General features: G+C 71.5%; 107 protein-coding genes and 1 pseudogene (2 of these 108 running past the window's edge). 46 read left to right on the top strand and 62 right to left on the bottom strand.

The features are described from left to right. On the bottom strand, positions 1–258 hold the 5' portion of the coding sequence (gene purU, locus ID574_RS29795) for a formyltetrahydrofolate deformylase (RefSeq protein WP_188192273.1). Its footprint begins 597 nt before the window's first position; 258 of the gene's 855 nt are visible here — the first part of the coding sequence; the start codon lies at positions 256–258; its stop codon lies off the left edge, out of view. Positions 259–521: 263 nt separating this feature from the next. Here purU and ID574_RS29790 point away from each other — a divergent pair, with 263 nt between their 5' ends. The 3 genes from ID574_RS29790 to ID574_RS29780 all read left to right on the top strand — a co-directional run bounded on the left by ID574_RS29790 (position 522) and on the right by ID574_RS29780 (position 2,653). After that, complete coding sequence (locus tag ID574_RS29790; protein ID WP_188192272.1) at positions 522–1,463, top strand: inorganic phosphate transporter; 942 nt, start codon at positions 522–524, stop codon at positions 1,461–1,463. Positions 1,464–1,476: 13 nt separating this feature from the next. Continuing rightward, positions 1,477–2,109: a DUF47 domain-containing protein gene (locus tag ID574_RS29785; RefSeq protein WP_188192271.1), complete on the top strand. Its 633-nt coding sequence runs from the start codon at positions 1,477–1,479 to the stop codon at positions 2,107–2,109. Positions 2,110–2,464: 355 nt separating this feature from the next. Continuing rightward, positions 2,465–2,653 carry a hypothetical protein gene (locus tag ID574_RS29780; RefSeq protein ID WP_188192270.1) on the top strand — a complete coding sequence of 63 codons (189 nt, stop codon included), beginning with the start codon at positions 2,465–2,467 and terminating at the stop codon, positions 2,651–2,653. Between the two features lie 46 nt (positions 2,654–2,699). Here the strand turns inward: ID574_RS29780 and ID574_RS29775 are convergent, their stop codons facing one another. Beyond that, positions 2,700–3,581, bottom strand: coding sequence for an LLM class F420-dependent oxidoreductase (locus tag ID574_RS29775; protein WP_188192269.1), 882 nt, complete (start codon positions 3,579–3,581; stop codon positions 2,700–2,702). A 33-nt stretch (positions 3,582–3,614) separates the two neighbouring features. On the opposite strand from ID574_RS29775, the gene ID574_RS29770 reads away from it, so the two are divergent. Next, positions 3,615–3,968, top strand: coding sequence for an ArsR/SmtB family transcription factor (locus ID574_RS29770; RefSeq protein ID WP_188192268.1), 354 nt, complete (start codon positions 3,615–3,617; stop codon positions 3,966–3,968). A 40-nt stretch (positions 3,969–4,008) separates the two neighbouring features. Beyond that, positions 4,009–4,452, top strand: a complete 444-nt coding sequence (locus ID574_RS29765) for an NUDIX domain-containing protein (RefSeq protein ID WP_188192267.1) — start codon at positions 4,009–4,011, stop codon at positions 4,450–4,452. Positions 4,453–4,533: 81 nt separating this feature from the next. On the opposite strand, the gene ID574_RS29760 is transcribed toward ID574_RS29765, so the two are convergent. The 3 genes from ID574_RS29760 to ID574_RS29750 are packed head-to-tail and all read right to left on the bottom strand — an operon-like array spanning position 4,534 to position 6,229. Continuing rightward, complete coding sequence (locus tag ID574_RS29760; protein ID WP_188192266.1) at positions 4,534–4,803, bottom strand: MBL fold metallo-hydrolase; 270 nt, start codon at positions 4,801–4,803, stop codon at positions 4,534–4,536. Positions 4,804–4,825: 22 nt separating this feature from the next. Beyond that, complete coding sequence (locus ID574_RS29755; RefSeq protein WP_188192265.1) at positions 4,826–5,596, bottom strand: hypothetical protein; 771 nt, start codon at positions 5,594–5,596, stop codon at positions 4,826–4,828. A gap of 15 nt (positions 5,597–5,611) precedes the next feature. Then, entirely contained in the window at positions 5,612–6,229 is a 618-nt protein-coding gene (locus ID574_RS29750) for a TetR/AcrR family transcriptional regulator (RefSeq protein ID WP_223167202.1), read from the bottom strand. A gap of 85 nt (positions 6,230–6,314) precedes the next feature. Between ID574_RS29750 and ID574_RS62440 the strand changes: the two genes are divergently transcribed. Continuing rightward, entirely contained in the window at positions 6,315–8,072 is a 1,758-nt protein-coding gene (locus ID574_RS62440) for an NmrA family NAD(P)-binding protein (protein ID WP_336245559.1), read from the top strand. A 203-nt stretch (positions 8,073–8,275) separates the two neighbouring features. Here ID574_RS62440 and ID574_RS29735 read toward each other — a convergent pair whose 3' ends face one another. The 5 genes from ID574_RS29735 to ID574_RS29715 all read right to left on the bottom strand — a co-directional run bounded on the left by ID574_RS29735 (position 8,276) and on the right by ID574_RS29715 (position 14,400). Then, positions 8,276–8,728, bottom strand: a complete 453-nt coding sequence (locus ID574_RS29735; RefSeq protein ID WP_188192264.1) for a hypothetical protein — start codon at positions 8,726–8,728, stop codon at positions 8,276–8,278. Between the two features lie 163 nt (positions 8,729–8,891). Then, complete coding sequence (locus tag ID574_RS29730; protein ID WP_223167201.1) at positions 8,892–10,541, bottom strand: tetratricopeptide repeat protein; 1,650 nt, start codon at positions 10,539–10,541, stop codon at positions 8,892–8,894. 259 nt (positions 10,542–10,800) lie between these two features. Next, positions 10,801–12,057 (bottom strand): DMT family transporter, encoded by a 1,257-nt coding sequence (locus tag ID574_RS29725; RefSeq protein ID WP_188192263.1) that lies wholly within the window; start codon positions 12,055–12,057, stop codon positions 10,801–10,803. 307 nt (positions 12,058–12,364) lie between these two features. Then, positions 12,365–12,853 carry a GNAT family N-acetyltransferase gene (locus ID574_RS29720; protein WP_188192262.1) on the bottom strand — a complete coding sequence of 163 codons (489 nt, stop codon included), beginning with the start codon at positions 12,851–12,853 and terminating at the stop codon, positions 12,365–12,367. After that, complete coding sequence (locus tag ID574_RS29715; RefSeq protein ID WP_188192261.1) at positions 12,850–14,400, bottom strand: helix-turn-helix transcriptional regulator; 1,551 nt, start codon at positions 14,398–14,400, stop codon at positions 12,850–12,852. The genes ID574_RS29720 and ID574_RS29715 overlap by 4 nt, the downstream gene beginning before the upstream one ends. A gap of 285 nt (positions 14,401–14,685) precedes the next feature. Between ID574_RS29715 and ID574_RS29710 the strand changes: the two genes are divergently transcribed. Next, a complete protein-coding gene (locus ID574_RS29710) occupies positions 14,686–14,970 on the top strand; it encodes a hypothetical protein (protein WP_188192260.1) in 285 nt (94 codons plus the stop codon). 435 nt (positions 14,971–15,405) lie between these two features. Here the strand turns inward: ID574_RS29710 and ID574_RS60245 are convergent, their stop codons facing one another. Next, entirely contained in the window at positions 15,406–15,612 is a 207-nt protein-coding gene (locus ID574_RS60245) for a hypothetical protein (RefSeq protein ID WP_223167200.1), read from the bottom strand. On the opposite strand from ID574_RS60245, the gene ID574_RS29705 reads away from it, so the two are divergent. The 3 genes and pseudogenes from ID574_RS29705 (at position 15,605) to ID574_RS29695 (ending at position 18,332) form a co-directional block, all read left to right on the top strand. Next, entirely contained in the window at positions 15,605–16,414 is an 810-nt protein-coding gene (locus tag ID574_RS29705) for a mechanosensitive ion channel family protein (RefSeq protein WP_223167199.1), read from the top strand. The two genes, ID574_RS60245 and ID574_RS29705, sit on opposite strands and share 8 nt — an antisense overlap. 4 nt (positions 16,415–16,418) lie before the next feature. Further along, positions 16,419–16,799: pseudogene (locus tag ID574_RS29700) on the top strand (globin); the annotation flags it as partial. A 24-nt stretch (positions 16,800–16,823) separates the two neighbouring features. Beyond that, positions 16,824–18,332 carry a glycoside hydrolase family 13 protein gene (locus ID574_RS29695; RefSeq protein WP_188192257.1) on the top strand — a complete coding sequence of 503 codons (1,509 nt, stop codon included), beginning with the start codon at positions 16,824–16,826 and terminating at the stop codon, positions 18,330–18,332. Here ID574_RS29695 and ID574_RS29690 read toward each other — a convergent pair. Together ID574_RS29690 and ID574_RS61815 are read right to left on the bottom strand one after the other, a co-directional pair. Beyond that, positions 18,327–18,500 (bottom strand): hypothetical protein, encoded by a 174-nt coding sequence (locus ID574_RS29690; RefSeq protein ID WP_188192256.1) that lies wholly within the window; start codon positions 18,498–18,500, stop codon positions 18,327–18,329. The two genes, ID574_RS29695 and ID574_RS29690, sit on opposite strands and share 6 nt — an antisense overlap. A 70-nt stretch (positions 18,501–18,570) precedes the next feature. Next, complete coding sequence (locus tag ID574_RS61815) at positions 18,571–18,693, bottom strand: hypothetical protein (protein WP_262496065.1); 123 nt, start codon at positions 18,691–18,693, stop codon at positions 18,571–18,573. 258 nt (positions 18,694–18,951) lie between these two features. Here ID574_RS61815 and ID574_RS29685 point away from each other — a divergent pair, with 258 nt between their 5' ends. Continuing rightward, positions 18,952–19,164, top strand: coding sequence for a hypothetical protein (locus ID574_RS29685; protein ID WP_188192255.1), 213 nt, complete (start codon positions 18,952–18,954; stop codon positions 19,162–19,164). On the opposite strand, the gene ID574_RS29680 is transcribed toward ID574_RS29685, so the two are convergent. The 4 genes from ID574_RS29680 to ID574_RS29665 form a co-directional block, all read right to left on the bottom strand. Beyond that, the gene (locus ID574_RS29680; protein ID WP_188192254.1) at positions 19,161–19,304 is read right to left on the bottom strand and encodes a hypothetical protein; all 144 of its coding nucleotides are present in this window, start codon (positions 19,302–19,304) and stop codon (positions 19,161–19,163) included. The genes ID574_RS29685 and ID574_RS29680 overlap by 4 nt on opposite strands. Before the next feature lie 154 nt (positions 19,305–19,458). Continuing rightward, positions 19,459–19,887 carry an acyl-CoA thioesterase gene (locus ID574_RS29675; protein WP_223167197.1) on the bottom strand — a complete coding sequence of 143 codons (429 nt, stop codon included), beginning with the start codon at positions 19,885–19,887 and terminating at the stop codon, positions 19,459–19,461. Positions 19,888–20,326: 439 nt separating this feature from the next. Continuing rightward, the gene (locus tag ID574_RS29670) at positions 20,327–21,460 is read right to left on the bottom strand and encodes a sensor histidine kinase (protein ID WP_188192252.1); all 1,134 of its coding nucleotides are present in this window, start codon (positions 21,458–21,460) and stop codon (positions 20,327–20,329) included. A 152-nt stretch (positions 21,461–21,612) separates the two neighbouring features. Continuing rightward, positions 21,613–22,242: a LuxR C-terminal-related transcriptional regulator gene (locus ID574_RS29665; protein ID WP_188192251.1), complete on the bottom strand. Its 630-nt coding sequence runs from the start codon at positions 22,240–22,242 to the stop codon at positions 21,613–21,615. 107 nt (positions 22,243–22,349) lie between these two features. On the opposite strand from ID574_RS29665, the gene ID574_RS29660 reads away from it, so the two are divergent. Beyond that, a complete protein-coding gene (locus ID574_RS29660) occupies positions 22,350–22,751 on the top strand; it encodes an NUDIX hydrolase (protein WP_223167196.1) in 402 nt (133 codons plus the stop codon). Positions 22,752–22,765: 14 nt separating this feature from the next. Here the strand turns inward: ID574_RS29660 and ID574_RS29655 are convergent, their stop codons facing one another. From ID574_RS29655 to ID574_RS29640, 4 genes are all read right to left on the bottom strand, one after another. Next, positions 22,766–23,017, bottom strand: coding sequence for an SCO4226 family nickel-binding protein (locus ID574_RS29655; protein WP_188192250.1), 252 nt, complete (start codon positions 23,015–23,017; stop codon positions 22,766–22,768). Between the two features lie 293 nt (positions 23,018–23,310). After that, entirely contained in the window at positions 23,311–23,514 is a 204-nt protein-coding gene (locus tag ID574_RS29650; protein ID WP_188192249.1) for a hypothetical protein, read from the bottom strand. Between the two features lie 154 nt (positions 23,515–23,668). Then, a complete protein-coding gene (ettA, locus tag ID574_RS29645) occupies positions 23,669–25,333 on the bottom strand; it encodes an energy-dependent translational throttle protein EttA (RefSeq protein WP_188192248.1) in 1,665 nt (554 codons plus the stop codon). Between the two features lie 626 nt (positions 25,334–25,959). Continuing rightward, positions 25,960–27,249, bottom strand: coding sequence for a GGDEF domain-containing protein (locus tag ID574_RS29640; RefSeq protein WP_188192247.1), 1,290 nt, complete (start codon positions 27,247–27,249; stop codon positions 25,960–25,962). 634 nt (positions 27,250–27,883) lie between these two features. On the opposite strand from ID574_RS29640, the gene ID574_RS29635 reads away from it, so the two are divergent. Continuing rightward, positions 27,884–28,762, top strand: a complete 879-nt coding sequence (locus tag ID574_RS29635; RefSeq protein ID WP_188192246.1) for a bile acid:sodium symporter family protein — start codon at positions 27,884–27,886, stop codon at positions 28,760–28,762. A gap of 304 nt (positions 28,763–29,066) precedes the next feature. Here ID574_RS29635 and ID574_RS29630 read toward each other — a convergent pair whose 3' ends face one another. The 9 genes from ID574_RS29630 to ID574_RS29590 all read right to left on the bottom strand — a co-directional run bounded on the left by ID574_RS29630 (position 29,067) and on the right by ID574_RS29590 (position 41,339). Beyond that, the gene (locus ID574_RS29630) at positions 29,067–29,687 is read right to left on the bottom strand and encodes a single-stranded DNA-binding protein (protein ID WP_188192245.1); all 621 of its coding nucleotides are present in this window, start codon (positions 29,685–29,687) and stop codon (positions 29,067–29,069) included. Positions 29,688–30,085: 398 nt separating this feature from the next. After that, positions 30,086–31,708, bottom strand: a complete 1,623-nt coding sequence (locus tag ID574_RS29625; RefSeq protein ID WP_188192244.1) for a GTP-binding protein — start codon at positions 31,706–31,708, stop codon at positions 30,086–30,088. Continuing rightward, positions 31,705–34,461 carry a dynamin family protein gene (locus ID574_RS61810; RefSeq protein WP_262496064.1) on the bottom strand — a complete coding sequence of 919 codons (2,757 nt, stop codon included), beginning with the start codon at positions 34,459–34,461 and terminating at the stop codon, positions 31,705–31,707. Before ID574_RS61810 ends, ID574_RS29625 begins: the two co-directional genes overlap by 4 nt. Beyond that, positions 34,458–35,690, bottom strand: a complete 1,233-nt coding sequence (gene cobA, locus ID574_RS29615; RefSeq protein WP_188192243.1) for a uroporphyrinogen-III C-methyltransferase — start codon at positions 35,688–35,690, stop codon at positions 34,458–34,460. Before cobA ends, ID574_RS61810 begins: the two co-directional genes overlap by 4 nt. An 80-nt stretch (positions 35,691–35,770) precedes the next feature. After that, positions 35,771–36,787, bottom strand: a complete 1,017-nt coding sequence (gene speB, locus ID574_RS29610; RefSeq protein WP_188192242.1) for an agmatinase — start codon at positions 36,785–36,787, stop codon at positions 35,771–35,773. A 12-nt stretch (positions 36,788–36,799) separates the two neighbouring features. Beyond that, the gene (locus ID574_RS29605) at positions 36,800–38,068 is read right to left on the bottom strand and encodes a nicotinate-nucleotide--dimethylbenzimidazole phosphoribosyltransferase (protein WP_188192241.1); all 1,269 of its coding nucleotides are present in this window, start codon (positions 38,066–38,068) and stop codon (positions 36,800–36,802) included. Positions 38,069–38,096: 28 nt separating this feature from the next. Then, the gene (locus tag ID574_RS29600) at positions 38,097–38,936 is read right to left on the bottom strand and encodes a sirohydrochlorin chelatase (RefSeq protein WP_188192240.1); all 840 of its coding nucleotides are present in this window, start codon (positions 38,934–38,936) and stop codon (positions 38,097–38,099) included. 70 nt (positions 38,937–39,006) lie between these two features. After that, positions 39,007–40,182 carry a bifunctional cobalt-precorrin-7 (C(5))-methyltransferase/cobalt-precorrin-6B (C(15))-methyltransferase gene (locus ID574_RS29595; protein ID WP_188192239.1) on the bottom strand — a complete coding sequence of 392 codons (1,176 nt, stop codon included), beginning with the start codon at positions 40,180–40,182 and terminating at the stop codon, positions 39,007–39,009. A gap of 80 nt (positions 40,183–40,262) precedes the next feature. Further along, positions 40,263–41,339 carry a GNAT family N-acetyltransferase gene (locus tag ID574_RS29590; protein ID WP_188192238.1) on the bottom strand — a complete coding sequence of 359 codons (1,077 nt, stop codon included), beginning with the start codon at positions 41,337–41,339 and terminating at the stop codon, positions 40,263–40,265. Positions 41,340–41,416: 77 nt separating this feature from the next. On the opposite strand from ID574_RS29590, the gene ID574_RS29585 reads away from it, so the two are divergent. After that, the gene (locus tag ID574_RS29585; RefSeq protein ID WP_188192237.1) at positions 41,417–41,827 is read left to right on the top strand and encodes a DUF2795 domain-containing protein; all 411 of its coding nucleotides are present in this window, start codon (positions 41,417–41,419) and stop codon (positions 41,825–41,827) included. Between the two features lie 3 nt (positions 41,828–41,830). Next, on the top strand, positions 41,831–42,850 hold the full coding sequence (locus ID574_RS29580) for a baeRF2 domain-containing protein (RefSeq protein WP_188192236.1): 1,020 nt from the start codon (positions 41,831–41,833) through the stop codon (positions 42,848–42,850). Here ID574_RS29580 and ID574_RS29575 read toward each other — a convergent pair. The 3 genes from ID574_RS29575 to ID574_RS29565 are packed head-to-tail and all read right to left on the bottom strand — an operon-like array spanning position 42,840 to position 45,491. After that, positions 42,840–43,385, bottom strand: coding sequence for a LutC/YkgG family protein (locus tag ID574_RS29575; protein ID WP_188192235.1), 546 nt, complete (start codon positions 43,383–43,385; stop codon positions 42,840–42,842). The two genes, ID574_RS29580 and ID574_RS29575, sit on opposite strands and share 11 nt — an antisense overlap. Then, the gene (locus ID574_RS29570) at positions 43,372–44,763 is read right to left on the bottom strand and encodes a lactate utilization protein B (RefSeq protein WP_188192234.1); all 1,392 of its coding nucleotides are present in this window, start codon (positions 44,761–44,763) and stop codon (positions 43,372–43,374) included. Before ID574_RS29570 ends, ID574_RS29575 begins: the two co-directional genes overlap by 14 nt. Further along, on the bottom strand, positions 44,760–45,491 hold the full coding sequence (locus ID574_RS29565; RefSeq protein WP_188192233.1) for a (Fe-S)-binding protein: 732 nt from the start codon (positions 45,489–45,491) through the stop codon (positions 44,760–44,762). The genes ID574_RS29570 and ID574_RS29565 overlap by 4 nt, the downstream gene beginning before the upstream one ends. 60 nt (positions 45,492–45,551) lie before the next feature. Between ID574_RS29565 and ID574_RS29560 the strand changes: the two genes are divergently transcribed. Further along, on the top strand, positions 45,552–46,241 hold the full coding sequence (locus ID574_RS29560) for a FadR/GntR family transcriptional regulator (protein WP_188192232.1): 690 nt from the start codon (positions 45,552–45,554) through the stop codon (positions 46,239–46,241). Here the strand turns inward: ID574_RS29560 and ID574_RS29555 are convergent. Next, positions 46,238–47,491 carry a transposase gene (locus ID574_RS29555; RefSeq protein ID WP_223167195.1) on the bottom strand — a complete coding sequence of 418 codons (1,254 nt, stop codon included), beginning with the start codon at positions 47,489–47,491 and terminating at the stop codon, positions 46,238–46,240. The genes ID574_RS29560 and ID574_RS29555 overlap by 4 nt on opposite strands. Positions 47,492–48,004: 513 nt before the next feature. Then, complete coding sequence (locus ID574_RS29550) at positions 48,005–49,435, bottom strand: sulfatase family protein (protein WP_223167194.1); 1,431 nt, start codon at positions 49,433–49,435, stop codon at positions 48,005–48,007. A gap of 82 nt (positions 49,436–49,517) precedes the next feature. Between ID574_RS29550 and ID574_RS29545 the strand changes: the two genes are divergently transcribed. After that, positions 49,518–50,519: an LLM class F420-dependent oxidoreductase gene (locus ID574_RS29545; protein WP_188192230.1), complete on the top strand. Its 1,002-nt coding sequence runs from the start codon at positions 49,518–49,520 to the stop codon at positions 50,517–50,519. A gap of 288 nt (positions 50,520–50,807) precedes the next feature. Here the strand turns inward: ID574_RS29545 and ID574_RS29540 are convergent, their stop codons facing one another. Then, positions 50,808–52,745, bottom strand: a complete 1,938-nt coding sequence (locus tag ID574_RS29540; RefSeq protein WP_188192229.1) for an FtsX-like permease family protein — start codon at positions 52,743–52,745, stop codon at positions 50,808–50,810. After that, positions 52,742–53,419: an ABC transporter ATP-binding protein gene (locus ID574_RS29535; protein ID WP_188192228.1), complete on the bottom strand. Its 678-nt coding sequence runs from the start codon at positions 53,417–53,419 to the stop codon at positions 52,742–52,744. Before ID574_RS29535 ends, ID574_RS29540 begins: the two co-directional genes overlap by 4 nt. 92 nt (positions 53,420–53,511) lie before the next feature. Between ID574_RS29535 and ID574_RS29530 the strand changes: the two genes are divergently transcribed. Next, positions 53,512–54,162: a response regulator gene (locus ID574_RS29530; protein ID WP_188192227.1), complete on the top strand. Its 651-nt coding sequence runs from the start codon at positions 53,512–53,514 to the stop codon at positions 54,160–54,162. A 46-nt stretch (positions 54,163–54,208) separates the two neighbouring features. Further along, positions 54,209–54,919 (top strand): DUF4328 domain-containing protein, encoded by a 711-nt coding sequence (locus tag ID574_RS29525; protein WP_188192226.1) that lies wholly within the window; start codon positions 54,209–54,211, stop codon positions 54,917–54,919. Between the two features lie 89 nt (positions 54,920–55,008). On the opposite strand, the gene ID574_RS29520 is transcribed toward ID574_RS29525, so the two are convergent. From ID574_RS29520 to ID574_RS29510, 3 genes are read right to left on the bottom strand one after another with little or no spacing between them, the layout of a single operon-like run. After that, positions 55,009–58,662 (bottom strand): DNA polymerase III subunit alpha, encoded by a 3,654-nt coding sequence (locus tag ID574_RS29520; RefSeq protein WP_188192225.1) that lies wholly within the window; start codon positions 58,660–58,662, stop codon positions 55,009–55,011. Beyond that, complete coding sequence (locus tag ID574_RS29515) at positions 58,662–58,928, bottom strand: DUF6504 family protein (RefSeq protein WP_188192224.1); 267 nt, start codon at positions 58,926–58,928, stop codon at positions 58,662–58,664. Before ID574_RS29515 ends, ID574_RS29520 begins: the two co-directional genes overlap by 1 nt. A 59-nt stretch (positions 58,929–58,987) precedes the next feature. Continuing rightward, positions 58,988–59,755 carry a GntR family transcriptional regulator gene (locus tag ID574_RS29510; protein WP_188192223.1) on the bottom strand — a complete coding sequence of 256 codons (768 nt, stop codon included), beginning with the start codon at positions 59,753–59,755 and terminating at the stop codon, positions 58,988–58,990. A 111-nt stretch (positions 59,756–59,866) separates the two neighbouring features. Here ID574_RS29510 and ID574_RS29505 point away from each other — a divergent pair, with 111 nt between their 5' ends. The 6 genes from ID574_RS29505 to ID574_RS29480 are packed head-to-tail and all read left to right on the top strand — an operon-like array spanning position 59,867 to position 66,115. Further along, on the top strand, positions 59,867–61,021 hold the full coding sequence (locus tag ID574_RS29505; protein ID WP_188192222.1) for an ABC transporter substrate-binding protein: 1,155 nt from the start codon (positions 59,867–59,869) through the stop codon (positions 61,019–61,021). Beyond that, the gene (locus ID574_RS29500; protein ID WP_188192221.1) at positions 61,018–61,842 is read left to right on the top strand and encodes an ABC transporter permease; all 825 of its coding nucleotides are present in this window, start codon (positions 61,018–61,020) and stop codon (positions 61,840–61,842) included. The genes ID574_RS29505 and ID574_RS29500 overlap by 4 nt, the downstream gene beginning before the upstream one ends. Next, positions 61,830–62,672: an ABC transporter permease gene (locus ID574_RS29495; RefSeq protein WP_188192220.1), complete on the top strand. Its 843-nt coding sequence runs from the start codon at positions 61,830–61,832 to the stop codon at positions 62,670–62,672. The genes ID574_RS29500 and ID574_RS29495 overlap by 13 nt, the downstream gene beginning before the upstream one ends. Next, entirely contained in the window at positions 62,669–63,742 is a 1,074-nt protein-coding gene (locus tag ID574_RS29490; protein WP_188192219.1) for an ABC transporter ATP-binding protein, read from the top strand. Before ID574_RS29495 ends, ID574_RS29490 begins: the two co-directional genes overlap by 4 nt. Further along, positions 63,732–64,469, top strand: a complete 738-nt coding sequence (locus tag ID574_RS29485; RefSeq protein WP_188192218.1) for an HAD family hydrolase — start codon at positions 63,732–63,734, stop codon at positions 64,467–64,469. Before ID574_RS29490 ends, ID574_RS29485 begins: the two co-directional genes overlap by 11 nt. An 11-nt stretch (positions 64,470–64,480) precedes the next feature. Next, complete coding sequence (locus tag ID574_RS29480; protein WP_223167193.1) at positions 64,481–66,115, top strand: serine/threonine-protein kinase; 1,635 nt, start codon at positions 64,481–64,483, stop codon at positions 66,113–66,115. 70 nt (positions 66,116–66,185) lie between these two features. On the opposite strand, the gene ID574_RS29475 is transcribed toward ID574_RS29480, so the two are convergent. Next, the gene (locus ID574_RS29475) at positions 66,186–66,722 is read right to left on the bottom strand and encodes a TetR/AcrR family transcriptional regulator (RefSeq protein WP_223167192.1); all 537 of its coding nucleotides are present in this window, start codon (positions 66,720–66,722) and stop codon (positions 66,186–66,188) included. A gap of 187 nt (positions 66,723–66,909) precedes the next feature. Here ID574_RS29475 and ID574_RS60240 point away from each other — a divergent pair, with 187 nt between their 5' ends. The 4 genes from ID574_RS60240 (at position 66,910) to ID574_RS29450 (ending at position 71,516) form a co-directional block, all read left to right on the top strand. Continuing rightward, the gene (locus ID574_RS60240; protein ID WP_262496063.1) at positions 66,910–68,826 is read left to right on the top strand and encodes an ABC-F family ATP-binding cassette domain-containing protein; all 1,917 of its coding nucleotides are present in this window, start codon (positions 66,910–66,912) and stop codon (positions 68,824–68,826) included. Then, positions 68,820–69,737, top strand: a complete 918-nt coding sequence (locus tag ID574_RS29460; RefSeq protein WP_188192215.1) for a virginiamycin B lyase family protein — start codon at positions 68,820–68,822, stop codon at positions 69,735–69,737. The genes ID574_RS60240 and ID574_RS29460 overlap by 7 nt, the downstream gene beginning before the upstream one ends. Before the next feature lie 202 nt (positions 69,738–69,939). After that, positions 69,940–70,887 carry a quinone oxidoreductase family protein gene (locus ID574_RS29455; RefSeq protein ID WP_188192214.1) on the top strand — a complete coding sequence of 316 codons (948 nt, stop codon included), beginning with the start codon at positions 69,940–69,942 and terminating at the stop codon, positions 70,885–70,887. 5 nt (positions 70,888–70,892) lie between these two features. Further along, positions 70,893–71,516 carry a LysE family translocator gene (locus ID574_RS29450; protein ID WP_223167191.1) on the top strand — a complete coding sequence of 208 codons (624 nt, stop codon included), beginning with the start codon at positions 70,893–70,895 and terminating at the stop codon, positions 71,514–71,516. Between the two features lie 23 nt (positions 71,517–71,539). Here ID574_RS29450 and ID574_RS29445 read toward each other — a convergent pair whose 3' ends face one another. After that, complete coding sequence (locus ID574_RS29445; RefSeq protein ID WP_188192213.1) at positions 71,540–71,959, bottom strand: RidA family protein; 420 nt, start codon at positions 71,957–71,959, stop codon at positions 71,540–71,542. Between the two features lie 85 nt (positions 71,960–72,044). On the opposite strand from ID574_RS29445, the gene ID574_RS29440 reads away from it, so the two are divergent. Together ID574_RS29440 and ID574_RS29435 are read left to right on the top strand one after the other, a co-directional pair. Continuing rightward, entirely contained in the window at positions 72,045–72,959 is a 915-nt protein-coding gene (locus ID574_RS29440) for a patatin-like phospholipase family protein (protein ID WP_188192212.1), read from the top strand. A gap of 25 nt (positions 72,960–72,984) precedes the next feature. Then, entirely contained in the window at positions 72,985–74,019 is a 1,035-nt protein-coding gene (locus ID574_RS29435) for a 1-acyl-sn-glycerol-3-phosphate acyltransferase (RefSeq protein ID WP_188192211.1), read from the top strand. On the opposite strand, the gene ID574_RS29430 is transcribed toward ID574_RS29435, so the two are convergent. From ID574_RS29430 to ID574_RS29415, 4 genes are all read right to left on the bottom strand, one after another. Next, on the bottom strand, positions 73,961–75,448 hold the full coding sequence (locus ID574_RS29430; RefSeq protein WP_188192210.1) for a cobyric acid synthase: 1,488 nt from the start codon (positions 75,446–75,448) through the stop codon (positions 73,961–73,963). The genes ID574_RS29435 and ID574_RS29430 overlap by 59 nt on opposite strands. Before the next feature lie 98 nt (positions 75,449–75,546). After that, entirely contained in the window at positions 75,547–75,879 is a 333-nt protein-coding gene (locus ID574_RS29425; protein WP_188192209.1) for an antitoxin, read from the bottom strand. A 74-nt stretch (positions 75,880–75,953) separates the two neighbouring features. Then, entirely contained in the window at positions 75,954–76,322 is a 369-nt protein-coding gene (locus ID574_RS29420) for an Mth938-like domain-containing protein (RefSeq protein WP_188192208.1), read from the bottom strand. Positions 76,323–76,523: 201 nt separating this feature from the next. Beyond that, a complete protein-coding gene (locus tag ID574_RS29415; RefSeq protein ID WP_223167213.1) occupies positions 76,524–79,301 on the bottom strand; it encodes an AfsR/SARP family transcriptional regulator in 2,778 nt (925 codons plus the stop codon). Positions 79,302–79,527: 226 nt separating this feature from the next. Here ID574_RS29415 and ID574_RS29410 point away from each other — a divergent pair, with 226 nt between their 5' ends. Beyond that, complete coding sequence (locus tag ID574_RS29410; RefSeq protein WP_188192206.1) at positions 79,528–82,353, top strand: AfsR/SARP family transcriptional regulator; 2,826 nt, start codon at positions 79,528–79,530, stop codon at positions 82,351–82,353. Positions 82,354–83,436: 1,083 nt separating this feature from the next. Here ID574_RS29410 and ID574_RS29405 read toward each other — a convergent pair. The 4 genes from ID574_RS29405 to ID574_RS29390 all read right to left on the bottom strand — a co-directional run bounded on the left by ID574_RS29405 (position 83,437) and on the right by ID574_RS29390 (position 87,182). After that, positions 83,437–84,081, bottom strand: a complete 645-nt coding sequence (locus tag ID574_RS29405; protein WP_188192205.1) for a 2'-5' RNA ligase family protein — start codon at positions 84,079–84,081, stop codon at positions 83,437–83,439. After that, positions 84,078–85,460 (bottom strand): extracellular solute-binding protein, encoded by a 1,383-nt coding sequence (locus ID574_RS29400; RefSeq protein WP_188192204.1) that lies wholly within the window; start codon positions 85,458–85,460, stop codon positions 84,078–84,080. Before ID574_RS29400 ends, ID574_RS29405 begins: the two co-directional genes overlap by 4 nt. A 64-nt stretch (positions 85,461–85,524) precedes the next feature. Next, positions 85,525–86,346: a carbohydrate ABC transporter permease gene (locus tag ID574_RS29395; protein ID WP_188192203.1), complete on the bottom strand. Its 822-nt coding sequence runs from the start codon at positions 86,344–86,346 to the stop codon at positions 85,525–85,527. Further along, positions 86,343–87,182, bottom strand: coding sequence for a carbohydrate ABC transporter permease (locus ID574_RS29390; protein WP_188192202.1), 840 nt, complete (start codon positions 87,180–87,182; stop codon positions 86,343–86,345). The genes ID574_RS29395 and ID574_RS29390 overlap by 4 nt, the downstream gene beginning before the upstream one ends. A 272-nt stretch (positions 87,183–87,454) precedes the next feature. Here ID574_RS29390 and ID574_RS29385 point away from each other — a divergent pair, with 272 nt between their 5' ends. From ID574_RS29385 to ID574_RS29365, 5 genes are all read left to right on the top strand, one after another. Then, complete coding sequence (locus tag ID574_RS29385; RefSeq protein ID WP_188192201.1) at positions 87,455–88,078, top strand: HAD-IA family hydrolase; 624 nt, start codon at positions 87,455–87,457, stop codon at positions 88,076–88,078. After that, positions 88,071–89,084 (top strand): LacI family DNA-binding transcriptional regulator, encoded by a 1,014-nt coding sequence (locus ID574_RS29380; RefSeq protein WP_188192200.1) that lies wholly within the window; start codon positions 88,071–88,073, stop codon positions 89,082–89,084. Before ID574_RS29385 ends, ID574_RS29380 begins: the two co-directional genes overlap by 8 nt. 127 nt (positions 89,085–89,211) lie before the next feature. Beyond that, a complete protein-coding gene (locus tag ID574_RS29375; protein ID WP_188192199.1) occupies positions 89,212–90,399 on the top strand; it encodes a cytochrome P450 in 1,188 nt (395 codons plus the stop codon). Between the two features lie 116 nt (positions 90,400–90,515). Continuing rightward, complete coding sequence (locus ID574_RS29370; RefSeq protein WP_188192198.1) at positions 90,516–91,484, top strand: CapA family protein; 969 nt, start codon at positions 90,516–90,518, stop codon at positions 91,482–91,484. Between the two features lie 52 nt (positions 91,485–91,536). Continuing rightward, positions 91,537–91,848 carry a BON domain-containing protein gene (locus ID574_RS29365; RefSeq protein WP_188192197.1) on the top strand — a complete coding sequence of 104 codons (312 nt, stop codon included), beginning with the start codon at positions 91,537–91,539 and terminating at the stop codon, positions 91,846–91,848. 1 nt (position 91,849) lies between these two features. Here ID574_RS29365 and ID574_RS29360 read toward each other — a convergent pair whose 3' ends face one another. Beyond that, positions 91,850–93,304 (bottom strand): hypothetical protein, encoded by a 1,455-nt coding sequence (locus ID574_RS29360; protein ID WP_188192196.1) that lies wholly within the window; start codon positions 93,302–93,304, stop codon positions 91,850–91,852. 206 nt (positions 93,305–93,510) lie between these two features. On the opposite strand from ID574_RS29360, the gene ID574_RS29355 reads away from it, so the two are divergent. Next, on the top strand, positions 93,511–93,948 hold the full coding sequence (locus tag ID574_RS29355) for a CBS domain-containing protein (RefSeq protein ID WP_188192195.1): 438 nt from the start codon (positions 93,511–93,513) through the stop codon (positions 93,946–93,948). Positions 93,949–93,955: 7 nt separating this feature from the next. On the opposite strand, the gene ID574_RS29350 is transcribed toward ID574_RS29355, so the two are convergent. Beyond that, complete coding sequence (locus ID574_RS29350) at positions 93,956–94,561, bottom strand: MBL fold metallo-hydrolase (RefSeq protein WP_223167190.1); 606 nt, start codon at positions 94,559–94,561, stop codon at positions 93,956–93,958. A gap of 67 nt (positions 94,562–94,628) precedes the next feature. Here ID574_RS29350 and ID574_RS29345 point away from each other — a divergent pair, with 67 nt between their 5' ends. After that, positions 94,629–96,053 carry an RtcB family protein gene (locus tag ID574_RS29345; RefSeq protein ID WP_270094309.1) on the top strand — a complete coding sequence of 475 codons (1,425 nt, stop codon included), beginning with the start codon at positions 94,629–94,631 and terminating at the stop codon, positions 96,051–96,053. Between the two features lie 62 nt (positions 96,054–96,115). Here ID574_RS29345 and ID574_RS29340 read toward each other — a convergent pair whose 3' ends face one another. Then, on the bottom strand, positions 96,116–96,517 hold the full coding sequence (locus ID574_RS29340) for an archease (RefSeq protein WP_188192194.1): 402 nt from the start codon (positions 96,515–96,517) through the stop codon (positions 96,116–96,118). A 120-nt stretch (positions 96,518–96,637) separates the two neighbouring features. Between ID574_RS29340 and ID574_RS29335 the strand changes: the two genes are divergently transcribed. Both ID574_RS29335 and ID574_RS29330 read left to right on the top strand, forming a co-directional pair. Further along, positions 96,638–97,288, top strand: a complete 651-nt coding sequence (locus ID574_RS29335) for a hypothetical protein (RefSeq protein WP_188192193.1) — start codon at positions 96,638–96,640, stop codon at positions 97,286–97,288. A 27-nt stretch (positions 97,289–97,315) separates the two neighbouring features. Further along, positions 97,316–98,197 (top strand): DNA-3-methyladenine glycosylase family protein, encoded by an 882-nt coding sequence (locus tag ID574_RS29330; RefSeq protein ID WP_188192192.1) that lies wholly within the window; start codon positions 97,316–97,318, stop codon positions 98,195–98,197. Between the two features lie 168 nt (positions 98,198–98,365). Here the strand turns inward: ID574_RS29330 and ID574_RS29325 are convergent, their stop codons facing one another. Further along, positions 98,366–99,055 carry an ABC transporter ATP-binding protein gene (locus tag ID574_RS29325; RefSeq protein ID WP_188192191.1) on the bottom strand — a complete coding sequence of 230 codons (690 nt, stop codon included), beginning with the start codon at positions 99,053–99,055 and terminating at the stop codon, positions 98,366–98,368. Between the two features lie 101 nt (positions 99,056–99,156). Here ID574_RS29325 and ID574_RS29320 point away from each other — a divergent pair, with 101 nt between their 5' ends. Together ID574_RS29320 and ID574_RS29315 are read left to right on the top strand one after the other, a co-directional pair. Continuing rightward, entirely contained in the window at positions 99,157–100,125 is a 969-nt protein-coding gene (locus ID574_RS29320) for a zinc-binding dehydrogenase (RefSeq protein WP_188192190.1), read from the top strand. Between the two features lie 10 nt (positions 100,126–100,135). After that, the gene (locus tag ID574_RS29315; RefSeq protein WP_188192189.1) at positions 100,136–100,831 is read left to right on the top strand and encodes an aspartate/glutamate racemase family protein; all 696 of its coding nucleotides are present in this window, start codon (positions 100,136–100,138) and stop codon (positions 100,829–100,831) included. A 35-nt stretch (positions 100,832–100,866) separates the two neighbouring features. Here the strand turns inward: ID574_RS29315 and ID574_RS29310 are convergent, their stop codons facing one another. Next, positions 100,867–101,796: an MBL fold metallo-hydrolase gene (locus ID574_RS29310; RefSeq protein WP_188192188.1), complete on the bottom strand. Its 930-nt coding sequence runs from the start codon at positions 101,794–101,796 to the stop codon at positions 100,867–100,869. A gap of 123 nt (positions 101,797–101,919) precedes the next feature. Here ID574_RS29310 and ID574_RS29305 point away from each other — a divergent pair, with 123 nt between their 5' ends. Then, the gene (locus tag ID574_RS29305; RefSeq protein ID WP_223167189.1) at positions 101,920–102,099 is read left to right on the top strand and encodes an acyl-CoA thioesterase family protein; all 180 of its coding nucleotides are present in this window, start codon (positions 101,920–101,922) and stop codon (positions 102,097–102,099) included. A gap of 50 nt (positions 102,100–102,149) precedes the next feature. Here the strand turns inward: ID574_RS29305 and ID574_RS29300 are convergent, their stop codons facing one another. Next, complete coding sequence (locus tag ID574_RS29300) at positions 102,150–104,183, bottom strand: ATP-binding protein (RefSeq protein ID WP_188192187.1); 2,034 nt, start codon at positions 104,181–104,183, stop codon at positions 102,150–102,152. A gap of 262 nt (positions 104,184–104,445) precedes the next feature. Here ID574_RS29300 and ID574_RS29295 point away from each other — a divergent pair, with 262 nt between their 5' ends. Then, positions 104,446–105,345 (top strand): SGNH/GDSL hydrolase family protein, encoded by a 900-nt coding sequence (locus ID574_RS29295; RefSeq protein WP_188192186.1) that lies wholly within the window; start codon positions 104,446–104,448, stop codon positions 105,343–105,345. A gap of 81 nt (positions 105,346–105,426) precedes the next feature. Here the strand turns inward: ID574_RS29295 and ID574_RS29290 are convergent, their stop codons facing one another. Beyond that, positions 105,427–107,493, bottom strand: a complete 2,067-nt coding sequence (locus tag ID574_RS29290; protein WP_188192185.1) for an AAA family ATPase — start codon at positions 107,491–107,493, stop codon at positions 105,427–105,429. Between the two features lie 244 nt (positions 107,494–107,737). Here ID574_RS29290 and ID574_RS29285 point away from each other — a divergent pair, with 244 nt between their 5' ends. Next, positions 107,738–109,090, top strand: coding sequence for an FAD-dependent oxidoreductase (locus ID574_RS29285; protein ID WP_188192184.1), 1,353 nt, complete (start codon positions 107,738–107,740; stop codon positions 109,088–109,090). Positions 109,091–109,125: 35 nt separating this feature from the next. Here ID574_RS29285 and ID574_RS29280 read toward each other — a convergent pair whose 3' ends face one another. The 5 genes from ID574_RS29280 to ID574_RS62290 form a co-directional block, all read right to left on the bottom strand. Then, positions 109,126–109,434: a helix-turn-helix domain-containing protein gene (locus ID574_RS29280; protein ID WP_223167188.1), complete on the bottom strand. Its 309-nt coding sequence runs from the start codon at positions 109,432–109,434 to the stop codon at positions 109,126–109,128. Continuing rightward, positions 109,431–110,459 carry a tyrosine-type recombinase/integrase gene (locus tag ID574_RS29275; RefSeq protein ID WP_188192183.1) on the bottom strand — a complete coding sequence of 343 codons (1,029 nt, stop codon included), beginning with the start codon at positions 110,457–110,459 and terminating at the stop codon, positions 109,431–109,433. Before ID574_RS29275 ends, ID574_RS29280 begins: the two co-directional genes overlap by 4 nt. Before the next feature lie 3 nt (positions 110,460–110,462). Then, positions 110,463–110,777, bottom strand: coding sequence for a glutamate ligase domain-containing protein (locus tag ID574_RS29270; RefSeq protein ID WP_188192182.1), 315 nt, complete (start codon positions 110,775–110,777; stop codon positions 110,463–110,465). Between the two features lie 399 nt (positions 110,778–111,176). Continuing rightward, a complete protein-coding gene (locus tag ID574_RS29265; protein WP_188192181.1) occupies positions 111,177–112,319 on the bottom strand; it encodes an FAD-binding protein in 1,143 nt (380 codons plus the stop codon). Continuing rightward, positions 112,211–112,324, bottom strand: the 3' end of a protein-coding gene (locus tag ID574_RS62290) for an FAD-dependent oxidoreductase (RefSeq protein ID WP_188192180.1). It continues 501 nt past the right edge of the window; 114 of the gene's 615 nt are visible here — the last part of the coding sequence; the start codon falls outside the window, past its right edge; its stop codon occupies positions 112,211–112,213. The genes ID574_RS29265 and ID574_RS62290 overlap by 109 nt, the downstream gene beginning before the upstream one ends.

Genomic DNA, 112,324 nt, shown 5'->3' with positions numbered 1-112,324 from the left:
CTTCCTGGCCACGTTCCGCAGCGTGAACTCCATGGCGAAGTCGGGCGCCAGCGCCGCGAAGGCGGCGTTGAGCTCGTCCTCGCCCAGCGGCCCCGCGAACTGCACGCGCATGAAGAAGCGCTGCGCGACCCGGTCGCCGAACTGCTGGCTCTCGATGATGTTGCATCCGTTCCGCGCCAGCAGGCCGGAGACGGCGGCCACCACGCCGGGCCGGTCGGGACAGGACAGCGTCAGGGTGTACTCGGCTGGGCTGATCATCGGTTCACTCTCGCGGACATGGGTCGTCGGGTGCTTGCAGTCGATCCCGGCAGGTTACAGGCCGCCGGGCTCGTCCACCGCTACCTCTCCGGTGAAGCGTCGGTTGCGGCGGCCACGACTGAGCGTACCTGGCATGTGCGGTGTCCCCGGCGCGGCGCTGATCGCCCCGGATCTTGGGTAGTTAACCGGCATTACGGACAAACTTCCGAGCTTGGACACGTCCTGCCCCGATCCGGGGGCAGGCGGGGACGGAGTGCGCGCTTTTGGACGCCGTCGTACTGATCGTGGTCGCGGGCTTGTTCGCGGTCGTGTCCGGGGTCAACGACGGGGGCGCCCTCCTCGCCACCGGGCTCAAGCTGCCCGCGGTGCGCCCGGCCACCGGCCTCCTCGCCCTGGTGGTGATGGTGGCGGTCGTGCCGCTGGTCACGCACCAGGTGGCGGTGACGTTCGTGACCAGGCTGGCGGCCTTCGACCGGCCCGGCGGCAAGATCGCGACCACGCTCGCGGTGATCTCGGCGCTGGCCGTGGCGGCCGTGCTCAGCGCGAAGGGCCGGCCGACCAGCCTCACCCTCGCCATCGTGGGCGGCCTCACCGGGGCCGGGCTCGGCTGGGGGCTGCCGGTGTCGGGGGGAGCGGTGGCGCAGGTGCTGGCGTTCGGCGTGGCGGCCCCCGTGGTCGGCGGGCTGCTGGCCTGGGTGCTCATCCGGATGCTGGTGGCGGTGACCGCTGCCCGCGGGCTGGCGCACTGGCACCGGGCGGGGTTCCTGCTCCAGACCGTCGCGTACGCGGCCAACGACGCGCAGAAGATGCTGGCCGTGTTCATGATCGCGCTGGGATTCACGGGCGCGCCGCTGGTCTACACGTCGTCGGTGGCCCTGCTGTTCGCCCTCGGCGCCCTGTACGGGCTCCCCAAGGCCGGCCGCACGCTCAGCCGCGAGATCATCGTCTTCCGGCCCCCGCACGGGGTCGCGGCGGAGCTGGCGGCAGGCGTGGCGGCCATCGGCTGTGCGGGCGTCGGAATGCCGGTGAGCATGACCCAGGCCATCGCCGGGGGCCTGATCGGGGCCGGCGCGTCGCAGGGCGGGGGCCGGGTGCGCTGGTACGTGGCACTCAAGATCGGGGCCGCCTGGACGCTCACGCTGCCCGCGAGCGGGCTGCTGGCCTGGGGCCTGGCGTTCCTCGTGAAGGGATTGACGTCGGTTTGAACGGAGGCGCGCGATGAAGCGGCTGCGGCGCATCAGGGACCTCATGACGGGCCGCATGGACAGCGCCGTCACCGATGCCCTGCTCGGGCAGCTCCGGGTCACCAAAGAAGGGGCGTGGCTGGCGATGGCCATGATCGGGGGCGAGGTGGGCCGTACGGGGGCGCATGAGCAGATGCGCTCGATCGAGCACCTGGGCGACGAGGAGCGCGCCCGCCTCGTCGACGAGCTCAAGACCGCTTTCGTCACGCCCATCGACCGGGAGGACCTGTTCCGGCTGTCGCGCTCGATCGACGACGTGCTCGACTCGCTCCGGGACTTCGTCCGCGAGTCCCACCTCTACCGGGTGCCCGAGCAGATCCGCTTCACCCCTCTGCTCGACCAGGTCATCGCCGGCATCGACGCGTTGGAGAACGCCGTCCGCGACCTCGCCTCGACCCCGTCCGTGCTGGCCGCCGACGCCCTGGAGGCCAAGAAGGCGGGCGGGGCGATCCGGCGGATGTACCAGTACGAGATCTCGCGCATCTTCTCGGGGGAGCTGACGGCGGAGGCCATGAAGGAGCGGGAGCTGGTACGCCGCCTGGAGATCGTCGGCGTGGCCATCGGCGAGGCGGCGGACGCGATCGCCGACGGCGCGATGAAGCGGTGACGGCGGTTCCTCTTGGCGCCCGCTACCGGACGACGCGCCGGCGACCGTGTCATGGACAGGATGGCGGGCCGGTGGTGTCGATTCGCGGGTGAGGGGGTGCCGGGCGGCGCCTGGGCGGTCACGATAGCGGTGTGATCAGACGCAGCTCCCGCCGACGGATCTCGCTCGCCGCTCTCGCCGTCGTCGCCGCAGAACGCTTTGCCTCTGGCGGGCGGTCACAGGGTTCGCGGGTGGACTGACGTTCGCCCTGGCGTTCGCGATGGTGTTCGTGCCCGGAGGGCCGGCACCGCGGATCGCCGGCGGTCTCGGGCTGGGGCTCCTCCTCGGATCTCTCTTCGGTTTCACGTTCGGGCTGATGAGTCACCGTGCGTGGCCGGCTTTGATCGTCTTCGGCACCGGACTGGCCCTCGCACGGCGGCTGCCCTGGCGGGTCATGAACTTTCTCGACGACTGCCATCGGCTGGGACTGCTGCGTGCCGTCGGGCAGATCTACCAGTTCCGCCACGCCGCCTTGCACGACCACCTCGCCGATCGGGCCCCGTAGCCGTGTCGGCCCGAGCCCGCACGTGCGGCCACGCTTCCCCGAGGGGCTACAGGCCGAGGACCGGGGCGAGGCGGGTCAGCTGGGTGAGGGCGTCGGCGAGATCCGGGGACCTCGGCGACAGGGGCTGGATGGCGACCTGGTCGGCGCCCGCGTCGAGATGGGCGCGGACGCGTTTGGCGATGGCGTCGGTGTCGCCCCAGGCCACGATGGTGTCCGCCAGGCGGTCGCTGCCCCCGTCGGCGAAGTCGGCGTCCGTGAAGCCGAGCGTGCGCAGGTTGTTGAGGTAGTTGGGCAGGCCCAGGTAGTAGGCCATGTGGGCACGGGCGATCTCGCGGGCACGGGCCGGGTCGGACTCGATGACGACCGCCTGCTCGGGGATCAGCAGGCGGTCGGGACCGAGGATCTGGCGGGCCTGGGCGGTGTGCTCGGGCGGGACGAAGTAGGTGTGGGCGCCGGCGGCCAGGTCGCGGGAGAGCTCCAGCATCTTGGGGCGGAGGGCCGCGAGGATCCTGGGCGACTCGGGCTCGGGGAGGGAGCGCGCGGCCTCGTCCATGGCCTCGAGGTAGGTCCGCATCGTGGTCAGAGGCTTGCCGTAATCGTGGCCGCGACGGCTGACGAGGGGCGCGTGGCTGACGCCGATGCCCAGCAGGAAGCGGCCGGGGTAAGCGTCGGCCAGCGTTGCTCCCGCCGCCGCCATCGTCGTGGCGTCGCGGGCCCAGAGGTTGGCGATGCCGGTGCCGACGGCGATGCGCTCGGTGGCCGCCAGCACGACGGCCGAGACGGCGAACGGCTCCTTGCTGCCCAAGCCCTCGTTGACCCAGACGGTGCCGTAGCCCAGCGCCTCGATCCTGGCCGCCGCCTGCCGCGCCTGCTCGGCCGGGGCCTTGCCGACCGCGGGATGCCACACTCCGACGCGCCCGATGTCCACGGTCGCTCCCCTCGCATAGGATGTTCGATTGAGATGGAACACTACACCAATGTTCGATCGCAGTCGAACAGGACGCGCACGCTCACGCACACCTCCCCCCTGGAGGTGACGCTCCAGGCCGCCCTCGACGCGGTCGGCGACCCCGTACGCCGCCGCATCGTGCGCGAACTGGCCGGCGTACCCGACTGGACCCGCGCCTGCGGCACGTTCAACCACCTGCCCGTGGCCAAGTCCACACTGAGTCACCACTTCGCGGTCCTGCGCAACGTCGGCCTGCTGGAGCAGCGCGACGAGGGCAGCCGCCGGCTCAACCGCCTCAGGAGGGAGGAGTTCGAGGAGCGCTTTCCCGGCCTGTTGGCCCTGGTGCTGGGAGAGGACGACCAATAGCGCGCCTGCCGGCGACGGCGCGGGCGGTAGCTTCTTCTCGATGAGTGCCACGAGCGACCGCCCCGCCGCCCGCGTCGTCTGCCTTGATCGCGACGGCAGGGTGCTTCTGATGCACTGGTACGACCACGTCAGCGGCCTGGACGTATGGGAGCCGCCGGGCGGCGGGATCGACCCCGGCGAGACCCCGCTGGAGGCGGCCAGGCGGGAGCTGACCGAGGAGACCGGGCTGCCCGGCTCGGCCGTCCTCGACCGGTACGTCGAGGTCGAACGCGACTTCACATGGCTCGGCGTCCGCTACGTCAAGACCGAGTGCTTCTTCCTCGCCAGGTTCGGCACATCACGCCCGGCGATCGACCCAGGAGAGCTCACGGAGGAGGAGCAGCGCGCGTACCTGGGCTACGACTGGGCCGAGGAGCTGCCGGAGCCGATCGAGCCGCCGGAGTTGGCCAAGGTCGTCGAGCGGCTCATCACAGATCGACGGTGAGCCCGCCGGACGCGACGGACAGGTCGCCACCGTAGGACCGGGCGGCCGCCACCAGCAGATCCGCGTCCTCGGCCAACCCCATCAGCTCGGGGACGACCCGGTGTCCCCCGTGTACGCGATCACCCGCCCGCCCCCGTTCAACCGCACCCCGGCGTTGGGCACGTGGTGCGGCAGGTCGAAGACGTCCACCCGGAAGGGCCCGAGCTCCCACGCCGCGCCCGGGCTCCCTTCGTGCAGCGCGAAGCTCCCGGACAGCATGCGCCGTTCGTCCAGCGCCAGCACGGCGTCCAGCGCGCCGGGCGGAGCGTAGACCGGCAGCTCAGGAGCCGGCCGGTCGGCCAGGCCCCGCACCCGCCCAGGACGGTGAACCCCATCACCCCCCCAGTTCGGCCAGCGTCGTCGCCATCAGCTCGCGCAGCAGCGCGCCCGCCAATTTCTCGTGCTCCTGCTCCACGGGCAACCCTTTTCCCACCCGCTCGCGGTAGACCTCGCGCTCGCGGCCGCCGGTGTAGGGCAGCGCGGTCATGCCGACGACCACGGTGACCCGGGTGCCGCCTCGCGGCAGGAGGGCGACGGCGTGCGTGCGCAGGCAGGTCTCGTCCGGGGCGCCGTACCAGCCGCACTTGATCCCCGCCTCGGACGACCGGAGCGCCTCCCGGGCGCCGAACGCCTGCTCCGCCGCCACCTGCCGCATCCACTCCAGGATGCTCGCCGCGACCGGGTCGCCGGCGAAGGCGGACTGGGCGAGCGCCGCGTACGCGGTCGCGACCTCGTCGGCGGCCACCTCGACCGATCCGAACCGCGAGGGGTCGCCGTTCGGCGGCGACCAGGCGACCCCCGTGCGCTGCCGGATGTCGTCGAGGATGACGCCGGGCCCGACGGCGAGCCAGAGGTTGAGCGTGTCGGCGTTGGAGGAGACGACGACGGCGGGCTCGGCGTGGCGGCGCCATCGGGCGGCGTCACCGATGCGGTCCGCGCTCACCCACGCGTACAGGGGCTTGAGGAGGGAGGCGCAGCGCAGCCTGGCCAGGCCGCGCTTGACGGCGACCGAGCGGGCGGGCGGCCCGCCGTAACCGCGCCGGATGCCGGCGGCCTGGACGCTGGCACTGTCATCAAGGTCGTCGAGCAGCTCGTTGAACGCCACGCCCCCACCGTAGACCTATGGGCGCTCTCCCCAACGGCCTTCGTACCACTCCAGGCTGGGCGGGTCACCGGGCAGCTCGGTCACGCCGGGCGCGCGCAGGCCGTCGAGCGCGATGGCCAGCAGCCGCTGCTTGGCCTCCGGCCGCTCCGGCCCGGGAGCGGGACGGCTGAACTGCTCCATGAGCAGCGAGACGTCGAGCGTGGTCACGTCGGGCCTGAGCACGCCCGCCTCCCGCGCCCGCGAGATCAGCCGGTCGGCCAGCTCCGTGGCCTTACGCGAGGTGCGCCACATCTCGTCGGTGACCTCGATGGTGCCCGCGACGGGCGCGAGCGCACCGGATCTGAACCCCACGCAGGTGCGTACGTACAGCTCCAGGCCGGCCCACGGGTCCCCCTCCGCGAGCCCGGCCTCGGCGGCCTCGATGACGCGCTCCATGGCGATGAGGCACAGGCGCTGGAGCAGCTCCTCCTTGGTGCGATAGCGGCGGTAGAGGCTGCCCATGCCCACGCCCGCCTGCTTGGCGATGGCCGACACCGGCGCGTCGAACCCCTGCGTGGTGAACACCTCGTGCGCCGCCTGCAGCAGCCGCAGATCGTTGCGGGCCGCCTCGGCCTGCCTGCCCCGTGTGGCCATGCGTACACGATAGCCGTGTTGCGGAGCGTTCCGCTCCGGTATAGATTTCGGAGCGGAACGCTCCGATTAAACGTGGAGGTTGGTCATGCGTGCGGTGGTCTTGAGGCGGTACGGCGGGCCGGAGTCACTGGTCGTCGAGGAGGTGCCGGATCCGGTCGCCGGGCCCGGACAGGTGCTGGTGGAAGTGTCCGTGGCGGGCGTGACGTTCGTGGAGACGCAAGTACGCGCCGACCGCGGGCCGCGGCGGGCCGAGCTGCCGGCGATCCTGGGCAACGGGGTCGCCGGGACCGTGCTGGCCGTGGGCGACGGCGTGGACGCGTCTCTGGTGGGCACGCGGGTGGTCAGCACGCTGGGCGGCTATGGAGGCTATGCGGAGCTGGCGGTGGCGGACGCGGACGACCTGATCCCGGTGCCCGCGGGCCTGACGCTGGAGAGCGCGGTGGCGTTGCTGGCCGACGGGCGCACCGCCGTGGGCCTGGCCCGGGCCGCCGCGCCTCAGCCCGGTGAGTGGGTGCTGGTCGAGGCGGCGGGCGGCGGCGTGGGGAGCCTGCTGGTGCAGCTGGCGCGCGCCGCCGGCGCCCGCGTCATCGGCGCGGCGAGCAGCGCCGCCAAGCGCGAGCTCGCCGCGGCCATGGGCGCGGAGCTGACCGTCGACTACACGGACCCCGGCTGGACGGACCAGGTACGTGCCGCGACGGGCGGCGGACTGGACGTGGTCTTCGACGGGGTGGGCGGCGAGATCGGCGCGGCCGCCCAGACGCTGCTGAAGGACGGGGGCAGGCTCAGCGTGTACGGCATGGCGGGCGGCCCGATGACCGCCCCCGACCCGCGCGTGACGGCGGTCGCCTGGCCCCGGACCGACCTGCGCGAGCTGTCCCTGGCCGCCCTGGCCGAGGCCGCTGCCGGACGCCTGCGGCCCACGATCGGGGCCACACTGCCCCTGGAGTCCGCCGCCGAGGCGCACGCGGCCATCGAGGCGCGCACGGTCACCGGCAAGACCCTGCTGCTGCCGGCGCGGGCACGGACGATCCTGGTCACCGGCGCGACCGGCAACCAGGGCGGCGCGGTGGCCCGCGAGTTGCTCACCCGCGGCTGGTCCGTCCGCGCCCTGGTACGCGACCCGGACTCCGCCCGCGTCCCCTCAGGCGTCTCCCTGGTGAAGGGCGACCTGAACGACCCCGCCTCAGTCCGCGCGGCCATGACGGGCGTGCACGGCGTCTTCAGCGTGCAGGCGTTCGCGTGGACGGAGGAGGAGCTGGCCCAGGAGGTGCGGCAGGGCACGACCGTCGCCGACGCGGCCAAGGAGCTGCACGTGGCGCACCTGGTCTACAGCTCGGTCGGCGGCGCCGAACGCGACACCGGGATCGCCCACTTCGCGAGCAAGTACGCCGTCGAGCAGCACATCGCGGCGACCGGCGTGCCCGCCACGATCCTGCGCCCGACCTTCTTCATGACGAACCTGCTCCACTACGCCGACGCCCCGGACGGCGAGCGGGTGATCAAGCTGCCATTCCTCCCCGGGCAGCGCATGCAGATGATCGCCCCCGAGGACGTCGCGTACTTCGCCGCCGAGGCCTTCGACCACCCCGGCGACTACGTGGACAGGCAACTGGAGATCGCGGGCGACGCCCCCACCGGGCCCGAGATCGCCGAGGTCTACGAGCGGGTCACCGGCGTGCCCACCCGCTTCGAACCGCAGCCGACGGGCGGGGAGCGGATGTACGAGTGGTTCCGGGAAAGCGGCTACCAGGCCGACCTGGAGTCCCTCCGCAAGGAGCATCCGCACCTCACGACCCTGGAGTCATTCCTGCGGAGCCGCCTCGAAACGGGCACGCAGCTCTGACATCCGCATGACCGACTCGTTGCCGAACACCGGCCGCACGTACCGGGGCGCGACCGCGTGCCCGGTACTCGGCCGCCGCCTCCCCCCGGAGGGATCGGTGAGCTCGGCGGCCGATCAGGTACGCGCCGGTGCGCTCGCACACCCGGGCCACCGTCTCCCAGTCCTCATAGTCGAGCACCACGCCGGACGGCATTGAGGGCTGCTCAGAGACCGGATCTCATCAGCGACACGGCGAGGGCGACGGGCACCAGCGCGAGCAGGGCCAGCGCGGTCGTCACCTTCCAGCGCCTGGCCACCTTCGCCTCGGTCACGAACGCCGCCACGACCCCCGCCCCCGCGAACGCCGCCCCGGCGGCGAGCGCGTCCGCCGCCTGGGACGTCCACGACGGCAGCGCCTCCCCGGCGATCCTCAAGACCACCAGCACCCCGGCGGCCACCAACGCCACCCGTCGTGCGGGCCGCACGTCCACCCGCTCCAGCACGGGCACCGCGCCGGCGAGCAGGGCCACCGTGATCGCCACGACCGTCCCGACCGCCGGGACGAGGCATCCCCAGTCCGTGCACCCGATGCCCGCCCAGGCCAGTCGCACGGTCGCCCACCACAGCACGCCCAGGGCCGCGCACGCCCCGGCCGCCCGACCCATCCGCGCCACCATGCCCCAATGCTCCCACCCCACGAAAGGGGGGCACGAAAAAACGACACCTCCGAGCGACCTTCTCACTTCGCAAGGCCCCGACCCGGCGCAGGGACCTGTGGGGTGGACCGGAACGCGACAAGGGCAGGAGCGGGGCGCTCACCGGCGAGCCCTCCCCAGAGGTTCAGGAGAACAGGCTGGCGCGGCGGTCATCCGCGTCGGCGTCGGCGTCGCGGCCCAGCGCGCGGAGGGCGATGGCTCGGTTGGTGTACAGATCGGGCTGAGGCTGCAGCTCGATGGCCCGGCTCAGGTCCTCGACCGCCCCCTCCACGTCCCCGGCCGTATACCGCAACACCCCTCGATTCCCCCACGCCGCCGCCAGCCCGGGCGCGGCCGCCACCGCATCGTCCAGAGCCGTCCTGGCCTCGGCGAGCCGCCCGGCCGCCGTCTCCAGCTGGCCCAGCACCGTGAGCAGGTGCGCGTTGCCGGGCGCCAGGGCGAGCCCGGCCGCGACGCCGAGCCTGGCCTCGTCGTCCCGTCCGGCGGCGGCCAGCAGCCCGGCCCGGTTGATGTAGGCGTCCAGGTAGCCGGGGTCCAGCTCGATCACCCGTCCCAGGTCGGTGAGCGCGCCCCTCGTGTCGCCCCGCACGGTACGCAGCTCGGCCCGGTTGTAGTACGCCTCCGGCAGCGGCGGCCCGGCCCGCATGGCGCGCTCGTAGTCGGCCAGCGCCTCCTCGTACTGGCCCAGCTTGAACAGCAGGTTCCCGCGTTCCAGGTAGTAGTCGGGGAAGGCGGGGTCGATCGCGATCGCGGCCGCGTAGTCGTCCAGCGCCTCCTTGGTGTGCCCGAGCGCGGCCAGCAGTTGGGCCCGGTTGGCCAGCAGCACCATCCGGTGCAGCGGGTGCCGCTCCCCCAGCTCGCGCGCCAGCTCGATGGCCGATTCGACCAGCGACAGTGCCGCGCCGAGCCGCCCCTGGCGTAACTCGATCAGGGCCAGCCCGTTGCGGTCGAAGCCGAGTTTGAAGGCCCGATCGAGGGGGTCGGGCAGGAGAGTGGAGATGGCGATGGCCTGGTTGATCCAGCGCCTGGCCCGGCCCAGGTCGCGCCGCGCGGGGTCGGGGTGGCGGGCGTCGAGCATGGCGGTGCCGTACGCGCTGGCGGCGTGCATCTTCGGATCCTGGCTGGCCGCGCGTACCCGGTCCCAGACGGCGCGGGCCTCGGTGGTGCGGCCGAGCCCGCCGAGCGCGGTCGCGGTGCGCTGGGCGAAACGCCACCACAGCGGCCCGCCCGGCTCGGTGCGGGCCATGCCCTGCTCCCCCAGCTCGACGACGGCGTGCAGGAAGCCCTCCCGCATGGAGCGGTCCACGACGGCCCACAGTTCGTCGGCGTCGCGGGTGTCGGCGGCGGGTTCGGGGCCGCCGGAGTACAGCATGATCGTGAGCGTGGCGGGCGGGATCCGCCGCGTCATGACGTCGAGCAGTTCCAGGTCCGTCGGGTCGGCCTCGGCGACGTTGCACACCGCCAGCGCCTGCCCGGGGCTCACGACGTCGCGGACGAACTCGGTGAGCCCGTTCGCCAGGCGCAGGGTGCGGCGGGGCGCCGGCACGAGGATGCGCTCGTCGTCGGGCAGGCCGACGTCGATCGTGACCCGCCCGGCCGGGACGAGATCGGCCAGTTCGGGCGCCGCCGCGAGAATCTCGACATCGTGGGCCTCCACCAGGTCGGCGGACCACTCCATGGCCGGCGGCACCAGATGGCGCAGCAGGGCGGCGGCGACGGTGTAGGGGCCGCGCGGCCGGCGATGCCCGTCGATCATGGGCATCAGCAGCCGCACGGCCCCCCATCGGCAAGGTGGTTCGCCTTCGACTCTGAGGTGGGACCTGGCCTCAGTCACCCCTTGTGAATGACGCTGGAGGTCCCTGCGAGCCTCGCGGTACCAGGCTTGCGGACGACGATGCGTTTCATGACGCGTACCTCTCCACTCGGGGCCGATTCCCTATTATTAGGGCACCCCTACGAATATCAAGGTTCACGCAGAATAAGTTGGAGGCCCCAGGATAAAAAGTAGTTGCCTTTTGATTGGCTTCTGTAACCTATTCGGAGCGAAACCAGCGCGGCAATCTTCCCGTACGTCCCCCTTCGGATTCTTCCATCAAGTCGCACAGACAGCGACCCAGCAGCGTGACGGACTGGCAGCACCCCGGCCCCGGCAGGCTCCTGGCGCGGACGATGAGGGTGGCCCGCTCGATCAGCCGCTCCAGGCTGGGCTCGCCGCCGCCCTTGAGCGAGCGGGTGTGCCAGGGGCACGACTGGGTCTTCGCACAGGCGCTCTTGGCGATGTAGGGCACAGGATCGCCGCCGGTGAGCCGCAAGGGATCCACCCGCTTGATCTTCCTGTCGGCCAGCGCTTGGGCGGCCACGCGGGAGATGGCGCGAAGATCAGGCTTCCCGCGCTCCTTCCCCAGCACGCCCGATCTGGCCGGCAGGGCGAGCAGCATGGCCGCCGCCATCAGGCCGCCGCCCACCACCATGCTCCAGCCCACCGGCTCGTCGAACCAGATCACCGCGATCACGGCCACCCAGACGGGCTGCGACGACATGAGGATCCCGCTCGGCACGGCGGGCACGTGCGCCTGGCCGTACGAGCGGGCCAGGAACCCCAGCGCGCACGAGATCACGGACAGATGCGCGAGCAGCAGCCAGTCCGGCAGGTCAGCCGGGACCGAGATCCCGTCGCGCGCCCCGACAGCCCCGGTGAGCAGCCCGATCGTGAAAAGCTGGACGACGGTCAGCGCGAACGGGTGAAACGCGCGGCCCTTCGACATCTGGCCGAGCATGAGCGTGTGGCCGGAGTAGAGCGCGGCCGCCGACAGCGTGACTGCAAGCGCGATCACCGAGACCTCGTGATCCTCCACCCCGCGCATCAGCGTGAACGCGGTCATGCCGGCGAGCGCCAGCACGACGCCGGCCCAGATGCGCCGCGGCACCTTGGCCTTGAAGAGGATGAGCGCCAGAATCGGCGTGATCACCACGCTGCAGCCGACGGCGAACCCCGACACCGCCGAGGGAAGGCTGTCCAGCGCCATTGCCTGGGCGGTCTGCCCGACCCCGAACACGATCCCGAGAACGACCCCGTTGATCCACGTCTCCCGTGAAAGCCCCCGTAGGCAGTTCGGCCTGATGAGGAGGAGCGTCAGCGCGGCGATCAGATAACGCTCGGCGAGCAGGTCCTCCACTGGTAACCGATCGATGAGATCTTTCATCAGCGGGAACGCCGACCCCCAAGCGGCGCTGACGAACAACAGAAGCACGGCTCCCAGGAGGGGTCGGGGAGCGGCCACGACTGCCATGGCAAAAGCATCTCACTACTATTTGCAGGCGTAGATGTACAGGCAGCAGCCGGTGAGGTTCCTCTACCACTTGGAGTTAAGACCCTCACCCGCGGGTTCGTACATCCATACCGCGGGACAGAGAACCGGCTATTTCCTACATATCCTGTATCGAGAAATTGGCGGGACCTGCCGGATAAATCGTCGGTCGGAATGGATCGACCGAGAGGGGCGGAACGTCACGCCGGGGATCCGGAAGAGGTCGCCGGGAAAGCCGGGAGTGCGGCCCCAGGAGGGGGTGCGTGGGGCCTGCGGGAGAAGAGCTCGGTCAGTGCTCGAGAGCGGCCGGCGGGAACAGGCGTTTCTCGCCGTAGACGACGGTCAGGTCGCCCACGCGGTGCCGGGACAGCTCACGCCAGCCCTGGCGTCGGTACAGCGCGAGCGCTGCTTCCTGGTTGAGTGTCGTGTCTCCTCTGACGCTGTGGAACCCGAGCTCCACCGCGCGCCGTTCGAGCGCGACGAGCATGGCCGCGCCGAAGCCACGCCGCTGGAACTCGGGATGGACCCTCAGCCGGCAGATCTCCGCCGTCACGGTGTCCACGGGTCTCAGCCCGCCCATGGCGACGACGCGCGATTTCACCTCGCCCACCAAGAAGTCCCCGCCGCAGGCGAGGTAGATCTCCTGGATGCGCGGGAAGTCGTCGTCGTAGTAGACGCCGTCGCCGGGGACCAGGCCCACCTCCGCGAGGCAGATCTGGTGGAGCGCGAGGATGGTGTCGAGATCGGACCAGCGATAGCGCCGGATCGTCAACGTCATGCACCGCCCCCTTTCAGTTGGGTCTTGGGCCGCCGCAAGGCGACCCGGAACGCCTCGAGCCCCGGAGCGTTGGCGTCCTTCGAGATGATCGCCTGCTCCAGCGCCAGGGCCGGGCGCACGATGAAATCGGTCAGGTATTCGTCGCCGACCAGGTTGAGCGCCCTCGTCCCGATGGCGACCGCCTCCTCGACGTCGCCGTCGATCAGCTTGCAGTGCGCCTGGTCGAACCTGATCAGCGTCTGGTCGACGATGTGGTCTTCGTACTTCGACAGCGCCTGGTCGAGGATCACCTCGGCCTCGATCGTCTCGCCGAGCTTGGTGAGCACGTCGCCCTGGTAGAAGCAGAGCTGCTTCTCGGTGTAGCCGAAGGCCAGGTCTTCCTGGTCCTCCTCGCGCATGTGCGAGAAGGCGTTCCTGGCCCGGGCCAGCGCGCGCTTGGCCTGGTCGACGACCTCCCGCTTCCGGTCGGCTCCCGTCATCATGGCCAGCGCCCTGGCCTCGACGACCGGCGCCATGGCCTGCGCGGGACACGGCGTCGAGCCGGCCAGGTCGCGGCTCTTCTTGGCCAGGTGGAGCGCCTCGCGGGCGTCGCCGAAGTAGAGAGGGATGAGCGACTCGCGGGCGCAGATCCACGCGCGCAGCGCCCGGTCGCCCGTCTCGTCGGCCGCGGTGCGCCCGGTGCGGAAGAACGAACGCGCCAGCCGGTGATCGCCGAGGTTGATCAGGATCATGCCGCTCAGCCCGGCCAGCTGGGCGGCCATCCGGCACAGGCGCTCGGCCAGGTCGGTGGGCTGCCGCCGGGACATGGCGGTGCGCACCGCGCTCAACTCCAGCAGCACGTCGCACAGCAGCCTGAGCGGGGCCGTCGTGGTGTATTGACGGCCCAAGCTGATCGTCGCCTCCTCCCACTGGTCGAGCATGGCGGCCGACACAGTGGCCGACACGAGCGTCTCGTCCATCCGCCGCCGGATGCCCTCGCACGCGCCGAGCACCGGGCCGTCGAGCTCCGCCGAGGCGTTGGCGTCCGTGCCGAGCAGATTTAATAGCGTGCGCCGGAGGATGTTCTCGTCCTCCTCGGCGTCGGGCTCGGGCTCCATCGGCTTGATCACGAGGTCGCGATCTGTCGGCAGGCGGCGGGGCTCCTTCACCTCCCCGCCGATCACGCCGGGCATGCGGTGGCCGTGGCCGCAGATGCACGGCCCCTCGTAACCGAGCGCGGCGGGCTCGACGCGGTAGACGGTGCAGAGGTAGTGGAGGTATTCGGGCCCCGGACGCTTGAGCCCGCTCTCGTACGCGGACAGAAGCGTCTCGCCGATGCCCGGCATCGGCTTCTGATCGCGCTCGAACAGGGCTCTGACCTGCTCGATCACGTCGGCCAGCGCGATCCCGTGTGACAGGCGGTGCGCTTTGATACGGGTCGTGCTGAAGTGGGCCATGCACGCCTCATGTATCTCGTCGGCTATCTGGGCCGACGTGCGCCCGGCGGCCAGGCCCTTGGCCCGGATCCGCCGTGCGATCTCCGTCTCCCTGTGCTGTCTGCCGGACATCCCGGCCCCTCTCACGCAAGTCTCGACCGGTCGCAACTCGTGGAAGCCCGTGACAGAGCGTAGTACTCAAGTCGCTGTGCGCCTACCCAAGATGATGAACCAATGAGGCCGCGTTGGAAACGCCCTTCTCAAGAGTGGGGTTAAGGATCGTCCTCCGAGGGACTGTTTCTTACAACCCATGAGGGAGAAGCAACTCCCTGTAGCCGCGGAGGCCGCGTTGCGCCCACCGCCGAGTTGAGTCATCTTTGGCCCACCAGCAGCGATTCGGTAGGGAGGACGAGAACGGTGGGGGACGACAACTTCGAGCGGCTGGAGCGTCTCGTGTCCGAGCTCGACGCTCGCGGGATGCTCGCGCGAGTGGTCCAGACCCAGAGCGGGCGGCGGTTCGTCCGGGTGATCAACCCGAATGCGACGAGCCTGTCCGAGAACGTCACCTGTCGGCCGTCCGCGGTGTCCGACATGCCGGACTGGTGGTACTGCTGGTCCTGGGGTGAACGGATGCACACCGCCGACGACCCGGCGGGTGCGGCGACGAAGGTCGCCCGCGTGCTCGCCGCGGTGGGGGAGTGACGACGCGGTGATCCGGGTGGAGCGCAGCCACCACGGCTCACCGCACCCACGGCGGCCCCACGGGGCCGGCGGGGTGACCGGTGCGGAGGGTCTCATGTATGGCGAGACCCTGGTCACTCCGCCGGTTCCGCCCTCACGCGCGCGTCATCGCCCGTACGGCTCGCACCCGTACGCACGAAAGCCACCCGTCCGGTGCGCCCGGCGGGTGTTCGGGGGGGATCCCTCCCGGAACCGGCGCGGGACATGCTTCCGGGTGCGTGTCCTGCTCCGAACCGTCCGTCACAAGGAGCGCCGGCTCTCTCCCTCCGCGGCCCAGAGAGCCGGCGACCCCGTCTTCCCCGGCGTGATGTGACGGCGGGCGGTTCGGCCGACGGTATTTTGGATCGAGCGATCAAACGGTCCAACTGGTTGGCCGAACCGCTTCCGGAGGGGGATTTACTCAGTGTTACTGCTGGTGACACCGTCGCCATCGCCATCGCCGACGTCCACGCCGACGTCCAGCTTCCTGGACTTTGAAAAGGCGGCAAAGTCGGTGGCCGACGTCTGCACGAACGACGCCGTGTGCTCTACGCTGGTCCGGATGTTCCCAGACGCGCCGTGGATGCCCCTGGTGTCGGGTGCGATCGTGATCGTGATGATCATCGTTATCGCCATCGTGCTCCGCAATCTCTCGCACCGGGTGATCACGAGGGTGGTCAATCGCGCGGCGACCAGCGGGTCGATCACGAGCAGGTTCCGCAAAGGTGTGGCGACCGACACGATCGACGCGCTCCTGCACGAGCGGCGCAAGCAGCGCGCGGAGACGATGGGCTCGGTGCTCAAGCACATCGCCTCGATCGTCATCCTGGGCACCGCGATCCTGACCGTGCTCGACCGGCTGACGATCCCGATCGCCCCCCTGCTGACCAGCGTCGGCATCCTCGGCGTAGCCATCGGCTTCGGCGCACAGGAGCTGGTCAAAGACTTCATCGCGGGCATGTTCATGCTGCTCGAAGACCAGTACGGCGTGGGCGACGTGATCGACGCGGGCGCCGCCGTGGGTACGGTCGAGGCCGTCACCCTGCGCGTCACCAGGCTGCGCGACGCGGACGGCCGCGTCTGGTACGTCCGCAACGGCACGATCACCAGGGTCGGCAACGAGTCGCAGGGCTGGTCGCGGGCCTACATGGACGTCCCGGTGGCCTACGACGCCGACATCACGGGCGTGAAGGTGCTGCTGGAGCACGTGGCCGAGGAGATTTGGGCCGACCCCGAGTTCCGCGAGTCCAAGATCGTGGAGCAGCCGCAGGTGTTCGGCGTGGAGGCGTTGTCCGACAGCTCGCTGGTGTTCCGCATCACCGCCAAGACCCTGCCCGCCGCGCAGGCGGAGGTGGCCAGGGAGATCAGGCTCCGGGTGAAGTCGGCGCTCGACTCCGCGGGCATTCCCCTGGTCCCGACCGCATAGTCTTATGGACGTGACTGAGACCTCCTTCTACGACGCCGTCGGGGGCGAGGAGACCTTCCGGCGCCTCGTGAGCCGCTTCTACGAGGGGGTCGCCGAAGACCCGGTGCTGCGGCCGCTCTACCCGGAGGCCGACCTGACGGGCGCCGAGGAGCGGCTGCGGGGCTTCCTGATCCAATACTGGGGCGGCCCCAAGACCTACAGCGAGCAGCGCGGCCACCCGCGGTTGCGCATGCGGCACATGCCGTTCGTGATCGGCGAGCCGGAGCGCGACGCCTGGCTGCGGCACATGCGGGACGCGGTCGATTCGCTCGATTTGCCGGAGGAGCTGGAGACCAGGCTCTGGGACTACCTCGTCTACGCGGCACACAGCTTGGTGAACTCTCCCACGTAACGGGGCATGACACGCCACATGGAAATCCCCTGGTGGCGTGATGCCGTCGTCTACGAGATCTATGTACGCAGCTTCGCCGACGCCTCTGGAGACGGCGTCGGCGACCTGGCCGGGGTGCGGCAACACCTGCCGTACCTGCAACGGCTGGGGGTCGACGCCATCTGGCTGACGCCGTTCTACCCCTCCCCCATGGCCGACGGAGGCTACGACGTGGCGGACTACCGCGACGTCGATCCGCTGTTCGGCTCGCTGGCCGACTTCGACGCGCTGGTCGCGAGCGCCCACGAGCACGGGCTGCGGGTGATCGTGGACATCGTGCCCAACCACAGCTCCTCCGAGCATCCCTGGTTCCAGGAGGCGCTGCGGGGCAAGGGCCGCGATCGGTACATCTTCCGCGACACGACCAACAACTGGCAGTCCACGTTCAGCGGGCCGGCCTGGACGCAGGTGGAGGACGGCCAGTACTACCTGCACCTGTTCGCTCCCGGGCAGCCCGACTTCAACTGGCGCAACCCCGAGGTGCACCGGGAGTTCCTCGACATCCTGCGCTTCTGGCTGGACCGGGGCGTGGACGGGTTCCGCATCGACGTGGCGACGGGCCTGTACAAAGCGGAGGGCCTGCCCGACGTGGGCGACCAGTCGTTCAAGGCCGTCTCCCCGGTGTGGGGACAGCCCGAGGTGCACGGCGTGTACCGCGACTGGCGGCGGCTGCTCGACAGCTATCCGGGCGAGCGGATGGCCGTGGGCGAGGTCTGGACCGACAGCCCCGAGGACCTCGCGCTCTATGTGCGTCCCGACGAGCTGCACCAGAGCTTCAACTTCGCCTGGCTGCAGGCGCCGTGGTCGCCGACCGCGTTCAAGAAGGTCATCGACGACACGCTCGGCACGGTGCCGTTCGCGACGTGGGTGCTGTCCAACCACGACGTCGTACGGCACCGCACCCGCTACGACACCGCCGACCCCGGCACCGGCTTGGCCAGGGCCCGGGCGGCGCTGCTGGCGATGCTGGCCCTGCCCGGGTCCGCCTACCTGTACCAGGGCGAGGAGCTGGGCCTGCCCGAGGTGACGGACCTGCCTGCCGAGGCCAGGCAGGATCCGGTGTTCTTCCAGTCCGGGGGCGAGCTGCCCGGGCGCGACGGGTGCCGGGTGCCGATGCCGTGGACGGTGGACGCGCCCTCGTACGGGTTCTCGCCGGGCGGGGTGGAGCCGTGGCTGCCGCAGCCGGACACGTTCGCGGAGCTGAGCGTCGAGAAGCAGGAGGGCGACTCCGACTCGACGCTGGAGTTCTACCGGCGGGCCCTGGCCTGCCGCCGCGACCTGGTGAGAGCCATTCCTTATACGCTGGAGTGGCTGGAGTCTCCCGAGGGAGCGCTTTTCTTCACCCGCGGCCCGCTGATCTGCGCGATCAACTGCGGCACCGGGCCGGTGCAGCTGCCCGAGCACGACGCCGTGGTGCTGGCGAGCGGGCCGCTCAAGCGCGGCCTGCTGCCACCGGACACGACCGTATGGCTGCGGCGCGACTCATAACTCCTTCCGCCGCTCGCCGCGGACGGGCACGACGGGCAGCGACAGCAGCGCGCACGCCAGCCCGGCCGCGAAGCCCGCCCAGAATCCCGCGCTCTCCATCAGCAGGGCGGCCAGCGGCGTCGCGGCCAGGGCGACGGTGTTCTGGATGGCGTTGTGGGTGCCGAGCACCTTGCCCGCCCAGGCGGGCCCGGCCAGCTCGCCTGCCCCGAGTAGGCGAGCCCGTTGCCGGCCACGGTCGTCACGGCGGCCACGGCGGCCACGGCGGCATCACGGGCCCGAGCCAGGTGCGGGTGAGCGTGCCGGCGACCAGGAGCGCCAGCACGCCGAGGTTGGCGATCGCGATCAGCAGCAGGGGCCGCATGCGCAGCCCGACCCGGTCGGACCACCGCCCCGGCGGCTATGCGCACCAATCTGATGGTCGCGCTCACTCGGCCCTCACTGGTCACGCAAGCGACCGCTCTCGGGCCTGACCGTTCGCCGCTCCGGGGGCCCCGCCCGATCGCGGCCAGGCCGAATAACCGGCCGGCCGCCACGCTGTCCCACCCATACACCTTGACCAGGCAGCTCACTCCGTACGTGCTGACCACGATCTGCGGGACACGTGCAGGGCGCTGGTGGCGTGCACCCGCCACAGCGCCGGCTGCCGGTACGGCGAGCCCGCTGCGCCGCGTCCCGGCCGGAGATCTCGTACGGCGGCTCGGCCAGGAAGATCGCTGCCTGCACGGCGGCCAGCAGGCTCGTGCCGGCGCAGACCAGCAGCACACCGGGCAGGCCGTACGCCCGCGCGACGGGCGGCAACGCGAACGCGCCCATGGCCAGGCCGAGCGTTTAAGGACCCTGGCGCAGGCCCATGGCGACGCCGCGCTCCGGCGGCTGGAACCAGTGCAGCACGATCAGCCCGACGCCGAGGCCCAGGATCAGCCGCTCGCCGTGCCGGTCGGCGAGCGCTCCCCAGGCGACGAGGGCGACCATGATGCCGTAGGCCGGGGCGTTGGCGATGATCCCGCCACCAGCATCGGCACCCCGAAATGCCGCTCGATCTCCGGCAGGACGAGGGGCAGCCCGAAGAGCCCCACGGTGACGCTGGCATGGGCGTTGACGCCCAGCGCCGGCATCCGCCAGCGCCTCATACGGAGTAGCGCTTGAGGTAGGTCAGTTCGCCCTCGCCGAGTCTGCGCGGGGCGGCCCGCTCGACGTCGTAGGCCGCGATCACCGACTTGGCGGTGACGTAGAGCTGCTCGTCGTCGCGGATCTCGTACCGCAGCGTGAAACGTACCGGCCTGATCTCCTCCACCCAGGTCTCCACCCGGACCGGGTCGGCGCGGAAGCTGAGAGGACGGCGGTAGTCGATCTCGTGCCGGGTCACGACCAGGCCCTTGAACGGCTCCTCCCCCGCTTTGTGGAGGTCGATGGCGAACATGCCGAAGCGGGCGTCCTCCAGGTAGTCGAGGAAGCGCACGTTGTTCACGTGGCCTTGGGAGTCGATGTCGGCGAACCTCACCGTGCGGAGGTAGATGTGACGTTGGGCCGGGGTACGTTCAACCACGTCCGCCACCGTACCCGTCCCGTCCCCACGCCCTGACGGCGGCCATCGGTCGCAGCACCGGCCCCAGCGTGCCGATCCTCTCCCAAACCACCACCCCAGCATGCCCACCCCTCCCACCCCCCAGACCGCCCAGCGGGGCTCCGTCTGTCCAGGACACACGTGTGGCAGCCATCCGTCGCCGTGGCACGGTCTTTGGCGAAGGGCCGCTCACAGATCCCACGACACCTCCCGGTCGCCATGCTCCGGCCCGTCCGTACCGGCCCTACGGGTGCATTGCCCGGATCCGCAGCGGCAGAAGCCCAACGGCGGTCGGCCAGCACAGCGGCGGGACGGCGCGGTGGCGGCCAGAGCGGCAGCGGGCCAACACAGCAGTTGGGCCGGAGCGGTAGCGGGCCTACACAGCCGACTGGTTCGACACCCGCGCCCTGTCCCCTCCTCCGAGCGGGCCTCACTCCTGCTGCGGTGGCGGGAGCGGGATCCGTACCGTGACGTGAGTGCCCTCTCCCGGGGCCGATTCGATGTCCGCGGAACCGCCCACCGCGGCCACCCGCTCGACGATCGAGCGTGAGATGCCCAGCCCGGGCGGTCGCCGTTCCATGTCGAACCCCGCTCCGTGATCCAACACGCTCAACGTCACCACCCCGGCCCGGCTCTCCGCCCAGACCACGGCGCGCCGCACGCCCGCGTGCTTGGCCACGTTCGTCAGCGCCTCGCGCAGCGCGCCGGCCAGCGCGTCGACGACCTCGCCGGCGACCCGTTCGCGGTCGGGCGACGTACGCAGCCGGCTGGCGTTGAACTCCACGTGCAGGCCGTTCCCGACCGCCTGTCGCACCACCGCCTCCAGGGCGGTCAGCACGTCGCCGTCCGGAGCGCCCTCGTCGCCCCGCAGGTACGCACGCAGCCACCGCGACTCCTCGGCCACCCGCGCCCGCACGCCCTCGTCGGCGATCCAGCCGTCCCTGACCAGCGCCTCCAGTGTCTGCAGGATGCGATCGTGGAGGACGCGGGCGGTCCTGGCGCGCTCACGCTCCTCCGACAGCTGCGCGGTACGCAGGACCTCCTCTGCCCGGGCCCGGTCGAGCTCGGCGGCGTTGCGGGTCAGCACCGTGGCCACGTAGCAGGCGACCGCCGCGTTGGCCGCCACGCCGCAGACGTGCGGCAGTGACTCGAACCAGCGCTGGCCCGCCAGCACGTCGCCCACCATGAACGCACATCCCAGCACGGCGGCCCAGCCCGCCACCGCGCCGTCCGAGCGGAAGCCGATGCCCACCATGACGGCCGACAGCAGCACGTAGGGCAGCACGATGCCCGGCCAGCCGTTCGTCATGCGGTCACCGGCATACCAGGCGACCGCCAGGCATACGACGAGGACGAGCACCACGTCGGCGGCGAGCAGGTGGCGGGAGGGGAGCGCGCGGCGTACGGCGATCAGGGCGCAGATCACCAGGCTGTTGAGCACGAGTGCGGCCAGCAGGACGTTCACCGGCCAGACAGTGGTCCATCGCCAGTCTCCGAGCAGTTCGAGCGAGCCGCACAAGCCCAGCGCGCCCAGCCGGACAGCGATCGTCGCGACGGCGCGCATGCGCTCGATTCCGGCAACCGCAGAACCAGCGGCCGGAGAACCAACCGCTCCCGGACCCGCCGTCGCAGGCCCGGCGGCCTCAGGACCCGTGGCCGGAGAGCCGGGCGCCGCCGGACCGGGCGACTCGGGGTCGGTGGCCGCGGGGTCGTCGCTCATGCTTCGGGGCGACGCTCGAGGCGGTCCAGGGCCGCGCGGGTGAGCTGGGCCTTGTTGCCGACCTGGAGCTTGGCTCTGATCCGCTCCACGTAGGTGTCCACGGTCGCCTTGGTGATCTCCATGCGCCGCGCGATCTGCGCGTGGGTGAAGCCCTGCGCGATGTACGCCAGCACCTCCTCTTCGCGGCCCGACAGCCGGGGCTGGGCGGCGTCCGAAGGCGGCGCGCCGAGCTCGTTCTGCAGGATGTCGGCCAAGCCTGCCGACAGGTAGAAACCGCCGACGGCGACGGTGCGCAGGGCGTCCACGACGAGCTCGGCGGGGGCGTCCTTGGTGACGTACCCATTGGCGCCGGACCGGATGGCGGCCAGCACGTCGGCGGGCCGGCCCGAGGCGGAGACCACCAAGACCCGGGTGATCGCGGAAAGCTCCCGGATCTCGGCCACGCAGGGCCGGTCGGTGGCCAGGTAGAGATCGAGGATCAGCACGTCGTGATCCAGGTCGCCACTCCGCAGATCGGCGATCCTGGAGCCCTGGAACACGACGTCGAGATCGTCGAAGGGCCGGAGGAGGTATTCCAGGCCATGGCGGATGAGTTCGTGGTCGTCGATCACCGCGACGCGAATCACGTCATGTTCCTCAACGCGACGCATGCCGGTAAGAGGAGCATGGGCATGCGGGGCCGACAAGTCCCTTAAAAATACTACAAAGATCATGACCGGCAGAAGGGACGACATTGACCTCGATCATTGACAAAGTCGCTTGGATCCTGCTGGAGGACGGCAAGATCCTGAGCACCCGGTCTCGCGGCAAGAACGTCTACTATCTCCCCGGCGGCAAACGCGAGCCTGGCGAGAGCGACCTCGACACGCTGGTGAGGGAGATCGACGAGGAGCTCGCCGTCGCCATCGTCGCCTCCAGCGCGGCCCATCTCGGGACCTTCGTAGCCCAGGCAGATGGGCATCCCAACGACGTCGCCGTGCAGATGACCTGCTACACCGCCCAATATCACGGCATCCCGACCGCGAGCAGCGAGATCGACGAGGTGGTCTGGCTCACGTACGCCGACCGCGACCGCGTGGCGCCGGTCGATCAGATCGTCTTCGACCACCTTCACGCGAGCGGCCGGCTCACGTGACCTCTCAGAGCTCGCTATTCGAGCTCGATGGGCACCTCATAGATCTCCGTCGTCGGGTGCCCGGCCCTCTCGTGCACCCGTTGCACCGCCTCTTTGGACGGCCCCGATGACAGGCAGAACACCTTGCCCGACTCGGGGTCGAACCAGGCATGCTCGAAGTGCACGCCCTCGGAGCCCTCGATCGCCAGGTCGCGCTCATGCGCCTCGCGCAGTTGCTCGGCCGTCGCGCCGGCGAACCCGCTGTGGACATCCATGAACTTCGTCATCGCAACCTCCCCCTCGACCCCCTCTACCCACACAGGAGGAGATGGTCCCTGTTCGTTCGACGCCGGATGGTCAGTCACAGAGGGCCTGGCAGCTCCAAGGGCTGGGTACGCCGTTCCCGTTCCTGCCACGGCCGGCCAGCACGTCCTCCAGGGTCGCGCGCCACTTGCCGGGCTCGCGTGGGCCAGGCTGGGCGAGCTGGATCAGCACGCCGTGCGCCTACTTGGGTGGAGGAAGACCTCCTGCCAGCGGAGATCGGACTGGTTGAGCCCGTGCAGGCGATAGCCGCAGGCGGTCAGCCGGGCGACCGCCGCCGCCAGATCGGCCCGGTTGTCGCCGCCAGATCGGCCCGGTTGTCGCCGCCACCGCCCAGATGCCGGCCGCCGAGCAGGTCGCGATAGATCGGCAGCAGGCTCCTGATCCGGGGTGCGGCCACGGCCGTGTGGTCGAAGGTCACATCGAGGCCGTCCAGTTCCAGGTCCGACGCCCGGCTCCTCACTCCAGAGCAATCCTAGAATTTCATTCTAGGAACCTGGCCCGCCGCGTGAAGATCCTCATCGGGCGCGCGCACGACGCGAGCCCGCGAAGAGGAACGGAAACGACGCGGAGGCCCCCTTCATCTGGCGAAGAGGGCCTCCCGAGCGTGTCGACGATCAGTCGCGGTGCAGCTTCCGGTACGTGACCCGATGCGGGCGCGCCGCGTCGGCACCCAGCCGCTCGATCTTGTTCTTCTCGTAGTCGGCGAAGTTGCCCTCGAACCAGAACCAGTTGGAGCCCTCTTCCCACGCCAGGATGTGGGTGGCGATGCGGTCGAGGAACCACCGGTCGTGCGAGGTAATGACGGCGCAGCCCGGGAAGTCGAGCAGGGCGTTCTCCAGCGACGACAGCGTCTCCGTGTCGAGGTCGTTGGTGGGCTCGTCGAGCAGCAGGACGTTGCCGCCCTGCTTGAGGGTGAGCGCCAGATTGAGCCGGTTGCGCTCGCCGCCCGACAGCACCCCCGCCTTCTTCTGCTGGTCGGGGCCCTTGAACCCGAAGGCCGCGATGTACGCCCGCGACGGCATCTCCACGTTGCCGACCTTGATGTGGTCGAGCCCGTCGGAGACGACCTCCCAGACGTTCTTGTTCGGGTCGATACCGCCGCGGCTCTGGTCCGCGTACGAGATCTTGACCGTCTCGCCGACCGTGATCGACCCCTCGTCGGGCGTCTCACTGCCGGTGATCATGCGGAACAACGTGGTCTTGCCGACGCCGTTGGGGCCGATGATGCCGACGATGCCGTTGCGGGGCAGGTCGAACGTCAGACCTTCCATCAGCAGCCGGTCGCCGAAGCCCTTGGTGAGGTCATCGGCCTTGATCACCGTGGTGCCGAGACGCGGGCCCGGAGGGATCTGGATCTCCTCGAAGTCAAGCTTGCGGTATTTGTCCGCCTCGGCCGCCATCTCCTCGTACCGCTGGAGACGGGCCTTACTCTTGGTCTGGCGGGCCTTCGGGTTGGACCGGACCCACTCGAGCTCGTCCTCCAGGCGCTTCTTGCGCTTGGCGTCTTTCTGCCCCTCGACCCTGAGCCGCTGGGCCTTGAGCTCCAGGTAGGTGGAGTAGTTGCCCTCGTAGGCGTAGGCGCGGCCGCGGTCGAGCTCCAGGATCCAGCCCGCGACGTTGTCGAGGAAGTAGCGGTCGTGGGTGACGGCCAGGACGGTGCCGGCGTACTTCTCCAGGTGCTGCTCCAGCCACTGCACGCTCTCGGCGTCGAGGTGGTTGGTGGGCTCGTCGAGCAGCAGCAGGTCGGGCGCCTCCAGCAGCAGCTTGCACAGCGCGACCCGGCGCCGCTCACCACCGGACAGCTTGGTCACCTCGGCGTCGGGCGGCGGGCAACGCAGCGCGTCCATCGCCTGCTCGAGCTGGCTGTCGAGCTCCCAGGCGTTGCGGTGCTCAAGCTGGTCCTGCAGCTTGCCCATCTCCTCCAGCAGCTCGTCGCTGTAGTCGGTGGCCATCTGCTCGGCGATGTCGTTGTAGCGCTTGAGCATCGCCAGCGTCTCGGCTACGCCCTCCTGAACGTTGCCGAGGACGGTCTTCTCCTCGTTGAGCGGTGGCTCCTGCTGGAGCATGCCCACCGTGAAGCCGGGCATGAGCCGGGCCTCGCCGTTTGACGGCTGCTCCAGGCCGGCCATCATCCGGAGCAGCGTCGACTTCCCGGTGCCGTTCGGCCCCAGGACACCGATCTTGGCTCCGGGCAGGAACGACAGCGTGACGTCGTCAAGGACAACCTTGTCGCCGTGCGCCTTGCGCACGCGCTGCAGCGTGTAGATGTACTCCGGCATGCCCTCTAGCTTAGGGGCTCCTGACCCAGGCTTCCGCCGCTCCTCCCCAGCAGGATGGACGAGGGGGTACGAGCGCCGCGCTGCAGTCGGCTCACATACGCGCCTGACGCAACAGGTGCCCCCATAAGGGCGCGACCGACCACAGCCCAGACACGCTGCAACGGACATGAACCACACCCGCCCCCCGGGCTCGCAGGAGCTGCACAGCCGGGCGCAAAGAGGGCGTGGCGCTAGTGCCCGGTGGCGTTGCGCGGCGTTCGGTCCAGTGGCGTTCCCGTCAATGAGGTGGCGTTGTGGCGTGGCGTTACCTGCCCGTGCGATTGTGCCCGCCGCCTTCCCTGCCCGTGCGATGACGCCCGCACGCCTTCCCTGCCCGTGCGATGACGCCCGCACGCCTTCCCTGCCCGTGCGAGTGTGCCCGCGGCCTTCCCTGCGTGTTCGTCGTGCTCCTGCCCGTGTCGTCGTGTTCCTGCCCATCACGGCACCTCCTGACATGGCATCCATCCCTGACCCTGACAACACATGCCTGTACGACGTCGCTGTCACTGCCAGGTGGTGTTCTCCGGAGGAGAGGCAGTCGGCGGGAGATACATGCCCGCAAAGGGCGGGAGGCGGTTTCGGAGGGGTCAGGAGGGGTCTTCCGGAAGGGAGCGGGGCGGGGGCTGGACGGCGGGGATGCAGACGCGGTCGCGGCCCAGCTCCTTCGCCCGATAAAGGGCCAGGTCGGCGGCGGCGAGCAAATCGATCAGGTCATCGCCGTGGACGCTCATCAAGGCGACACCCGCCGAAATGGTCACCCTGATCATGGTGTCGTCGGCCGGGATCGCCATGTGACCGATGCGGGTGCGCAGGCGTTCGGCGACCTGCCGGGCCTCGCGGACGTCCGCGCCGGGCAGGAGGACGACGAACTCCTCACCGCCGAAGCGGCCCACCACGTCGTAGTCGCGCAGCTGGCTGCGCAACGTGGCCGCCACACCGGCGAGAACCTGATCACCGACCAGATGGCCGTGGGCATCGTTGACGCGTTTGAAGTGGTCGATGTCGATGATCAGCACGGCGAGGGCGTCGCCGGTGCGGCGGGCACGCACGATCTCCGTGTCGGCCTCACGCTGCCAGGCGGCCGCGTTCAGCAGACCCGTCTTCGCGTCCGTACGGGCGGCGGCCTGGAGTTGGGCGTGCAGGAGGCTGCGTTGCAGCAACACCACTGGCGGCAGGGCGAGCAGCAGCAGGGCCAGGTTGAGGCCGCAGCCGATCGAGACCGTGACGCCCAGGCAGAGCTCGACGACGTCGAGCAGCACGTTCTCCTTGTTCCAGAGCACCTCGCGCCACGTCATGTCGGGGTCGGCAGTGTGGGCGGCGATGGCGATGAGCGCGAGGTTGAGCAGGGAGAACAGCACTGCGGCCACCACCGCGTAGATGATCGGTGGCCCGCTGCCCCGCGACAGCACCCACGGGTCCTCGACGAGCCAGTGGAACATCACGGACGCCGTGCACCCTGCCAGCCCGATGGCGGCCGAGCTGAACACCCGGCGGTAGAGCACGGTCGCGCGGACCCGCACCTGCAGCAAGACCTGCAGGATGATGGGTGCGAACAGCGCGTAGACCGGGGGCAGGAGCAGGGCCACCGGCAGCCACCAGGCCGACAGCAGATCGCGCGAGACTCCGGCGGGCATCCCCAGGCGTCGGGTGGCTTCGATGCAGACCGCGCCACACGCCATGAGGGCCGCGAACGTGAGCGCGTCCCGCCATCGGAACTCGGTGGTCGACGAGAAGAACACGATCGCGGCCAGGTCGAGCGCGACTATCGCGCACAAGTAGATCACGAGGGCGCGGCGTTGCCCCAGCAACGGCCAGCGATCGACCAGTGTTGACACACCGTCGCGAGGCTTTATCGAGGCGTGACTGGTCGCCGCCATCTCGTCTCCTCCCTGACTAACGATGTGTAACACAATAATTGCGGAGTGTGCGTTGCGCGATGGGAACCGATACGTTGGCAGAGTCCACACCTGCTCACTCCGCGAGCGGGCCGTGCTGGAAAGGAGCAGCCATGGTGCGGGGCGTGATCTGGACCTGACAGATGCTCTCGTGATCTGATGCGGGCAAACACACCATCGGCCGCCCTCGGGGGATGAACGGGTTTCGGCCGATGCCCCCTCCCCCCTCCACTGCGACTGATCCTCCTGCGCAAAAACGAGAATGATTTCCGGTCCTCTCCCACTCCTCTGCGGGCCGCGTCTTCCCTCGCCGCTCAGCTCGGCGCTTCTCTCACCGTTCATTCCTTTCTCTCCAGGCCCACCGTTTTCTCGAAGCCCGAATCTTCTCCTCGACGCTCATTCCGTCCTCCGCCGTGTCCCTGGAGGATTGATCGCGCCGCGCGTGGCATTCGCGCGCACCATCACCACGCCGAACCCGGCTCTCGCCTCTTCCCATATGGGCGGCGATCCCAGATCGTGAAGGTCTGCAATCGGCTCCGATCAAGGAGGGCGCGCTGCCGCCTTCTGAGATTCGAGGCCATCGGCCCTTCCGGCACGGAGAGGACACGCACCCCCCATGGCCCTTGCCAGCGTCTTCCTGCCCATCGCTCTGGCGATCATCATGCTCGGGCTCGGCCTGAGCCTGACGATCGCCGACTTCCGGCGCGTGGTCGCCTACCCCAAAGCCACCATCGTGGCGTTGACCTGCCAGGTTCTCCTCCTACCCGCCGTCTGCCTCGGTCTCGTGCTGGCCTTCGGCCTCCCTCCTGCGCTCGCCGTCGGCATGATGTTGCTGGCCGCCTCGCCGGGAGGCACCACCGCGAACCTCTACAGCCATCTGTTCGGCGGCGACGTCGCGCTGAACGTGACGCTCACCGCGATCAACTCAGTGCTGGCCGTCTTCACACTGCCGCTCGTCACCAACCTGTCGCTGAGCTATTTCGGCAACGCCGGCACCCTTGGCCTCCAGTTCGACAAGACGGTGCAGGTGATCGCGATCGTGCTCGTGCCCGTGGCGATCGGCATGGCGGTGCGCGCGTACGCCCCGCGCTTCGCCGAGCGCATGAGCAAGCCCGTGAAGATCGCCTCGGCTGTGATCCTCCTTCTGGTCATCCTCGGTGCGCTGCTGCAGGAGCTGGACAACCTGGGCGGCTACATCAGCTCCGTGGGGCTGATCACGGCTGTGTTCAGCGCGATCAGTCTGACCGTCGGCTATTGGGCTCCCCGCCTGGCGGGAGTGGGTCGCCGCCAGGCCATCGCCTCCTGCATGGAGATCGGCATCCACAACGCCACACTGTCGATCGCCGTCGCCCTCAGTCCGGCGCTGCTGAACAACGCCCAGATGGCCGTCCCGGCGGCGACGTACGGCGTCGTGATGTTCTTCACCGCGGCCGTGGCCGGTTTCCTGGTCAGGTCTCGCGCAGCGGAACCGGCCGCTGAAGCGACCGCCGCTTGAGGCGGGCGCGGCGGCGGGTGTGCGGTGCCGCCGCCGCGCCCGGCTCTGCTGCGCCCAACCGATTCCGACCGATCCCACCATTCGCCCTCACCCTCACCATCACCGTCACGGTCCGACGACACGCCCAGTGCAAGGGGCATGCGCACGGGCGTGGTGGGGAGCGGGGTCGGCGTCGTGGTGCTGGTGCAGCACGGCGTGTGGGCGGCCCGGTTCCCCCTGCTGAGCTGGTTCCCCCTTGCTGGCCCGGTGCCCCTTGCTGGCCCGGTGCCCCTTGCTGGCCCGGTGCCCCTTGCTGGCCCGGTGCCTACGCTGCTACGCGCTCCTCCATATGGGGCTGCTCTGTGGTGTCGCCGGGTTCGTCCCCGATGTTCTCTGTGTCGTCGCTCGCCTCGTCCTCTGCGCCCAGGGTGCGTACGGTGTCGGAGCCCAGGACGCGGACCGTGTGGCCTTCAGCGGAGTCCAGGCGGGCCAGAGGGCGGGCGGCTCGTGACGCCATGGCCCAGTCCTGGGTTTCCTCGTCTAGGCGCTCGCGCATTTCCCTGCTCATCGAGGTGGCGCCACCACCGCGCTCGGGCTTGGTGAAGACGCCGGTGCCCCAGCGCAGGTCATGGCCCACCGCGCTGGCCTCAATCTCGGGCATGAAACGGCGGTCGCCCTCCGGGCCGAACTCGCGGATGCGCAGCTTGCCCGACACCACCACCGGCTGGCCGGCCCGTACGGACGTGGCCACGTTTTCTCCCAGGGCGCGCCAGCAGCGGACCGTGAAGCAGACCCGCTCGCCGTCGGTCCACTGGCCTGTTTTCTTGTCGAAGTAGCGGTGCGAGGTGAGCACCTTCAGCGAGGTCACCCTGAGGCCGTCCTCGAAGGTGTATTGCCTGGGCTCTGCTGCGACGTTGCCGGTGAGCGTGATGTAGATGTCGTTCATCCCGTGCCTCCCGATGTGGCGGGCGGGCCGGCTGCCCGCGACCTGGCAATACGGTGCCGGAGGCGGGCGCGGGTGCGGGACGCCGAACGGGATTCTGTGGATGGAGGGGTCGGGCAGGTGAGGCTTGTGGATAGAGCCGCCCAACCGAGCCACCCCTAGAGAGCGGCCTCAAGAATGCCGCCTCGAGAATGCCGCGCGCGGCGCGCCGCCGGAGTTGCACACACCAACAGGCCGAGGTGGGCACACCCCGAGCGCGAGACCCGCCAGCAGGCGAGGCGGACGCGCCACCAAGCGACGGATGCGCCGCCACGCCAGGCTCGGCGCGCCACCAAGCGACGGATGCGCCGCCACGCCAGGACTCGGCGCGCCATCAGGCGAGTGGGTGGGCGCTTTCCGGGTCAGGCGGACAGGTCGCGGAGGGCTGTGTAGAAGGCGTGGTGGCGGGCCAGTTCGCGTTCCACGGGCTCGACGACCATCGTCGCGGACACGGCCGCGACCCGCCGCCGCATCTCGCGCTCCAGCCGCTCACGCTCCCGCGACGCGCCCAGCTCCACGAAGTTGCGGGACGCGATGCCCGACAGCGCTCCCAACCCCAGCACCGAGGCCATCATGAGCCCCACCCACGGCAGCGCCCCGCTGTCACCGAGCAGTTGCAGCGACGGCGGCAGCTGCCCCGGCATGAGCAGGCCTGCCACCAGCCAGAGCGCTCCGGCGAGGAACGCCGCCACCAGGAGGTATTGCCACACCTTGAGCAGGCGCCACCATCCGGGCACCCGGTCGAGCTGCGGCGCCACCTCCGCGAGGTCCTCGGTGAGCGCCTGGGGCAGCTGGCCCGCGCGGGACCTGGCGGCCTGGTGGACGGCCGTACGCCACACGGGGCTCATGTTCATGGAGAGCCCGTCGGCGAGCGCATGCACGGCGTTGGCGACCTCGGCCGACTGCGCGCTCACCGAGCCCGTCGTGATGCCGCGGATCTCGTCGGCCACATCGTCCAGGCGCAGCATCTTCAGGGGGTCGGAGCGGAACTTGTCGATCCACCGCGGGTACGGCCACCCGACCCACCGGGTGGACCGCTCGGCGTAGACGTTCTCCATGGCCTCGCCCACGGCCGGTACGCCCACCGCGTCGCACAGCGCGTCCGTCAGCCCCATCCTGCGGGCCTCGTCGACCGACGACGGCGCGGACAGGGCCTCGCCCAGCGGCATCGCCTCGATGAGGCGCTGCTCCAGCCGGTGCAGGTCGGCCTCCAGCTTCTGGATGGCGGCGCGGCGGCGCGCGACGGCGGTCGCGATGACGCTCTTGAGGCTCTCGATGCCGCGCCCGGTGACCGCCGAGGTGGGCACCACGCTCGGATGTTCGACGCCCTCGCGCCGCAGCAGGTCGTTGAGGTCGATGACCAGCTCGGCCAGCTCCTCGGTGGTGAGCCGGTCGGCCTGGTTGAGCGCGAACACGGTCACCGCGTCGTGCCCCGCCAGCTCCGTCACGTAGCGCCGGTGCGTCGAGGCGTCGGCGTACTTCTGCGGGTCGAGCACCCACACCACCAGGTCGGCCAGCCCGATGAGCCGGTCGGCCTCGGTGTCGGTGAGCGCCCTGATCGAGTCGTGGTCGGGCAGGTCGAGCAGGATGAGCCCGTGGAGCTGGCTGTCTCCCTTGTCGAGTGCGCTGGCCCGGGAGAAGCGGTGGCGCCACTGGATCTGCAGCCAGTCGAGCAGCGGCGCCGCGCCCTCGAGCCCCCACACGCAGGCGTGGGTGCGGGCGGTGGTCGGCCTGCGTACGCCGGTGGGCGACAGCTCGAGCCCGGAGATCGCGTTGAACAGCGACGACTTGCCGCTGCCCGTGCCGCCCGCGAGGGCGACGACGGTGTGCTCGGACGACAGTTTGAGTCGCTCACCGGCCCGCTGCAGCAGCGCGCCGGCGTCGTTGAGCAGCTTGGGATCGAGCCGTCCGGGCCCCAGCTCCACCACCTTGGTGAGCGCGGTCAACCGCGGAGCGAGCCCTGGCCTGGTGGTCATGGTGGTCATCGAGCGACCTCGAGGTTGTACGTTGCCTGGTAGAGGCGGGTCGCGACGGACTCGTCGGGAATGCCCGCGGAGTCGAGCGCTTGCGCGTAACGCATGGCCTCCTCGTCGAACAGCATGCCGATCCTCGCCCTCAGGTCACTGAGCGCCTTGGCGCCGATGCCGCGCAGCGACTCCGCGCCGAGCAGGGCGTTGACCAGCCGGTGCGGCACGCCTTCGCCGTTGCTCCCGTTGAACATCGCGACCATGAAGATCAGCGAGAGCGCCTCGGGGTCGAACGAGACCAGCTTCGACACCGACCGCTTCGCCACACCCTCGGTGCGTACGAGCTCGCCCAGGTGCTCCTGCCAGGACGCGATGGCCCGGCTGGTATGCCGTACGAGATTGTCCGAGGGCCGGTCGAGGCCCTCGGCGAGCTTGGCGCCCAGCTCGGCGCGGTGCCGCCAGCGCGCCACCACCTCCTCGGCGGCGCGGTTGGCGGCAGCGACGATCACCGACTCCAGGCCGGTGCGGATCGCCGCCTTGAACGCGAGGATCCGCTCGGGCGCCTGCCTGGCCGCCCGGCCGCGCCTGCGCAGCCGCAGCGAGCGCATAAGGTCTCCGGAGCCGGCGAAGTCCTGCCAGCGGGCCAGCACCTCGCCGTGGAGGAGCGAGCCGTTCTTCGACGCCTTGTCGATCGCGCCGAGCGCGCCGAGGAAGGCTGACTCGACGTCCCTGCGCAGCTCCGTCCTGAACGCGACCTGCGCCTCCAGGTGCTTGGCCAGCGCAGGCACGCGGGTGCGGAAGCTGTTAAGCACGCCGTTGAGTGTCTCGCGGACGGCCTGCGCGCGCCGCTCCTCGTCCACCGACAGCTCGGCCAGCCAGAGGCGCAGCTCGGTCACCTCGCTGTCGGGGAGCCTGCCGTCTTCGACCTTCGACTCGTGGATGACGAATCGGTCGATCTCGCCCAGGCCGTATTCGGTGAGCATGCGGACGAAGTGCTTCAGCACGACGTCGGTCGACCTCGACGGCACTCTCGACAGGACGATGGCGAGCCGGGCGCCGCGTTCCTTGGCCAGCTTGAGCAGGTTCCACGCGGGGGCGTCGGCGTAGCGGGCCGCCGTGGTGACGAATATCCACAGGTCGGCGGCGTCGAGCATGCGGTGGGCGACCTCGTGGTGCTCCTCGACGACCGAGTCGATGTCGGGGGTGTCGAGCAGCGCGACGCCCTGCGGGAGCTTCTCGGTCGCGACGACCACGATGCCGCCCGTCGCTGCGTCGGTCGGCGGCTTGTCGAGCCGCTGCAGGTTGCCGAGCAGCTCGCCCTCCGTGAACCAGGCGCGGTCTTCGGGGTGGCAGACGAGGACGGGGGTGCCGGTGGTCGGGCGGCGTACGCCGGTGCGCGAGACGTTGCGCTCGGCCAGGGAGTTGACCAGGGTGGACTTGCCTGCGCCGGTCGAGCCAGCGACCACGATGAGGGCCGGGGCGGTGCTGGTCCTGACCCGGGGCAGCACGTAGTCCTCCAGCTGGGCCAGCAGGTCGGCCTGCGCCTGCCTGGCCTCCTCGGCGCCGGGGAGGTCGAGGCCGAAGCGCAGGTCGGCGACGCTCTCCCGGAGTGCGTCGAGCGCCGCCATGAGCGCCTCGGCCGCCTCGGCAGGCAACTCCTCGGTACGGGTGCCGTCCGTCCCCTTGGAGGTCTCCTCGTGCTCCTCGGAGGTCTTCACGGCCTCTGGGGAAAGGGCCTCGGCTGTGGCTTCGACTTCGTCCGGGACTTCGTCCGGGGCTTCGGACGAGGTCGCGGCCTCAGGGGTCACGTCGGACGCCTCGTCCAGCCCTTCGTCCGAGATCGCGTCCGGCCCTTCGTCAGAGGCCTCGTCCGTATCGGGGGTCTCGTCCAGCCCTTCGCCGGAAGTCTCGTCGGCAGCGGACGTCTCGTTCTCGGCGGGCGTCTCGTCGGCGGTCTCAGCCGAGGGCTCGTCCGGCACCTCGGCCGAGATCTCGTCCTCCGCGCTGTCCGAAGGCTCGTCCTCGGCCTCGCCGGAGGGCTCGTCCTGCGCCTCATCCGGGGATTCCTCGTCGCCCGGCTGATCGAGCTCGTCGGCTTGCGACTGGGCGTCTTCCGGCTCGAGCTCGTCGCCGGAGCCGGACAGCTCAGCCGCGGGTGACGGCTGCTCGTCGGACGGCTCGTCGCCAGATGTCTCGTTCTCGGACGGCTCGTCGCCAGACGTCTGCTCGGCGGTCGGCTCCTCGCCGGTCTGCTGCGCGTTGCCCGCCTGGTCGGAGGCCGGTGCGATCGCCGTCTCCTCGTGGGCGGCCGGCTCGTCCTGGTCGGGGACGGCCTCGTCGGTCGTGGCGAATCCGCCGCGCGTGGCGGGCCTCACAAAAAGGGAGGGGCCGCCGGGAGAGGCCGAATCGGCGGGCTTGTCCGGCGCCGGGTCAGGCTTCCCCGGGGCGGCCGGGTCCCAACCCGAGGCGGCGGGCGTGGAGGCAGGCGGATCCCCCGGCTTGGGGCGGCCCCCGCCGGTGACCGGCTTGCGGGGTGCGAAGAAGTTCACGGGCTGAGGGGGGTCCGCGGCGGCCTCCGACTCGGTGGTCGCGCCCGTTTCCCCCGCCGCCGGCTCTTCATCGCCGGTCTGCTCTCGCTTGTCGTCACGGCGCGCGCCCTTGGCGGGGCCCGCCGCGAAGGCGTCGAATGTGTCGTCGTCACGCACCGGCCGGAAGCTCAACGTCTGCTCCCCCGGTGACTCCTGCCGCCCGTCATCCATGGCCGTGTTCACGGCAAGCGCTCCGCTCGAACCATCTCGACCTCCTGGCCGACCCTGACGACGTCGCCGACGATGACGATCGCCGGCGGCCGTATCCCAGCCGCGGACACGCGGTCGGCCACGGTGGAAAGCGAAGCGATAACCGCCCGCTGGGTCGGAAGGGTACCGTCCTGTACCACCATTACGGGAGTCTCCGGGGGACGTCCGTCGCGAACGAGCGCCTCGGCCACCTTGGCCAGCCGTTCGACGGCCATCAGCAGCACCAGCGTGCCCTGGGAGCGAGCCAGGGCGGGCCAGTCGACGGTCGACTTGGGATCGTCGGGCGCCACGTGCACGGAGATCACGTGGAACTCCTGGCTGACCCCGCGATGCGTCACCGGCACCCCGGCCGCCGCGGGCACCGCGACGGCGCTGGTGATGCCCGGCACGACCAGCACGGGGATGCCGGCCTCCGCGCAGGCGATCATCTCCTCGCCGCCCCGCCCGAACACGAACGGGTCGCCGCCCTTGAGCCGCACCACGAACTTGCCCTGCCTGGCCCGATCGACGAGCAGCTCGTTGATCGTCTCCTGGGACAGCGACCGGCCGTAGGGCACCTTGGCGGCGTCGACCAGCTCGACGTCGGGCGCGAGCTCGTCGAGCAGGGCGCGGGGCGCGAGCCGGTCGGCGACCACGACGTCGGCCTGCGCCAGCAGCTGCCGCCCGCGGACGCTGATCAGGCCGGGGTCGCCTGGGCCGCCGCCGACCAGAGCCACGCCGACCGGTTTCGTACGGTTACGCCGCGCGTCGACGGTGCCGTCACGCAGTGCCTCGACGACCGCGTCTCTGATGCCGGCGGCCCTGCGCGGGTCGCCGCCCGCCGTGACGGCCACGCTGATCTCGTCGACCCGCCCCGTCGCCGGCGTCCACGCGGCGGAGGCGTCCTTGTCGTCGGCCCGCACGCACCACACGCGCTTGGCCTCCGCCTCCGCGGCGATCGCGGTGTTGACGGACCTGTCGGAGGTGCAGGCCTGGACGAGCCAGGCGCCGTCGCAGTCGCCGACCTCGTAGGGCCGGGCGTGCCAGGTGACCCTGCCTGCGGCGATCAGGTCGTCGAGTGCCGGGGTCACGCTCGGCGACACGACGGTGACCTCCGCACCGGCCTCTAGCAGCGCGGGGACGCGCCGCTGCGCGACGCGGCCGCCGCCCACGACGAGCACCCGGCGGCCGGAAAGCCGCAGGCCGAGGAGGTAGGGGCCCATGAGGGGAATCTCCCATTCGCGAAGGTTGTGTTTAGGAGGTAAACCTACCGGCTCTCAATCCGTCATTTGATGCGCCCGTGTTAACGACCATCGAGAAGGGGCTGGCGAGGATCCCAGCGAGGCCCGCCCTCGTCGTCCTTGCGGCGTCTGGCCATCGCTGACAGCGCCTCAAGAATAACCCGGTTCCCGAGATACGCGGTGATGTCCGCATGATCGTACGGCGGCGCCACCTCGACCAGCTCCATGCCCGCCACGGGAAGCTCGTAGCAGATCCTGCGCACGGCGTCGAGGAGCTGCCTGGCCGTGAGCCCGCCGGGTTCGGGCGTCCCGGTGCCCGGCGCGTGGCCGGGGTCGCAGACGTCGATGTCCACGGACAGGAAGATCTGGTCGCACTCGTCGAGCGCGATGCGGAACGCCTCGGTCAGGACCTCGTCGAGCCCGCGCGCCACGATCTCGGTCATCTCGTACGAACGCATGCGCTGCGAGGCCATCCAGGACAGGGTGGCGGGCTCGGGCCAGTAGCCGCGCAGCCCGATCTGCAGGAACCTGTCGCCGCGGATGGCGCCCGACTCGATGAGCCGCCGCATGGGCTGGCCGTGGCCGTACAGGTGGTGGCCGTAGGTGAAGTCGCCCGTGTCGGCATGGGCGTCGAAGTGGATCATCGAGGTGCGGCCGGGCGTGTGTGCCCTGGCCGTGCCCCGCGCGTCGGGCAGCGCGATCGTGTGGTCGCCCCCGAGCACCAGCGGGATCGCGCCCGAGGCCGCGATGCGGTGCACGGCCTCCTCGATCGCGGCCAGCGAGCCCTCGACGTCGCCCGAATAGCACTCGACGTCACCGGCGTCGAGCACGCGCAGGTCCTTCAGCGCGTCCACGCGCAGTGCCAGGCTGGGCCGGGAGCCGTCGAAGGGCAGGTAGCACGCCTTGCGCAGCGCCTGCGGGCCGAACCTGGCCCCTGGGCGGTTCGAGGTGCCGCCGTCGAAGGGGGCGCCGATGATCACCACGTCGGCGCCCTCGTAGCTGGCCGGGTCGCCGACGTCGCAGCGGTCCACGCCCAGGAACGTGAAGTCCGGGCCGTACATCGCGCCGAAACGGGACATGATGATCCTTTATCACATGGGCTTCTCGGTCACTCCCGCGGCGTCGAACGTGGCCACGTCGTGCATCACCCGCACGGCCGCGCAGACCATCGGGTGGGCGAGCAGGCCCCCGCTGCCCTCGCCGAGCCGCAGCTCCAGGTCGACCAGGGGGCGCAGCCCGAGGTGGGCGAGCGCGGCGGTGTGACCCGGCTCGGCGGAGCGGTGCCCGGCGACGCAGTGATCGGGCGCGGCGGGGTCGAGCGCGGCGGCCACCAGGGCGGCGGCGCCGGCGATGACGCCGTCGAGGATCACCGGCACGCGGGCCGCCGCGCCGCCCAGGATGAAGCCCGCGAGCGCGGCGTGCTCGAACCCGCCGACGGCGGCCAGCGCGCGCAGCGCCTCACTCGCCGACATGCCCGCATCCGCCGCCGCCCCTGAAGCCGCCGCCCCTGAAGCCGCCGCCCCTGAAGCCGCCGCCTCTGAGCTCGCCGCCGTCCCCGAACTCGCCGAAGTGGCCGCGGTCTCCGAGGTGGGCAGTGTCGGCGAAGGCCCGTGGATGTGGACGGTGGTGGAGGGCGGCGGGGTGGTCGCGAGGCTTGAGGTGGGCGTGAGCGGGCCCGGCGGCAGGTCGTTCGCGCGGAGGGCCTGGCGGACGATGCTCACCTTGCGGGCGTACGTCTCGTCGTCGATCCCCGTCCCCCTGCCGGTGACCTCGGCCGCGTCTCTGCCGGTGAAGGCGGAGATCAGGGCGGCGGAGGCGGTGGTGTTGGCGATGCCCATGTCGCCGGTGATCAGGCAGCGGGCCCCGGAGGCCACCAGGTCGCGGGCCACCGTGATCCCGGCCTCCAAAGCCCTGACGGCCTGGTCGACGGTCATGGCGGGGCCCTGCGACAGGTCCGCGGTGCCGTACCCGATCTTGTGCTTGACCAGGTTGGGCGCGTCGGGCAGGTCGGCGGCGACACCGACGTCGACCACGGTCACGGACACGCCGGCCTGGGCGGCGAAGGCGTTGGCGACGGCGCCCCCGGCCAGGAAGTTCGCCACCATCTGGACGGTGACCTCCTGCGGCCACGGGGTGACGCCGCGGGCGTGCACGCCGTGGTCGGCCGCGAAGATGGCCAGCGCGGCGGGGGCGGGCATGGGCGGCGGGCAGGCGCCCGCCGCGCCCGCGAGGCGGACCGCGATGTCCTCCAGCGCGCCGAGGGAGCCCCGGGGCTTGGTGAGGCGGTCCTGGTAGGCGCGGGCCTCGGCGATCGCCGCCGGGTCGGCGGGGCGGATCGCGGCGAGAGTCTCAGCGAGCACGGCATACCTCCGGTCAGGGGCGTGCGCTTTACGGGACGAGTTGCAGCGCTTCCTCGTATCGGTCGATCACGACGTCGGCCAGCGTCTCACAGTCGCCGATCACCTCGGCGCAACGGATGTCGAGATCGGGGTGGCCCGCGCCGTACGCCAGCGCCTGCGCCCACACGCGCTCCAGCAGGCCGCCCGCGAACAGCAGGTACGGCACCACGATCACACGCTTGGCCCCCAGGCGGCGGCAGCGCTCGAGCCCGCCGGGCACTCCCGGGGGGGTGACCGACACGAACGCGGTCTCGACGGTCATGAAGTCGTAGGCATGCGTCTCCCAGAACAGCCGCGACACCCGGTGGATCTCGGCGTTGGCGGCCGCGTCCGTGGATCCTTCGCCGACCAGCACGACCGCGGTCTCGCTCGGCTCCACGTGCAGGTCCTCGGGGGCCGGCGCGTCGACGGCGCGCAGCCGGGGCCGGGCGCCCACGAGCTCGAGCGGGCGCGGCCTGGTGAGCTCGCCGGCGGCGTCCTTGAGCCGCTCGGCCAGCAACGCGAGCACGCGCGGGTCGGGGCCGAGGGGGCGGCCGTAGTCGTACATCAGCGTCGGGTGCCGCTGCTGCTCGCGCTCCATGGCGGCGCCGAAGTCGTCGCTCAGGCGGCTGAGGCTCAGCGGCATCGCCACGAGCCGGTGGTGGCCCCTGGCGACCAGCGAGGCGACGGACTCGCTCAGCCGCGGCGTGGCCCGCTCCAGATAGCCGCCGGAGACGTCGGCGGCGGTCTGGTCGAGTCGGCAGCGGAGCCGGTGTACGAACCTGCCGAATTCCGCGGCGTAGGCGTCATCGTGCGAGCCCTGCCCGATCAGCAGGAGCGGCGGCTTCATCGTGAGGGATTCTCCGGTGTGGTGGACAAAGACACGCGAGGATAACCGATGCGCCCCCGTAGGGAACAGGTCACGCTGTGTGCGCAGGTGTCGCGTGCACGACGAACACCGGGTCGGAGGCGGTCAGGCTGTGTGATCCGTCGGGCTCGAGTGTCAGCTTGGAGGCCAGGATCTGGGTGCCCTCGCCCCGGTAGCCCTGCTCGCGCAGCCGCTCCAGCACGGCCGGGACCTGCTCGATCTTGCTGAGCGCGCACACCAGCGAGCGCGGGCCGCGCGCGGCGCAGGCCACGACCACGTCGGCGCCGCCGCCGCCCACGAACACGGCGTCGGGGTCGGGCAGCGGCTCCAGCGCCGGCGGCGCCTGCCCTCTGGTCAGAGCCACTTTGACGCCGTGCTTGAGCACGTTGGCGCGCAGCTTGGCGCAGGACTCCTCGGAGCGCTCGACGGCCACGACGGCCGCGCCCAGCCTGGCGCACTCGACGGCGATCTCGCCGACGCCGGCGCCCACGTCCCACACCAGGTCGCCGAGCCGGGGGCCCAGCTTGGCCAGGATGTACGCCCTCGCCTCCGCCGGGAGCCCGCTCTCGAACGGCAGCGCCCACTCGGGGGGCCCCGGCTGCGCCCCCGCCACCCAGCTGGGCTCCTTGGGCTGGTGGAGCGGGTCGATGACGAGGACCACGTCGGGATCCTTCCACGGCCTGGTCGTGGCCTCGCCCATGCGGCTGTGCGTGACCCGCTCGTCCGGTCCGCCGAGGTCCTCGCAGACGATCAGCGCGCGGGGCGTGGTGGGCGCCAGCTCCCTGGCGACCTCGCCGGGGCCCACGCCGGGGGCGACGATCAGCGCGACCTTGGGGTGGGCGCGGCAGGCGTTCACGGCACGGTTGAGCTGGTGCGGGCCGGACGGGGCGACGACCAGCGCATCCTCCCAGTTGAGCCCTGCGCAGGCGAAAGCCCGCGTGACCAGCGAGGTCGCGGGCAGCACATCGGGTCTGATGCCGTGCGCCCGGAGCTTGCGCACGACGCCGAAGAATCCGGGATCACCCTCCGCGATCACGACGGCGGGGCCCTCGCCGTGCTCGAGGTGGTCGTCGAGGGTCTCCAGCAGCGCCCCGTCGGCCGCGGTCGGCGCGGTGAGCTTGAGCTGCCCGATGATGGCGTCCGGTCCCACGACGAGCCCGGCCCCATGGAGCCGGTCGACCGCCTTGGCTGAGAGCTCGGATCCGTCCCAGCCGACAACCGTGATCATTGCGCCTCACACTCCTCACCTCAAGGGTGACGGGTGCCGAGTGGATTCACAAACGGTACAAGGGTCAGTCCGATGTGCCCTCAGGCCAGGTCGGACGGGATGAGACTGTAGACGACGAGATCGTCGCCGCGGAGGCATGCGCGGGCGACGCCCTCGCGGACGAAGCCCGCCTTCTCGGCCACCCGCCGGGACTCGGGGTTGTCCACGGCCACGCGTAGCTGAAGGCGGTGGAAACCCTGCTCGAACAGCCAGCCCGCGACCGCCAGCACGGCCTCGCCGGCGTAGCCCCTGCCGCGGGCCCACGGCGCGGTCATGTAGCCGACCTCGGCCGTACGGTTTCTCCAGTCGACATCTCTGATGTCCACGTTCATGGCGAACCGGCCGGTTTCCAGCTCCACGACCGTCCAGCCGGCGTCCGTGCCCCTGATCCGCCTCTGTTCCGCGCCGTCGATGAAGGACCGCGCGTCCTCCTCGGTGTAGCCGGGCGGGAGACTCGTCCTGGCCTGCGTGAGCGGGTCGGCGGCGGTGGCGGCCAGGTCGGGGGCGTCGGCGGGGACGGGCGGCCGTAACAGGAGCCGCCCGGTCCGCAGCTCCGTCCGAGGCAGCGTGTTCGCCGGGACGCGGTCGTCGCCGCGGAGCAGGCCGAACATGACCAGGTCGTGCGGGCCGTCGTCGTCCATGACCGCGGCGCGCAGCACGCCTTCCCAGGTGAAGCCGGCTTTCTGGGCGACGCGGAGCGAGGCGGCGTTGTCCAGGTTGGCCGTCAGGTCGATCCTGCGCAGCCTGGTGTTCGCGAACACCCAGTCGACGAGCCCCCGCACGGCCTCGGTGGCGAACCCGCGGCTCCGGTAGAGGGGGTGCACGCCGTACCCGACCTCCGTCGTGCCCGCGCTCCACGAGGTCTTGAACAGGCTGATGGCGCCCACGATGACGCCGTCCACGTCCGTCATGGCCAGGTGCATGCCCTGCCCGGCCCTGCGCAGCTCGTGCACGCCCGAGGCGAGCCACTGGGCGACGCCGGACGGGTGGACGGGCGCCCCGGGCGGGAGGAACCGGACGCCGGACCCCACGATCGACCGGACCCGGCCAGTGTCCTGGGGGCCGAACGGCCGCAGCCTCAGCCGGGCCGTCGCGATGCTCACGTCGGGCTCGAACACGCTCGGCAGGGTACACAGCCGCGATGTTTGCCCACGAAAGCGGGGGTAGGGGCGCAGTTGAGAGGAGTGAGGGAACGATGGAGCAACGTGGGAGCGACAAGCACGGACCCCGCCTGGACGATCAGCAGAAGCACGAGACCGAGGGCATGGTACGAGGCGGCGGCACGACGCACGCCCAGGAATGGAAGGAGCCCGAGGCCATGCCGGCGCCCGGCGAGGAATCGATGCGGTCGTACCCCCCAGGTCACGAGCCCGGCGTTCCGGAGGGCATGACCCAGCGCGACGTCGACGTCCGCGGCGACCTCGCGAAGTGGCTGAGTGACACCCATTGGCCCCGGTCCAAGGCCGATCTGGAGCGGCACGTCGAAGAGGCAGGCGCGCCCGACCCGGTGGTCGACATGGTCAGGTCCCTCCCGGAACGGCAGTACACGAACATGAACGACGTCGCCAAGGCCCTCGGGATCGGCGTGGAAAAGCGGAGGTGGTGACCGGTGCGGCTCGACTTCATCCGGCCGCTGTACGAACGACGCGGCCCCTACGCGTCGGTGTACCTGGGTGCGCTCACCGTGGCCGAGCGGAAGGCGCACTGGCGCGGCATCCGCGACCAGCTCGAACGGCTCGACGGGGTGGATCCCGCGACGGTCGAGGCGCTGGAGGCGGAGGCCATGCAGGCGGCCGCCGGGCGGGCGCTGTTCGCCACGCGCGGTGAGGTGGTGCTGGCCGAGTCGCTGGAGCGGACGCCGTCCGAGCTGGCGATGTGCTCGCCGCTGCCGCACGTCACGCCCATGCTCAGGCAGCGGGGCGAGAACGTCCCGCACATCCGCGTCATCGTGGACCACGCGGGGGCGGAGCTGACGGTGTTCGGCGGCGGGTCTCCGCGCAGGACCACCGTGGAAGCCGAGGAGTGGCCGCTGCAGAAGACCGCCCAGGGCGGCTGGTCGCAGAAGCGATACGAGCGGGCGGTCGACGACACGTGGGAGAAGAACGCGGTGGCCGTCGCGCACGAGATCGACGAGCAGGTACGCCGCATCGGCGCGGAACTGATCATCGTGGCCGGCGAGCCGAAGTCGCGTTCGTACCTGCTGCATCACCTCGGCACCAAGTCCGCGGACCGGGTGATGATGGTCGAGCACGGCAGCCGCAGCGACCACGGCCAGTTCGAGGAGGACGTGGAGCGGGCCCTCGACGACTGGCTCGACCGCAGGCGCGCCGAGCTGCTCGAACGCCACCAGGAAGACGCCGGCCCGGTCGGCATGGAGGACGTCGCACGGGCCCTGCGCGAAGGCAGGGTGCACGCGCTGCTCTCGCCCGGCGACCTGCCGCAGCCCGTCTGGACCGGCGAGGGCGGCACGCAGCTCGCCGCCGACCGGGACGAGCTGCACCGCTGGGGCGTCGCCGAGCCGGTCCAGGAACGCGCGGACTCGGCGCTGGCCAGGGCCGCCGCGATGACGGACGCGGAGCTGTGGTTCACCGACGCCGTCAAGGACGTGGCGGCCGTGCTCAGGTACTGATGATCACTTCCAGCGTCCTGGGCCCGTGCACGCCCTCCACCCGGTTGAGCTCGATGTCGCTGGTGGCCGACGGGCCGCTGATCCAGGTGAGCGGGCGTGCCGGGGCCAGCCTGGCGACGGCCTCGGGCACGCAGGAGACGATCTGATCGGCCCTGACCACGCACACGTGGTAGTCGGGGACGAGCGTCTGGGCCCTGGTGCCCTGGCCGGGGCCGTGGTCGAGGACGATCGTGCCGGTCTCGGCGATGGCCACGGCGCAGGTGGTGACCACGCCGTCGGCGGTGTTGAGGTCGTCCCATCCGTCGCCGTCGGGCCTGATCATGCGACGGCCCGCGACGAGTTCGTCGATCTTGGCGGGCACCTCGGCGGCCGGCAGCACGTGCACGATCGCCCGGTAGTCGTCCACGCGCTCGGCGAACAGCCCGACGAGGTCGTCCGCCTGCTGCGTCGTGCGGTAGTGGCGGGGGATCTCCACGTCCTCGGCCCCCGCCACGGCTTTGCCGATCCTCGCGAGGATCTCGTCACGCGCGCTCATTCCGCTCCCACCAGTCTCTGAAGGATTCTTCCGGAATCTCGGGCACGTCCCTGGTGTCGGTCCACGCCGACAGCGGGCCGGGCAACCGCTTGGGGACCAGCTTGCGCAGCTTGGTGGCCGCGCGCTGGGCCCTGGCGAGCCGCTCGTGGTCGTTGAGTATCCAGCCCGCGACCTTCATGCCGGCCCGCTCGGCGGCCGAGTGCGGGGCCTTGGCCCGCAGGTCCACCAGCACCTCGGGGATGTCGATGGCGACCGGGCAGGCCTCGTAGCAGGCGCCGCACAGGCTGGAGGCGTACGGGAGCGAGGCGTCCAGCTCGGAGCCCATGCCGCGCAGCTGCGGGGTGAGGATCGCGCCGATCGGCCCCGGGTAGACCGAGCCGTACGCGTGGCCGCCCGCGCGCTCGTAGACCGGGCACACGTTGAGGCAGGCCGAGCAGCGGATGCAGCGCAGCGCCTGGCGGCCGACCTCGTCGGCGAGCACGTCGGTGCGGCCGTTGTCGAGCAGGACCAGGTGGAACTCCTGGCCCTCGACCGCGCCGGTCCACATGCTCGTATAGGGATTCATCCGCTCGCCCGTGGAGCTTCTGGGGAGGAGCTGGAGGAACACCTCCAGGTCCCGCCAGGTGGGCAGAAGCTTCTCGATCCCGACCACGCTGATGAGCGTCCGCGGCAGGGTCAGGCACATGCGGCCGTTGCCCTCGGACTCCAGCACGACGAGCGTGCCGGTCTCGGCGACCATGAAGTTGGCGCCGGAGATCGCGACCTTGCTCTTGAGGAAGCGTTCGCGCAGGTGGAGCCGGGCGGCCTCGGCGAGGGCCGGCGGGTCGTCGGTCAGGTTGTCGGGGACCTTGGGCATCTTGTCGAGGAAGATCTCGCGGATCTCCGACCGGTTGCGGTGGATCGCGGGGACCAGGATGTGGCTCGGGAAGTCGTCGCCGAGCTGGACGATCAGCTCGGCGAGGTCGGTCTCGTACGCGGTGATGCCCTCCGCGGCGAGCGCCTGGTTGAGCTCGATCTCCTGGGTGGCCATGGACTTGACCTTGACCACCTCGGTCTCGCCGGTGGCCTTGACCAGGCCGGCCACGATGCGGTTGGCCTCCGCGGCGTCCCTCGCCCAGTGGACGGTGCCGCCCGCCCTGGTGACGGACTCCTCCAGCTGGACCAGGTAGCGGTCGAGGTTGCGCAGGGTGTGGTCCTTGATGGCCTTGCCGGCCGCCCGGAGCTCCTGCCAGTCGGGCAGCTCGCCGACGACGCTCGCCCGCTTGCCCCGGATGGTGTGCGTGGCTTTGCGGAGGTTGTAGCGGAGTTGCGAGTTTTGAACGGCTTTCTCAGCGTTTTTTGGGAAATCTCCGGGCATCCCGAGGAATGTCGAGCTCATTGGGCCTCCTCCGTTGACGCCAGGATCTCGGCCAGGTGCATGGTCCTGACGCCGGTCTTCTGGCGGCTCAGCGTGCCCCCGATGTGCATGAGGCACGAGTTGTCCGCCGCGCACAGCACTTCGGCGCCGGTGTCCAGGATGTTGCGGGTCTTGTCTGCGCCCATGGCCGCCGAGACGGCCGGGTTCTTGACCGCGAACGTGCCGCCGAAGCCGCAGCACTCCTCGGCGCCGGGCAGCGGCACCAGCTCCAGGCCGCGGACGTGCTGGAGCAGCCTGGTGGGCCGGTCGCCCAGGTGGAGGCCGCGAAGCGAGTGGCACGTCGGGTGATATGTCACCCGGTGTGGGAAATATGCGCCGACGTCCTCGACTTTCAGCACGTCGATCAGGAACTCGGACAGCTCGTACACCCTGGGCACCACCTCGGCGATCGCCGCCGCGCCCTTGCTGCCGGGTTTCGCCAGTTTCGGGTACTGCTCACGCACCATGGCCGCGCACGAGCCCGACGGCGCGACGACCGCCTCGTACCCGGCGAAGACCTCGGTGAAGTGGCGCGCCAGCCGCACCCCCTCCGCGCGGTAACCCGTGTTGACGTGCATCTGGCCGCAGCACGTCTGGGCGGCCGGGAAGTCCACCTCGCAGCCGAGCCTGCGCAGGAGCGACACGACCGCCTTGCCGGTGCCGGGGAAGAGCGTGTCGTTCACGCACGTGATGAACAGGGCGACTCGCACGGCTCTCCTCTCATATATGGTCTGACCACAGTATGGTCAGACCATATCAAGGAGGCTCTGGTGGACGGCGGCGGCTGGCGTCCGGTCAAGCGCACGCGGACGTTCGAGGACGTGCTCGCGCAGATCGAACGGCGCATCGCCGAGGACGGCCTGACGGCGGGCGACCGGCTGCCCGCCGAGCGCCAGCTCGCCGAGCAGCTCGGCGTCAGCCGCTCGTCGGTGCGCGAGGCCATGCGTGTGCTGGAGACGCTGGGTGTGGTGTCCTCGCAGGTGGGACGGGGGCCGGACGCGGGCGCGGTGCTGATCGCGCGTCCGGAGTCGGCGCTGACGGACCTGCTCAGGCTGCATCTCGGGCTGGCGAGCCTGGAGATGCGCGAGGTCATCGACGCCCGGCACATGATCGAGGAGTGGGCCGCCACGCGTGCGGCCGCCGTCCGCGCCGACACCTCGGCGCTCGTCTCCGCCCTCGCCGGGATGGACGCGGCGGGCTCGGCCGAGGAGTTCGTGGAGCACGACACGGCCTTCCACTGCGCGATCGCGGACGCGTCCGGCAACCGGCTCATCGCCGCCATCATGCGGTCGCTGCGCGACTCGATGCGGAGGTACGCGGTCGAAGCGGTCGAACGCCTCGGCGACACCTCGGTCCTGCGCGCCGACCACGTACGCATCCTGGAGGCCATCGACCGGGGCGAGGCGGACGAAGCCGCCCGGGCCGTCTCCGAGCACCTCGCGCACGCCTACCGTTCCTAGGGACTGAGCAGGAGTTGCTCAGCCGTGTGCCTCGAACGGTGCTGGGCACACTGGTCGCCCGCTTTCGCGCCACGGCCCGGCGGCATGCATCGTGTGCATGGTCCGGTGCTCGGGGGGCGGGTTCCCTGGCGCCCGCAGGTTCCCGGTCGGGCCTGGATGGTCCGATGCCCCTGCTCATCGCTCCGGTGAGCAGGGGGCGGTGCCGTCCGTCGCCGGATCGGGTGCCCGAGGGCGCGTCGTCCGATCGCCACGGCAGCGGCGTCGTGACGGGTGGTCGTACGGGTCTTGCTGGTCAGCGGGGCCTGCCAGTGCTGGGCGCCCCATTTGGAGGTGTACGCCGGATCGGCGGCGATGATCGTGATACCGGTCTGATCTGCCATCGAGGTCAGCCGCGCGCGCAGCCTGCCGGTGGGCATGCCCGAGATCAGCTGCCGGAACCTCTTGCGGCCGCCGTGCTTCTCCCGGCTCTTCTCGGCCTGGAAGTCCAGGTCCTCGATGGCGATGGTCTTCACCCCGCAGGTACGTGCCCAGTGCAGCAGCCGCGTTAGGGCGTGGCGGACCTGGGCGTCGCGGTGCACGGCGCCGCCGGACAGGTGGAAGGTGAAGCGGCGGGGGTTGCCGATCGGGTTGCCGTGCACGTCCAGCCGCCAGGCGGCCAGGTGATCGGCGTTGGTGTCCACGCCGATCACACCGTGGGTAAGCGCGGCGGACATGGGGATGGCTGGGGCGGCCGGGATCTGCCAGGAGGCGGTGATGTACCAGCGGCCACGCCGCACGTCGAGGTGGATGCGGTAGGCCACCGCCCGGTCAGCCGCGACACGATCAGCCCAGCCGGTGCTGCGGTGCGCGAACCGCACCCGCGCGGCCAGCACGTACCGGCCGTGCGGCGCGTTGGCCAGATGCGCGAGTGGCTCTGGCAGCCTGATCGACACCTCACCGGTCGGGCTGAGGCGGATCGTCTCGTTGCCGTACCGCTTGCCCGACTCGCCATCGGCCTGCAGGAACCACCGCTTCGCCTGCCACTGCTGCCGCCATACGCTCTCAGACAACGTGGCGGCCTGCAGGTTGTGCCGCATCCTGGCGAACCGTTTGCCGCCCCGCACGATGCGCACCCGTCCGGCCTGCCAGTCGGCCCGCACGGCGGCCAGCCAGTCCTTCAGCACCCGCAGGCGGCGGGACTTGGCGAACCACTCCTGCCGCGAGCGGTAGCCGGGCGGGGCGTCTTTGGCGCCCTTCTGCCCTACCGGCACGGCAAGACGCCGGGTGATCGCGGTGATCCCCGCTTCCAGGTCCTGCAGGTACGCCAGCCGGCCGCGGTGGGCCAGCGCCCACTGAGATCGCGCGAGGCCAGCGAGCCGAGATGCGCACCGACCAACCGCAGCACCCTGTCATCCTGCGCGGTCAGTCCCTTGAGACGGTCACGGACCGCCACCCCCCGAGGACCCGGGAACGACAAACGGCGGATCGATCGGCCGCACCTCAGCCACGCTCGCCCCCATGCCAGGCAGGGTGCAGGGAGCCGGACACCGAACCGCAGGAACGCCGCGAGATCGCCCTTGGCCGATCATCGGCACCTCGATGCGGCCGCATACCCCTGCCCACCTCCTCATCTCGCGGAGCGTGACCGTGACTACTGGTATTTGACCCTGCGCGGTAGAACGTTTGAGCGATTCATGCTTACGGATCCGTGCGGCCACCGATGTCACACGCACGCCTAAACGACCACCGTCGCGAACCACTCACTGTTCTCCGACGGGCACTGATCACTCCCGCATGTCGGCTTCCCTGCAGCTCGCTCCCGAGCACGCCACCATCCCCGCCAGCCGCTCGTCGAGATCGGCCAGCAGGGCGGGGTCGGCCTCGGCCGCCAGGTTCCGCAGCTGGTACGGATCGGCCTGCAGGTCGTACAGCTGCCGCTCCCCGGTGTCGTACCGCACATACGTGTACCGATCCGTTCGCAACGCCTGGTAAGCGGGCACCGGGGTCTGCCTGGACGACGCCCGGTTGGCCGGCCGGGTGAACTCGACCAGGACGTTCGTCCGCCACCGCGCCGGCGGCCGGCCCCGCAGCAGCGGCACCAGGGACCGCCCCTCCGCGAACGCCGGCGGCGTGGCCCCGCCCAGCTCCGCGACCGTGACCGCCAGATCCACCGTGACGCCCAGCTGCGCGATCGTCGAGCCGGGCGTGACGCCGGGGCCGCGGACCACGAGCGGGATCCTGATCGCCTCCTCGAACGGGGTCGTCTTGCCCTGCGTGAGCCGGTGCGTGCCGAGATGGAAGCCGTTGTCCGAGGTGAAGATGATGTAGGTGTCGTCGAGCCGGCCGGTCTCCCGCAGCGTCTCGACGACGGTGCCGACGAGGTCGTCCACGCCCAGCATGGCCCGCAGCCTGGCGCGGTGGCGCTCGTCGATCGCGTCGATCTCCGGTTGCCCGAGCACGGGCAGGCTGCGCAGCCACAGCGGCTCCAGGCTCACGTCCGCCTGGTTGAACGACGGCGTCCGCGGCGCCATGGCCAGCGGGAACGCGTCCGCGTGCCGCAGGGCAGGGTTGGCCGGATTGTGCGGCGCGACCGGGGCCAGGTAGAGGAAGAACGGCTCCTTGGAGCCGATGATGAAGTCGCGGCTCTTGCGGGCCAGCACGTCGGACAGGTAGTCGTCCTCGGCCCAGCCGTAGTCGGTAAGGGTGCCGTTCTCGTTGAGCCGGTAGCCGTACTCCTCGTACAGGTTGCGTACGGGAACGGCCCATTCGTCCCAACCGGGTGGCACGTACGCCTCATCGGCGGACTGTCCGGGGTAGTGGTTGAGGAACTTGCCCATCAGCGCCGTGCGGTACCCGGCCTGCCTCATCCAGGTGCCGATTGTGGAACGTTCCAGACTTTGGCCGTGGAAGCGGTCGAAGCCGCCTTCCGGGGCGGTGTTGGTCAGGACGCCATGGCTGTGGACGTACTGGGAGCGAAGGATCGACGCCCTGGACGGGCAGCACCACGAGTTCGTCACGAAGAACCGGTCGAACGAGGCGCCCTCCCGTACGAGGTGCTGGGTGATGTTCGGGAAGTTCGGCAGCGCGCCGGCCTCGAGGTCGTCGACCGCGATGAGGACGACGTTCGGGCGCGACGCGCTCGCCGCCGCCATGGGCTCGGCCGCCGGCAGGAGAAGCAGCAGCAGACAGGCGACCCGGCAGAGACCTTTGAGCACGGAGTGTGACTTCCCCGGAAGATCCTCCATTGACACCCGGACCCGGCGCGGCCGTAATAGAACTTAATTCCGGAGGTGTCACATGAAGCTCGGGCTCCAACTGGGTTACTGGCAGCGCAATGCCGACGACGCGACCGAGACGGTGCTGGCGGCCGAACGCCTCGGCTACGACTCGGTGTGGACGGCGGAGGCGTACGGCAGCGACGCGTTCACGCCGCTGGCCTGGTACGGCGCGCGGACCAGCCGCATCAAGCTCGGCACGTCGGTCGCGCAGCTCTCGGCCAGGCCGCCCGTCACGACCGCGATGACCGCCATGACCCTCGACCACCTGACCGGTGGCCGGCTGCTGCTCGGCGTGGGCGCGTCGGGGCCGCAGGTCGTGGAGGGCTGGTACGGCCAGCCGTTCGCCAAGCCGCTGGCCAGGACGCGCGAGTACGTCGAGATCATGCGCAAGGTGTGGCGTCGTGAGGAGCCTGTGACCAGCGACGGCCCCCACTACCCGCTGCCGCTGGCGGGCGGCCTCGGCAAGCCGCTCAAGCTCATCACGCATCCGCTCCGCCCGGACATCCCCGTCTATTTAGGGGCAGAGGGTCCGAAGAACGTCGCCCTGGCCGCCGAGGTGGCCCAGGGCTGGCTGCCGCTGTTCACGTTCCCGGGCAAGATCGAGGAGCTGTACGGGGAGTCGCTCGCGGGGGCGCCCGAGGGCTTCGACGTGGCGGCCATGGTGATGGTGATCGTCTCCGACGACGTACGGGCCGCGCTGGACGGGGTGAAGCTGATGCTCACGCTGTACATCGGCGGCATGGGGGCCCGGCATCGCAACTTCCACGCCGACATCATGGGCAGGATGGGGTACGCCGAGGCCGCCGAGCACATCCAGTCGCTCTACCTGGCGGGGAAGAAGGACGAGGCGTTCCGGGCGATCCCGGACGAGCTGGCCGACGGCATCTCGCTCGTCGGGCCGCCCGGCCGGATCAAGGAACGGCTGGAGCTGTGGCGCAAGAGCCCGGTCACGAGCCTGCTGGTCATGGGCCCGCGCGACGAGCCCTCACTGAAGCTCATCCGCGACCTCGTCCTCGGCTGACGCGACCGGGCTCCGCCCCCGGCCGCGCCGAGCATCCCCTCCTGCCGCGCCGAGCACCGCCTCCGGCCGTGTCCCAGGCCCTGGCCCTGCCCCCATGATCCGTGCCCCCATGCCCCTGCCCCGAGGCCCTGCCTGTGGACCAGACGCAAGTGGCCGTCGAACTCCGCCCTGTCCAGGCACCGCGCCGCGGGCGCGGGTGCGGGCGTAGGTCCGGTGGGACACGCAGGGGTCAGGCGCGGCTGAGCACGAGCAGGGCCGGGCGCGGGCCGATGAGGGCGGGGGACTTGGTCAGTCGGGGCGGGGGGCCGGGTCGGCGGTGACCGAGCGGAGCAGCGGCCTGCTCATGGCCCCCGCGCCGATCACCCCGGCGAACCCGGCCACGACACAGCCGGCCAGCGTGATCACACCAACTGTGCTGATCGAGCCCATCATGAACGGCATCGCGCAGAACACCCCCACCAGGATCGCCCCACCGCCCATCACCGCCAGCGGGATGAGCGTCTCCGAGCGCCGCGCCCGGTCCAGGACCTCCAGCGGCGTGCCGGCCAGCCGCAACAGCCCGTACGTCTGCCGCCGGTCCAGGATCGACGACGCGGCCGTGATGCCCGCGCTGGCGATGGCCACCAGGAACGACACCGAGAGCACGACGACGGTCCCCACGCGGATGTCGTCCAGGATCTGGATGCCGAAGCGCTGCTCGTCGGCCTCCGTCGTCGGGGTGCGGCCGGGGACGAGGCCGGCGAGCGCGGTACGCGCCCGATCCACCGTGGCCGCGTCGGCGGAGCTGCCCAGCGCGGCCACGACCACGCGCTCGCGGGACTCCACGGTGGCCGTCACCTCGGCCGCCGCCAGCCGCTCGCGAGCCTGGTCGGCGACCCGCTCCACCTGCCCCGGGGGTGCGGTGACGCTCAGCTGTGGAGACCCGCTCTGGGTGGTGAACGCGTCCGGGCTGAGCAGGCCGAGGAAACCCGCCACGAAGCCGGTCAAGGCCACGCCGCTCACCGTGCGCCAGGCCGAGCGCGGATCGTCCACCAGCCTGCGCCCGGCCAGCAGCCGGGCGGGTCCGCGCGCGCCGGCCGCCGTGATCCTGCCGATCAGGCCGACCACCCACGGGCCGGCGAGGTTGAGGCACAGGAACGCGAGGGCGAGCGCCACCGCGACGATCGCGACGCTGGTGCCCTTGGTCAGCATGGGGAACACGGCGAGCACCGCGAGCAGCACGAGCACCCGGACGAACCGCATGGCGGGCGGCGTCTCCCGCTTGGCCACGCCCAGCGGACTCACCACGACCCGCTGCAGCCCGATCACCGCCGACAACCCCACCAGCAGCGGCACCGCGACCACCACCGCGCCCAGGTCTGTCAGGCTGGGGAACAGGTCCGCGACGAACCAGGGACCGCCCTGGATCTCGATCCTGGCCAGCAGCGGCACGGCCAGGGCGAAGACGACGGCCCCCGCGAGGGCGCCGGCCAGCGCCACGAGCACCGCCTCCGCCACGGTCATCGCGACCACCTGGCCCGGCGTCGCGCCGACCAGCCGGAGCGTGGCCAGCCGCTGGTCGCGCCTGGCCACGGTGAGCCGGGCCGCGGCGCCGCCGAACACCAGCAGCGGCACCACCATGAGCACGCTCGCGACGAGCGCCAGCGCCTTGTACGCCTCCGCGTCCTCGCCGGGCGTGCCCGCCAGGCTCGCCACCTTGGTGGGCTCCTTGCCGACGATCCAGTCGTCGCTGCGCGCCGCGACCATCGCGGGCGCGTCCGGTTCGTGGCCGACGACCGCGACCAGCTCGTCCGGGTGCACCAGTCCCGCGTCGCCCAGCACGCCGGCGCGGTTCGGGTAGCGGTCGGCGAACTGATCGGCGGGCAGCTCCCTGGTCAGCTCCGCCAAGGCCGGGGACAGCCACACCTCTCCCGGCTTCGGGAAGCGCGGCAGGCCGGGCGGCGCGGGGACGCCGTCCTTCAGCGCCGCCAGGTCGACGACGGTGATCGCCTGGTCGCGCACGTAGTCGAAACGGGACGCCTCGATCGCCACCGCGGCGCCGTCGCCGGCCGGGACCGGGTTGCGCCAGGCGCCGCGGTCGGCCCTGGCGTCGAAGGCGAAGTTCGCGGCCACGGCGAACAGCAGCAGCGCCGTGGACACCGCCACGGCGCCCAGCGTGAGCCAGGTGCCCAGCAGGCCCCTCCGCCCGCCGCCCTTGAGCAGCCGCCAGGTCAGATCGAGGTTCACGCGTGCACCCCGGTGGTCAGGAGGAGGCCGTCGCGGACCTCGACCGTGCGGTCGCACCAGCCGGCCACGTTCGGGTCGTGGGTGACCACGATCAGGGAGGCGCCGTTGTGCCTGGTCGCCTCGACCAGCAGGCGCATCGTGCCGTGACCGGTCTGCTGGTCGAGCGCTCCCGTGGGCTCGTCGGCGAACACCACTGCCGGCTTGGTCACCAGTGCCCTGGCGATGGCCACCCGCTGCGCCTGCCCGCCGGACAGCTCGCCGGGCCGCCTGCCCTCCATCCCCTGCAGGCCGAGCGGCGCGAACCACTCGCGCGCCTGCCGTACCGCCTGGGTCCTGGGCACCCCGCCCAGCATGAGCGGCAGCGCCACGTTCTCCTCGGCGGGCAGCTCGGGCAGGAGCTGGCCGAACTGGAAGACGAAGCCGAAGCGGGTACGGCGCAGCGCGCTGCGCTTGCGCTCGCCCATCGCGTCGATGCGCTGCCCGAGCAGGTGCACCTCGCCCGCGTCCGGCTTCATGATCCCGGCCAGGCAGTGGAGCAGGGTCGACTTGCCGGAACCGCTCGGCCCCATGATCGCCACGGCTTCGCCGGCCCGTACCGCGATGTCCACGCCGCCCAGGGCGACCGTCTGCCCGAACCGTTTGGCCAGGGCTCGTCCAACAAGCACGTCGTTCATGACGTTCAGCCTGGCGAGGGCGGGCGGGTCGCGGGATCGGCCGTGAGTCCATAACCGCCTCGGCCGAACGGCCGATCCTTAGAGTTGGGGCTGTGACTATTCGGGTTCTCATCGCCGACGACCAGCAACTGGTGCGCACCGGCTTCCAGATGATTTTGGACGCACAACCGGACATGGAGGTCGTCGCGGCGGTGTCCGACGGGGCCGAGGCCGTCTCCGAGGCCAGGCGGCTCAGGCCGGATGTGTGCCTGCTCGACATCAGGATGCCCAAGCTCGACGGGATCGAGGTGACCCGGATCCTGGCCGGTCCCGGCGTGGAGGATCCGCTGCGGGTGGTCATCGTCACGACGTTCGACCTGGACGAATACGTCTACGGCGCGCTGCGCTCCGGAGCGACCGGGTTCCTGCTCAAGGACAGCGGGCCCACGCTGCTGATCGAGGCGGTCAGGGCGGCCGCGGCCGGTGACGCGCTGGTGTCGCCGTCGGTGACCGTACGGCTGCTGCAGCACCTGGCCCAGCCCAAGCGGCCGCCCGCGCTCCCGGCGAACGACCCGCTGACCGACCGCGAGCTGGACGTCGTGCGGCTGGTCGCCAGGGGGCGCACCAACAAGGAGGTGGCCGCGGAGCTGTTCGTGTCGCTCTCGACGGTCAAGACGCACCTGGGCAGCATCCAGGCCAAACTCGGTGTCAGGAATCGGGTGGGAATCGCAGCTTGGGCGTGGGAATCCGGCGTGGTGAGCTGATTAACCGAGGGGCTCCCGGGATAGAAGTGAATCAGAACCTCAGCGCATGGCCCGGGGGGAGAACATCGTGCGCTACACCCAGGCACCGCCTACCAGAGCCGCCTTTGCCGTATATGTGACGCTCGCCGCGCAAATTCTCTCCCTCGCCGCCCTCGTGATCTTCGAGCAGGCCCGCGGCCGCCGGCTCGCCGCCCAGCTCGCCGAGTTCGGCGGCCGGCCTCACGGGGCCGACGCGGAGGCGGTCGTGGGGGCGGTGACCGTGTTCGCACTGTTGATCATGGTCGTGGTGGGCACCTCCATCGCGGCCGGTGCCGCGTACGTGACGTGGCTCGTACGGGCCCGTCAGGCCAACGACCGCTCGGTCACGAGCGGTCGGGTGGCGGCCGCCTGGCTGATCCCCGGTTTCAACCTGGTCGCGCCCGTGGTGCTGGTCGACGAGGTGTGGCGCGGCGCCCGGCCGCCCGGGGGGCAGCGCGGGCGGTGGCTGGCGCTGCTCCTGGGGTGGTGGGTCAGCTGGCTCGCCACGCTCGCACTGGTCACCGTCTGGGTGCCGCTCGACTCGTCCGCCGGTGACCTCACGGGGATGGGGCTGCCGGAGCTGGGGTGCGCCGTGGTGGCCGCCGTGCTGTGCGCGGCCACGGTACGCGAGCTGACCCGCCTGCAGCGCATGGCCCGCTCCCCGCTGGCCACCGTCCGCGCGTTCTCCCCGCGCCCGAGCCCGGCCCCCGGCTCCACCCCCATCGGCCGCACCGGCTGACTACCTTCCGGCACGGGATTGGAGCGCGCCGCCCTCGGCCCGCACGGCCCTGCGAGGCCGCACACGGACGGGCCGGCGTGGTGGGTGGTTCAGGCGGCTGTGGGGCCGGAGCTGCCCGGGCTGGAGTGCCAGAGCTTTCTGGGCGGGGTGACGATGGCGGGGCCGAGGTCGGAGTACGGCGAGAGCTGGAAGCCGTTGGGGTATTCGATGCGGCGCCCGCCGACCCCCTCCAGTTCCTCCGGAGCCCGGGCGAGCAGCGCGCGGACCGCCTCGATGCCCTGGGCGCGGCACAGCACGTCCAGGTCCGCCAGGTTCCAGCAGTCCACCGCGCGCATCGACACCGCACGCGCCCCGGTCCGCCGCACCACTCCCCTGGCCAGCATCAGCCAGGCCCCGAAGACGGTCGCCGCGCAGCGCCCCTGCACCGATTCGAAGAACGTCAGGTCGATCGGCCCGGTCGAGTCGTCGAGCGTGGTGAAGATGACGCGCTGGCCCGAGCGCACGGCAGGCGTCTGCGTGGCCACCTTGACCCCGGCCACCAGCACGTCGGCGCCGTTGCGCTGCTTGAGCAGGTCTTTGGAACGTACCACTCCGAGCTGGTCGAGCAGCTCGTCGTAGAAACTGATGATGTGACGGCTGACGTCGATGCCGAGGATCTCCAGCTCGGCCTCGACCATCTCCGACTCCGTCATCTCGGGCAGCTCCCCCGGCGGCAGGTGCTCGGTGAAGCCCAGCGGGAGCTGCACCGAGGGCGGGGCGGCCGCCCGGGCGGGGCGGGCGGGAGCATAGCGCTTGGAGGTGTGGGAGCCGGCCCGCACACCGCTCGACGAGGCCCGCTCCAGCGCGCCGACCTGGGCGATCAGGTCGCGCCGGGTCAGCTCGCCTGGCCGCCAGCGCGGCCCGCCCGGGTGCAGGTCGTGGAGCGCGTCCAGGCCGCCGACCTGGACGATCCGCTCGATCGTGGGCCGCGAGGGCCGGGCACGGTCCCAGAAGTCGGCCAGCGAGGTGTACGGCTGCCCGGCGACCATGCGCTCGACCTCCGCCTCGCTCACTCCCTTGATCGCCGAGAACGGCACCCGCAGCGCGTACCCCTTGCCGATCTCCCCGATCTCGAACTTCCGCCGCGCCGGAGGAGGCGAGCCCTCCAGCTGGGCGGGGCGCACCCGCACCTGTACGCGCGGCCCGAGCCGCTCCACCCGCCAGTCCTTGCCCGACTTGTTGATGTCGAGCTGCAGGATCTTGATCCCGCACTGCCTGGCCTCGTCGATGATGACGCGCGGAGGGTACATGCCGGGCTCGTGCGTGAGCACCCCGGCGAAGAACGCCGCCGCGTGGTGCCGCTTGAGCCAGGCCGACTGGTAGGTCGGCAGCGCGAAGGCCGCCGCGTGCGCCTTGCAGAACCCGAAGGCCCCGAACGCGTCCAGCACCTGCCAGGCCCGCTCCACGGCCGCGTCGGCGAAGCCGTTGGCCCTGGCCATGGGGACGAACGTCTTGCGCACCCGCTCCCGCCCCTCCGGCGTGTCGAGGGTGCGCCGCAGTTTCTCGGCGAACGACAGGTCGCGCCCGGTCATCTCCGCGATGATCTTCAGGACCTGCTCGTGGAACACCACGACGCCGTGCGTCTCCTTGAGCGCCTCCCGCAGCCGCTCGTGCGGATAGTACGGCTGCCGCCACCCGTGTCTGGCCTCCAGGTAGGGGGTGACCATGTCGGAGTTGACCGGCCCCGGCCGGAACAGCGAGATGTCCACGATCAGGTCGTGCAGCGTCCGCGGCTCCAGCTTGGCCACCAGCTCGCGCTGGCCGGGCGACTCGATCTGGAAGCAGCCGAGGGTGCGGGCGGCGCAGACCATGTCGTAGGTGTCCTGGTCGTCGTGCGGGACGTACTGGACGGCGGGATCGTCGCCGCGCTGCGTGTCCAGCTCGACCACGACGTCGTCCACGCGCTTGATCTCGCTCAGCGCGTACGCCAGCGCGGACTGCATCCGCACGCCCAGCACGTCGAGCTTGAGCAGCCCGGCCTCCTCCACGTCGTCCTTGTCGAACTGCGACATCGGGAACTCCAGCAGGCTGCGCTCCACCGGGGTCCGGTCCCGCAGCCCGGCGTTGCCGATCAGCACGCCGCACGGGTGCAGCGCGATGTGCCTGGGCAGGCCGTCGAGCTTCTCCGCCAGCCGGAACACCCGGTCCAGGCCGGCCTCGCCGAGCCGGCTTTCGCGCAGCTCGGGCAGGTCGCGCAGGGAGGCGGTGATCTGCCTGGCCCTGATGTGCGGGAACGCCTTGGCGATCGCGTCGATCTCGTGCGGCGGCAGGCCCATCGCGCCGGCGACGTCGCGGATGGCGCTGCGCGCCCGGTAGGTCTCCATCATGGACACGCAGGCCACGCGGGCCTCGCCGTACCGGTCGAAGATGGCCTTGTAGCAGTCGAGCCGGCGGGCGGACTCGACGTCCACGTCGATGTCGGGCAGCCCGATGCGGCCCTCGGACAGGAAGCGCTCCATGAGCAGGCCGTGCTCGAGCGGGTTGATCTCGCCGATGCCGATGAGGTAGTTGACCAGGCTGCCGGCGCCCGAGCCGCGGATGGCGCAGCGGATGCCCATCTCGCGGATCATGTCCGTGATGCCGGCCACGGCGATGAAATATCCGGACAGGCGCTTCTTCTCGATGATGGCCATCTCGTCCCGGAGCCGGCTCCTGGCGTCGTCGGAGCGGTCGAGCCCGCGCCTGATCAGCCCGTCCTCGACCCGGTGGCGCAGCAGCGGCACCGGGTCGCGGCCGATCTCCGGCAGGTGCAGGTTCGGCGGGTCGTTCTCCAGCGCGAGCAGGTCGAGCGGGTCCATCGAGCACGCCTCGGCCAGCCGCCTGGTGGTGAACAGCAGCCGCCCGGTCCGCTTCTGGTCCGCGCCGCAGACCTTGGCCGCCACCTGCCACATCTCCTTGGTGCTCTTGAGGTAGGCGTGCGAGGTGGTGCGCTCGAGGTGGCGCGGGTGCAGCGGGACGAGCTGGCGGGCCGCGTCGAGCACGTCGCCGACCTGGTGGTCGGCCGGGTCGAGGTAGCGCACCGCGTTGGTCAGCACGGCGGGCACGCCCATGGACTCGGCCAGCCCCAGCATGCGCACGGCCGTGGTCGCGTCGCGAAAGCCGTACTGGTCGACCAGCTCGATCACCACGCCGGGCACCGCGGCCTTCCACAGGCCCAGCAGCGTCCTGGCGTGCTCGTCGCGCCGCTCGGCCACCGCGCGGCCCACGTCGGACCGGGGGCCGAGCAGCACCACGAGCCCGTCGTCGGCGCCGAACCCGTGGTCGCCGCCCCGCCCACCATCGGAGCCCCCGGCCCACTCGCCGACCAGCTCCCTGGTCACCTTGGGCGCGCCGCGCTCCCCCGCGTAGTGGGCGGCCGTGACGAGGCGGCACAGGCGGGACCAGCCGCCGCCGCGGGCCAGCACGGTGACCCGGTCCTCGGCGTTCGGCCCGGTCTTGGGGCGGGGGCGAGGGATCCCCGGCACGGGGATGAACGCCGAGGCGGGGGTGTCGAGCGCCAGGTTCACGCCGAGGACCGGGGCGATCCCGGCCAGGGCGCACGTCTGGACGTGCTTGATCGCGCCGTAGAGGCCGTCGCGGTCGGTCAGCGCGAGGATGTCCATGCCGTGCTCGGCCGCCCGGCTCGCCAGCGCCTGCGGGAAGGCGGTGCCGTAGCGCATGGAGTAGGCGGAGCACACGTGGAGGTGCGGGAACGGGGGCGCCATCAGTCCCACGCCCTCAGCAGCAGCCAGCCGTTGCTGGCGGTGTCGTAACGCAGCTCGTACGAGCCGGCCTCGCGCCCCGGGCTGGCCTCCACCCGCCAGAACTGACGCTCACCGGGGTCGCCCTCGCCGGTCTTCCACCACTCGCGCGCGACCACCCAGTGGTCGAGGACACGGCGAACGAGATAGAGCCGATCGCGCCAGACGAACTGGGTCGGCTCCCCGTCCCTGGTCCACACCTCTATCGGATCGCCATAGAGTCTGCTCAAGACGCTTCTCCCCGCGGCTCTGGTCCTCCTGTTTGAGCCACCCGGGGGAAGGCGGGCGCTTATAAGTCGAACATATGTTCTCCGGGGCGCGAACGCAAGTCGATTGCCTGTCTCACAAGAGGGTTCGCGCCGATCGAGTTGCGGATGCTGAAGGCCACGCTGCCTGCACGGTAACGGTCGTCCGAGGTCTCCACCGGCCGGCCCTCGTGAGTGGTGGTGGTCCTGCGCTGGCGCAGGAGCGGGCTGCCGCGGCGCACGCCCAGCAGGCGGGCGTCCTGGACGCCGGCGGCGACCGCGTCGATGAGGTGCTCACCGTAGGCGAACACGAGCCCGATCGCGTCGTACAGCGCCTCGGTGACCGACTCGCAGTCGGCGGGGAGCCGCTCGACGGCGGGGGCCACCCACTCGGCGTACACCGTCCGCTCGACCAGGACCGGCTCGCCCTCGAGTGTGCGCAGGCGCAGCACCTCCAGCACCTCGCCGTCGCCCAGCCTGGCGGACTCGGCGGCGCTCGGCCGCCGGCGGCGCTGCTCGATCACCTGGCCGCCGAAGCGGTGGCCGCCCGCGCGCGCCCACTGCGCGAAGCTGTGCAGCTCGGCGAAGCTCTGGCTGCGCGCAGCGCCGAGCACGATGCGCCGGGCGCCCTGCCGGGAGCCGACCAGCCCCTCGGCGACCAGCACGGCCACCGCCTGCCGTACGGTGCCGCGCGCCGCGCCGTGGCGCTTGGCCAGCTCGGCCTCGCTCGGGAGCTGCGAACCGACCGGGTGCGCACCGGCGAGGATCTCCTCCCGCAGCTCATCGGCGATCAGTTCATAGCGCGCAACCATGGCCACCCTTCCCATTCACGAAAGAGCAACATTCATGCGACTTACTAGTGCTCGCTTGTTTGTACAAGTTCCTCTAGTTTCATTCCACACCCCCTGCACAGTGGAGGCGTCGTGTTCACCTCTCGCGCCCGCGCGGCCGGCGTTGCCGCGGTCCTTACCGTAGTCACCGCGGCGTGCGGCGCCGCTCCCGGCACCCAACAGACCACCCAGGCGTCGGAGGGCGGGGTGAACGCCGCCACGGCGACCTCCGCCGCCGACTTCGGCGGGTTCGACAAGCTCGTCGAGGCCGCGAAGAAGGAAGGCGCTCTCCACGTCATCGCCCTGCCGCCCGACTGGGCGAACTACGGCGAGATCATCCAGAAGTTCCAGGCCAAGTACGGCATCAAGATCGAGAGTGAGACCCCCGACGCGTCCAGCGCCGACGAGATCAACGCGGTCAAGACCCGCAAGGGCCAGGACCGTGCCCCCGACGTGCTCGACCTCGGCCAGTCGTTCGCGCTCAGCGGCGCGGCGGAGGGGCTGTTCGCGCCGTACAAGGTGCAGACGTTCGACAAGATCCCCGAGGGCCAGAAGGAGCCCACCGGGCTCTGGGTCAACGACTACGGCGGCTACGTGTCGATCGGCTGCGACGCCAAGAAGATCGACAACTGCCCGACCAGCTTCAAGGACCTGCTCAAGCCCGAGTACAAGGGCAAGGTCGCGCTCAACGGCAACCCGACCAAGTCCGGCTCGGCCTTCGCCGGCGTCTACGCGGCCTCCATCGCGAGCGGCGGCTCGTTCGACGACATCCAGCCCGGCATCGACTTCTTCAAGAAGCTGAAGGAGGCCGGCAACTACAACCCGGTCGAGACCACCCCGGCGACCATCGAGAACGGCGAGACCCCGATCAGCATCGACTGGGACTACAACAACGCCGCCTACGCGCCCCAGATGGCGGACAAGGGCATCGACTGGAAGGTCAACATCCCCTCCGACGGCAAGTACTTCCAGATGTACGCCCAGGCCATCAACAAGGACGCCCCGCACCCGGCGGCGGCCAGGCTGTGGCAGGAATACCTCTACAGCGCCGAGGGCCAGAACCTCTTCCTCAAGGGCTTCGCCCGGCCCGTGCTGCTGCCCGCGATGACCGCCGACGGCACCGTGGACAAGGCGCTGGCCGAGAAACTGCCCGTGGTGGAGGGCACTCCCACGTTCCCCACGACCGCGCAGGTCGACGCGGCCAAGGCCAAGCTGGCCAGCGGCTGGGACGCCGCGATCTCCGGATGAGCCGGTCCCGTTCGAGGGGCTGGCTCGGGGCGCTGCCCCTGCTGGCGTTCTTCGCGTTCGTCTTCGGCGTCCCCGCCATCGCAGTGGTGGCGGGGGCGTTCACGGCGCAGGGCCGGCCGAGCCTGGCCAACCTGTCGCAGAGCCTGCAGGGCGGCTACCTCACCGCCATGCTCGGCAGCGTCAAGCTGTCGGCAGTGGTCGCCCTGCTCGGCGCCGTGCTCGGCACGTTCCTCGCCCAGGCCGTCGTGACCTCGCGCTCCGCGCTGCTGCGCGAGGCCGTGCTGACGGCCTCCGGGGTGCTGGCCAACTTCGGCGGGGTGCCGCTGGCCTTCTTCTGGATCGCCACGCTCGGCAACTCCGGCCTGATCAGCGGCCTCATCGGGCTGCCCTCGGGCTCGCTCTACACGTTCTGGGGCCTGGTCATGGTCTATCTCTACTTCTCGATCCCGCTGATGGTGCTGGTCATGGCGCCGGCGCTGGACGGGCTGCGCCCGCAGTGGCGCGAGGCGGCCGCCGACAACGGCGCGACCACGTGGCACTACTGGCGCTTCGTCGCGCTGCCGGTGCTGGCGCCGGCCATGCTCGGCGGGGTGGTGCTGCTGTTCGGGAGTTCCTTCTCCGCGTACGCCACCGCGAACGCCATGGTCGGCACCGTCGTGCCGCTCATCACCCTGAAGATCGCCGCCGCGCTCACCGGCGACGTGCTGACCGGCTACGAGAACATCGCGCTGGCCCTCAGCCTCGACATGATCGTGGTCGCCGGCCTGGTGATGGCGATCTACCTGCCGCTGCAGAGGAGGACCTCGCGATGGCTGCACTGACCGGCCTGGAGACGGTGTCCGGCACGGACTCGCGGCCCCGGGTGTGGCGCGGGATCGTGTTCCTGCCGGCCGCGGCCTACTTCCTGATCCCGCTCGGCGCCTCGTTCTGGTACACGATCCACACGCCGGCGCGCGGGGTGTCGTTGTCGGCCTACGGCGAGCTGCTGACGGCCGAGGGCTTCGTGCGGTCGCTGCTGCTGTCGCTGGGGCTGGGGGCGGCCACGATCGCGCTGGTGCTGCTGCTGTCGCTGCCCGCGATGCTGGCCGTGCGGCTGTTCGCACCGCGGCTGCGGCCGGTGATGGAGGTGCTGTGCACGCTGCCGCTGGTGGTGCCGCCGATCACCTTCGTCGCCGGGCTCAGCACGTCGCTGCGCGTCGGGACCGACGTGCTGGCGCCGACCCCGTTCTGGGCCACGATCATCGCGGTGCAGGATCCGGGATTCCCCGTCGTGCTGGTGCTCGCGTACGTGGTGCTGGTGCTGCCGTTCGTGTACCGGTCGCTGGACGCGGGGCTGCGGACCATGGACGTGCGGACGCTGGTGGAGGCAGCGCGCAATCTGGGCGCCTCGTGGCCGTACGTGCTCTTCCGGGTCGTCGTGCCCAATCTGCGCTCGGCGCTGGCCAGCGCGTCGTTCCTGACGCTGGCCCTGGTGCTGGGCGAGTACACCGTGGCCAGCCTGCTCGGGTACGAGCCGTTCGCGGTGTGGATCGTGACCGTCTCCGGCTCCAGAGGGCAGCTGTCGGTCGCCGTCTCGATCCTCAGCCTGCTGCTCATCTGGCTGCTGCTGCTCGCCGTGTCCACCGTCTTCAGTAGGGAGAAGAGGAAATGACCGCATCGGTGGAGTTCCGGGCGCTGCGGCGGGTGTTCGGCAAGACGGTCGCGCTGGACGGCCTCGACCTGATCGTCGCGCCCGGCGAGTTCGTCGCCCTGCTCGGCCCCTCGGGCTGCGGCAAGACGACGGCGCTGCGGTGCGTGGCCGGGTTCGAGCGGCCGGACTCCGGCGCGGTGCTGGTGGACGGGAAGGACATCACGGACGTCCCGGCCAGCAAGCGGGACGCGGGCATGGTCTTCCAGTCCTACTCCCTCTTCCCGAACCTCAACGCCCGCGACAACGTCGCCTTCGGCCTGCGCGTACGCAAGGTGGCGGCCGCGGTGCGGCGGGCCAAGGCGGACGAGCTGCTCGAACTCGTCGGCCTTCCCCAGCACGCCGACCGCTACCCGCACCAGTTGTCCGGCGGCCAGCAGCAGCGCGTCGCCCTGGCCCGCGCACTCGCCCTGGAGCCGCGCGTCCTGCTGCTGGACGAGCCGCTGTCGGCGCTGGACGCGAAGGTACGCGTGGCGCTGCGCGAGGAGATCCGCCGCCTGCAGCTCTCCCTGGGCATCACCACCATCTTCGTCACCCACGACCAGGAGGAGGCCCTGTCGGTCGCCGACCGGGTGGCGGTGCTGCGCGACGGGCGGCTCGAGCAGGTGGGCGCGCCCGCCGAGATCTACGACCGGCCGGCCACGCCGTTCGTGGCGGAGTTCGTGGGCACCATGAACCACCTGGCCGGGGAGGTGTCCGGAGATCACGTGACCGTGCTCGGCCAGCTCCTTCCCGTGGACGGGGCGGTTCCGGCGGATCCGGCCGTGGACGTGCTCGTCCGCCCCGAGGCGGTGCAGGTCGTCCCGGAGGAGGACGGGGGCGCCGAGGTGCTCGCGGCGTCCTTCCGCGGCGCCTCCGTACGGCTCCGGCTCGCCGTCGCGGGCGGTGAGGTGCTCGCCGACGTGCCCGGCCACGAGGCGGCGCGGCTCGGCCCCGGGACGCGGGTGGGGGTCCGGCTGGTGGAGCGTCCCGTGCTGGTGGCCGCCCGCACGGTCACGGCGCCCACCCCCGTCGTGGCCGCCGATGCCGTCTGACCCCGTGGCCCCCGGGCCCGGCACTCCGCACCCCGGTCCGGGGCCCGGCCTGCCGCGCGCGGCACCTGGGCCCGACGCCGTGTTGCTGGACATGGACGGCACGCTGGTCGACACCGAGGGGCTGTGGTGGGAGGTCGCCGCCGCCGTCGCCGAGTCCCTCGGCCGCCGCCTGAGCCCGGCCGACGTGCCGCACGTACACGGACGGACGGTCGAGGACGTGGCCGCTTACCTGCTGCGGGAGGAGCCGCCCGGGCACCCGATGCCGGACGGTGCGGCCGGACGCGCGATCCCGGACGACACGGCCGGGCGGGCGTTCAGCCCGGTGGTGGACCGCCTGACCGACGCCTTCGCCGACCGCGTCGCGGCCGACGTGACGATCATGCCCGGAGCCCGTGAGCTCCTCACCGGGCTGGCCGCGGCCGCCATCCCGACGGCCCTCGTCAGCGCCTCCCCACGCCGCGTGATCGACCTGGTGCTTCCCCGGCTGGACCACCCGTTCGACCTGGTGATCGCGAACGAGGACACGGCGCGGGGCAAGCCGTCCCCGGACCCGTACCTGGAGGCGGCGCGGCGGCTGGGCACGGTGCCGGCGCGGTGCGTCGCCATCGAGGACAGCCCGGCGGGCGTCGCGGCAGCCACCGCCGCCGGATGCCGCGTGCTGCTCGCCGGGCCGTCCGGTCTGCCGTCGCTCGCCCGCGTCACTGCGGTGAGCGGGCGGTGTCGGTAAGCTTGCGCGGCGTGAACGGTGAAACCTCCCACATCGGGCGCTACAGGTTACTTAGCGTGCTGGGGCGAGGCGGCATGGGCACGGTCCATCTCGCCGAGGATCCCACCGGGCAGCGGGTCGCCGTCAAAGTGATCAACCCGGAGCTGACCCAGCACGAGCAGTTCCGCATGCGCTTTCGCAGGGAGGCCGACGCCGCCCGGCGGGTGCGCAGGTTCTGCACGGCCGCGGTGCTCGAGGCCGCGCTCGACGGCGACCAGCTCTACGTCGTCACCGAATATGTGCCCGGTCCGAACTTGGAGGAGGCCGTACGCCAGTCCGGCCCGCTGCACGGCTCCAGCCTGGACGCGCTGGCCGTCAGCGTGGCGACCGCGCTCACCGCCATCCACGGGGCCGGGGTCGTGCACAGGGACCTCAAGCCGTCCAACGTGCTGCTGTCCCCGGTCGGCCCGCGCGTGATCGACTTCGGCATCGCGCGGGCGCTCGACACGCTCGGCGGCGTCACCGGCACCGGCGAGCTGGTCGGCACGCCTCGATACATGGCGCCCGAGGTCCTGCGGGGCGACCCCGTCTCGCCGGCCTGCGACGTGTTCTCGTGGGGATGCCTGATCGCCTTCGCCGCCAGCGGGCAGGCCCCGTTCGGCGGCGACACGCTGCCGTCGATCGTCTACCAGGTGCTCAACACCGAACCCCGGCTCGACGCCGTCGAGCCGGGCCTGCGCGAGCTGGTCGGGGCCGCGCTGCGGAAGGACCCGGCCCAGCGGCCCACGGCGCAGCAGCTGCTCGACCACCTCGTCGGCCGGTCCGCCGCCCCCGAGCAGGCGGCCCACACCGTGCAGGTGGCCTGGCAGCACGCCACCACCCCGTACACCGCGGTCGAGCCGCCGAAGAAGAGCAAGCCGGGCCGCGGCAGGTTGTACGGGATCCTCGCGGGCGCCGCCGCGCTCGTCGTGGGGGCGAGCGTGGCCGCCTGGAGCGTGCTCGGCCCGAGCGGGCCGCCCGACCTGGGCGTGCTCTACGCGGAGGACTTCACGCAGACCTCCGGGGGCTGGACCGGCACGTACGACCCCGAAGCGTCCAGCAGCTACGGCTACCGCACGGACGGCACGTACGGGCTGGACGTGGAGGAGGGCTCCGAGGAGCGGTGGGCGAAGGCGCCCATCCCGTTCCTGGTCGCCACGCCGACGAACACCCCCGACCCCTCGGCCACGCCCACCCCGATGCTGCCCTCGACGGTCGTCATCGGTGTCACCGCCGACGTCAAGAAGTCGTCGGGCACCGGCGAATACGGCGTCTACTGCCACAACGTGGACGACGACGACACCTACTACGAGTTCGGGCTGGACACGACGGGGAAGGCCAGGATCCGGCGCATCGTCGACGGGGCGGGCGGCACGCTGGCCCAGCCGGTCAAGGTCGAAGGGCTGCCCGGCAAGCCGGCCCGGATCGTGGCCGCGTGCGAGCAGCTCGGGTCCGCGGTACGGCTGACGCTATGGGTCAACGACCGGCAGATCCACCAGGTGGACGACCCGAACGGCATCGGGAACGGGTATGTCGGCCTGTTCGCGCGTACGCCGAAGGGCAGCGACTCGGTGCTGAAGACGACGTTCGACGACTTCGAGCTGCGCGGCGAGAAAGAGGACTCCTGACCGCTTCGAGCGGCGCCGGACGAGGGAGCCCTGAGCGCTTCCGGCGGCGCGGGACCGGAAGTCCTGAGCGTCAGAGGACCCCGGCGCGGGCCGCGGCCAGGGCGGCGTCGGCGGCCCGGTCGGCGTCCTGCTCGCTCACCGGCTCGTGCGCGACGAACAGCCGGTAGTAGACCGGCGCCACCGCGACCCTGATCACCTCCCTGACGTCGACGACGTCGGGCAGCTCGCCGCGCGCGACCGCCCGCCGCACGACCTCGGCCGACTGCTCGTGCCTGGCCACGAAGAACTCGTGCAGCGCCCGCGCGGCCTCCGGGCTCTGCATGGCCGCCGCCACGAACGCCGACGACACCGGGCCCAGCTCCGGGTCGGCGAACCCGGAGCGGACGAGCTGGACGACGCCCCGCAGATCGCCCTGAACGGTGCCGGTGTCGGGGATGGGCCACGGCTCTTCCTTGGCCAGCTCCAACGCGTCGGAGATCAGCCCCTCCACGCTCCCCCACCGCCGGTAGACGGTCGTCTTGTGCACCCCCGACCGCTCGGCGACCCGCTCGACCGTCAGCTGTGCGTACCCGTGCTCGGCCAGCTCGGCGAGCGTGGCCTGCCGCACGGCGTCGCGAACCCGCGCGCTCCGCCCTCCCGGACGCTTGCTGCTTCCCGCTTCCAAAAACAACTCCAGTTGCGTTTGCTTTCCACCTGTGGCAGGCTAAAGCTACACCAGTTGCGATTGGAGCTCCATCCTGATTCATCTCCGATGTGTTTCCAAGGCCTACGGAGAGCGTGCGGTCCTCACGGGCGTGACCATGTCCGTGAAGCCCGGCGAGCGCGCGGGCATCGTGGGCGAGAACGGCTCAGGCAAGTCCACGCTGCTCCGGCTGCTGGCCGGGGTCGAGCGGCCCGACGACGGCGAGATCACCGTTCCGGACGACGCCGGCTACCTCGGGCAGACCCTCGGCCTGCCGCCCTCCGACACGGTCCAGCAGGCCGTCGATGCCGCGCTCGCCGACCTGCGCGCCATGGAGCGCAGGATGCGCGAGCTGGAGTCGGCGCTCACCGACGACGTCATGGACGAATACGGCGAGCTGCTCACGGCCTACGAGTCCCGGGGCGGCTACGAGGCCGACGCCCGCGTGGACAAGGCGTTCCACGGCCTCGGCCTGGCCCATGTCGGCCGCGACCGGGTCCTGTCGAGCCTCTCGGGCGGTGAGCAGGCCCGGCTCGGCCTGGCGTGCGTGCTCGCCGCCGCTCCTCGGGTCCTGCTGCTCGACGAGCCGACCAACCACCTCGACGAGTCGGCGCTGACCTGGCTGGAAGACCGGCTGCGCGAGCACCGGGGCACCGTGGTCGTGGTGTCGCACGACCGGGTCTTCCTCGACCGGGTCGCCACGGCCGTGCTGGAGGTCGAGGACGGCGCCGTCACCCGCTTCGGCGGCGGCTACACGGGCTTCCTGGCCGCCAAGGCGGCGGCGCGGGCCCGTTGGGAGCAGTCCTACGCGGCCTGGTGCGAAGAGGTGCGGCAGGTGCGCGAGCACGCCGCCACCACCGCCCACCGCGTCGCCCCCGGGCGGGCGATGCGCGACAACAACAAGATGGCCTACGACCGCAACGCGGGGCGGGTGCAGAGCTCGGTGGCCAGCCGCGTCCGCAACGCCCACGAGCGGCTGCGCAGACTGCTGGACGACCCGGTACCCCGCCCACCCGACCCTCTCCGCTTCCACGGCACGTTCGACTCCGGTGACACGGCCGCTCAAGTGCCCGGCATTCCATCAGGTCACCCGGGCAGCGGGCCCCGTCACCCCGTCCCCTTCCGCACCGAAGCGGAAGCGAGCGAGGAGCACGGCCATGGAGCCGAGCCACGCCACACTCCCAGCCGCAGAGCCGAGCCACACCATCGGCTCGGCGCGCCGGACCGGCCGACGCGGGGACATGGGCCCGAGCGCGTCGACGGCTGCACGCGCGGGCCGACGAGCAGGGAAGCAGGCACGCCGACGAGCGCCCCGGCGCGCGCGGACGTGGGCGAACCCGCGGATGCCCGGACACGGGCCGACGCGGGCATACCCACAGGCGCCCGGACACGCGCGGCCCTGGACCAGCCCGCGGGCACCCGGGCGGGCGCCCCGGGCTGGCCGGCGGCCTCCCGTGAGCTGCGCGCATCGGGCGCGTCGGTCGGGGCGCGGACGCTCGTCTCGTTGCGTGACGTCCGCGTCGGTGACCGGCTGCGCGTCGAGTCGTTGACGATCGCGGCAGGCGACCGGCTGCTGGTGCGCGGCGCCAACGGCGCGGGGAAGTCGACGCTCCTGCAGACCATCGCCGAGCACGCCGGCCCCCACGTCAAGGTCGGTTACCTGCCGCAGGAGGTGACGTTCGACCCGGACCTGAGCGTCCTGGCCGCCTACGGGCACGGCTATCCGGACGAGCACAGGCAGGCCCTCCTGCGCACCGGGCTGTTCAGGGCCCACACGCTCGGCCAGAAGGTGGGCGAGCTGTCGGTCGGCCAGCGGCGCAGGCTGGCGCTGGCCAGGGTGCTGGCGGGCGAGCACGACCTGCTGCTGCTCGACGAGCCGACCAACCACCTGTCGCCGCTCCTGGCCGAGGAGCTGGAGCAGGCGCTTGACCACTACCGCGGCGCGCTCGTCGTGGTTTCGCACGACCGCGCGCTCACGCGGCGCTTCCAAGGCGGACAACTGCACCTCGCGGGGGGACACATATGTTGACCATGATCGACGCGGGCGCGCCGTACGGCATCGCCACCGGGACGGACGGCGCCCTCTGGTTCACGCTCGTCCACGAGGGGCGGATCGGCAGGCTGATGCCCGGCCACGAGCCGGCGATCCATCAGCTCGACCCGTCCGACGGGCAGCCGAGCGTGATCACGCCCGGGCCCGACGCCGCCATGTGGTTCACCGAGGGCAGGAGCGGGCGGGTCTGCCGCATCACCGCCGACGGGCAGGTGATCGCCTACAGGGCGGACTCGCCGTACGGGATCGTCGCCGGGCCGGACGGGGCCATGTGGTTCACACAGATGCAGGCCGGGAGGATCGGGCGCATCGGGGCGGATGGGGTGGTGACGGAGTTCGAGGTGCCGGTGGAGGGAGGCGGCATGCCTGCCTTCATCACGGCGGGGCCGGACGAGGCCCTGTGGTTCACCCTGAACCAGGGCAACGCCCTCGGGCGGGTCTCGCCGGCGGGCGAGATGGTCGTGCATCCGCTCCCGACGCAGGGGGCCGCGCCGGTGGGCATCACGTCCGGGCCGGACGGGGCGTTGTGGTTCGTCGAGATCGGCGCAGGTCAGATCGGGCGGATCACGGTGTCGGGGAAGATCGATGAGTTTCCGCTGCCCGACAGGGGCTGCCGGCCGCATGCGATCACCACGGGTCCCGACGGCGCGCTCTGGTTCACGGAGTGGGCCGCCGACCGCGTAGGCCGGATCACGACCGACGGGGTCATCGAAGAGCACCCGCTCCCCGGCCTGCCGACGCAATCGGCGGCAGGTCAGGCGCGCAAGGCCGAGCCCCATGGGCTGACGGTCGGGCCCGACGGGGCGATCTGGGTGGCGCTGGAGGCCGGCGCCCTCGCCCGCCTCCCCGGCTCCCCCTCCCCCGGCCTCTCGGCGGGCAACGCCTGACGACAGTTCGACCGGCGACACCTGCCCACCCGGACCGCCACCACCCGGCGCCGGTCGACGGCAGCGCTGGGGACCGCTCGGCGACTGGCGTTCGGGGCTGGCAGGTGGGCAACGCCGGGGCGCTCGACTGGGCAGTGCTCGGGCCGGACGTTGCCGGTACCCCGGGTGGCGACGACCGGCGCGGGCGGAGTTGACTTAGGGCATGCATGCCATCACCATCTCCGCCCACGGCGGTCCAGAGGTTCTTGAATACGCCGAGCGTCCCGACCCGGTGCCCGGTGACGGCGAGGTCGTGATCGACGTCGCCGCCAGCGGCGTCAACTTCATCGACATCTATCACCGCTCCGGCGCGTACCCGCTCCAGCTCCCGGCCGTCATCGGCTCCGAGGGCGCCGGCACCGTCTCCGCCGTCGGGGCGGGGGTGCGGGACGTGGCCGTGGGCGACACCGTGGCGTGGGCCAGCGTGATGGGCAGCTACGCCGAGAAGGCCGTGGTCCCGGCCGATCGCGTGGTGCCGGTTCCCGACGGTGTGTCCGCCGAGGTGGCGGCCGCGGCGATGCTCCAGGGCATGACGGCCCACTACCTGACCCACTCGACCCACGAGGTCAAGCAGGGGGATCAGGTCCTCATCCACGCGGGTGCGGGCGGCATGGGGCAACTGCTGATCCAGCTCGCCAAGCTCAGGGGCGCCAAGGTGTACACGACGGTCTCCACCGGCGAGAAGGAGAAGCTGGCGCGGGAGGCGGGCGCGGACGAGGTGTTCCGGTACGACAACTTCGCCGAGGCGCTGCGCGGCAAGATCGACGTCGTGTACGACGGCGTCGGGAGGACCACGTTCGACGGCGGCCTGGAGGCGCTGCGCCCCCGCGGCCTCATGGCCCTGTACGGCGCCGCCAGCGGCCCCGTCCCGCCCCTCGACCCCCAGACGCTCAACAAGCAGGGCTCGCTCTTCCTCACCAGGCCCACGCTCGGCCACTACATCGCCGACCGCGCGGAGCTGCTCCAGCGCGCGTCCGACCTGTTCGGCTGGATCAGCGAGGGACGGCTGGCGATCACGATCTCGCACCGCTACCCGCTGGCCGACGCGCGGCAGGCGCACGAGGATCTGGCGGGCCGCCGGACGACCGGGAAGCTACTCCTCATACCGTGACCTCCATGGACATGAGCATCGCGGCATCGGTCTGGTCGTTCGCCGCCGTGGTGGCCCTGCTGACGGTGACGCCCGGCCTGGACACCGCCCTCGTCCTGCGGACGTCGCTCATGGCCGGCAGGCGGCCGGCCTGGGGCGTGACGCTGGGCATCCAGCTCGGCACGCTGATCTGGGGCGTGCTCACCGCGGCGGGGCTGTCGGCGCTGCTGGCGGCCTCGCGGCCGGCGTACGAGGTGCTGCGCTGGGCGGGGGTGGCGTACCTGGTGTCGATGGGGTTGCGCATGATCCTCTCCAGGCGGCACGACCTGCCCGAGCTGGAGCGGCAGGAGGTCGGGTTCTGGAGGGGGTTCGGCCGCGGGCTGACGACCAACCTGCTCAATCCCAAGGTCGGGGCGTTCTACGTGGCCATGTTGCCGCAGTTCATCCCGGACGAGGCGCCGCACGCGGTGATGGGGTTGCTGCTGGCCGGCGTGCACGTGGCCGAGGGGCTGGTGTGGAGTGCCGCGCTGATCGGGTTCGCGTCGCTGATGAGCGGGTTCCTGCGGTCGCCGGCGGTGCGGCGGCTGCTCGACCGGCTGACGGGCGTGGTGATCATAGGGTTCGGCGTGCGGCTCGCGACCAGCGACTGAGCTCCCGCTGGAGGCGGGCGGCGCTAGGCCGGCCGCACGAACCGCTCCGGCGGTATCACAGCGATCGGCACGAGCTCCACCAGGAACTCCGGCAGGACCAGCCCGGGCACCTGGATCAGCACGCTGGCCGGGGCCGAGCCCGGCGAGAAATGCCGCGACCGCACCCGCTGGATCCCGGGCAGGTCCTCGCGGCGCAGGAAGTAGATCGTCATCGAGACGATGTCGTCCAGCCGGCCGCCGACGGCGGCGAGGATCAGGCGGACGTTGTCGATGCTCTTCTCCATCTGCGCCTCGATGTCACCCGCCCCGACCACCTCGCCGTGCTCGTCCCAGGCGACCTGCCCGGTGATGTGGACGACCTCTCCCGGGCCCTGGATGACGCCCTGCGAGAACGCCCGCCCGTTCGGCGCCCACACCCCGGAAGGATTGAAGCCATCTGCCATGTGACTCCTCGTGTTGATGTGACGTGTTCGGGACCGCACCTCCGATTCTCCAGGCCGGGACGGCGAACTGCACGATTTTGCGGTCATGGTCCAGATCGTCGCGCTCGCCGTGTTCTCCGTCAGCGGACGAGGCGGCGACGAGCGGGCCGCTTTGCTTCGGGGGCGTGGCAACGAGAGGGTGGGTGACGTGGAGACCGCGTTCGTGCTCGGTGGCGGAGGCGTGCTCGGCGCGCACGAAGTCGGCATGCTGCAGGCGCTCGACGAGGCCGGCATCAGGCCCGACCTGGTGGTGGGCACGTCGGTCGGAGCGCTCAACGGGGCGGTGATCGCCGCCGCGCCGGACGAGGCCGTCGCCCGGCTGACCGGTTTGTGGCGTTCCGACATCGTGCGTACGGCGTTCGCCGGCTCCTGGGTGGCGCGCCTGTCGACGCTGGCCAGGACCGGCACCCACCTGCACCCGATCGGCCCGCTCGGAGAGGTGCTGGGCGCGACGGTGGGGGTGTCGACCATCGACGAGCTCGAGGTGCCGTTCCAGTGCGTTGCGGCCTCGGTGGAGCGGGCGGCGGCGCACTGGTTCACGAGCGGGCCGCTGGTCGAGGCCGTGCTGGCGTCGTGCGCGGTGCCCGGGCTGCTGCCGCCCGTCGTGATCGGCGGCGAGCACTTCTACGACGGCGGTCTCGTCCACAGCATCCCCGTCGGCCGGGCCGTCCAGCTCGGCGCCAAGCGCGTGTACGTCCTGCACGTCGGCCGGATCGAGCGGCCGCTGACGCCGCCCAGGCGGTTCTGGGAGGTGGGGATGGTGGCGTTCGAGATCGCCCGCCGGCACCGGTTCGCCGAGGACATGACGAGCCTGCCGCCGGGAGTGGAGGTGCACGTGCTGCCCGCGGGGGTGACGCAGCCGCTCTCGCCGCTGCGCTATCGCGACCTGTCGCAGATCTCGGCCTACATCGAGCGTGCCTACAAGGCGTCTTCCCGCTATCTGAGCCAGAGTGGAGGATGAGGGAAGACCGTCAAGGGAGGCCGCGTTGCTCCCTCCTCGCATCCTGCGCAGGCTCGTCCTGGCTCCACTGGTCATCGTGGTGACCGTGTTCATGCTGGTGACGCTGCCGTTCTGGCTCGTCGTCACCGCGGCGGCCTCGCTACGCCTTCCGCCGCCGCAGCGCAGGGGTCCCCGGTTCGTGTGGTTCGGGATGGCGTGGCTGACGCTGGAGTCGGCGGTCCTGATCGCGTGCCTGTGGCTGTGGGTGGCGGGCGGCGCCCGCCGGCAGGAGCGGCACTACGACCTCATCAGGTGGTTCCTGTCCAAGGTGTACGCGGCCGCGGTGCGGATCTTCCGGCTGACCGTGACCGTCGAGGAGCCGGAGGCGACCGCTGAGGAGCAGGCCGCCCGGCTGACGAGGCCCATCGTCGTGTTGTCCCGGCACGCGGGTCCGGGCGACTCCTTCCTGTTGATCTACCACCTCCTGGCGTCGTACGGGCGGCGGCCGCGCATCGTCATGAAGGCGGCGCTCCAGTACGACCCCTCGCTGGACGTGATCATCAACCGGCTGCCGAACGCGTTCGTGCCGCGTAAGCACGGGCAGACGCGTGTCATCGAGGAGATCCAGCGGCTGGCCGCCACGATGGACGACCAGGACGCCCTGGTGATCTTCCCGGAGGGCGGCAACTTCACCCCGCGCCGCCGCCGGCTGGCGATCCGGCGGCTGGAGGAGAAAGGGCTGGCCGAGGAGGCGGAGCGGGCCCGCGGCATGGATCACCTGCTGCCGCCCCGCCCGAACGGGGCCATCGCCGCCATCGAGTCGTGCCCGTCGGCGGACGTCATCTTCGTCGCGCACACCGGCCTCGACGACCTGGTCACCCTGGGGGACGTCTGGCGCAAGCTGCCCTACAGCGCGCGCATCACCGCCAAGTGGTGGCGAGTGCCCGCCGACGAGGTGCCGAGGACGCGCGAGGAGCGCATCCGCTGGCTGTACGACCACTGGGAGCGCATCGACTCCTGGATCAGCGCCCAACCGCGCCCGGTGGAAGAACCGGGACCTCCGGCGGGCCTTGCTGGATGAGGCGCAGCAGCGCGTCCGTGTCGAGGTGCCGTTCGACGAGGTCGCCGAGGGCGTCCAGCCGCTCCTCCCTCAGCATGGCGAAGTCGGTGTCCGGGGCCGGCACGAAGTCGCGCCCGGCGCGCTCGGCCACGTCGGCCAGGAACGCGCGGCGGAAGGCGTCGTTCTCCATGGCGCCGTGCCAGGTGGTGCCCCACACGTCGCCGACCCTGCACCCGTCGAGGAACGGCTCGCCACCCTCGACCGTGGCCCGCCCGTGGTGGATCTCGTAGGCGCGCACCGGATGACCGTACGCCGTGCCCTCCGGCCGGGCCAGCCGCTTCTCCGGCGCGAACTCGACGCGCACCGGCAGCATCCCCAACCCTTCGACCTTCCCCTGACCTGACTCGACGTCGTCGACGATCTCCCGGCCGAGCATCTGGAAGCCGCCGCAGACGCCCAGCACCGGCCCCTTCCGCTCGGCGATGGCCGCGGCCAGCCCTGTGGTGCGCAGCCAGGCGAGGTCGCTGACCGTGGCGCGGGAGCCCGGGAGCACCACGAGGTCGGCGTCGTCGAGCTCGGCCGGGCCGGTGACGAACCGCACCACGACCCCCGGCTCGGCGGCCAGCGCGTCCAGGTCGGTGAAGTTGGAGATCCGCGGCAGCCGGACGACCGCCACGCGCAGCGTCTGCCTGCCGTGCGGGGGGCGGGCGGCGACCCGGCGGCCGTCCAGGGCCAGGGAGTCCTCGACGTCCAGCCAGAGCCCGTCGAGCCAGGGCAGCACGCCGTAGACCGCGCGGCCGGTCAGCCTGCGCAGCATGTCGAGACCGGGCTCGAGTAACTCCTTGGCGCCCCTGAACTTGTTGACGACAAATCCAGAAATGTGGGATTGGTCGTCGGCGTCCAGGAGGCCCACCGTGCCGTAGAACGCGGCGAACACCCCTCCCCGGTCGATGTCGCCGACCACGATGACCGGCAGGTTCGCGGCCCTGGCCAGGCCCATGTTCGCGATGTCGCCGCGGCGCAGGTTGATCTCCGCCGGGCTGCCCGCGCCCTCGCACACCACCACGTCGTACTGCGCGCGGAGCCTGGCCAGCGCCTCCAGCGCCGCCGTCCGCAGGAGGTCCCTGAGGTCGCCGTACTCCATGGCGTCCACGTCGGCCACCGGCCGGCCCATGAGGACGACCTGGCTGCGGCGGTCGCTGCCGGGCTTGAGCAGGATCGGGTTCATGTCGGCGACCGGCTCCAGGCCGGCGGCCTGCGCCTGCATCGCCTGGGCCCGGCCGATCTCGGCGCCTTCGGCGGTGACGTACGAGTTCAGCGACATGTTCTGCGCCTTGAAGGGCGCGACGCGGACGCCCTGACGGACCAGCCAGCGGCAGATGCCCGCGGTGACCACGCTCTTGCCCGCGTCCGACGTCGTGCCCGCGACCAGCAAACCCCCGGTGACCATGGGATCACCGTACAGGCGGCCGGTCACGCCCGGGCCAGGGTCTCCGGCGCGACCGGCCGAGCCGCGTCTGCCCTGAGCCCTTTGCAGCCGTGTGCAGCCTATTCGCCGTGCTGCTGCCCGTGGCCGGGAGGGGTCTGGCCGGAGTACCCAGGAGGAGGCTGGCCGGGAGGAGGCTGGCCGGGCTTCCCGGAAGGGGTCTGGCCGGGAGGAGGCCGGCCGGGGCGCCACGTCTCCCCGCCCGGGGGCGTGCTCCGCCCGCCGCCGTAGCGGCGCTGGATCGTGTCGGCGCCCTTCTCGATGTGCTCGTCGTACTTGTGGCCGGTCCGCTCCTTCGCGTACCGATCGGCCTTGTCGATCAGCTGGTCGGCCTGCTTGGAGTGCCCTCTCGCCAGGTTCTCGGCCTTCTTCAGCCATTCCCCTATGCGGCTCATCAACTTCTCCCCATTCATCAGGCTTACCGCTGCTCCCTACCCCCATGGCCGAAGCAATCACCGGGGCCGGGCGTTCAGCAGGTCGAGTGGAACAGCCCGCCCACGGCGGCCGTCTTCGCCAGCGCGTTGTAGCGGTCGACCGCGGCCGTCGTCTCCTCGACGTACACCTCGACGCCCCGCTCCTTCAGCAGTTCCAGCGTCTCGGGACAGGTCTGGAGCACCAGCTGCATGCCGCGGGACAGGACCACGACCCGGCAGCCCCGGTCGAGGAGCTCTTGTACGTCGGCGGGCTGGATGCCGGGCGAGTGCCGGGTTCCGGTCTCGCTCCAGTCCCAGGGACGGCCGCCACCCGGATAGAGCTTGAAGTCCTTGCCCTCGCCGACGCCCTCGACGACCATGCGGCCCCAGGAGATGTGCGTGATCAGCGGGCTTCGCTCATCCATACAACGAGCCTACGTGCTCGCCGAACCGTTGATTTGCTCGAAGAACTCCTCAACGGCATCCATGGCTGCTGGCTCATGCATGAGGAGTGGAGCATGCGGTCGGTGCACTCGGCGCGCACCATCGTGGACCTGCTGAGCGGTCCACGCGCCGGTCGGGTGGCAGGTCACACCCACTTCACCACGAGCACTGGATAGCTGGACCTACAGCATGTTCCTGATCGGCCCCGGCATATCCGGAACAGGCTGCTCGAGCAGCTCGTCCACGTCCGCGTGGGTCAGGAGACGGGTCTCCAGGAGAGCCGCGAAGCAGTTGCGCCAGTCCTGCCGAGCCTCGGCGTGCCGTCCCAGGGCGTGCAGGGTCTGACCGGACCACCAGGCGGTCACGGCGTAGCCGATGCGGTATCCGGCTTCGCGCATGAGCGCCAGCGCCACCTGGTAGGTGTCGGCCGCCTCGGCGAGACGTCCGGCATGCATGTAGGCGCGGGCCAGGGTCTCGCGGGACACCCCCTCCCCATACAGGATGCCGCTCCACTCCACGATGGCCGCCCTCGCCTGCGCTATGGCCTCCTCGAACCGGCCCTGCCGGTAGAGCACGTGCACGCGGTTGTTGAGGATGGCGCCTCGCGCGTAGCGGTCGTCCGTCTCCTCGGCGATGTCCAGGGCCCGAGCCAGGTTGGCGACGGCGAGGTCGAGCCGCCCGAGCATGGTGTAGACGACGCCGAGTTTGTTCAAGGACCCCATCCTCCGGTGCGGCAGGGCGGTCTTGTCCCAGCACGCCACTGCCCGTTCCAGGTGGTCGATCGCCTGTTCGTAGCGTCCCTGGTCGCGGTAGACCCAGCCCAGGTAGCTCTCCTCCTGCGCCTGGCCGGCCCAGTCTCCGCACCGCGCGGCCACCTCGGCCGCGTTCCGGTGGACGTCGGCCAGGTGCGTGACCCACCCTCGGTAGTTGAACGGCCAGTGCAGCCCGATCGCCAGTCCTATGGCGGTGTCCGGATCGGCGGTCTCGGCCGCCTGGCGGGCCGCGGCCAGGAGGTTGTCACGCTCGGCCTCGGTCCATTCGCTGGCCTCCCGTGCGCTGGCGAGCGCGAGACCGGGCTGCTCCGCCTCGTACGCGGGCTCCTGGATCTGGACGTGCACGAGCCGGGTGGCGGTGTTGACCGTGGCCAGGTAATGGTGGAGCCCGCGGCGGAGAGCGCGCGCGCGTTCGGGCTCTGACAGCTCGCGGGTGGCCTGTTCCCTGGCGTACAGGCGGATGAGGTCGTGGAAGCGGTACCGGCCGTGCCCCGCGGCCTCCAGGAGCCGGGCGCCGCGGAGCCGTTCGAGGGCCGCCTCCGCCCGTGCCTCGGGCCAGTCGGCCAGATCGGCCGTCGCGGCCGGGGTGTGGGTCGGCGTGTCGAGCAAACCGAGCAGCGGGAGGAGGTAAGCGGCATCGTGGCCGCTGGGCTCCTCGCGCAGGTGCCGGTGGCTGACCGCGATGCTGGCGCGTACGGCCAGGTCGGCGTATTGCAGGGTGTCCAGGCGCCGGGCCGCGTCGGCGAGGCGGTCGGCGAGGCCGGCCAACTGCCAGTCGGGCCGCGCGGCGAGGCGGGCGCCGGCGATCCGGATGGCCAGAGGGAAGCCACTGCACAGCTCGACGATCTTCGCGGCGGCCTCCGGCTCGCGCTGGATGCGGCCTGGGCCCGCGATCCTGGCGAGCAGTGTGACGGCATCGCTGTCGGCGAGCCCGGCCAGATGCAGGTGGCGGGCGTTGTCGAGCGTGGCCAGGGCATCGCGGCTGGTGATGACGGTCCGGCAGCCCGCGCCCGCCGGGATGAGCGGCCGCACTTGGTGGGCGTCGAGCGCGTTGTCGAGGATGACGAGCAGGTTGCTCGCCGCGGTGAGCGACCGGTAGCGGGCCATCGCCCCTTCGAGGTCAGCCGGTACGGCGGAGCCGTCCAGCCCCAGCGAACGTAGTAGGTGGCCCAGAGCGTCGAGTACCGGCAGCGGCTGCACTCCTGGGGTCGCGCCGTTCAGGTTGACGTAGATGACGCCGTCGTGGAACCGTCCGGCCATCGCGTGCGCGACGTGGACGGCGAGCGCCGACTTGCCGACGCCGCCGGGCCCGTTGACCACGGCCACACTCGCACTCGCCACCGCTTCCCGCAGCCAGCCCACCTCCTCGTGCCGGGCGGTGAACGACCGGGTATCGGCGGGCAGCTCGGCAGGGACGATCGTGCTGGACTGCGCCGGAGTGGTGAGGTCGAGCACGGGATCTCTGGTGAGGATGGCATGTTGCAGCCGGCGCAGCCGCGTGCCCGGCTCGATGCCGAGCTCCTTCATCATGAGGGTGCGGCTCTCCTGGTAGACCGCGAGCGCTTCGGACGGCCTTGCCGCGCGGTAGAGCGCCAGCATCAGCTGGGCGCGCGGGCCCTCCCGCAGGGGGTGGGCCTGGATGTGCGGGATGAGGTCGATCACCGCCGTGTGGTGATCCCCCGCGGCCAGGCGCAGGTCAATGTGATCCTCAAAGACGGCCAGGCGCTCTTCCTCCAGGCGGCTGGACTCGATCTGCGCCCATGCGTCGACCAGCTCAGTCAGGGCGCGTCCCCGCCACAGGGCCAGCGCCCGCCGGAACAGCCCGTCGGCCGTACCCGGCTCGCGGCGCTCGCGCGCCATCCGCGCCTGGCCGGCCAGCAGCGTGAAGCTGTGCGCGTCGATCTGGTCGCGGGGCACATCCAGCAGATAGCCGCTGGGCACGGTCGCGATGATCTCGGGGCCGAGTACGTTACGCAGCTTCGACACCACGATGTGGAGCTGCTTGCCGGCCGTGGCCGTCGAGGTCTGCCCCCAGACGTCGGCGACGAGCTGCCGTGCGGTGACGGGCCGACCGGCGTCCAGCGCCAGCCGCGTCAGAACGGCGACACGGCGACGTCCCACCAGCCGTACCGGTTGCCCGCCCGCCTTGATCTCCCAGGGCCCGAGATACCCGATCTCCAGTGTCATCAAGGAGAGAAGCGTACAAGCGGGCGGTATATCGCCGGTATGTTCTCAAAGTGCTTGATCGGCTCTGACGGCAGGGGAACTACCTGGGCCAGGATCAGGTCCGCCTCCTCCCCGGTGAGGTGGTGGACGTCGCCCAGGGAGACGGCGTTCCATCCGTCATCGCCGCGAACAAGACCGGCCAACTCGTTACAATGCCGACTCCGTTGAAGGAGGAAATACGCTCCTCATGCCGCTGGAGATCAGATTCCTCGGTTCGTGGCAGGTCCTGGCCGGTGACGAACCGGTCCGGCTCGCCGGGCAACGACGAATCGGCGTGCTGGCCAGACTCGCCCTGGACGCGGGGCAGACCGTACACGCCGAGCGGATCCTCACCGACATCTGGGCAGACAGCTCCGCGGCGACCGCGGCCAAACAACTCCACATCGTGGTCTCCAAACTCCGCGAAACCCTCGAACCCCACACCATCGAAGAGATCATCCAGACCGTGCCCGGCGGCTACCGGCTCGCGCTCCAACCCGACCACATCGACGCCCACCTGTTCACCCGCCTGGCCAAACGCGCCCGCACCGCCCAGGCGCAGGGGGCCGGGGCCAGTGCGGACACGCTGTTCCGCACAGCCCTGCAGTTGTGGCGAGGCGAACCACTGGCCGAACTGACCGCCCCCTGGGCACGGATCGAAGCCACCCGCCTGGAAGAGGAACACCTCACCGTCCTGGAAGACCACGCCGACCTCCGCCTCGCCGCCGGCGACCACCACGCGGTGGCCGCCGACCTGGCCGCACACGTGCGGGCCCACCCCCTACGCGAACGCCCCGCCGCCCAGCTCATGCTCGCCCTGCACCGCGCCGGCCGCCCATCCGAAGCGCTCGCCGTCTACCAGAACACCCGCAAGATCATGGTCTGCGAACTCGGCATCGAACCCGGCGCCGAACTACGCCGCCTGCACCAGGCCGTCCTGGCCAAGGACCCTGCGCTCGACCTGACCACCCCGGCCCAGCAGGTCACGCTCAGCGAGCCGTACATCCCGGCCGAACTACCTGCCGACACCCACGCCTTCACCGCCCGCGCCACCGAGATCCAGCGCCTGCGCACCGCGCTCGGCCCCGCCGACGGACCCACCGACGGGCCTGCCATCGCCGTGATCGACGGGCCCGGCGGCATCGGCAAATCCGCCCTGGCCGTCCACGTCGCCCACGCCCTGGCCGCCCGGTTCACCGACGGCGTCATCTACCTCAACCTGCACGGATCCACCCCCGGCCTCGCCCCGCTGACCCCGGCCCAAGCCCTGCGCCACCTGCTGCGCTCCCTCGGCCTGGACGGCACCGCCGTCCCCGCCCACCCTGGCGAGGCCGCCGCCCGCTACCGCTCCCTGACCGCGACCTGCAACCTGCTGATCATCCTGGACAACGCCCGCGACGTCCGCCAGATCCGCCCGCTCATCCCCGCCGGCCCCGGCTGCCGGGTCCTGATCACCAGCCGGAATCCGCTGGCCACCCTGGACAACGCTACCCACCTCCACCTGGGCACCCTGAACGCCGCCGACGCCGCCGCGCTGCTGTCCCGCCTGGCCGGACCCGACCGGGTACGCGCCGAACCGCAGGCGGCCGAGCGGATCGTCCACCTGTGCGGCGGCTTCCCCCTCGCCCTGCGGATCGCCGGCGCCCGCCTGGCCGCCCGCCCCGACTGGACCCTGTCCGACCTGGAAGCACGGCTGGCCGACGCCACCCGTCGCCTGGACGTGCTGGAGTACGCCGACCTGGCCGTCCGCGCCAGCATCGCGGTCAGCCACCACCACCTCCGAGAAGAACCCGCCGGCCGCGACGCCGCCCACCTGCTGCCCCTGCTCGGCCTGCTCGACCTGCCCACCCACACCCCCGCCGCCACCGCCGCCCTGACCGACTGGCCGGTTGCCCGCGCCGAAGCCGCCCTGGAACGCCTCCAGGACGCCCGCCTCCTCGAACCCGCCGGACCCGACCGCTACCAGTTCCACGACCTGGTCGGCCTCTATGCCCGCGAACGGGCACACCAGGAGTTGTCCGAGGAGGAACGCACCACCGCCGTACGGCGTGCGCTCCACCACTACCTGACCACGCTCTGGCTGGCCAGCCCCATGCTCGGCCGCGATGCCGTACCGCGATGCCCTGTCGAATTGCCCGACACCCCCTTCACGGACCTGGCGGAGGCGGGACGATGGGTCCAGGACGAGCGGGACAACCTGCTCGCCGCCGCGCAGCAGGCCTTGGACGGCGCCGACCCGGAGACCGCCATCGGCCTGGTCATCGGACTCCACTGGCCCTTCTGCTACCAGGGCTGGCACACCCAACTGGCCGGCCTCTACGCGCACGCCATCGAGGTGGCCGACCGCATCGCGGCGTGGGAGGACAAGGCCCAGCTCCGCAGCTTGCTCGGCTGGGTTTACCGAGACCAGGGCCAATACGACGCCGCGATCGCGCAACTGAAGACAGCACTCACCGACTGGGACCACGCGGAACTGCCCCAAAGGAAGGCCGGAGCCCTCAACAACCTCGGTGTCATCAACGCCATCGTGGGCCGTCTCGACGACGCGCTCGGCTACCTGGAGTCCGCTTTCATGCTCAACGACGACGCCGAACGCCCTGTGGGATCGGTCGTGATCCGCAACAACCGGGTGCACGTCTACTACCGTCAGGGGCGCTTCGATGAGGCGATCGCGGAAGCACGCCAGCTGGTGGAGCTGTGGCCGAAGGCGGACCCGCTCGCTGGTTCGGGCACGGCACAGGATTCGCTGGGCGACGCCTACCGCCATGCCGGCCGGCTGACCGAGGCGGTGGAGAGCTACACGGAGGCCGTGCGGCTGCTCCGCGAGTCGGGACACCGCATGAAGGAAGCCGTGTCACGCTGGTGGCTCGGCACCACCCTGCACCACCTGGAACGGCACGGCGAAGCACGGAAACAGTGGGAGGAGTCCATCCGCCTCCTGCGCGACGCCCGCCTGCTCACGCCCGGGGAGGCGACCGAGATCCTCGCCCAGGCCGTGCCGGACACACCCCAGCCGATCAAGAACATGCTCTGACTCTCAGCCCGGCACGTGTCCCATGTTCGGGGTGGAGGAACGGCGGGATACCGCGCTGTGACGATGAACTCACCGATGCGAGATCGCCAGCGGAACCGGCGAGCTCGGCGGTCATGAGCGTGGCGGCTGGGTACCCACAACGAGGGGGAACAGTATGCGGAGGCGTAGCACCTGCACCCTGGCAGGCGACTCGTCACAACGACCTTGCTCATGGGTGGAATAACCCCCGCCCTGGCGTCGGCTGAGGTTTCGTCCGGCCAGAATTCCGCCGCACCGGGGATAAGCAGTACACCAGCTCGCTGGGAACCCTGCAATTGCGCGTCGGCACGTACGCGGGTCGTGCGTACTGCTGGGCCCGGGTCAGCAGCCAGGGAGCACCCCGAACTCGAAGTACAACCTCAATGTCATCATCGATGGTCCCGGCAGCCACTACAAGGTCGAAAACGAGGACATCAGCGGCTACACCTACATGGCCTGCTGGAGCAAGAAGACTTCCAGTATCACCGAGAAATGCTTGAGGACGACTGCTTGACCGCAGCGGGCCCCCCGTGGTCAGGGAGGGCGCGTGCGCTGACCCGGCATCACGCGGACGCATCGGGCCTGCGGCCCGGGACAGGAGCTCGCACCTCAGGTGAGGGGGCGCCGCGCTGGCTGAGGCGTGCGGTCGGTGGCCACGAGGCTGGGCGGCGCGGGTCACGATGCCTGGTGCCTTCTTGTGCTGCCCGCCGCCGTGGCCCATCAGGATCAGGAGACGAGCTCCGACGGCGTCTTCCGGCGTCCACAACACACCGGGTGTCTCGCCGAGGGTGAACAGCCGCGAATCTCCGCCCTGTCGGCAGGCAACACGGTCTGGAGCGCCGACTGCATGCCCGCGGAACAGGACCATGACGCAGCAGCCCCGGTCAACGAGCTCCTGGACGTCGGCAGGCTGGATGCCGGACGAGCGCCTGGTTCCGGTCTTGTCCCAAACCGCGGGCGTGAACGTGGCCGGACACTCCGCTGAAGCGATTGCGGTCCCGTGTGTCCCCCGCCGGGGAAGGAAAGGGCCGGCGGCCGCTCGGCGACCGCCGGCCGATCTGCTGTTCACTCCGGCAGTCGCCAGGTGTGGAGGTGCTCCCAGGTGAGGGTGTGCCACCACCGACCGGACCAGTCGTCGCTGCGGGTGCGGTAGAGGGTCACCGTGTTGCCGGGGAAGCGGTCGGGGTGGTCCACCCGGAGCCCACGCGCGTACTCCTCGACCTCCTCTCGTAGATCGGGTCGTTCGTACAGGTCGTGTGACGCGAGCGACAGGTGCGCCTGGAAGGTCTCGGGGTCGAAATGGTGGTCGTCCGGGTTCGGCGCTGAAGCCATCAGCGGCGCGACGGCCTCGTCCACAGCTGCGGCGAGGTCCACGAACGCCTGGTTCGGCGTCGTGGCGTCGGCGAGGTGGTGGACGTCGTAGACCAGGCCGATTCCCTGCGGGCGGATGCCGGCGTTGTAGACCGTGAACGCACGGATTCCGGAGATGCCCTTGGTCACCGCGTCCTTGATGGTGTCCGCGGACGCGGTGATGTGCCGGCTGCCGACGAGTGTGGCGTGCGGCGGGAACGCTCCTGCGGAGACGAGGCCGTACTGGGCGCGCAGCTGGCCGGTGACCGCGGTCACCGCCGCGCAGGTGACGGGGTCGGGGCGCAGGTAGACGCCGTAGCGGTACGGGTCACCCGCGGCTCGGGCGAATCGTGACGTCATTGTCCCGCCTGCTTGCGGTAGTCGTTGATCTTGGCGGTGGCGGCGTTCTGGGCCGCCGTCAACGCGTCGTCCAGCGGCTTGGCTCCGCTGAAGGCCTGCTGCATCTCCGGGACCACCACGGCGCGGATGCCCGACATCGCGCCGCTCAGGCAGCCCGAGGTTGCCGGGACGGAGGGGGTCTCGGCGAACTGCTTGGCCAGCACGGCGGAGCGGGGGTTGTCCTTGAGGAAGGCTTGCCAGGAGGACGAGGTGTCGACCGCGGTGTTGATGGGGGCGTACCCCGTCGCCTTCGCGAACCGCTCCTGCACGGCCGCGGAGGCCAGATGGCTGACGAGCTTCCAGCTCGCCACCTGCTCGGCGTCGGTGTGTCCGACGCGGCTCACCCACATGGCGGCCCCGCCGATCAGGGCGCCGGAGGTCGCCCGGTCGCCTGACAGGGGGAGGGGCAGCACGCTGTATCCCTTCATGCCGATCTGGTTGAGACCGCCGATGGCGCCACTCGAGTTGAACATCATGGCGACCTTGCCGGCGCTGAACGCTTTCACCGCGGCGTTGCCGTCGACGCCGGTGTCGAGCGCCACCCCGTCGGTGTAGAGCTTCGCCATGGTGGCGATGGCCCGCCGCTGCGGCTCGCCCGTCAGCGAAGAGGCGGTGGCTCCGCCTGCTTCCCGGCCGTTGGCGGGAGTGCAGTAGAGCGCTCCCGACGCGGCCGTGAGCTGCTCGAACCACCAGCCGTCCATGGGCTGGACGATTCCCTTGACGTCAGGCGACGCGGAGGAGACCTTGCGCGCGGCCGCCGCGACGCCGTCGAGCGTGCCGAGCGTCGACCGGTCCACGTCCGCGCGGTCCAGCAGGCCGTCGTTGACGTACAGCAGCGGCATCGAGGTGGCCAGCGGCACGGCGAGCAACTGCCCCTGGGCGGTGTAGTAGTTGCGGGCCGCGGGGCGCAGTTGGTCGAGGTCGAGGTCGTCCGGGTTGGCGGCGGCCATCGCCGCGGCCGGCACGGTCTGCCCGGCGTCGCGGAGGAATCCCGTGGTGATGTCGTTGGACACCATGACGCTCGGCGTGCTCGTGTCGCGGATGGCCGAGGTGTATTTGGCGATGGCGTCGGCGTAGCTGCCCTGGAACGACGCCTTCACCTCGATCTTGCCGCGGTTGGCCGCGTTGAAGGCGTCGATCTCGGCTTGGAGCGCCTCGCCTGCGGCGCCGCCCATCCCGTGCCAGAGCGTCACGCTCACCGGCGCGGTCGCCGCGGACAATGCCGCCGGTCCCGGTGCTGACGTGCTCTCGGTTGACTGGGCGGCGGGGCCGCCGCAGGCCGTGACCATGGTCGCCACGGCGGCGAGGATCGCGCCGGCGAGGCGGAGTCGTACAGGCATGGCTGACTCTTCTTTCTTCATTGGACCCAGCGGGGAGAGAGTGGTTGCGGAGGGGTGCCGGGGGTCAGACGGTGACCCGGCTGGCCAGCCCTCTGACGAGGAAGCGCTGGCCGAGCAGGACGAGGAGCAGGGTCGGCAGGATGACCAGCAGCGTGCCGGCGTAGATGACGACCGGCGTGGTGGCCTCCTCGACGACGAGTTGGGCCAGGCCGACCTGAATGGTGCGCCGGTCCGGCGAGTCCGTGATCAGTAGCGGCCAGAAGTACCCGTTCCACGCTGACAGGGCGCACCACATGGCCGCTGTGACGAGCTGCGGGCGTGCCATGGGGAGCACGACGTGCAGCAGTGCCCGCAGGTCACCGCAGCCGTCCAGGCGGGCGGCCTCCCACGCCTCTCTCGGCAGGGCGAGGAATGCCTGTCGCAGCAGGAAGACGGCGTACCCGGCGGCCAGGTACGGGATGACGATGCCGAGCAGGGTGTCGCGCAGCCCGAGCGCCGTGGCGAGTTCGAAGTTCGGGATGACGAGGCTCTCGCCCGGGATGGCCAGCGTGGCGAGCACGATGGCGAAGACGACGGCGCGGCCACGCCAGCGGGGGAACACCAAGGCGTACGCGGCCAGCGCCGCGGTGATCAGCTGCGCCGACGACTGGAGCGCCGTGACCGCGACGCTGACGGCGTACTGCCGGGCCAGCGGGGCGCTCGTCAGCGCCTCGCTCAGGTTGGCCGACGTCAGCCGCGTCGGCACGGGGATGAGCCGGCCCGCGGCGACGTCGCTCTGCGGCAGGAGCGCGGTCACCACGGTGACGTAGACCGGGAAGGTGATGACCACACCGATCATGGCGAGCCACAGCCAGCGCACGACCGAACCGGCCCGCAGACGTTTCATGCCGACCTCCGTACGACGAGGAACTGCACCGCCGTGACGATGAGAACGAGTGCCAGCAGGGCCAGCGCCAGCGTCGAAGCCGAACCCAGCTGGGGCAGCGCCTCGCCGAACGCCCGCTGGTACAGCTCGTACACCAGCGTCGACGTCGCACCCGCCGGCCCGCCCCGGGTGAGGATCTGGACCTGGGTGAACACCTGCAGACCGCTGATCGTCTGGGTCACGACCAGGAAGATCAGGCTGGGCCGGATGGCCGGGATGATCACCGACCAGGCCGTGCGCAACTCCGAGGCGCCGTCGAGCGCGGCCGCCTCGATGCTCGCCTGATCCACCTGTGTGAGCGCGGCCAGCACCACGAGGAAGGCGAACCCGAACTCGTACCATGCCGTCGCGATCGAGACGCTCACCACAGCCCACGCGGGGGATTCCAGCCATTCGGGACCGTGCAGGCCGACCGTGGCCAGCACCTGGTTGATCGTCCCGACGGCGGGGGCGAACAAGCCGGCGAAGACGGCGGACGCCGCCGAGGCGGAGTAGGCGAACGGCAACGAGAGCACCACTGACAGCACGGCCCGCGGGCGGCGGGCGGCCCGGCGCAAGGGAAGGGCCGCCGCCAGGGCCCCGGCGATGGCGAGGACCACGCTGAGCGCGGTGATGACGCCGGTGGTCAGCAGGGCCCGTCGCAGTGCGGGGTCGGTCATCAAGTCGACGTAGTTGCCGGCACCGATGAAGCGGGTGGGGTTACCCAGCAGGTCGGTGCCGTACATGCTCAGAAACGCGCCACGTACGACGGGCCAGTACGCGAAGACGGCCAGGAGGACCACGCAGGGCAGGGCCATCAGAGGCCCGGCCAGGCGAAGCCCATGTCGGCGACGCGAGGGAACGTTCCCAATCACGGGGCAACATTCCCATGTTTTGTCCGGTATGGGAAGGGGGTGCCGGGCCCGAAATCGCCCATGGGCGAGCGGGGCACAGAGATGGTTACCGCCAGCTGAACACCGCCCGGACCCTGTCTTTACCAGCTATGACGCGCGTTGGGCGACCGAGGTGCGGGATCGCCGCGATTGCGCCTCTGGACGGCGGACGGTCCGCGCCCGATATGCTCAGAGATGTGGAACGTTTCCAATCTGTAGGGTCGCCGTTGGTTGTCTTCGATCTCGGCGGCGTGCTGTCCCCTTCCGGCCAGGCGATCGCTGATGTCTCCCGGATCCTGGGCGTTCCGGAGGAGATCCTCGCCGGCCCGTACTGGGCGGGCCGAGACGCCTACGACGCGGGCGGCTCCGCGGACGACTACTGGCGAGGAGCGGCCGGAGCGCTGGGGCGCTCGATCGACAGTGAGCTCGTCGAACGCCTTGACCAGGCCGACGTCGCGGGCTGGGCGCGGCTCGCCGCCGGCGCAGCGCGCCTGCTCGCCGAATTGACGGGCCGGGGCATACCTCTTGCCGTCCTGTCCAACGCGCCGGCGTCGCTCGCGGCGGCGGTGCGCGCCTCGCCCTGGAGTGCCTCTTTCCAGAAACTGATCTTCTCGTCGGACGTCGGGCTCTTGAAGCCTGATCCGATGATCTACAAGACTGCTGAGGCGACGTTGCATCCCCCGCCATCGGGCGTCGTCTTCTTCGACGACCGAGCGGTCAACGTCGCCGCCGCCCGTACGCACGGCTGGCGGGCACACGTGTGGACCGGCTGTGGCGAGGCGCTCGAGGTGCTCGCCCGTGAAGGGGTACTCCATGGTTGAGCGCACCAGAAACCCGACGATCATCGATGTGGCCAACCGGGCGGGCGTGTCCAAGTCCGTGGTCTCGCGGGTCTTCTCCGGACGCGGCAGCGTGAGGGAGGAGACCCGGCAGCGGGTGCTCATCGCGGCCGAGCAGCTCGGCTACGTCGTCAACGCGGTCGCGCGCGCCATGGTGGCCCACCGCACCTATACCGTCGGGGCGTTCGTGCGCGACGCCTCCACCGCCTTCTACGGCTCGCTGCTCACCGCGATGCAAGAGCGCGCCGCCTTTCACGGATACCGGGTGGTGACCGCGACCGGATCCGGCCGCTTCGCCGTCGCCGACGAATACCGCGCCCTGGAGACTCTGATGATGCTGCAGGTCGAGGCGCTGATCGTGTGCAGTGGGGCCCTGCCGGCCGCGCAGATCGTGCCGTTCGCCAAGCGGCTGCCCACGGTCGTCGCAGGGCGTCCGGAGACCCACGAAAGCATCACCAGCGTGTTCTGCGACGAGGAGGAAGGCGGCGCGGCGCTCGCCGATCACCTCGTCGACCTGGGACACCGCAACGTCGCTGTGGTCACAGTGGCGGAGAGCGAGTCGATCACGATGGCGCCGCGGACGGCGGCCATGGCGCGGCGGCTGCGGCAGCGTGGCGCGCGGGTCATGGAGATCCACGGTCCGATTCACGACGCGGAGGGCAGGTGGGCGACGGAGACTCTCCGGCGTCGGGAGATCACCGCCGTGATGGCGCCGAGCGACCGCCACGCCGTGGCCCTGATGGAGCAGCTCCAGCTGCGCAATGTCGCGGTGCCAGGCGATCTGTCGGTCACCGGCTACGACGGCATCGGGGACCTCGCGACCCCTCTGATCGGATTGACCCACTGGCGCCAGCCGATCGATCTCATCGGCAGCCGGGCCGTCGATGCCGTGGTTCGCCTGCTGGACGGCGAGACACCTCCGGATCACCACCAGGCGCTGTCCGGCTCGCTGGTGGTGGGTCGTACCACCGCGCCTCCCTCCCGTTGAAAGAGGAGGCCGGCGAACGAGCGGCGTTGGGAACGATCCCCATCTCGCCGCAGGCCGGATCGCTGTGGCTTGACCTTGACGCGGCGTCAACGTCTTGACTGGAAGCCACCGCGAGCAAGGAGTCCCCGTGCGTGAGACGACGCCTCCCGTCCTGCCCTTCGACCGGCCCGACCCCATGGCGCCGCCGCCGGCGTACGCGCGGCTGCGCGAGCGCACGCCCGTGGCCCCCGTGATCACGCCGGACGGGCGGCGGGCCTGGTTGGCGACCTCCTACGACGCGGTCGCGCAAGCTCTGTCCGATCGCAGGTACGGACTGGCGCCGCCGGGTGCCGAGACGGCGGCGAACGACACCTTGTTCCAGGACGGTGAGGCTCATGCCCGGCTCCGCCGGCTCGTGTCGAAGGCGTTCGGCCCGCGGGGCGTCGGAGCGCTGCGGCCGCGGGTCGAGCGGCTGGCCGACGACCACGTAGCGGCGTTGGCGGAGGGCGGGCCACCGGCCGACCTCGTCTCCGGACTCGCCGCCCCGCTCTCGATCACGGTGATCGGCGAGCTCCTCGGGGTGGCGATCGGCGATCGGGAACGGTTCCGCGACCTGGCCGATGCCGCGGGCGCCGCGGACTTCTTCTTCGGGGCGGAGGAGGACCTGGCCGCGGCCGCCGAGGCGTGGAGCCGGCTCACCGCCTACGCTGGGGAGCTGGTCGCGGCCAAGCGGGAGGCCCCGGGGGACGACCTGCTCAGCGCCCTGGTCACGGTCCGGGACGCGGAGGACGGGCGGCTCAGCGACGCCGAGCTCGTCGCCATGACCACGACCATCGTCGCCGCCGGCTACCAGACGGCCTCCAACGCCATCTCCACAGGGGCCATCCGTCTCCTGGTGGAAGGACGGCTGCCGGCTCTGGCGTCCTCCGGGGGAGAGGAGATCGGCGCGGTCGTGGAGGAGATCCTGCGGATGCAGGCCGGGCGGACCGGCGAGCCCTTTCCCCGTTACGCGCAGGAGGAGCTCGAGCTGGCCGGGGTCCGGATCGGGGCGGGTGACATGGTGCTGGTCCGGCTGGAGGCGGCCCATCGCGACCCCGCCCACTTCGCCGACCCCGACCGGTTCTGGCCGGAGCGGCGCTCCAGCCCGTCCCTGGTGTTCGGACACGGCATGCACTATTGCCTCGGGGCGCCTCTGGCGCGCGTGGAGCTCGCGGCCGCCCTCGGCGCCCTGGCCCGGCGGTTGCCCGGGCTCAAGCTCCGGGGAGCGGTCGAGGAGATCGAGTGGTTCGGCGGAGGGAACGACACCGGCCCCAAGGCCGTCCACGTCGCTTGGTGAGGCGCCGTCTGACGACACTTCGCCCAGGGGACACGGCGTGGGGGTGGGGAGGCCGTAGCCGGTTGGGCGGCAGGTCGGAGGCGTTTGAGCGCGTGAGGGTGAGGCAGGGGGATCGTGTGACTGCCACGCTCGCGCTGGCGGGTGACACGATGCTCGGCCGCGGCGTCGCGGACCTGCTGGCCATGTCCACGGATCCGGGCGCGTACGTCTCGGACGGCGTCCGCGCGCACCTCTCCGAGGCCGACGCGGTGCTGCTCAACCTCGAATGCTGCCTCTCCGACCGGGGCACCCCGTGGGCCGCGCCCGGCAAGCCGTTCCATTTCCGCGCCCCGCCACAGGCCGCCGACCTGCTCGCCGAGCTCGGCGTACGCTGCGTCACCCTGGCCAACAACCACGCCCTCGACTACGGCTACGACGCGCTCCTGGACACCCGCGCGCACCTCGAGCGCGTGGAGATCCAGGCGGTGGGGGCCGGCGCCGACGAGGCCGAGGCGCGGCGGCCGATCGTGCTCGCCGTCCGCGGGCTGCGCTTCGCCGTCATCGGCGTGACCGATCATCCGATGGACTTCGCGGCCCGTCCCGACCGGCCGGGCGTGGCGTACGCCGATCTGGCCTCCGGCGTGCCGTCCTGGGTGACCGACACGGTGGCGGACATGCGTGCCGAAACGGACGCCGTCCTGGTCACGCCCCACTGGGGGCCCAACATGACGGATGCGCCCCTCCCCTACATCCGCTCGGCGGCGGCGGCCCTCGTCGAGTCCGGTGCGACGCTGGTCGCGGGCCACTCCGCGCACGTGGCCCACGGCGTGGCGCCGCCGGTCCTCTTCGACCTCGGCGACTTCCTCGACGACTACGTCGTGGACCCGGAGCTGCGCAACGACCTGTCGTTCCTGTTCCTGGTGACGGTCGACGAGCTCGGCCCGGTCCGGCTGCGGGCCGTGCCGCTCAAGCTCGACTACTGCCGCACCCTCCTGGCCGACGGCCGGGAGCGCGCATGGCTGGGCGAGCGCTTCGTCAAGGCGTGCGCGGACCTCGGGTCCACGGCCACCTGGGAGGACGACCTGCTGGCCGTGGACATGCGCTGATAGCCCGGCTCCTCGACGGGTAGGCGATGGTCACGACCACGAGGAGGTTGCCATGTATCCGGCTCCGTTCCCGGCCTGGAGCTATCCCCCGGAGCGGTACTACTACGGCTGGTGGAGCCAGCCGCGGCCGCCCGCCGAGCCGAGCGACCGGGAGATCAAGTCCCAGCTGGTCGACCGGCTGCGGGACAACCCGCACACCAAGGACGCCGACATCCGGGTGGACGTCAAGCAGCGGGTGGTCATCCTGGGCGGCGACGTGGACAGCTGGCTGGCCAAGCGCGCGGCGGGTGACGACGCCTGGGACACCCCCGGTGTCGTGGACGTCAGCAACCAGCTAGTGATCCGCCAGGGCGGCGCCCCATAGCTCACCGCCGGGCGAAGCGGGCCGACCACGGTCCGGGCAGGTCCGTCCTGTCCCAGGTCGCCATGTACGAGGGAAGGTCCAGACCCTTGTAGACGACGACCACCTGCGCCCCGTCCCGCAGCGCCGTGCGGATGCGGGACGGCGTCTGCTCGGCGAACCGCTGGATGACCCCCTGGGAGTCGCACCCGAGCAGGTAGCCGATCTGCACACCCGACTGGCCGTAGATCATGCAGGGCGGGCGCACCCCCATGCGGCGCAGCTCAGCCGCGGCGCGACCGATCTGCTCCCGGTCGCGACCGTTGGCCGCCGCCAGGCCGTACGCGTACGCGCCCTGCAGCACCAAATGGGCCAGCAGCCCGGCGACCACGCCCGCGGCCACCAGAGGGCGGCGAAGCCGCAGACCCGTCACCGCGGCCTGCGCCACCGGCAGCGACAGCAGCGCGTAGACCGGCATGAGGAAGCGCGGCGCCGCGTAGTCCACGTAGAACAGGTACGGCAGCCCCAGCGCCAGCGCGGTGCCCGTGGCCAGCAGGAGCGGGGGCAGGTGCGGGCTCCGCCGTACCGACCACAGCCCCAGCAGGGCCATCACCGGGATGGCCAGCCACCAGATCAGCGCCACCGGCGAGACCGGACCGCAGTCCGCGCCGAACCGGCACAACGTGGGCCCGTCCAGCGCCCGCGCGTGCTCGACGATCGTCAGGCTCCATCCGGTGGCGTTGTGCTCGCCCGCGTCCCGGAGCCGGGGGAAGAACCCGCCGAAGCGCTGCTCCGCCTCGATCGCCCACTGACCCCACCCCACGGCGAGCCCGGCCGCGAGCCCGGCCAGCACGGCGATCCGCCGCCGGCGCAGGAGCGCGAGCGCCCCGGCGGCCAGTGCGACCGCGGCGACCAGCGCGTCGGACGGCCGCATCAGCGACATGACGGCCAGCGCCACCGCGAGGCCCACCGGCGCGATACGGGAGCGCTCGGCCAGGACGACGAGGCCGGCGGCCGCGACGGCGGCGAGCGCGACGTACAGGTTGGGCATGGCCTCGTTGCCGTAGAACAGCGACAGCCAGCAGGCGCCGAACAGCAGGGCGGCCAGCGGCACCACGTGATCGTCCCGGATCCGCAGCCACACGGCGAACGCGCAGAACAACGCCGCCGAGGACACCACCGTCAGGTACATCCGCAGCGCGAACACCGAGTCGGTCACCGCCACCACCGGCGCGACCAGCAGCGGCACGCCCCGCGCCCGCGGCGCGCTGAACACCGCGGGCGGCGCGTGCGGCGACACCTGGCTGGCGTACACCGTCTCGTCCCACCCGATCCCCAGGTGCGGCGAGACGAGCACCAGTTGCGCCACGCCGTACAGGACGCTCACCAGCGCGAGCAGCGCCCCCGGGCGCGCCCACAGCGACCGCCGCCGACTGGCGGAAGCCGGCGAACGCGGCGTACGCGGACGCAGAATCGTCACCGTGGACTCCCGGAACGACATCCAGAGCCGACCCACTACCCCCACCCCCCGTGCGGACACCAACCCCCCAGGTCACGACCGCATGCCAGATGCATATCCGCTGGTCACCGCTGATATGCGTCGGGGAGCGGTCCTACTACTGATCTCCCATCTGGTGGGTAGGGGCGCCGTAAGGACACTTCATCCAGCACTTTCGGGAGGCCCACATGGGTGGCACACAAGGAATCGGCAAGAGCGTCCAGGACGTGATGCACCAAGGTGCCGAGTGCATTGGTGAGCGCGACAGCCTGCGCAGGGCGTCGCAGATGATGCGGGACCTGTCGGTCGGCGCACTCCCGATCTGCGGGGAGGACGACCGGCTGAAGGGCATCATCACCGACCGGGACATCGTGATCAAGTGCTGTGCCGAGGGCAAGGACCTCGACCGGACCACGGCGGGCGAGCTCGCCCGCGGGCTGGTGTGGGTCGACGCCCACAGCAGTGTCGAAGAGGCGCTGCAGAAGATGGAGCAGCACCAGATCAAGCGCCTGCCGGTGATCGACAACCACCGGATCGTCGGCATGGTCAGCGAGTCCGACCTGGCGAAGGAGCTGCCGGACAACAAGCTCGCCGAGTTCGTCCACCGGGTGTACGCACCGTCCTGATGGACGTTCACAGGCGGTAGGCGCGCCCGTCAACCCCCCACTCCCCGTACGGGGGCAGCGCGCCTCCGTCGATCGCCCGGATGGAGGGGCGGCCGATGTGAGCGAAGACCAGCCTCCCCACTCGGCGATCGCGGGCGTCCCGCGCGACCTGATGGACGTCGGCGTGCCCGCCCACGCCACCGGCGAAGCGGATCGGCCGGTTCCAGCCGGCGGCGTCGGCGAACATCAGGTCCGCGCCGGCCGCCCATTCAGGGAAGGCCCAGAATTCCGGCGCCCAGACGGCCCGGGCACGAGCGGTCCGGATCAGATAGCCGTAGGTGGGATGGGAGGTGTGGGCGACCGGCAGCGGCTCGATCTCCACACCTGCCGCGTCGTAGGCGGCGACCGCCGCCGTCAGCCCCAGCGCCCGTGCGGCACGCCGGATGGCGGGCATCAGCTCGGCGCGCTCGTCGCAGACCAGCCAGGCGTCGAGCCGGCCGGACGCCCCGGCCTCGTCGTCCCCGTCCAGCAGGACCCGGTGTCCGCGCCAGCTGACCAGCAGCCCGGCGGGGCAGTAGCGCGGGGAGTTCATCGCGCCCACGCCGGTCAGGCGGAGAACGGGCTCACCGGGCATCTGAGGCGTTCCCCGGCGGGTGCGTGGGGTAGGCGGGGCGGGAGAGCGAGACGGCAAGGTGACCGTGATGGTGCAACTGGTCGAGGAGCGGCCGTACCGGTGGCGGATCGAGCCCGAGGGCGGCATGCGGGTGCCCGGCGTGATCTTCGCGACCAAGGAGCTGCTGCCGGACCCGTCGGAGGATCAGGCGCTGGCCCAGGTCGCGGCGGTGGCCACGCTGCCCGGGATCGTGGAGGCCGCGTACGCGATGCCCGACATGCACTGGGGGTACGGGTTCCCGATCGGCGGCGTGGCGGCCACCGACGTGGCCGCGGGCGGGGTGGTCTCGCCGGGCGGGGTGGGGTTCGACATCTCCTGCGGCGTCCGGCTGCTGCTCGCCGATCTGCACGTGGACGACCTGCGGCCGCGCCTGACCAGGCTGATGGACGCCCTCGACGTGTCCATCCCGCGCGGCATGGGCAAGGGCGCGGTGTGGCGGCTGCACAGCCAGGGCGAGCTGGAGGAGATCCTCGCCGGCGGCGCCGGGTACGCCGTCGAACGGGGCCACGGCGAGCCCGGCGACCTGGAGCACTGCGAGGACCGCGGCGCGGTGGCCGACGCCGATCCGGCCGGGATCGGCTCCCGTGCGCGGGAGCGCGGGCTGCGACAGGTCGGCAGCCTCGGCTCGGGCAACCACTTCCTGGAGGTCGAGGCCGTCGCCGACGTGTACGACGAGGAGATCGCCGAGGTGTACGGGCTGTGGCCGGGCCGGGTCTGCGTGATGATCCACACGGGGTCGCGCGGGCTGGGCCACCAGATCTGCACCGACGCCGTGAATACCATGCAGGCGGCGATGACCAGATACGGCATCAGCGTGCCCGACCGGCAGCTGGCCTGCGCCCCGGTCGAGTCGCACGAGGGGCGGGCCTACCTCGCGGCGATGGCGGCGGCCGCCAACTACGGCAGGGCCAACCGGCAACTGCTCGGCCAGGCCGCCCGCGAGGCCTTCGACCGCGCCACGGGCCACGGCGACCTGAGCCTGCTGTACGACGTGTCGCACAATCTCGCCAAGCTCGAAACTCACCAGGTGGACGGCGGCGCCCGGCGGTTGTGCGTGCACCGCAAGGGCGCGACGCTGGCCCTGCCGCCCGGCCACGCGGACCTGCCGCCCGACCTGCGGCCGGTGGGGCAGCCGGTGCTCGTGCCGGGGTCGATGGGGGTGGGCTCGTACGTGCTGGCCGGGGTGCCGGGAGCGCCGGCGTTCGCCTCGGCGTGCCACGGCGCCGGTCGCCGGCTGAGCCGCCACCAGGCGGTCAAGACCACGAGGGCCGCCGCGCTGCGGGCCGAGCTGGCGCGTGCCGGGATCGCCGTGCGCGGCGCGTCGGCGCGCGGGCTGACCGAGGAGACGCCGCAGGCGTACAAGGATCTGGACGCGGTGGTCGACGCCTGCGTCCGGGCGGGCCTGGCTCGCAAGATCGCCAAACTCGCACCCGTCGGCGTGGTGAAGGGCTAGCCGGCCGGCGTGCGGAACATCCGCACGCCCGCCGCGCAAGGCCGCACGCCCGCCACGGGGGGCTAGACGTCCACCACGACGTGTGCTCGCCACGTCCCGTCCGTCTCCCCGAACCGCACCTCGTGCGCGGTCACCGCCTTCGGCATCGCGCCGACCTGCTCCACCGCGTCCGCCGGGACCGTCGCCAGCCGCAGCCCGGCCGCGCCGGGCGACACGTCCACGACCAGGCGGCCGTGCACCTCGATCTGGTAGATCACCTCTTGCAGCACCTCGACGAGCAGGTCCTCGTCGTCCTGCGCCGTCACCGCGACGTCCACGCCGTCGGCGGGCGGCGCGTCCCGGAGGTCGGCGAAGCTCTCCACCAGCCCTCGCACCGCCTCGGCCAGGCACTCCTCCCGGCTGTCCGCCCACGCCTCCACCGCGATGTCCGCGGTGTGCGGCACCGCGCGATGGCCTCCGCTCATATCGCCACTCCAGCAGCAACGCGCATCGTCGGGAATCCTCCCGCCGTCAAGAGTTCCCCTCGTTTCGGCCCGTAGTCGGCAGGGGCGTTTGCCGCGGGGGCGGCGGGTAAGCGGCACGGCATGATGGACGTCGACGACAAGCGCCGCCTGGTCCGCGGGCTGCTGCGCGAGATCGGCCGCGGCTTCGCCGAGCCGCACGGGTTCCCGGTGACCAACAATCCGGGACGGTTGTTCCAGCTGCTGTGCCTGTCGATCCTGCTGCGCCGCAGCAAGGACTACCACGTGGCGGTGGAGGCGGCCCAGCGGCTGCGCGACCGCTGGGACACCGCTCAGAAGCTGGCGGCCTCCCCGTACGACCAGCGGGTCGGGGCCCTGGGCAAGGGCGTGCGGCGGGGCACCGCCGAGATCCTCGGTGAGCTGGCCTGGACCGTGGCCGACCGCTATCGGGGCGACCTGCGCCGGCTCCGCACCGAGGCGCGGCGCGATCCGTTGCGGGAGCGGGCGATGCTGGAGGACCTGCCGGGCGTGGACGGCAAGGTCGTGGACCTGTTCTTCCGTGAGGCCCAGGTGCTGTGGAAGGAGGTGTCGCCGTTCGCCGACCGGCAGGCGCTGTCCGCGGCGCGCAAGCTCGGGCTGGGCCGCACCCCGGAAGACCTGGCCGAACTGGCGAAGTACGAGGAGTCGGAGCAGTTCGCGTGGCTGGTCGGCGCGCTCGCCCAGATCGACCTGGACCACCGCCACGAGGAGATCCGCGCCCTCGCGGGCCGGTGAGCGCCGCGGGGCTCCTAGCATGCGTGCATGACCACGCACGGATTCACGCTCACCGCCGAGGGGCCGTTCGACTTCGGCGCCTCGCTGCGCTTCGTCGAGGACTGGCCGGCCACCAGCGCGCTGCCGTCCGACGGGCGGGCGCTGCGCTTCGCCTACTGCGCGGAGACCGACTGGCTGCCGATCGGCGTGACGGTGACGGGCGTGCCGGGCGGCGTGTCCGTGACCGCGACGCGGGCCGCCGGGCCGGGGATCAGGGGTGAGGTGGCGCGGATCCTCTCCCTCGACGTGGACGGCGCCGGCTTCGCCAAGGTCGGCGAGGCCGACCCCGTGCTCGGCGATCTCCAGCGGCTCAGCCCGGGCCTGCGGCCGGTGTGCTTCTGGAGCCCGTGGGAGGCGGCCTGCTGGGCGGTGATCGTGCAGCGGTCGTCGATGCTCATCGCCTCCCGCATCAAGCAGCGCATCGCGGAGCGGTTCGGCGCGAAGGTGACGGTGGACGGGCAGGTGTACGCGGCCTTCCCGCCGCCCATGACATTGCTGGAGGCGGGCGGTCTCGGACTGCCCGCGCAGAAGGAGGAGTGGGTGCGCGGGCTGGCCCGGGCGGCGCTCGACGGCGTGCTCACCGCCGAGCACCTGCGGGCGCTGTCCCCGGAGGAGGCGCTGGCCGAGTTGCGTGCCCTTCCCGGTGTGGGGCCGTTCTCGGCGGGGCTGATCCTGATCCGGGGGGCGGGCGCGCCGGATGCGTTCCCGGGCGACGAGCCGCGGCTGTTCGCCATCCTGCGGGATGCGTACGGGTTGCCGGAGGACGCGCCGCCCGCCGCGTACCGGAAGCTGGCCGACGCCTGGCGGCCCTACCGCTCCTGGGCCTCCTTCCTGTTCCGGGCCTCGACCTACAGCACCCCAGAGCGCTAGCGCCACGCACGTCGCGCCGACCGGCCGGCGTTCCTCCTCCCCGCGCCGTACTTCGGCGTGGGTCCCTTTGGGGGAAGGGAGGTGGTCGGCGCCGGGCCCTTCTGTAAGGGCGGGGCGGCCGAACCGGTCGGCCCGGGTCGAGAGGGCGCGTGCTGGGCGGGGCTAGGCTCAGCCGAGGTAGGCCTGGCGGACCCTGCGGTCGGCGAGCAGGTCCTTGCCGGGGCCGGAGAGGGTGGTGCGGCCGAGGTCGATCACGTAGCCGTGGTCGGCCAGGGTGAGGGCGGCCAGGGCGTTCTGCTCGACCATGAGGATCGTCGTCCCCAGGTCGCGGAGCACGGCGATCGTGTCCAGGATCTGCTGGATCATGATCGGGGACAGTCCCATGGTCGGCTCGTCGAACATGAGCAGCTTCGGCCGGGCCATCATGGCCCGGCCGATCGCCACCATCTGCTGCTCGCCCCCGGAGAGCAGCCCCGCCGGCTGCGCCCGCCGCTCCCCCAGGACGGGGAAGAGGTCGTAGACGCGGGCCGCGTCCTGTCCGACGTCGCGGTCCCGTCGCAGGTAGGCGCCCAGGAGCAGGTTCTCCTCGACGCTCATCCCGGCGAACAGCCTGCGTCCCTCAGGGCAGTGCGCGATGCCGGCGGCGAGCACGGCGTGCGCGGGCAGGCGGTGGATGGGCCGGCCGCGGAAGAGGATCTCGCCCCGGCGCGGGCGGAGCAGGCCGGAGACTGTCCTGAGCGTCGTGCTCTTGCCCGCGCCGTTGGCGCCGACCAGGCAGACGATCTGGCCTTCCGCGACGGTGAAGGCGACGTCCTTGACCGCCTCGACGGCGCCGTACGCGACGGAGAGTCCGTTCACTCAATACCTGATCGGCCAGGAAGTGGTCACCATCTGGACTTCTCTCCGGACAACCGGCCGCCGGACACTTTCCGCTCACGGACGGAAGAAGGAGATGACGGATGCGTGCCGTGTGGTTGCGGCGGTTCGGCGGGCCCGAGGTGCTGACAGTGGAGGAGACCCCGGATCCGGTGCCCGGCGAGGGGCAGGTCGTGGTCGAGGCGGCGGCGATCGGGATCACGTACGTGGAGACCCAGGTGCGCTCGGGTTCGGCGCCCATGCCCCTGCCCGAGCTGCCCGTCATCCCGGGCAACGGCGTCGCGGGCACGGTCGTGACGGCCGGTCCCGGCGCGGACCCCGCGCTGGTCGGACAACGGGTGGCCACCACGACCGGCGGCTCGGGCGGCTACGCGGAGAAGGTCGCGGTCGACGCCGCCCTGGTGATCCCGATCCCGGACGCGCTCGACTTCCGTGAGGCCGTCGGCCTGCTGAACGACGGCCGCACCGCACTGGGCATCGGCCGAGCCGTGGCGCCGGGACCCGGGGATTGGGTGCTGATCGGGGCCGGCGGCAGCGGCGTCGGCAGCCTGCTGATCCAGGTCGTCAAGCAGACCGGCGCCCGGGTGGTGGCGGCCGCGAGCTCCTCGCCCAAACTCGGCCTCGCCCTCGGGCGGGGCGCCGACGTGGTCGTCGACTACACCGGCCCGGGCTGGGAGAAGGTCGTACGGGACGCGACCGGCGGCGCGGGCGTGGACATCGCCTGTGACGCCGCCGGTGGCGACCTCGGACGCGCCGCGTTCGAGCTGGTCCGGCCGGGCGGCCGGTTCATCGCCTTCGGCGCGGGCTGCGGCACGATGACCCGGATCCCGGAGGAGGACGTGGCCGCACGCGGCGTCACCCTCGTCCCGATGGGCGCCGCCTTCCCCTCCCCGGCCGTCATGCAGCAGCTGTCCGTGGAGGCCCTGGCCGAGGGCGCGGCCGGACGTCTGCGGCCGGCCGTCGGCCAGACGTTCCCCCTCGACCGCGCCGCCGACGCGCACGCCGCCGTCGGCGCGCGCCGGACACTCGGCAAGACCCTGCTCATCCCCTGAACGGAGACTCATGCGTACGATCGGCCTCATCGGCGGCCTGAGCTGGGAATCGACCGTCATCTACTACCAGATCATCAACCAGCGCGTCCGGGATCGCCTGGGCGGCAGCCACTCCGCCAACAGCCTCATCTGGTCGGTCGACTACACCACGGTCGAGGACCTCATCTTCGCCGGCCGCTGGGACGAGGTGGGCACGATGCTCGCCGACGCCGGGCGGACGCTGGAGCGGTCCGGCGCCGAGGTCCTGCTCATCTGCAGCAACACCTTCAACCGCGTGGCCGATGAGGTCACGCGGAGCGCGAGCGTCCCCTTCCTGCACATCGCGGACGTCGTGGGCGCCGAGGTGCTGGCCCGGGGCATGCGCAAGGTCGGCCTGCTGGGGACGCGCTTCGTGATGGAGGAGCCCTTCTACCGCGACCGGCTGGCCGCACAAGGCGTCGAGGTGGTGGTCCCGGGGGCTGAGCAGCGCGGGCTGATCCATGAGGTGATCTTCAAGGAGCTGATACGTGGGGTGCTCAAGGACTCCTCCAGAGCCGCGTACGCGCGGATCATCGACGACCTCATGGAGCAGGGCGTCGAAGGCGTCATCCTCGGCTGCACCGAGATCGAGCTGCTGATCGGCGAGAAGGACGTCGGCGTCCCGTTGTTCCCGACCGCCCGGCTGCACGCCGAGGCGGCCGCGGAATTCGCCCTCAGCCGAGGGTAGGAGGCGCTTCCAGGGGGCCCGCCTGTGGCCGGGGGTCAGACCGACGTGGGCAGCGGGCCGCCGTTCCACGTCATGGCGTCACCGAAGGCGGCGAGGAGATCCGCCTCGCCGCCCGCCGCCTCGGCGTAGGCGCGGTGCAGGTTGAGCACCAGCCGCTCGGCGTCGGCCCACTCGGCGAACTCCCCCAGGTCGGCTTCCCGCGCGGCGGCCAGCGGCGCGAGGCCCTGCTCCCGCCCCTTCCCCGCGACCTCGAGCACGAAGCGGTAGTAGCGCTCGTGAACCGCCAGGATCTCCGGCAACTCCGCGGCGCCGGCCAGCGGCCCGTGCCCCGGCACGACGTGCTCGGCCTCGAACGCGGCCAGCCAGTCCAGCGACCTCAACGCCCCGTCCAGCGATCCCATGAGCACCATCGGCGTGAGCCCGTTGAACAGCAGGTCGCCGGCGAACAACACGCGCTCCTCGGGAAGCCACGCCACCACGTCGCCGGGGGTGTGCGCGGCATACCCGGGATGCCGCAGCTCGATCCGCCGCCCGCCGGCGTGGACGGTCAGCTCGGACCGGAACACCACGGACGGGACGCGCCGCGTCACGCTCCCCCAGTCGGGCACCGGCGTCCAGATCGGCGGGCATCCGTCGATGAGCGGATCGGCCAGCAGCGCCTCCCGCATCGCCGCATGCCCGAAGATCACCGTCTCGTCCGGGAGCAGGCTGTTGCCGTAGGCGTGATCTCCGTGCTGATGGGTGTTGACCGCCATCCGCACCGGAACGTCGCCGGTCGCCTCCGCCACCGCCGCCAGGAACCGGCGGGTACGCCGCTCGGAGGCGCACGTGTCGACGATCATCACGCCGTCCTCGCCCGCCACGGCGCCGGCGTTGTTGAGCCACCAGGTGCCGTCCGGCTGCACCCAGGCGAAGACCCCCGGGACGACCTCGCGGAGCCCTGCCGCGCCGGCCTGCTCTTCCATGATCCACCACTCCTTTCGTCCTGTCGGGATACGTGCCGGCCCAGCCTGACGCCGGTGACTGTCCAGTTCACAGACCGGTCTCTGGCCAATGGACGCCCGTGCCGGGCAGCGGGTGGCCCGATAGTGAGCAGGGAAATGGTGGTCTACGGCTTCCGGGTGCTCTCGCCCGACGGGACGGTCGTGCACGCCGAGGGGCGCCGGGTCAGCGTCAACGTCGACCCGGAGACCTTCACCTCGGCCCCCATCAGCGACGAGGCCCGGCAGGCGGCGATGGCCCCGCTCGGAGCGCCCACCGTGGCGTAGGCCACGTAGGCCACGAACGGCCGCGCCGGGCCGCTCTGGTGCCGCGTCCTTCAGCGGCCGATCGTCCCGTAGAGCTCCCGGTGCCAGAAGTCCTCGCTGACCCGTTCGACGCCGGCGGCCAGGTGGCGGCGGTAGGTGGTGAAGGGCAGGCCGAGCCGTTCGGCGGCGATCTCCTGGGTCGGGGCCCCGCGGAGGAAGGTGACGGCGAGCGCCCGGTGGAACTTCTCCGCGCGCGGGTCCTTGCCCACCTCGTCGACCGCCTGCTCCAGGAGCGCACGCAGGACCTCGGCGGGGTCGGAGCCGGGCTGCTCGGTGACGAGCCGGCTGCGGGCGAGCGGGCTGGCGGCCAGCTCGCCGGGGCTGGACAGGTGGCGCAGGGCCTTGCGGACGGCGTCGGCGAACTCCCTCCGGGACAGCACGGCCAGCGCGGGCGCCGGGACGGCGGAGTCCTCCTGGCCGGAGCCGGTGAGCAGCCGGTTGAGCCGGTCCAGCCACGCCTGCGCGGGCACCGCCCGCCAGTCGTGGGCGAACAGGGCGTACTCGACGTCACCCACCCAGGCGTGTTCCCCGAGATCGTGCATGTCGTAGTGGCGCAGGTAGTCCCGCATGGGGTCGTCGCTGCGCATGGCCATGAACGACCAGGCCATGCGGTCGTCGCGCAGGCAGTAGCCCACGGACCGCCACTGCATCAGGTCCATCACCGGGGACATGCCCTGGTACTGCTCCAGTACCCAGGTCCGGCCCACGGCCAGGTGCTCGCCCGGCCGCAGCGGCGCGATGGCGCGGGCGTTCGCCCAGGCGGTGGCGACGATCGGGTCGGCGGCCGCCTCCTCCTCGGAGGGGGGGTCCAGACGGAGCCAGGAGCAGAAGCCGACCAGCTCACCGGTCTCGGTCCGCCGGTAGAGCCGGAACGCCTCCGGCTGCCGGGCCGTCCAGAAGGCGACGGTGGCGGCCGACTCCTCGCCGGCCACCTCTGCGGCCAGCTTCACCATGGTCTCGGCGTCCTCGGGCCGGAAGGCGTCCTCGTACGCCTCGCCGTCCCCGCGCCAGCTGTTGAACTCGGCGGTCGATCCGACCTCGCGATGCAGGAAGAACAGCGAGCCGACGGCGCCGAGCACGCAGGGGTCGGTCGCGCCGCGAATCTGGGCGGCCAGGTGGTCGCTGATGCTCTTGTGCATGTCGGCGTAGCCCCGCGGGTCCCGCCAGCGCAGGTCGGCTTCGAGCACGCCTCGGACGACGTCGTGCGGGAACAGGCCGCGCGGGCTGGACTCCACGAACGGCAGCCGCCGCAGCCAGTCGAACAAGGACCCGGCGTCCTCGTCCGGGAGCACCGCGCGCAGCAGGTCCTCGGTGGTCATGTACGCGTGCGCGCAGACCTCCAGAGCGCGCTGGTGCGCAGGGCTGGGCACCTCGCCGACGAGCTGGTCGAGAAGGGTGGCCACCACGTCCTGGCTCGGCGTCCAGCGAGCGCTCGCCGTGCGGTCCTTGAGTGCGACCGCGGCGCCCAGCGACAGGGCCAGCGGGTGGCCGCCGGCGAAGGCCAGCAGCGGATCGCGCAGGTCGCGGAGGACGCCGCGGACGTCCAGCAGTGCGGCGGCGTCCGCCGGGTCGAGGTCGCGCAGTGGCATCACCCGCAGCGCCCCCGTCCAGGCGGGGTCGGCCGTCCACAACATGTCCGGGGGATTGCGGCCGGCCACCACGACCAGGGCGCCGACCGGCAGGCGTGGCAGGAACCGCTCGCGCAGCCAGCCCTCCAGCCCCTGCACCCGTTCGAAGGCGTCGATCAGCAGCACCGCGCGCTCGTCGCGGAGCACCGGCCCGGCCTCGGTCTCGAGCGTCCCCGGCGACGGGTCCATCGTGCGCCCGTCCAAGGTCGTCACGCGGCGCCCCGCGGCCTCCGCGTCGTGGGCGAAGCGCCGCAGCAGCGTCGACTTGCCGACGCCGCCCGGCCCGTGCACGTACAGGACGCTGCAGGCGCCGCGCAACGCCGACCCGAAGACCTTGAGCTCCTCCTCCCGCCCGACGAAGGCGCGCTCCCTCGCGGCCTGCAGCCGCCGCCCCAGTAGATCGTTCCCCGATGACATGGGCGTAACTGTAGCCCTCCGCTCCCCCACGGCTCGGGAGCAATTGTGTGTATTTATACGCATTCGCCGCCGTGTCCGGCTTCGCCGGCACGCTCGCCGGCCGAGTGAGCAGCGAATGGACATCGAAAGCACTGGCGGATGAGCAGTTCGGGCCGCCAGGGTGCCGCAGGAAGGTCCCGGCCTGCCGCAGTATTCCGAGCCCCAATCCATCGGGCGGCAGGCCGGGGCCTTGTGTCATGGTCATTTCTCTGATGGAGGCTTCATGTCCCGCTATGCCCGCCTGCGACCCGTCCGGCGCGCGACCGTGACGGCGACCGCCGTGCTCGGCGCCTGCGCCGCGCTCGTCGCCGCAGGCCCGGTGGCCGCCGCAGCCGAAGGAACCGGCGCGGCCGGCGCTCGATACGTCGCCCTCGGCGACTCCTACGCCTCCGGCTACGGCATCACCCCGATCGAGAACGAGGTGTGCGGCCGCGCCAAGGTCAGCTACCCGACCGTCGTGATCGCCGCCGACAAGTCGGCGAGTCTCAAGAACGTCGCGTGCAGCGGGGCCACGACCCGCGCCATCTGGAACGAGCACAAGGGCCAGCCGAAGCAGATCAGTGCGCTCAAGCCCGACACCACCCACGTCACGGTGAACATCGGCGGCAACGACATCGGCTTCGAGAAGATCGTCACCGAGTGCGCCGTCCTCGGGCTGCAGCAGCCGACCGGCTCCCCTTGCAAGAGCAAGTTCGAGGCCGAGGTCGACGCCGCGTTCGGCAAGCTGAAGGGGCGGCTCGCCTCGGTGGCGATCGACGTGAAGCGCAAGAGCCCGAAGGCCGTGGTCGCGCTGGTCGGCTATCCGAAGCTGCTGCCCGCGGACGGCTCGAGCTGCAACCGGTCCGAGGTGCCGTTCGCCTCCGGCGACTTCGCCTTCCTGCACGGGATCCTCGTGCGGCTCAACGACATGATCAAGGCGGAGGCCGCCCAGGGCGGCGCCCTCTACATCGACACGTACAAGCCGTCGGCCGACTACGACATGTGCGCGCCCAAGAACAAGCGCATGATCCAGCCGCTGCTCGAAGGGGGCCGCATCGCTCCGGCGGCCGCGCACCCGAACGCCCCGGGCATCCTCCGCCTGGGCGCCGCGGTCTCGCAGGCGCTGGCCAAGCACTCCCGCTGACGCGGGCGCCGCGTCCGCTCCGGCGCGGACGGACAGGACGCTCCGGCTGCCGGGCGCGGCCGGAGTGCGGTGAGCCGGACGTCAGCGCGAGTGGGCGAGTCTATTGACGCCCGTGCCGTACAGCTCACGGTGCCACAGGTGGGTGCAGACGCGTTCGATGCCGGAGACCAGATGGCGCCGGTAGGTGGTGAAGGGCAGGCCGAGGCGTTCGGCGGCGATCTCCTGGGTCGGGGCGCCGTGCAGGAAGGTGGCGGCGAGCGCCCGGTGGAACTTGACCGAGCGCGCATCCTCGCACAGCGACTCGATGGCCTCTTCCAGCAGGTCGCGCAGCGCCTTGGCGGGATCGCGCTCGGCGTGCTCAACGACCAGCCTGCTGCGCGTCAGGGGCGAGCCGGCCAGCGCGTCCGGACGCGACAGGTGGCGCAGCGCCTTGCGGACCGCTTCGGCGAACTCCTCCTGTGACAGCACCGCCAGTCTCCCCGTCGTGGCGGCCGCCCCGCCGAACCCGTGCGGCACCGGCGATCCGTTGAAGCCCTCCAGCCAGGCCCGCGGCGGCACCGCCCGCCAGTCATGGACGAACAAGGTGAACGGCACGTCTCCCAGGCACGGATTGTCGGGGATGTCGTGCATGTCGTGTTTCCGGAGAGCCTCCACCACCGGCGGGCCGGGGCGGGGTATCGCGAGATACGACCACGCCATCCGCTCCGACCGCAGGCAATTGGCGATGATCCGCCACTGCAGCGGATCCGCCACCGGCGAGTCGTAGCGGTACTGGGGCAGGACCCACCCCCGCGCGATGGCCAGATGCTCCCCATCGCGGAGCGGCGCGGTGGCGCGCGCGTGCGCCCAGGCCGCCGCCACGATGGGGTCGGCCGCGCATTCCACGTCGTCGGGCTCCTGAAGACGCAGCCACGTCAGGAAACCCACCGGCTCACCGGTCTCGGTCCGCCGGTAGACGCGAAAGGCCTCCGGACGGCGCCGCACCCAGAAGTCGGCGCAGGCCGCCGATGCCTCGCCCCCGGCGGCGTCCGCCACCCGTAGCAGGGCGCCGACCTCGTCGGGGCGCATGACGTCCTCCTGGATCTCGCCCTCGTCGTGCCAGCTGTACAGGGCGCCCATGACTTCCTTGTCGCGATACAGGTAGAACAGCGCCGTCACCGCGGCCAGGACGTCGCGATCGGCCGCGGTGCGTACCTTCTCCGCCAGATACGCGTGGATGCGGTCGTGCATGTCCGCGTAGCCCTGCGGATCCCGCCAGCGCAGATCGGCCTCCAGCACCTCCCGGACCACGTCGTGCGGGTAGAGCCCGAGGCTGGTCGACTCCACGAACGGCAGCCGCCGCAACCAGCCGAACATCGCCGCGGCGTCGTCCGGCAGCGCCGCGCGCAGCAGGTCTTCCGTCGTCATGTAGGCATGCGCGCAGATCTCCAGAGCGTGCCGGTGCGCCGCCGAGGGCACCTCGCCCACCAGCTGGTCCAGCAGGGTCGCCACCACGTCCTGGTTGGGCTTCCAGCGCCGGCTCGCCCTGCCGTCCTTCACCGCCACCGCGGCCCCGAGCAGCAGCGCCAGCGGGTGACCGCCGGCGAAGGCCAGCAGCGGCTCGCGCAGCTCGTCGGCCACCCCGCAGCAGTCCATCAGCGCCTCGGCGTCCCGGGGCGGCAGGTCGCGCAGCGACATGACCTCCAGCGCCTGCGCCCATCCGGGATCGGCCTGCCACTGCATGTCCGGCGGGAACCGGCCCGCGATGACCACGAGCGCGCCCACAGGAAGCCGCGGCAGGAAACGCTCCCGCAGCCAGCCCTCCAGCCCCTGGATCCGCTCGAAGGTGTCCACCAGGAGCACCGCCTGCTCGTCGCGCAGCACCGCCTCGGCCTCCGCCTCGAACGCCGCGGGCGAGGGCTCCAGCGTCCGGCCGTCCACCCTGGCCACCGACCGCCCGGCGAGCGCCGCCTCCCGCGCGAAGCGCCGCAGCAGCGCCGATTTCCCGATGCCGCCGGGGCCGTGCACGTAAAGGACGCTGCACCGGCCGCCGTGAAGCGCCGCGCCGAAAAGCGAGAGCTCCTCTTCCCGCCCCACGAAGGCCAGCTCGCGCGCCGCCTGCAGACGCCGCCCCAGCAGCTCGGACTTCCTGCTCATCCCCGAAGACATGCGCCTAACTCTAGCCTCTGACCAACTATTGATTTCGCGAACTATCGCATATTCCGGGACATTCACCGATTGCTTGGATGCGAAATCGGAGCGACCCCATATAAGCGAGCTCGGAATTGTTCCGCATAATGCGTGGATCGTTCATCTGATGACAGCGGCGCGGCGTTCCGTCTGCCCGAATGAGCAAGTATTGATCACCTGGCTGGTCTGGAAAACGGGCAATACCCGGGACGACGCTGCCCGAATGACGGTGGACGTAGTCGTACTGGGGGCCGGGCCCGCGGGGCTGGCCGTGGCTCTCCTTCTCTCCGCTGACGGGCATCGGGTCACGGTGCTCGACCGTGACCCCGCCGAGCCGGCCGCCGGGGACGGCCGGGGCGTGTCCCAGTTCCGTCAGCCGCATGTGCTCCTGCCGCGCGGTCTGGCCGTGCTGGAACGGCAACTGCCCGAGGTGGTCGCCGCGATCGAGGCCGCGGGCGGCCTGCGCTGGAACGTGCTCGCCGGGGCGCGGGCGGCGCCCGATCGCCGGTACGAGGCCATGGCGGCGCGGCGGCCGGTGGTCGAGGCCGCGCTGTGCGCCGTCGCGGCACGTACGCCGAACCTCGGGATCCGGCGCGGCGTCGGTGTCTCCGCCCTGCTGCCCGGCAGCTCGCGGGCGGACGGCGTCCCCCATGTGCGCGCGGTGGCGACCGACGACGGCGAGACGCTGGAGGCCGGGCTCGTGGTGGACGCGAGCGGCGGCGGGTCGCCGGTGGGCGCCATGGTGAACGAGCTGCGCCGGCTGGAGCGGCCGTCGCGCCGGCCGGACGCGGCGTTCGACTACTACTCGCGCTTCTTCCGCAGCGCCGACGGCACCATGCCCGCCCAGCCGGCCTGGCCTCTCGCCCACCACGACAGCGTCTCCACGCTCGCCCTGCCCGGCGACAACGGCTCGTGGTCGCTGACGCTCGTGGTCTCCAGGCGGGACTGGGTCATGCGCTCGCTGTACGAGGAGCACGTCTGGCACCGGGCGGCCGCCCTGTTCCCCGGCCTGCACGCGTGGCTGTCGCACGGCGAGCCCGTCACCGGCGTGCTGACGTCGTCCGGCCCGGCGACCCGGCGGCGTGACCCGATCGACGGGAGCCGGCCGCCGGTGACGGGGCTGGTCAGCGTCGGAGACGCGTGGGGAACCACCAATCCGACGTTCTGCCAGGGGATGTCGATGGCCTTGGTTCAGGCCGAGCTGCTGCGCGAGGTCATGCGGGCGCAGAACGCGCCGGAGAAGGTCGTCCTGCGGTACGAGGACGCGGTGCACGCGGCCCTCGGCCCCTTCTACGACACGTTGCGGTTCTGGGAGCGCAACCGGCTGGCGGAGATCTACGCCGGCATCCGCGGCCGGCGCTTCCACGGCGACGACCTCTGGACCGTGGCCAGGGCACTGGAGGCCGCGAAGCTGGCCGACCCGGATGTGATGACGGCGATGGGCGACCTCGGCTCGATGCTGGCCACACCCGAGGAGGTGCTGGCGCGGCCGGGCGTCGTGGACAAGGCGCTGGCCGCGGAGGCGCCGGCGAGCACTCCGGCGAGAGCCGAACTGCTCGCCGCGATCACCCGATGACCGGTGGCCGCGGGCCTTCCTCCGCCCGTGGCCGCCTACTCGGGGAGCACGTGCGCCCGCCGGGGACGCGGCGGGCGCGGCCGGGCCGCCTGGGCCGGGCGCCCTCCCGTGCCGGGGACCGGCTCGATCAGGTCCTCCATCGTGCAGCCGAGGATGTCGAGCAGCGCCATCAGCACGCGGAGGTTCAGCCGCACCGGCCGCTCGGCGACCAGCCGGTAGACCTGGCTCTGCGACAGCTGGAACCCGCGTTCGGCCAGCAGCGGCCGCAGGTCGGTGGTGGCGTACATGCCGCGACTGGCCATGACTTTGCGCAGGTGCCAGCGGTAGTCCGGCTTCACGGTCACCTCGGTCCCCGTCTGTCGTTCAGCGGACGGACGCAGTTCGCGGTCGTCACGGCGAAGCGGTGCCCGACCTGCTCCTGGACGAACGCCAGGGAGGCGCCGTCGGCCAGCAGATGGGCCATGTACGCGCTGCGCATGCAGTGCGGTGTCAGCGCCCGGTCCAGGCCCAGGGCGTCGCGGTAGGCCGCGAACCGATCCTCGATCTCCCTGGTCCGCACCCGCCCGCCCCGCTCCGTCGGCCACATCGCCGGCCGGAGACTGGAGCGGTAACGGGGCCGGACCTCGGCCAGGTAGTCCTTGACCGCCTCCACCGCCCACGGCATCACGCTGACGACCGTCCGCCGCCGCGGCGGAAGGTCTCTGACCCGTCGGCCGGAGCGGATGTAGAGCGAGCCGAACCGGCCCAGGTCGGGGGCCTCGGGATGGGGGTGGAAGTCGGTGACGTCCAGCGCGGACGCCTCCGAGCCACGCAGGCCCCAGGCGTAGACGACCTTGAAGAGGGTGGCGTCCCGATAGCGGGCCAGCGCTCCCTTGTGTCCCTGCCGAAGGGCCGCCTCGACCTGGTCGTCGGCGTAGTCGAGGAAGCGCTGGACCTCCTCGCGCGTCATCGGCCGGCGCCCCGGGTCGCCGTGGTAGCCGGCCAGCCGCCCGTCGGCGTCCGCGTCGGGGCAGACCTGCTCCGGGGCCCGGCCGAAGCGGGCCTCGCACTGCGCCCGCCATCCGCTGTGCGGAGCGGCCACGTAGTCGCAGAACAACCGCAGCGCGGCCTGATAGCTGCGTACGGTCGACTGCGCCCGGCGCAGCTCCCCCGTCAGATGGGAGATCCACTTGTCGACGTGCTCGGGCGACCACTGCCACGGAGGCGCCCCGGCGAACCTGGCGAACCGGCGCACCACGTGTTCACGGAAGTCGATCGTGGACGGCTGGGAACGCCCAGCGCCGCGCTGCTGCCGGGCCCACCCATCCAGCATCGCCTCGAACAAGGCGTCCTCGCCGGCGTCCACCGGGCTGCTGTGCTGCTCGGTCATCGTTCAGGTGGCCCCGGCCAGGGCCTTGAGCGTACGCAGCCCGGCGCGCATGGACTCGGGGTCGGCGTTGTGGGCGTCGTCGACGACGGTGACGCCGTCCGGCCGTTCGTGGATCTCCAGCCGACCCCGGGAGCGCCGCCCGGCCGCGTTCAGCCCCTCGGCCACCGGCCATCTGCCCTGGCGGTCGATGATGATGGCGGTGGGCTCGTACAGGTCCCGCGGCAGGGCGTCGAGCACGGCCTGCGCCGACTGCGGCGACACCTCGTGCTCTGCGGATGGGCCGCCTGTCGGCACGGCCACGCGCAGGCGTTCAGTCACGGTCGATCAGCCTTTCCTTCCTGATGTCGGAGGCGTCGGGCCCGCGCGGCTCCAGCGTGCCGGGCGCGGATGAGCGTCCGATCAGTACGCTGCCGGGGTCGCGGGTCCGACCGGGCCGAGCGTGGGCTGACCGCCCTCTCAGTTGCCAGGCCATTCGCTGTCCAGTTGTTGGTCACCGGCGCCGGACCGCAGCCGGACAGGGCCGCCTGTCCTGCCGCACGCACACCACCGCACGCCTGACCTGCTGCGCGCCGGCAGGCGATCGGCCGTCTCCGCGCCGTCCGCGCCGGACCAGCGGCCCTCCGAGGGGAGCCGCTCACCCGACCCGACCGGCTCCCTGCCACGGCCCGCACCTCGAGGCCCCCGCACATCCGGGCAGGCGTGCGGGGGCAGCAGGCGTCAGGAGGCGTTACGCGGGCGTGGCGGCGTGGCGGGCGGCCGTGGCGGCGTGGCGGGCGGCGCGGTAGGCGAAGACGACGGCGGGGCCGATGGTGGAGCCGGGGCCCGGGTAGGTCGGCCCATGACCGAGGCGGTGGTGTTGCCCGCCGCGTACAGGCCGGGAATGACCGAGCCGTCCTCGCGCAGCACGCGGCCGTCGGCGTCGGTCAGCAGGCCGCCCTTCGTGCCCAGGTCGCCCGGGTACAGGAGAAGCGCCCGGAAGGGGCCGCGTTCCAGGGGGCCGAGGTTGGGGTTGGGCTTGACCCGGGGGTCGCCGTAGTAGTTGTCGTAGACGGTCCCGCCCCGGCCGAAGTCGGCGTCCACACCGGTACGCGCGAAGCCGTTGAAGCGCTCGACGGTCGCGGCCAGCCGTGCCGGATCCATGCCGGTCTTGTCCGCCAGCTCGGCCAGGGATCCGGCCTCGAAGAGGATCCCGGCGGCCAGCCACTCCTTCTTGCGCCCGAGATAGGCGGTGGACAGGTAGCGCCGGGCATGCCGGACGTCGGTGACCAGCCAGGTCGGTCCTGGCACGGGATGCTCGAGCATGGCGTGGCCGAAGTCGATGTACGAGGCCGACTCGTTGGTGAACCGCTCGCCGGCCGCGTCCACCACGATCGAGAACGGGAAAGAGCGCTCCGACAGCACGAAGCCGTGCTGTCCGTCGGGTCCGACGGTGCCAGAGCCCCACCAGGCGTCGTCCATGAGCTCCAGCGCCGCTCCCACCCGCGCGCCGAGGTCGATGCCCGTGCCGAGGTCTCCTTCCGGCGCCGCCGAGTAGCCGGGGATGCCGTGATGCTTCAGCCGCCACTCGCGGTTGCGGGCGAAGCCGCCGGCCGCGAGCACGACGCCGCGCCGCGCGCGTACCCGCGTCGGGCGCCCGTTCCTGTCGATCACCGCTCCGGCGACGGCGTCGTCCTCCACGATCAGGTCCACGACCGGGGACGACAGCCAGACGGGAGTCTGTTGGGTGCGCACGATGTGCATGAGGGAGCAACTCAGGGCGCCGCCCAGCCCGACCAGGCGCTTGCCGGTCGCCAGGCCGCCGAGCGTGCGGAAGACGAGCCGCGCGCCGCGCACGAACCCGCCGACCGCCCGAGCAGCCACACGTC

It is taken from the genome of Nonomuraea sp. SYSU D8015 (assembly GCF_008065375.1).
GTDB lineage: Bacteria > Actinomycetota > Actinomycetes > Streptosporangiales > Streptosporangiaceae > Nonomuraea.
The sequence above is the reverse complement of the archived record's forward strand: the minus strand, read 5'-3'. Positions and strand labels throughout refer to the sequence as shown.

Bases quoted from the DNA above. Each gene is read 5' to 3' on its own strand.
- ID574_RS29785 (WP_188192271.1), top strand. From the start codon at position 1,477: ATGAAGCGGCTGCGGCGCATCAGGGACCTCATGACGGGCCGCATGGAC.
- ID574_RS29780 (WP_188192270.1), top strand. From the start codon at position 2,465: ATGAGTCACCGTGCGTGGCCGGCTTTGATCGTCTTCGGCACCGGACTG.
- ID574_RS29770 (WP_188192268.1), top strand. From the start codon at position 3,615: ATGGAACACTACACCAATGTTCGATCGCAGTCGAACAGGACGCGCACG.
- ID574_RS29765 (WP_188192267.1), top strand. From the start codon at position 4,009: ATGAGTGCCACGAGCGACCGCCCCGCCGCCCGCGTCGTCTGCCTTGAT.
- ID574_RS29750 (WP_223167202.1), bottom strand. From the start codon at position 6,229: ATGGCCACACGGGGCAGGCAGGCCGAGGCGGCCCGCAACGATCTGCGG.
- ID574_RS62440 (WP_336245559.1), top strand. From the start codon at position 6,315: ATGCGTGCGGTGGTCTTGAGGCGGTACGGCGGGCCGGAGTCACTGGTC.
- ID574_RS29735 (WP_188192264.1), bottom strand. From the start codon at position 8,728: ATGGTGGCGCGGATGGGTCGGGCGGCCGGGGCGTGCGCGGCCCTGGGC.
- ID574_RS29725 (WP_188192263.1), bottom strand. From the start codon at position 12,057: ATGGCAGTCGTGGCCGCTCCCCGACCCCTCCTGGGAGCCGTGCTTCTG.
- ID574_RS29720 (WP_188192262.1), bottom strand. From the start codon at position 12,853: ATGACGTTGACGATCCGGCGCTATCGCTGGTCCGATCTCGACACCATC.
- ID574_RS29715 (WP_188192261.1), bottom strand. From the start codon at position 14,400: ATGTCCGGCAGACAGCACAGGGAGACGGAGATCGCACGGCGGATCCGG.
- ID574_RS29705 (WP_223167199.1), top strand. From the start codon at position 15,605: ATGATCATCGTTATCGCCATCGTGCTCCGCAATCTCTCGCACCGGGTG.
- ID574_RS60245 (WP_223167200.1), bottom strand. From the start codon at position 15,612: ATGATCATCACGATCACGATCGCACCCGACACCAGGGGCATCCACGGC.
- ID574_RS29695 (WP_188192257.1), top strand. From the start codon at position 16,824: ATGGAAATCCCCTGGTGGCGTGATGCCGTCGTCTACGAGATCTATGTA.
- ID574_RS61815 (WP_262496065.1), bottom strand. From the start codon at position 18,693: ATGCGGCCCCTGCTGCTGATCGCGATCGCCAACCTCGGCGTGCTGGCG.
- ID574_RS29680 (WP_188192254.1), bottom strand. From the start codon at position 19,304: ATGGTCGCCCTCGTCGCCTGGGGAGCGCTCGCCGACCGGCACGGCGAG.
- ID574_RS29670 (WP_188192252.1), bottom strand. From the start codon at position 21,460: ATGCGCGCCGTCGCGACGATCGCTGTCCGGCTGGGCGCGCTGGGCTTG.
- ID574_RS29655 (WP_188192250.1), bottom strand. From the start codon at position 23,017: ATGACGAAGTTCATGGATGTCCACAGCGGGTTCGCCGGCGCGACGGCC.
- ettA (WP_188192248.1), bottom strand. From the start codon at position 25,333: ATGCCGGAGTACATCTACACGCTGCAGCGCGTGCGCAAGGCGCACGGC.
- ID574_RS29640 (WP_188192247.1), bottom strand. From the start codon at position 27,249: ATGGCGGCGACCAGTCACGCCTCGATAAAGCCTCGCGACGGTGTGTCA.
- ID574_RS29635 (WP_188192246.1), top strand. From the start codon at position 27,884: ATGGCCCTTGCCAGCGTCTTCCTGCCCATCGCTCTGGCGATCATCATG.
- ID574_RS29630 (WP_188192245.1), bottom strand. From the start codon at position 29,687: ATGAACGACATCTACATCACGCTCACCGGCAACGTCGCAGCAGAGCCC.
- ID574_RS29625 (WP_188192244.1), bottom strand. From the start codon at position 31,708: ATGACCACCATGACCACCAGGCCAGGGCTCGCTCCGCGGTTGACCGCG.
- cobA (WP_188192243.1), bottom strand. From the start codon at position 35,690: ATGGGCCCCTACCTCCTCGGCCTGCGGCTTTCCGGCCGCCGGGTGCTC.
- speB (WP_188192242.1), bottom strand. From the start codon at position 36,787: ATGTCCCGTTTCGGCGCGATGTACGGCCCGGACTTCACGTTCCTGGGC.
- ID574_RS29600 (WP_188192240.1), bottom strand. From the start codon at position 38,936: ATGAAGCCGCCGCTCCTGCTGATCGGGCAGGGCTCGCACGATGACGCC.
- ID574_RS29595 (WP_188192239.1), bottom strand. From the start codon at position 40,182: ATGATCACGGTTGTCGGCTGGGACGGATCCGAGCTCTCAGCCAAGGCG.
- ID574_RS29585 (WP_188192237.1), top strand. From the start codon at position 41,417: ATGGAGCAACGTGGGAGCGACAAGCACGGACCCCGCCTGGACGATCAG.
- ID574_RS29575 (WP_188192235.1), bottom strand. From the start codon at position 43,385: ATGAGCGCGCGTGACGAGATCCTCGCGAGGATCGGCAAAGCCGTGGCG.
- ID574_RS29570 (WP_188192234.1), bottom strand. From the start codon at position 44,763: ATGAGCTCGACATTCCTCGGGATGCCCGGAGATTTCCCAAAAAACGCT.
- ID574_RS29545 (WP_188192230.1), top strand. From the start codon at position 49,518: ATGAAGCTCGGGCTCCAACTGGGTTACTGGCAGCGCAATGCCGACGAC.
- ID574_RS29535 (WP_188192228.1), bottom strand. From the start codon at position 53,419: ATGAACGACGTGCTTGTTGGACGAGCCCTGGCCAAACGGTTCGGGCAG.
- ID574_RS29525 (WP_188192226.1), top strand. From the start codon at position 54,209: ATGGCCCGGGGGGAGAACATCGTGCGCTACACCCAGGCACCGCCTACC.
- ID574_RS29520 (WP_188192225.1), bottom strand. From the start codon at position 58,662: ATGGCGCCCCCGTTCCCGCACCTCCACGTGTGCTCCGCCTACTCCATG.
- ID574_RS29510 (WP_188192223.1), bottom strand. From the start codon at position 59,755: ATGGTTGCGCGCTATGAACTGATCGCCGATGAGCTGCGGGAGGAGATC.
- ID574_RS29500 (WP_188192221.1), top strand. From the start codon at position 61,018: ATGAGCCGGTCCCGTTCGAGGGGCTGGCTCGGGGCGCTGCCCCTGCTG.
- ID574_RS29495 (WP_188192220.1), top strand. From the start codon at position 61,830: ATGGCTGCACTGACCGGCCTGGAGACGGTGTCCGGCACGGACTCGCGG.
- ID574_RS29490 (WP_188192219.1), top strand. From the start codon at position 62,669: ATGACCGCATCGGTGGAGTTCCGGGCGCTGCGGCGGGTGTTCGGCAAG.
- ID574_RS29485 (WP_188192218.1), top strand. From the start codon at position 63,732: ATGCCGTCTGACCCCGTGGCCCCCGGGCCCGGCACTCCGCACCCCGGT.
- ID574_RS29460 (WP_188192215.1), top strand. From the start codon at position 68,820: ATGTTGACCATGATCGACGCGGGCGCGCCGTACGGCATCGCCACCGGG.
- ID574_RS29455 (WP_188192214.1), top strand. From the start codon at position 69,940: ATGCATGCCATCACCATCTCCGCCCACGGCGGTCCAGAGGTTCTTGAA.
- ID574_RS29450 (WP_223167191.1), top strand. From the start codon at position 70,893: ATGGACATGAGCATCGCGGCATCGGTCTGGTCGTTCGCCGCCGTGGTG.
- ID574_RS29445 (WP_188192213.1), bottom strand. From the start codon at position 71,959: ATGGCAGATGGCTTCAATCCTTCCGGGGTGTGGGCGCCGAACGGGCGG.
- ID574_RS29440 (WP_188192212.1), top strand. From the start codon at position 72,045: ATGGTCCAGATCGTCGCGCTCGCCGTGTTCTCCGTCAGCGGACGAGGC.
- ID574_RS29430 (WP_188192210.1), bottom strand. From the start codon at position 75,448: ATGGTCACCGGGGGTTTGCTGGTCGCGGGCACGACGTCGGACGCGGGC.
- ID574_RS29425 (WP_188192209.1), bottom strand. From the start codon at position 75,879: ATGAGCCGCATAGGGGAATGGCTGAAGAAGGCCGAGAACCTGGCGAGA.
- ID574_RS29420 (WP_188192208.1), bottom strand. From the start codon at position 76,322: ATGGATGAGCGAAGCCCGCTGATCACGCACATCTCCTGGGGCCGCATG.
- ID574_RS29415 (WP_223167213.1), bottom strand. From the start codon at position 79,301: ATGACACTGGAGATCGGGTATCTCGGGCCCTGGGAGATCAAGGCGGGC.
- ID574_RS29410 (WP_188192206.1), top strand. From the start codon at position 79,528: ATGCCGCTGGAGATCAGATTCCTCGGTTCGTGGCAGGTCCTGGCCGGT.
- ID574_RS29405 (WP_188192205.1), bottom strand. From the start codon at position 84,081: ATGACGTCACGATTCGCCCGAGCCGCGGGTGACCCGTACCGCTACGGC.
- ID574_RS29400 (WP_188192204.1), bottom strand. From the start codon at position 85,460: ATGCCTGTACGACTCCGCCTCGCCGGCGCGATCCTCGCCGCCGTGGCG.
- ID574_RS29395 (WP_188192203.1), bottom strand. From the start codon at position 86,346: ATGAAACGTCTGCGGGCCGGTTCGGTCGTGCGCTGGCTGTGGCTCGCC.
- ID574_RS29390 (WP_188192202.1), bottom strand. From the start codon at position 87,182: ATGGCCCTGCCCTGCGTGGTCCTCCTGGCCGTCTTCGCGTACTGGCCC.
- ID574_RS29380 (WP_188192200.1), top strand. From the start codon at position 88,071: ATGGTTGAGCGCACCAGAAACCCGACGATCATCGATGTGGCCAACCGG.
- ID574_RS29365 (WP_188192197.1), top strand. From the start codon at position 91,537: ATGTATCCGGCTCCGTTCCCGGCCTGGAGCTATCCCCCGGAGCGGTAC.
- ID574_RS29355 (WP_188192195.1), top strand. From the start codon at position 93,511: ATGGGTGGCACACAAGGAATCGGCAAGAGCGTCCAGGACGTGATGCAC.
- ID574_RS29350 (WP_223167190.1), bottom strand. From the start codon at position 94,561: ATGCCCGGTGAGCCCGTTCTCCGCCTGACCGGCGTGGGCGCGATGAAC.
- ID574_RS29345 (WP_270094309.1), top strand. From the start codon at position 94,629: ATGGTGCAACTGGTCGAGGAGCGGCCGTACCGGTGGCGGATCGAGCCC.
- ID574_RS29340 (WP_188192194.1), bottom strand. From the start codon at position 96,517: ATGAGCGGAGGCCATCGCGCGGTGCCGCACACCGCGGACATCGCGGTG.
- ID574_RS29335 (WP_188192193.1), top strand. From the start codon at position 96,638: ATGATGGACGTCGACGACAAGCGCCGCCTGGTCCGCGGGCTGCTGCGC.
- ID574_RS29330 (WP_188192192.1), top strand. From the start codon at position 97,316: ATGACCACGCACGGATTCACGCTCACCGCCGAGGGGCCGTTCGACTTC.
- ID574_RS29320 (WP_188192190.1), top strand. From the start codon at position 99,157: ATGCGTGCCGTGTGGTTGCGGCGGTTCGGCGGGCCCGAGGTGCTGACA.
- ID574_RS29315 (WP_188192189.1), top strand. From the start codon at position 100,136: ATGCGTACGATCGGCCTCATCGGCGGCCTGAGCTGGGAATCGACCGTC.
- ID574_RS29310 (WP_188192188.1), bottom strand. From the start codon at position 101,796: ATGGAAGAGCAGGCCGGCGCGGCAGGGCTCCGCGAGGTCGTCCCGGGG.
- ID574_RS29300 (WP_188192187.1), bottom strand. From the start codon at position 104,183: ATGTCATCGGGGAACGATCTACTGGGGCGGCGGCTGCAGGCCGCGAGG.
- ID574_RS29295 (WP_188192186.1), top strand. From the start codon at position 104,446: ATGTCCCGCTATGCCCGCCTGCGACCCGTCCGGCGCGCGACCGTGACG.
- ID574_RS29290 (WP_188192185.1), bottom strand. From the start codon at position 107,493: ATGTCTTCGGGGATGAGCAGGAAGTCCGAGCTGCTGGGGCGGCGTCTG.
- ID574_RS29285 (WP_188192184.1), top strand. From the start codon at position 107,738: ATGACGGTGGACGTAGTCGTACTGGGGGCCGGGCCCGCGGGGCTGGCC.
- ID574_RS29275 (WP_188192183.1), bottom strand. From the start codon at position 110,459: ATGACCGAGCAGCACAGCAGCCCGGTGGACGCCGGCGAGGACGCCTTG.